The following is a 115343-nucleotide window of genomic DNA, read 5'->3' on the forward strand; positions in this document are numbered from 1 at the left end:
CACACGGCGTGGACTGGCATGTCACCCGCGGCAACCACGACCGGCCGCACACCCCGTCGTCGGATCCCGCCGCCGGGTACGAGCGGCACGTCGTGCTCCCCGGCACCGCCGACCACCGCGACCCGTGGGGCGAGGCGCTCGTGCCCCGGCAGCGGATGTGGACGACGAGGGTCGGCGGACTCCGGATCATGGGCATCGATTCCACGCACCTCGACGCCTCCGGCGGGATGATCGAGCCCCACCAGCACGAGGCGATCGAGGCCGAGCTCGCCGCCGACCCGCACCGCCCCACGCTGGTCCTGGCCCACCACCCCGTGACCCGCGAGGCCGCGTTCACCAACGCCGCCGGCCCGTCGTTCGTCATGCACCAGCACGACGCCGGCCGCCTGCAGTCCGCCTTCACCCGCGCCCCGGGCGTGTTCCTCATGGCCGCCGGGCACACGCACCGCGCCAAGCGCACGGCGCCCGACACAGCCCACGGCGTCGACTTCGTGGAGTTCGGCTCCTGCGCCGGCTACCCCGGCGGTTACACGATCATCAGCCTCTATACCGGCGGCTACATGGTGAACTTCCACCGCACCGGCACCCCCGAGGCGCTGGACTGGTCGGCGCGCTCGCGCTGGGCGGCCTGCGGGCTCAACCCCGAGTACACGCTCGGTACCACCGCCCACCGCAACTACGTCGTGCACCGCGACCTCGCGGCGCTGGGCTGACAGCCGGCGGCCCCAGAACCCGGGCCCGGCGCCGGAACCTGAGCCCCGGTGCGAAATGCGCCGCACCCCCGGCTCGGGTGAACCGGGGGTGCGGTGCCGATCTGGTGGAGCTGCCGGGAATTGAACCCGGGTCCTCCGCAGCGTCGGCAGGGCTTCTCCGTGCGCAGTCCGCTTCGGCCTCTACTCGGATCTCGCCCTGGCGCGGACTCCTCGGCGATGACGATCCCAGTCACTGTTGGATGTCCCGACCCACCCCGTGACCGGGTGAGCCGGTGATCCCTCTAGATGATGCCGGGGACCGGGGCGAGGGCGACCCCGGGCCGACAGACTACGGGCTCGCTATCAGGCAGCGAGGGCGTAGTCGCGCTGATTGGTATCGGCGCTTAATTGGTTGCCACGACGCTCACGGTGGTCTCTGGCCTGCACCGGCACGCTTCCCCTGCGTCAACTCACGTAGTCGAAACCACATCAGCCCCTACAGGGTCCGCCGACTCGCGCCGACGGACTGCCCACCATACCTCGATCGCCGGCTCCGCGCCAGGCGCCTGCCTCAGCGCACAGCTGCAGTAGCAGATGCCACCATGGCCGCCGATCCGGCGCTACCCCAGAGCCAGCAGCGCTATCGCGACCCCCGCGAGCGCCATCCCCAGCATCTGCACCGCCCGCAGGCGTTCCCCGCCGTGGGTGATCGCGAGCGCCACGGTGAACGCGGGATACAACGCGGCGATCACGCTGACCAGGGAGAGCATCCCGGCTTGCGAAGCGTAGTAGAAGGCACCGTTCGCCACGGCGTCGAACACGGCGATCACCGCGCCGATCCCCACGAGCCGGCGGTCGAAGCGGAACGACTCCCGGGCCGCGAGCGCCGCCAGCAGGACGACGGCCGTCGCCCCCACCCGCGAGCTCGCCACCGGCCACAGGCCCTCGCCCTCGGGAACGCGGGAGAGCAGCACGAAGAAGCCGGCAAAGGCCAGTCCGGCGGCAACCGTGAGCGCAGCGACGCCCCGTGTGAGTCGCCCGTGCTCTACCGACGAGCCGTTCTCGCCCTCGAGGGAGACCAGCACGGTCGCCACCAGCGCGAGCGTCATCCCCACGAGTACGCGCGTGCCGGGCCGTTCCCCCGCCACCAATCCGAACGCCAGGGGCCCGGCCGCCGCGAGCACGGCGGTGATCGGAGAGATGACGCTCATCGGCCCGCGGGAGAGCGCCACGTAGAAGGTCCACACGGCGATCCCCGAGGAGAGGCCGGACACCAGGCCCCACCCGATCCCGTCGGCCGACGGGGCGCCGCCGACCACGACCGCGGCCAGCCCGACCAGGACGATGGAGATCGGGTAGGACACGCTCACCACCCGCAGTGCGCGGGCGCGCCGAGAGGCCACCCCGCCCAGGTAGTCGCTGATGCCGTAGGCCACCGCGGACGTCGACGCCAGCGCGACCGGCATCATCCGCGCATGCCCTTGATCTTCCTGCCCAGCTCGCGGACGGCCTCGCGCTCGGCGGTCCGGCGGGCGATGTCCTGGCGCTTGTCGTGGGCCTGCTTACCTCGCGCCACCGCGAGCTCGACCTTGACGCGCCCGCCCACGAAGTACAGGGAGAGCGGGACGAGGGTGGCGTTACCGTCGCGCACCTTGCCGATGAGCGTGTCGATCTCGCGGCGGTGCAGCAGCAGCTTGCGGGCGCGCTTGGGGGCGTGGTTGGTCCAGCTCCCGTGCGAGTACTCGGGGATGTGCAGGCCGCGGAGCCACACCTCGCCGTCGTCGATCGTGGCAAAGGCGTCGACGAGCGAGGCCTTGCCCTCGCGCATGCTCTTGACCTCGGTGCCCACGAGGGCGATGCCGGCCTCGTAGGTGTCGAGGATGTGGAACTCGTGCCGGGCCTTGCGGTTGCTCGCGACGATCGAGCCGTCGCGCCCGAGGGTGGATTTGCCCTTCTTGCCCTTCTTCGCCACGCCCGGCTCACCTCCTCGTTCCGGCCGACAGGCAGGCCACCCACTCTAGTGGAGGCCCCCGCCAACGGGGGAAACGGATCAGTGACGGACCGTGAGCCGGAGCGTGAGCCAGGCGGTGATCGCGGAGACCACGGCCCCGGCCACCACCAACACGGGTGCGATGAGGAGGATGTCCTGGGCCGTGATCCGCTCGACGAGGTTGGCGCGGTAGGCCTCGGCGAGGACGCGGTCCAGGAACACGCTCTTGGCGGCGAACAACCCTCCCACCGCGAGGAGCGCGCCGGCCACAGCCGCGATCACGGCCTCGAGAACGAACGGCAGCTCGGTGTACCAGCGGCTCGCGCCCACAAGACGCATGATCCCCACCGCGGTGCGGCGGGTGAAGGCCGCGATCTGCGTCATGTTGGCGATGAGCAGCACCGTGGCGACGAGTTGGATGACGGCGACGGCGAAGGCCGCGTTCCGGATCCCGTGCAGCACCGAGAAGACCCGCTCGACGAGCTCCCCCTGGCCCTGCACGATCTCGATGCCCTCGACGGTCGCGAGGTCCTCCGCCACCGCCTCGGCCCGGGTCGGGTCGTCAAGCGTGAGCGTGAACCGCGACCCGAGCGCGTCGGGCGAGGTGGACTCCACGAGCACCGGGTCGGTCGAGGCGAACAGTTCGGTGAACTCCTCGTACGTCTCCTGCGGGTTCTTGTACTCCAGCGAGGCCACCCCGTCGGTCGCCTCGAGCCGGGCGCGGATCTCGCCGCACGCCGCCGTGCAGTCGGGGTCCTCCCGCGAGATCGAGCGGTCCACGTACACGCGGAACTCGTTGAGGTAGTCGTATTTGTCCTGGCTGGCCGAGGCCGTCATCACCACGAGCAGCCCGCCGCCGAGCATGGCCAGGGCCACGGCGGTGGTGATGATCATGGCGAGCGTCATGGACAGGTTCCGGCGCAGGCCCTGCCCCACCTCGGAGGCGATGAACCGGGCGGCCATCAGCGGTTCACCCCGTAGGTGCCGCGCGCGTCGTCGCGGACCACCTCGCCGTCGACCAACTCCACCACCCGCCGGCGCGAGCGGTCCACGATGTGCCGGTCGTGCGTGGCCATGAGGACGGTGGTGCCGGTGCGGTTGATCCGGTCGAGCAGGAGCATGATCCCCTCACTGGTCTCGGGGTCGAGGTTGCCGGTGGGCTCGTCGGCCAGCAGGAGCTTGGGGCGGTTGACGAAGGCGCGCGCGATCGCGACGCGCTGCTGCTCGCCGCCGGACAGCTCGTGTGGGCGCCGGCCGGCCTGCTTGCCGAGCCCCACCAGGTCCAGGGTCTCCGGGACGACCTTCTCGATCTCCTTGCGCGACTTGCCGATCACCTGGAGCGCGAACGCCACGTTCTCGGCGACCGTCTTGCCCGGGAGCAGGCGGAAGTCCTGGAAGACCACGCCCAGCGAGCGGCGCAGCCGCGGCACGTCGGACGACCTCATCCGGGTGAGGTCGTGTCCCGCGACGCGGAGCGTGCCGGAATCGACCTTCTCCTCGCGGAGCAGCAGCCGGAGGAACGTGGACTTGCCCGAGCCGGAGGCACCGATGAGGAAGACGAACTCGCCCTCGGCCACCTCGACGCTGACGTCGGACAGCGCCGGACGCGGGGAGGACGCGTACGACTTCGTCACATTCGAAGCACTGATCACACCAGTAGCGTAGCGCCCCACGCGTCACATGTCGTGGGTCACCCGGTGCCCTGGGGCTGTTGCGGCGCGTCGGCGCCACCGCCGGGCGCCTGTTGCGGGCCCGCCGGGGAGTCCTGCGGCACCTGCTCGACGCCGCCGCGGATCCCGGTCCCGCCTGTCCCGGCGGCCCCGTCCCCGGCGGCCCCGTCCCCGGTCCCGGGGGTCCCCGTGGGTACGGTCGTCCCCGTCGCCCCGGCCTCGCCGGTCCCGGTCGGCGCCGAGGGCGTCGTCGCCCCCGTGGGGGCCGTGGGCTCGTCCGTCGGTTCGGTCGGCGCGTCCTCGGTGGCCGGCGGAGCGGTGGGCTCCGGCCCCGGCGCCGGCGGCCCGAAGTTGACGACGGGGTCCTCGCGCACGAGCAGGTACAGGGCGCCCACCAGGACGAACGCAGTGAGCAGGACCGCCGTGGTCCGGGACATCCGGAAGAACTCGCCCAGTAGCGCCAGGATCCGCGGCTTCGGCTTGCGCGACGGCGCGTCGGGCGGGGTCGACCCTCCCAGGCCCAGCGGATCCGAGCCGACGAGAGGCTCACGACTCGTGGCCGTCTCCCGGGGCTCGGCCTCGCGTTCAGCGGCCTCCCGGCCGGGGTCCGCGTCTCCGGTCCGTGCCATCTACACCGCCCCCTCTCCGGTCTGTGGGCGCACCATGCCGGCGCGGATCGCCGCGAGTGCCTCCGGCTCCAGCACGATCCCCTCGGCGCGGAAGCGACGCAGGATCACCGCGCGCATCCGGCGGCCCACCTCCCACTGCATGCCCGGCTTGGTCCGGGCGAGCAGGCGGATCACCGTCTGCTCGAGCTTGATGGACTGCACGCCCATGACCGTGGGCTCGTCGAGTACGTAGGCGCCAACCCGCTCGTCGTCCACGATCTCGCGGCACACCTCCGCCAGGACGTCGTGGGCCTTGTCCATGTCCGCGTTGTTGGGCACGGGGACGTCGATGATCGCCCGCGCCCAGTCCTGGGACTGGTTGACGCTCGTGATGACCTGACCGTTGGGGACGATCACCGCCTCGCCGTCGAGGGTTCTGAGTCTGGTGACCCGAAGCGTCACGTCCTCCACGGTGCCGGCGCTGACCCCGGTCGAGGTGGTGAGCTCCACGATGTCGCCGTAGCCGTACTGCCGTTCGGCAAACACGAAGAACCCGGCGAGGAAGTCCTGGACGATCTTCTGCGCGCCGAAGCCCAGCGCCGCACCGAGCACGGTCGCCGGCGCGACGAGCGCGACGAGGTTGACGCCGAAGCGCAGCAGGATCTGGATGCCGATGAGGATGTACAGCACCCCTACGGCGACGTAGGAGATCACCTGGATGAGCGAGTGGAGGTGCTTGGCCTCCTCCGACCAGAGCTCCTCGCCCTCGTGTCGCGCGTCGATCCGCCCGGTCCACATCCGCGCGATCTTGCCGATCGCGCGGGTGAGCAGCGCGGCTGCCAGGACCAGGAGGACGACCTCCAGTCCCTGGTTGGCGAGCCAGGTGAGGATCCCCTCGAAGTTCCCCTCGATCCTCACTAGGCGTCGGCTCCCTCCGCGTCGCGCATGCGCCAGCGGATGCCGGCCTCGATGAACCCGTCGAGGTCGCCGTCGAGGACCGACTGCGGGTTGTTGACCTCGTACTCGGTCCGCAGGTCCTTGACCATCTGGTACGGGTGCAACACGTAGGAGCGCATCTGGTTACCCCACGAGGCGTTGCCGCCCGAGCCGAGCGCGTCGAGCTCGGCCCGCTCCTCCTGACGCTTGCGCTCGAGGAGCTTGGCCTGCAGGACCTTCATCGCCGCCACCTTGTTCTGCAGCTGCGACTTCTCGTTCTGGCACGTCACCACGATGCCGGTCGGGATATGCGTGAGGCGCACGGCGGAGTCGGTGGTGTTGACCGACTGGCCGCCCGGACCGGACGAGCGGTAGACGTCCACGCGGACCTCGTTCTCCGCGATGTCGATCGAGTCCGTGGTCTCCACCACCGGCAGCACCTCGACCTCGGCGAAGGAGGTCTGGCGCCGGCCCTGGTTGTCGAACGGCGAGATCCGCACGAGACGGTGGGTGCCCTGCTCCACCGAGAGGGTGCCGTACATGTACGGGTCGTGGACCACGAAGGTCGCCGACTTGATGCCGGCCTCCTCCGCGTACGAGGTGTCGTACACCTCGACCTTGTGGCCGGCCTTCTCCGCCCAACGGATGTACATGCGCATGAGCATCTCCGCGAAGTCCGCGGCGTCGACGCCGCCGGCGCCCGCGCGGATGTTGACCACGGCCTCGCGCTGGTCGTACTCGCCGCTGAGCATCGTCTTGACCTCCATGGCCTCGACGTCCTCGCGGAGCTGCACGCGCTCGGCGTCGGCCTCGGAGACCGCGTCGCCGCCCTCCTCCTCGGCCAGCTCGTACATCAGCGGCAGGTCGTCCAGCCGCTGGCGCAGATCGCGGCAACGACGCAGGTCGGCCTGGACGTAGGAGAGCTCACTCGTGACCTTCTGGGCCCGGTCCTGGTCGTTCCACAGGTCGGGGTCGGCGGCCATCTGCTCGAGCTCGTCCACGCGGCGGGCGAGCTCATCGATGTCGAGGACCTTCTCGACCGTGGTGAGGGTCGACTCGAGGGACGCGATGTCGGCGGAGACGTCAGGGTGCACGAGTCCGGAGTCTACGCGTCCCGCGCCTTTCCCCCACGTTTCCCGGCCCGTCACCGGGTGGTGCCCTCGGGCCGGTAGCGTCGCCGCCGTGAGCTCCGCCGAAGGTTTCCCGCCGTCGGACGCCGACCTGGCCACACGCCTCGTCGTCGATGCCGGCGCGCTGGCCCGCCGCCTCCGTGAGGACGGGCTGGGCGTCGAGCACAAGACGTCCGTCTCCGACGTCGTCACGGAGGCCGACCGGGCCGCCGAACGCCGCATCACCGAACTCCTCGCCGTCCACCGCCCCGACGACGGCGTCCTGGGTGAGGAGGGCACCCTCGTCGCGGGCAGCCACCAGCGCCGCTGGGTCGTGGACCCCGTCGACGGCACCTACAACTTCGTCACCGGCTCCGACTACTGGTGCTCGGCGGTGGCCGTCACCGGCGCGGACGACTACCTGCTCGGCGCCGTCCACCGACCCGTCACCGGGGAGACCTTCGTCGGCGGGTCCGACGTCCCCACCCGCCGCAACGGCGTCCCCGTCACCCCCCTGACCGCCGGCGACCTCGCCGACGGCTGCCTGGCCACCTATCTCCACCCGCCGTTCTTCGCCGACCCCGACCTCGCGGAGCCCTTCCACCGCGTGAGCCGGGGCGCCGCCACGATCCGGATGCTCGGTTCCGGATCGGTCGACCTCGCCGCCACCGCGTGCGGCGTCCACACGGTGTGGTGCCAGCACTCGTGCCCCGAGTGGGACTGGCTACCCGGCCGCGCGCTCGTCGAGGGCGCCGGCGGCGTGTGCGCCACCGTCGAGGTCAACGGATACGACTGGTTCGTGGCCGGCCGCCCCCGCGCCGTCGACCAGGCCGTCGCCCTCCTGCGCGGCTGACTCCCCCGCCCCCGCCGACGCGTCGGCACAGTTCGGACACCGGATCGGGCCGAAGTCTGGCCATCGGAACTTACTCCGCAGTAAGATGTTGCGGACCGCACCGTCCACCGTCACGAGAACAGCTGGTGATGATGAGCAAGAACCCCACGTCCACACCCGGCAAGAACCCGACGCGCATGGACGCGATCGGCGCCGCCATGCGCGCGCTCACGACCATCACCGGGTCCGAGTTCGCCGAGCGGTTCAATCTTCGACAGAAGGTCGACCGCGTCACCTACGAAGCCACCCGGACCGGCTTCAAGACCCTCGGCGCCGCCACCAAGTCCTTCAAGAAGGTCTCCGGCGGCGGCACCCCCAAGCGCCTCCCGGACGCCGCACCCGAGTCGCGGCCCGACTTGTTCGACCTCACGCTCGACGACGACCAGAAGATGATCGTCGAGACCGTGCGCGACTTCGCGAACGAGGTAATCCGGCCGGCCGCCCACGACGCCGACCACGCCGCGCAGGCTCCCGAGTCGCTGCTCGCCCGGTCCGCCGAGATCGGCGCCACCATGCTCAACGTCCCCGAGGAGTTCGAGGGCATCGCCTCCGAGCGCGGCGTGGTGACCAACTCCCTCGTGGCCGAGGCCCTGGCCTACGGCGACATGGGCCTGGCGCTGCCGATCCTCGCGCCGTCGGGCGTGGCCACCACGCTCACCCAGTTCGGGTCGGACGCCCAGCAGAAGTCCTACCTGCCGGCCTTCGCCTCCGAGCGGGTCCCGGCCGCCGCCGTCGTGGTGGCCGAGCCGCGGCCCCTGTTCGACCCGTTCGCCCTGCAGACCACCGCCACCCGCGGCCCCGGCGGCTACACGCTCAACGGCGTCAAGTCGCTCGTCCCCACCGCCGGCAGCGCCGAGCTCTTCGTGGTGGCCGCGGCGCTCGACGGCAAGCCCACGTTCTTCGTGGTGGAGTCAGACACCGAGGGGCTGGTCGTGGAGGCCGACCCGTCGATGGGTCTGCGCGCCGCCGGCCTGGGCCGGATCGTGCTCACCGACGTCACCGTGCCCGCCGACGCGATCCTCGGCGGCGAGGAGGTCTCGGCGGAGGACCGCGCCACCGCGTACGCCGACGTCATCCGCCTGTCCCGCCTCGGCTGGGCCTCGCTCGCCGTGGGCACCTCCCACGCCGTGCTCGACTACGTGATCCCCTACGTCAAGGAGCGGCAGGCGTTCGGTGAGCCCATCGCCCACCGCCAGGCCGTGGCGTTCATGGTGGCCGACATCGCCACCGAGCTCGACGGCATGCGCCTGGTCACCTGGCGCGGCGCCTCCCGCGCCGAGCAGGGCCTGAGCTTCGCCCGCGAGGCCGCGCTGGCCCGCAAGCTCGCCGCGGAGAAGGGCATGCGGATCGGCCTCGACGGCGTGCAGTTGCTCGGCGGCCACGGCTTCACCAAGGAGCACCCCGTGGAGCGCTGGTACCGCGACCTGCGCGCCGTCGGCGTCGCCGAGGGCGTCGTCGTCCTGTAGAGCCCACCAGCCACGGATACGAGAAGAGAAGAACCATGATCAACCTCGAACTCCCCAAGAAGCTGCAGGTGGGCGCCAACCAGGCCCGCCAGGTCGCCACGCAGATCTTCCGTCCCGTCTCCCGCAAGTACGACCTCGCCGAGCACGAGTACCCGGTCGAGCTCGACACGCTGCGCGCCATGATGGAGGCCATGGAGGATGCCGGCCAGGGTGCCGCCGGCGCCACCATGGGTTCGGGCGGCTCCCCCGGGCGCAAGGAGCCCAAGAAGGGCGTCATCAACGGCGGCAACATGAAGTCGCTGCTCAACATCATCGAGACCTGCTGGGGCGACGTCGGCCTCACCCTCTCGATCCCCCGCCAGGGCCTGGGCAACTCGGCCATCGCGGCGGTGGCGAACGACGAGCAGGCCGAGCGCTTCGGCCGCGTGTGGGCTTCCATGGCGATCACCGAGCCCGAGTTCGGCTCGGACTCGGCCGCGGTCTCGGCCACCGCGCGCCTCGACGGCGACGAGTACGTGCTCAACGGCACCAAGATCTTCATCACCTCCGGCGCCCGGGCCGACCACATCGTGGTGTGGGCGACGCTCGACAAGAGCAAGGGCCGTGCCGCCATCAAGTCGTTCGTCGTGCCGCGCGAGCACCCCGGCGTCTCGGTGGACCGGCTCGAGCACAAGCTCGGCATCCGCGCCTCGGACACCGCCCAGATCACCTTCACCGACTGCCGGATCCCCAAGGAGAACCTCCTCGGCGACCCGGAGGTCCGCGTGGACAAGGGCTTCGCCGGCGCCATGCAGACCTTCGACAACACCCGGCCGCTCGTGGCCGGTATGGCCGTGGGCTGCGCCCGCGCCGCGCTCGAGGAGATCCGCACCCTCCTCGAGGAGGCCGGGATGGAGATCGACTACGACCGGCCCGCCACCAGCCAGCCGGCCGCCGTGGCCAAGTACCTCGAGCTCGAGGCCGACTGGGAGGCCGCCTACCTGCTCACGCTGCAGGCGGCGTGGATGGCGGACAACAAGATGCCCAACACCAAGGAGGCGTCGATGTGCAAGGCCAAGGCCGGCCGCGCCGGCTCGGCTATCACGCTCGGCGCGGTGGAGCTCGCGGGCACGCTCGGCTACTCCGAGCACAGTTTCCTCGAGAAGTGGGCGCGCGACTCCAAGATCCTCGACATCTTCGAGGGCACCCAGCAGATCCAGCAGCTCGTGATCGCGCGGCGCGTGCTGGACCTCAACAGCTCGCAACTCAAGTGAGCAGGCCCCCGGGTGACGGCCCGGGGGCCGGGCCCGCGGGGGCCCGGGTAGAGACCAGGGGCGCGGTACCGGATCGGTACCGCGCCCCTGGTCCTTCGCGTGTCGTCGGTGGCCGCGTCAGGCCATGCGGAAGCCGCGGCCCGGCCAATTGCGCTCGGTGGCGTCGGCCGTGATCGTGTCGAACGAGTACGAGATGGCCGGCAGGAAGAACGGCGTCTGCGCCGGGTGCACGCACGACGGCAGCAGCGGGCCGACGCTGCCGGCGGGGCCCGAGTTCGGCGGCATGTGCCCTCCCGAGAGCAGGCCCACCAGGCGCCCCTCGTGGGTCACGGGCCCACCCGAGTCGCCGTAGCCGGCGCAGGCGTGGTGCCAGAACTTGTGGCCCTCGCGCTGCCACGTGACGCCGCAGGTGTGGCCGGTGGTGAAACCGTCCTTGCAGACGACGGCGCCGAAGTCCGGCACGGGTCCGGTGCCGGTGACGCCGGGCTGGCGGACCGGGGTGGCCGCCGGGGTCAGGCGGATCACCGAGTAGTCGAGGACCTCGTTGCGCGTGGCGATGGTGCCGATGACGCCGGCCCGCGGGTCGTCCCGCAGGAAGACCTGGGTGCCCAGGTCCTCACTGCAGTGCGCGGCCGTGAAGGCCACCGGGGCGCCGCTGGCGTCCCAGCCCGCCGCGGTGAGGGTGCAGCCGGCGTTGCCGCCGACCAGGATCGGGGTACCGCCGCCGACCGGCGCGGCGGCCTGGGCCGCCGCGGGCACGGCCAGCGCTGCCGATCCGGCGAGCACCGCCGCCGCGGCCATCCTGGCGAGACCTGTCCACCTCATGCGTGTGTCCTTCCCACCCGGGCACTACGCGCGGGTTGACGCTCCGAACATCCTATCGGCCGGAAGGCTACTCCGCATTACACGCCGGCCCCGGACCGACCGTTCGGAGACGAGAAGCCCCGGCCCTGTGATCAGGACCGGGGCTTCTCGTGCGTTGGTAGCGGGGACAGGATTTGAACCTGCGACCTCTGGGTTATGAGCCCAGCGAGCTACCGAGCTGCTCCACCCCGCGTCGAGTGCGTCCCCGACATTACGTGCAACTGGAGACAAAGGGCAAATCGGGTGAACCGAAACCGGCCGGAACGTGACGGGGCTCACGTCCGACCCCGCTCCGGCCCAGGTCGCGCGACCGCACGGATCAGTTCCCGAGTTCCTGATAGGCATCCACCGCGGCCTGCAGGTCCTCGAGAGCCCGGCCGAGGTCGGCGAGGTCGCCCCGCTGCGCGCTGCGCACCGCGGCCAGTGCCTCGTTCAGGTCGGTGACGGCCCGGCTGCGCGCCGCGTCGTCCGTGCCGCCCGCGGGCGCCGACGGCCGCGCCGCCGTCGCCTTGTCGGCGGGTCGCGCCGGGCGGCCGTCGTCGGCCTCGGCCTCGGCCTCCCCGCTCTCGTCGATGCGCACCACGTCCGGATCGGCCTCGATGCCCACCTGCCGAAGCGCCTCGAACAGCGTCGGGGCGTAGCCCACCGCGCGGTCGTAGGTCACCATCACGCGCAGCAGCCTCGGGAAGGCCGAGTCCTGGTCCTTGCGCTGCGTGTAGATCGGCTCCACGTACAGCACGGAGTCGTCCGCCAGCGGCAGGGCCAGCAGGTTGCCCTCGGTGATCTCCGCGGTCTCGCCCCACAGCCGGCGGTCCTGGGCGATCGCGGGCGAGGCGATCATGATGTCCTGCGCCTGGTTGGGGCCCTGCGCCAGCGGCTCGGTGGGCCGCTGGACGCGGACCGTGATCTCCCCGTACGTCTCCGGGTCCGAGCTCGCCGACATGTGGGCGGCGAGGAACTCGCGCTCGTACCCGCGGAACGCGGAGATGAGCTGGAACGACGGCCGGTCCGAGTCGGGGTCCGTGGGGTCGGAGGCCACCACGTAGTAGGGCGGCTGGCTGGGGCCGTCGGCCGGCGCGCGCTCCGCCTGCGCCTGGGCGGGTCCGCCGGCGGCGCCCCCGGGCTGGCCGGGCTGCGGGGTCTGCGGGTTCTGGATCGACGAGGTGACCGTCGGGTCCGAGGGCACCGACCAGAACGCGTCGTTGGTGAAGAACTGGCCGGGGTCGTCGACCTGGTACCGGGCCAGCTTCTCGCGCTGGATCTTGAACAGGTCCTCGGGGTAGCGCAGGTGCTCCTCGAGCTCCGGCGAGATCGCCTCGCGCGGCTGGACGACGTCCGGCATCGCCTTCATCCACGTCTGCAGGACCGGGTCCGACTCGTCGAACGCGTACAGGGTCACGGTGCCGTCGTAGGCGTCCACCGTGGCCTTGACCGAGTTGCGGATATAGGAGACCTTCTGGTCCGGCAGCACGCGACCGCCGGCCTCGTTGGTCGAGTCCGTCGTGGTGTCCTCGAGCGAGCTGAGCTCGGCGTACGGGTACGTCTTGAGCGTGGTGTAGCCGTCGACGATCCACGTGATCCGGCCGTCGATCACCGCCGGGTACGTGGAGGAGTCCGTGGTGAGCCACGGCGCCACCTTCTGGACGCGGTCCCGCGGGTCGCGGTCGTAGATGATCTTGGACTCGTCGCCGATCAGCCCGGACAGCAGGATGTTGCGCTCGGCGAACTTGAGCGCGTAAGCGGTGCGGTTGATCCAGCCCCCCACCGGGACACCGCCGGAGCCGGTGTAGGTGTACTGGGTCGCGTCGGTGTCGTACTCCCGCGGCCCGTCGCCGTTGTCGCCGACGATCGCGTAGTCGGGGTCCGACCGGGCGATGAGCTCGCCGAAGTAGATGCGCGGTTGTGTGACCGGGATCATCATGTCCTGCCCGCTCGCGATCGCGTCCAGGTCGGAGACCTGGTAGTTGGGCAGGCCGCCGCGGTCCGAGCCGGCGTCGTCGGCGATCTCGTTGACGCGGTTCGCGGGAGCGGCCACGAACCCGTTGCCGTGCGTGTACACGGTGTGCCGGTTGATCCAGTCGCGCTGGTTGGCCTGGAGGGCGCTCGGGTTGAGCTCGCGCGCGGCCACGAGGAAGTCCCGCATCTCGCCGTCGATCGTGTACCGGTCGATGTTGAGCGCCTCGGGGAAGCCGTAGAAGTTCCGCAGTTGCTGCTGCTGGGTGAACGTCGGCGAGAGCACGTTGGGGTCGAGGACGCGCACGTTGGACAGGGTCGTGACGTCCGAGCCCGCCTGGCCCGGATCGGGGTTGGCGGCGCCCCAGTTCTCGATGTAGGTCACCTTGTCGTCACCGATGTCGTAGGCGTCCCGGGTCGCGGCGATGTTGCGGGCGATGTACTCCCGCTCCTTCTCGGCGCGGTTGGGGTTGACGGTGAACTGCTCGACGGCGAGGGGCCACGCCGCCCCCACGACGAGCGCGGAGAACACCAACAGCACGGTGGCCAGCGCGGGGATGCGCAGGTCCTTGACGACGATCGCCGAGAAGAAGGCGATCGCGCATACCAGGGCCACCGAGAACATGAAGATCTTGGCGGGCATCACCGCGTTGACGTCGGTGTACCCGGCGCCGGTGAAGGTGGAGTTCTCGCGGAACAGCAGCTCGTAGCGGTCGAGCCAGTAGGCGGCGGCCTTGGCCAGGACGAACAGCCCGGCCAGGGTGACCAATTGGATGCGCGCGGCCCGGGTCAGCGCTCCCTCCCGCGCGCCCGGCCGGAGTCCGCCGAAGACGTAGTGGGTGACGAGGTTGGCGAGGAACGCCAGGACGATCGCCACCATGATCCAGTTGACCACCGATCGCCACATGGGCAGCTCGAAGGCGTAGAAGGAGATGTCGAGCCCGAACTGCGGGTCGGTCTGCCCGAACGGCGTGGAGTGTGTGAAGGCCAGGACGGAACGCCAGCCGGTCTGGGCCACGGCGCCGGCGAGCAGCCCCAGGACGATCGGGATCCAGATCACGGCGCGCAGGGGCTTGTCACCCATCGCGGCGCGGTAGCGGGTCAGTGGATCGGCCACCCCGGCCTGCGGGAGGAACACCGGGCGGAACCGGTGTGCCAGCACGATGCCCGCGATGACCGCGGCGGCCACGAGGAGCGCCACCACGAGGAAGACGGCGAGACGCGTGAGCAGCTCGGTCCGCAGCACGCCCGTGGCGTCCACGGAGCGGAACCACAACCAGTCCGTGTAGGTGGAGTTGAGTCTCGGCACCACCTGGATGAGGACGAGGAGGACGACGACGGACACGGCGATCGCCCGGCCACGACGCGAGATCGTGATCGGGGTGCCGGGGGAACCGGGCGGGCGGACGGACACCGGGAAAGCTCCTGGACTGCTGGGGCGGGCATGCTCGTGCGCCCCACCTTACGGAAAAGCCCGCGGTCACCCGCAGGTCGGTGGCTCCCCGCCGCCCGTCGCCGCCTCCAGCGCGTCGAGTGCTCCCTCCAGGGTGGACACCTCGATGAGCCGGATGCCGTCCGGCGCTCCCTGGACGGCCTCGGCACAGTTGGCGGCGGGTACCAGGAACTCGGTGGCCCCCTCGGACCGCGCGGCCCGGATCTTGTGCCGGATCCCGCCGATCGGCCCCACCTCGCCGTCGGCGGTGATGGTGCCGGAGCCGGCCACCGACGCGCCCCCGGTCTCGTCCCCCGGCGAGAGCTTGTCGATGATCGCGATCGCGAGCACCAGCCCGGCCGACGGGCCGCCGACCTTGGGGTCGATGGAGATCTCCACGTCCGTGCCGTCGGCGGGGGTGTCGCCCACGAGGACGCCGAGTCGGCCCTTGTCGGGGTCGGACCCGTCCTCGGACGGCTGCAGCGTCACCGTCGCCGTCTCCTCCCGGCCGTTGCGGGTGTAGCCCACACGCAGCTCCTCCCCCGGGCCGTACGCGCCCACCCGCTCGACCACCGCCTCGGCGTCCGCCACGCGCTCACCGTCCACCGTGCGCAGGATGTCCCCGGACCGCAGGTGCCCGTCGGCCGCCCCGCCGGGCAGCACGTCCTCGACGCGCGCGTGCATGGGGATCCCCAGGTGGCGGTAGGCGGCGGCCTCGGCGGAGTTCTCCGACCCCACCATCTCGGCGGTGTTGGCCTCCTCGACCTCCTCCTCGGTGCGGTCCGGGGGGAAAACCTGGTCGCGCGGCACGACCACCTGCGCCTCGTCCATCCAGAAGCGCATCGCGTCGACCAGCGTGAGGCGGTCCCGGACGGCCACGGTGGTCATCCGTAGGCTGCCCGTGGTCTCGTCGGCCTCGCGTCCGGTGACGCGGATGACCGGCACGGTCTCGGCCTCACCGTGGCGCTCCACCTCGACCTCGCCGAGCGTGTCGTACGTGGGGCCCGGGCCCATCGCCACGAGGGGCACCGTGGCGGAGGTCGCGAGGACGAGCAGGAGGACAGCCGGGACCAGCGCGGCGAGCAGGGTGGACAGGCGACGGGTCACGGGGACGAGGGTAGTCGGAGCCCGGCCGGGCGGGCACCGCCGCCCGGGGCCGGCGACACGCGCGGCCTGTACCGTTGTGGCATGAACCAGCCCTTCGGATTCTCCGCCTCCGACGACGACGGGCGGGACGACCGGCGCGACGACGACACCGGCGGCCCGGGGGGCCCCTTCGGCCCCGGCGGCCCCTTCGGGCCCGGCGGCCCGTTCGGCTCCGGCGGTCCCGGCAGCTTCGACCCGTCCCAGCTCGGCCAGATGCTCTCCCAGTTCGGCCAGATGCTCGGCTCGATGGGCTCGGCAATGACCGGCCCCGGCAGCTCGGGGCCCGTCAACTACCAGCTCGCCCGCACCGTCGCGCTGCAGAAGCTCGGCCGCACCCCGGTCGTCACCGACGGCGCCCGCACCGCCGCCGAGGAGGCGGTCCGGCTCGCCGAGCTGTGGCTGGACGACACCACCCAGTTCCCCTCCGGGGTCCACCGCACCGAGGCGTGGACGCCCCAGCAGTGGGTCGAGAACTCCCTGCCCACCTGGGAGAAGGTCTGTACCCCGGTGGCCGAGCAGATGAACTCGGCCACACGCGGCGCCATGCCCGAGGAGGCCCGGCGCATGGTGGGCCCGCTGCTCGGCATGCTCGACCAGATGGGCGGCATGAGCTTCGGCATGCAGCTCGGCCAGGGCCTCGGCGAGCTGGCCACCGCGGTACTGTTCGCCTCCGAGGTGGGCATCCCGTTCGCCGACGACGGGGTGGCCGCCGTGTGCCCGGTGGCGATCGACGCGTTCGCCGACGAGCTCGAGATCCCGCGCCAGGAGGTCACCGTGTTCCTCGCCGCGCGCGAGGCCGCCCACCTCCGACTCTTCGCCGGCGCCCCCTGGCTGCGGGCGCGGGTCCTGGCCACCATCGACGAGTACGCGCGCGGGATCCGGGTGGACACCTCGGGCCTCGACGAGTTCGCCTCCGGGCTCGACCCGTCCGCGCTGCAGGACCCGGGCAAGTTGCAGGAGCTGCTCTCGGGCGGCCTCGGCGACATCGGCCCCAAGGTCACCAACGTCAACGAGGCCGCGCTCGGCCGCCTGGAGACCCTCCTCGCGCTGGTCGAGGGCTGGGTCGACGCGTGCGTGTCCGCCGCGATCGCGGACCGGCTGCCCAGCGCGGAGCGCCTCCGCGAGACCTGGCTGCGCCGGCGCGCCGCCGGCGGTGCCGCCGAGCAGGCGTTCTCCACCCTCGTCGGCCTCGAGCTGCGCCCCCGCAAGGCCCGCGAGGCCGCCGAACTGTGGCGCCGCGTCGGCGAGGCCGTGGGAACCGATCGCCGCGACGGCCTGTGGAGTCACCCCGACCTGCTACCGGTGGCGGACGACCTGGAGAACCCCGCCGCCGTGATCGACCGGCTCCTCGACGAGTCGACCGGCGAGGAATCCGGCGTCGACGAGATCGAACAGTTCCTCCGCGAGGCCGGGGGCCCGGACACCGGGGGCGACGCCGGCGGTCCGGGCGACGGCGACGACGACACCGCCGGTTGAGCCCGGCCGGCGGTCAGCCGCCGCCGGCCCCGACGGCGTCCTCGTCGTCGTCCCGCACCAGGTCCCCCGGTCCCTCGCCGGGCCCCCCGTCCCCGCCCCGACCACCGGAGCGCAGGACCCGCGCGTAGGCCTCGAGGTAGCCCATCGCCCGCTCGGTCCGCGGGAAGCGGCGGACCAGCTCCCAGAACTCCGGCGGATGGCCGCCCGGGACCACCAGGTGGGCGAGCTCGTGGACGAGGACGTAGTCCAGGACGTACGCGGGGACGTCGCGGAGCGTCTCGCTGATCCGGATCTCGCGGGAGTCCGGTGAGCACGACGCCCAGCGGGTGCGCATGGGATCCACCCAGCGCACGGTCGCCGGGCGGGGCCCGCCCTCCATCCAGCTCGCCGACAGTGCGGTGGCCCGCCTCATGAGTTCGGCGTCCGAGGACCGGTTCCCGGCCCTACGGCCGGATCGTCGGAGCCGGGCGAGCATGTCCGATACGAGCCGCCGCTCCTCGGCGCGCCCCAGGCCGGCGGGCATGAGGACCACCACGCCGTCCCCCTCACGGCGCGCCGACACGGTACGCGTGCGGCGCCGGGACCGGCGGATCTCGATTCGCGGGTCGTCCGGGTCGGTGGGGAGCTCGTCGACGACGGCACCGGGCTCGTCGGCGGCGGGACGTTTCGGGGACGGCACCCGGCCACAGTAGAGGACACCGGCGGCCGGACGCGCGGTGTCCACAGGCCGGCGGCGGGCCGGTCGGCCTGTGGAGAACCGTCGGGAGGAGCCCCCTGCCGCCACCCGCCGCGTGCCACGATGTGCCCGTGACCACAGCCACCGCCCCGGACACCGCGCCGGGCCCGTCCCCGGACCCCGGGGCGGCCCGCGTCGCACTGCGCCCCGGCACCGTCGTGGTGGTCCGTGACGAGGGCTCCGTCCAGGTCGGGCTCGCGCCGGACCGGGCCGTCGTGGTCGGCGCCCCACCCGAGTGCGGGCCCCGGCGGCTCGCGGCCCTTCTCACCGCCCTCGACGGCGGGGCGCCGGTCGGCGACGCCGCCACCCGGGCGGGGATCCCCACCGCGGAACTGCCCGCCGTGGCCCGGATCCTCGTGCACCTGGCCGAACTCGGCCACGTCCGGATCGCCACCACCGCACTCGCCGGCACCGGCCCCACCGCGCCCCACGCCCCCGCGCCCGAACCCGCGGCGCCGTGCCCCGACCGGCCCGGGCCCGTCCGACGCGTCCACCTGCTCGGGACGGGGCAGGTCAGCCAGGTGCTCCGGGGGCCGCTCGCGGTCAACGGGTGCCGGGTGACCACAGGCCCGAGCCCGGGCCTGACCCTCGACCCCGACCGCCCGCCGTGGCGCCGCCACGGATTGGTGCCCGACCTGGTCATCATCACCGACACCGTGGCCGTCGACCCGGTGATCACCACCGCGCTCGCCCGCGCCGGGCAGCCGCACCTGCACGTCCACTGCCGCGACGGCCGCGTGGTGGTGGGGCCCACCGTCCTCCCGGGGCAGACCGCCTGTCTGCGCTGCACGGACCTCTACCGCGCCGACCGGGACCCGCACTGGCCGCTCGTCGCCGCCCAGCTCCTCGGGCACACTCCCGGCGCCGACGTGCCGGCCCTCACCGCGGCGGCCGCGCTCGTGGTGGCCGAGGTCGACGCCACGCGCGACCCCGCACTGCCGTTGCAGACGCTCGGCGCCAGCGTGGAGATCAACCCCGCCGAAGGCCTGTGGCGCCGCCGCGAATGGCCCGCCCACCAGCGGTGTCCGTGCGGAGCGACGACACCGGGGGGTGTTCTGTCATGATTGGGGTCGTGTCCGACCTCCCTCGTTCGTCCTCCCGCCGAGCGGCTCGGCTCGCCGGGCTCCCGCTGGGTATCGCCGGGCGCGCCGCCGGGTCGCTGGGCAGGCGCGCCCTGGGCCGCGGCGGCGGAGACATCGGCGAAGAGCTCATGGACCAGGCCGCCGAGCAGGTCTTCGCGGTCCTCGGCGAGCTCAAGGGCGGCGCCATGAAGGTGGGCCAGGCGCTCAGCGTCTTCGAGGCCGGCATGCCGGACAAGTACGCGGAGCCGTTCCGCGAGGCGCTCACCAAGCTCCAGGCCGAGGCGCCACCGATGGCGCCCGCGGAGGTCGAGCGAGTCCTCGACGCCCAGCTCGGCACCCGGTGGCGCGAGCGCTTCGCCGAGTTCGACGGCACGGCAACCGCCGCCGCCTCGATCGGGCAGGTGCACCGCGCCGTGTGGTCGGACGGCCGCGAGGTCGCCGTCAAGGTCCAGTACCCGGGCGCCGACGAGGCGCTCCGCTCGGACCTGCGGCAGCTGCGACGCCTCGGCCCCCTGCTGCGCCCGCTCAACCCCGGCACCGACGTCAAGGCCGTGATCGACGAGCTGTACGAGAGCTGCGTGGCCGAGCTCGACTACCGCACCGAGGCCGACACGCAGCGGGTCTTCTCGGCCGCGTTCCGCGACGATCCGCTCATCGGGGTTCCCGCCGTTCTCGCCTCCTCCCCCAAGGTGCTCGTCACCGAGTGGGCCGAGGGGCGGACGCTGGGCCGGATCTCCGCCGACGGCACCGTGGAGGAACGCAACCGGGCCGGCGAGCTGCTCGCCGAGTTCCAGTTCTCCTCCCCCACCCGCGCCCGGATGATGCACGGCGACCCGCACCCGGGGAACTTCCTCCTGGCGCCGGACGACCGGCTCGTCGTCCTGGACTTCGGCGCGGCGCTGCCCCTGCCCGACGGCTTTCCGCAGATCCTCACCTCGATGATGCGGCTCGCGCTGGCGGACGAGGCCGAGCAGCTCCTCGAGCTCATGGACCGGGCGGGCTACGTGGGCCGCGGCGGCATGGACCCGGCCGACGCCATGGCCTTCCTCGACCCGTTCATCGAGCCGATGCGCGAGCCCGAGTTCCACTTCGACCGCGCCTGGATGCAGGGGATCGTTCAGGTCTACGGCGACATCTCGGGACGCGAGTTCCGCACCTCGCGCTCGTTCACCCTGCCGCGCGAGTACGTGCTCATCCACCGCGTGCTGTCGGCATCAGTGGGGATGCTGTGCCAGCTCGAGGCGACGGCTCCCTACCGGGAGGTCGTGCAACGCTGGATGCCGGCGATCTTCGCCGACGAGGCCTGAGCGCCTGCCGCGAGCCCGTCCGGGCCCGGCCTCAACCCCCGCGGACGATCCTCAGGACGTCGTCGCCGTACTCGCCGAGCTTGTGCGCGCCGATCCCGCCGATCCGGCCCAGCGACCGGGTGTCGGTGGGCCGCTCGCGCGCGATCTGCGCGAGCGTGTCGTTGGTGAACACCGTGTAGGCGGGCTTGGCGATCCGATCGGCGGTCTCCCGACGCCACTCCCGCAGCCGCTCGAACAACCCGGTGTCCACCTCGACCGAGCAGTCCGGGCACAGGCCCAGCGCGCGGTGCATCGGCCCGGTGAGGCGCTCCCCGCATCCGCGGCACCGCCCCTTGTCCGGGGCGTCGGCGGAACGCCGGGGCGCCGGCGCGGCGGCGGGCCGGACGGGGTCGAGGAACCGGCTCGGGCGGCGGGTGGCCCGCCCTCCGGCGCGGCGGCTGCGGCTCCACGACACGGTGAGGTGCTCGCGCGCGCGGGTGATGCCCACGTAGAGCAGCCGGCGCTCCTCCTCCACGGCGTCCGTCCCGGCCGAGATCGCGTGGCTGATGGGGATGCCGCCCTCGTGGACCCCGATGAGGAAGACCGCGTCCCACTCCAGCCCCTTGGCCGCGTGGAACGACGCGAGCGTGACGCCGCGCTCGTCGGGCGCGTGCCGGGCGGCCGCACGGGCCCGCAGGCCCGCGACCACCGGCAGCAGGCCCGGCGTGGGTTCGACGGTGGCGATCTCCTCCGCCAGACCCACGAGCGCGGTGAGCGAGGACCACGTCTCACGTGCCTGGGTGCCCGACGGCTCGGCGGTCGTGAGCCCCAACGGTTCGAGAGCCTCGCGGATCACGCGGACGACGTCCGTCGGGTCGGTGAGCTCGGCGTTCCGGGCGGCCGCAGCCTCGTCGGAGCCGTCGACGAGCCGGTCGATCGCCGTCATGGCCCGCCGCACGGCCGGCCGCTCGAAGAACCCCTCGCCGCCTCGGAGCCGGTACCCGATCCCCACCTCGTCGAGCGCCGCCTCGATGCGCTCGGACTGGGCGTTGACCCGGTACAGGACCGCGATCTCCGCCGGGTCGAACCCGCCGTGCACGAGGTCCGCGATCGCACCGGCCACGGCCGCCGCCTCGGCGTCCTCGTCCGCGTGCTCGGCGAGCACCGGCTCGGGCCCCGGCGGCCGCATGCCACGCAGGGTGAGCCCGGCGGTACGGAATCGGCCCGAGGCCGCGCCGATCACCGCGTTGGCCAGGTCCACCACCTGCGGGGTCGAGCGGTAGTCCGACTCCAGCCGGACCACGGTCGCCTCCGGGAACCGCTCGGGGAAGCGCAGGAGGTGGTCCGGCTCGGCGCCGGCGAAGGTGTAGATGGTCTGGTTGACGTCGCCCACCGCCGTGAGGTCGTCCCGCCGCCCCAGCCACGCGTCCAGCAGCCGCTGCTGGGCGGGGGTGACGTCCTGGAACTCGTCCACCACGAAGCACCGGTACCGGTCCCGGAACTCCTCCGCGACCGCCGGGACATCCTCGACGAGCTCGGCCATGTGCCCCAGCAGGTCGTCGAAATCCAGGAGCCGGACCGGTCCGGAGACCTTGAGGTCCTCGTACGCGCGGAAGGCGCGCGCGACCTCGGGCGCGGGGACCGGGGTGGCGCGGGACAGGGCGACGGCCCGCTCCGCGTACGTGTCCGGCGTGAGCAGGCTGGACTTGGCCCAGCCGATCTCGGTGAGCACGTCGCGGATCGTCTCCGTGGTGGGGTCCAGGCCCACGCGCCGGACCGCCTGGGCGACGGCGCGGAACTGCCCGTCGAGCAGCTGCCACGGCTCCTCGCCGTAGACCCGCGGCCAGAAATAGGAAAGGTTGCGCAGCGCTGCCGCGTGGAACGTGCGGGCCTGCACGGGCCCGGTCCCGGCCTCGGCGATCCCCAGCGCCGCCAGGCGCATGCGCAACTCGCCGGCCGCGCGGGAGGTGAACGTGACGGCGAGGACCTGGTCGCCCCGCACGTGCCCCGCGGAGACGAGGTGCGCGATCCGGCGGGTGATGGTCCGGGTCTTGCCGGTCCCGGCGCCTGCGAGGATGCAGACGGGGCCGCGCGGCGCCAGCACGGCGCGGCGCTGCTGGGGGTCGAGCCCCTCGAGCACCGCCTCGGTCTGTCCTCCCCTGTCCGTCACGCCCCCATCGTGGCATCCGGGTCGGACAGTGGCCCCGCGGGCCTCCCCCGGGAAGAATCCCGGCGGCCCCGGCGTTGGACACCCGTATGAGCGAAGAGACGACCAGCGCCGCCCCGTCCGGCGACCTCACCCTCTACACCACCTCGTGGTGCCCCTTCTGCCGCCGCCTCACGGCGCAGCTCGACGACCGCGGCATCGGGTACACGGAGATCGACGTGGACGCCGACGCCGAGGCCGCCGCGTTCGTCGAGAGCGTCAACGGCGGCGACCGCGTGGTCCCCACCGTCCTCTACTCCGACGGCACCACCGCGACCAACCCGTTCGCCACGCAGGTCCGGGACAAGCTCGCCGAGCTCGCCGGGGCCTGACCACCCGCGGTCGCTCAGAGACGCCAGTCGGTGCTCATCGCGTCGTCGGCGTCCACCGCCGTCACCCACGACCGGAGCATGCCGTGCGCGATGGACACCGGACCGGGCACCCGCAGATCGCCCTCTCCGCGTAACGCGGCGCGGACCTCCTCCACGTCGAGCCACCGGGCGTCGCTGATCTCCTCGTCCTCGAGGATCACCGGCGCGTCCGGGTCGCCGATCGCGTGGAAGCCCACCATGAGCGAGCGCGGGAACGGCCACGGCTGGCTCCCCAGGTAGCGGACGTGGTCCACGATCACGCCGACCTCCTCGGCCACCTCGCGCCGCACGCAGCCCTCGAGAGACTCGCCGGCCTCGACGAAGCCCGCGACGAGGGAGAACATCCGCTCGGGCCAGTTCGGCTGGCGCGCCAGGAGGACCCGCCGCCAGCCGTCGTGGACCAGACAGATGACGGCCGGGTCTGTCCGCGGGTACTCGAGGTCGCCGTGGAACGGGTCCGCCCCCGCCCAGCCCGCGTGCTCGCGGCGCGGATGGTGCTCCGGCGCACGGGCCCGGACCGTCTCCCGGTGCCAGCCCACGAGTGCGACGGCCTCGGCCGCCAGCGACGCGTCGCCCTCCGCGAGATCCGCGCCGCACGCCCGCAGGTCCAGCACGTCCGCATCGTCGACCAGCTCCTCCACCATCAGCGCCCAGAGGTGCCGGCCGTCACCGGCGCGGCCGAGGAAGACCGCGTGGTGGAGCGGCTCCTCGGCGAGGTCGAAGGCCGGCTCGAACTGGATGCGCCGCCGCCCGTCGGGTGCCACCGAGGTGGCGAACCGGCCGCGGGGGTCGATCCGCACGACGAGCGCGGAGACCCACCCCTCGACGAGTGCGGCCCGGTCCTGCCGTAGTGCCGCGGCGCGGTCCGGTGCCGACCGGGACAGCAGCGGTTCCGAGTCGAGGCTGAAGTCCAACGGCATCGAGGAGGCCTCCCGGGCGGGTAGGGACGACGGGTGACGTGGATCATGGTCCAGCCTACCGTCGTCCCGCCACCGGTCCGGCGGGCTCGTCCTAGCCACTGACCATCTTGATGTAGAGCAGCCGGTCCCCCGCCTCCAGTGCGTCCGCCTCGGGCTCGTTGACCTTGATGAGCTGGCCCTTGCGGACCACCCCCAGCACGAGTTCCGCGAGGTGGCGCGGCGAACCCCCGACCTCGGACTCCTCGACCCGCCGCTCGGCAATGGAGAAGCCCTCGTCCGGCGTGAGCAGGTCCTCCATCATCCCCACGACGGTCGGGGTGATGGTGGCCAGCCCGAGGAGGCGGCCCGCGGTCTCGGCGGAGACCACCACCGAGTCCGCCCCGGACTGCTTGAGCAGGTGGGTGTTGTCCGACTCGCGGACCGTGGCGACGATCTTGGCGTTGGGGGCGAGTTCGCGCGCGGTGAGCGTGACGAGCACCGAGGTGTCGTCGGAGTTGGTCGCCACCACGACCGACCGGGCGCGGGTCACACCGGCCAGCTTGAGCACGTCGGAGCGGGTGGCGGAACCCTGGACCGTGACGAGGCCGCGGGTCGAGGCCGACTTGAGGGCCTGGGGGTCGGTGTCGACGACGACGATGTCGCCGGGGTCGATCTCGTCGGCGAGCATCGCGGCGACCGCCGACCGACCCTTGGTGCCGTAGCCGACGACGACGGTGTGGTTGCGCACAACGCTCCTCCAACGCTGGATTTTGAATGCCTGACGGGACTGCTCGGTGAGCACGGACAGGGTCGTGCCGACGAGCAGGATGAGGAACACCACGCGCAGCGGCGTGATGACGAGGGTGTTGAGGATCCGCGCCTGCTGGGTGTACGGGGTGATGTCCCCGTAGCCGGTGGTCGAGAGCGACACGGTGGCGTAATAGACGGCGTCGACCATCGTCAGCGTGCCGTCGGGTCCGCCGCCCCCCGTGTAGCCGCCGCGGTCCAGGTAGACGACGAGCGCGGCCAGGACCAGGGCGCCGACGGCCATGAGCACGCGCTTGCCGATGAGCCACCACGGGCTCTCGGTGTCCTCGGGGATGCTCACCACGCCCACGAGGACGTGGTCGGGGCTCTTGTCGAGCGAGTCGTCGTCCCGGAACCGGGACACGAGGCGCCGCCTGTTCGTCACGCGCACCATCGTCGCCTATCCGGGTCCGCCGGACAACAACCCACCCCGGTCTCCGTCGCCCGGGGCGCCGCCGCCCGAGAGGACGAGCTGGAGGGCCTGGGCGTCCGGCAGGTCGGCAGGTTCCACGGTACGCCCGGAACGGACGTAGTGGAACGCGGCCCGCACCCGGTCGACCGGGACGGTCCGCCCCTCCCGCGCGGAGACGACGCGCGCCCACGCGTACCGGTATACGGCGAGCTGCAGCGCGACCGCCGGCATCTCCGTGCGCGTGGGCACCCGCCCGGTCTTCCAGTCCACGACGATCCAGCCGTCGCCGTCGGCGAAGACCGCGTCCATCCGGCCGCGCAGGAGGTGGTCGCCGAGCCCGACCTCGAACGGCACCTCGACGGCCTCCGGGGTGAGCCGCGCCCAGCGGGAGGACTCGAAGGCCTCCTGCAGGGCGGTGAGGTCGGCTTCGGACAGCCCGTCGTCGGCCCCCTGGTCGCCGGCGCCGGGAAGGTCGTCGATGTCGAGCAGGTGGGTGGCGCCGAAGCGGTGCTCGAGCCAGGCGTGGAAGCGGGTGCCGCGGCGGGCGAAGCGGTCGGGCCGGAACGGGACGGGCCGGCGCAGGCGGTCGGCGAACGCTTCGGGGTCCGAGGCCAGGGCCACCACGTCGCCGGCGGTGACGCGGCGGGGCAGTGTGATCTCCGCGTGCCGCTCGGCGGCCCGCCGGGCGTCTGCCAGGAGTGCGGCCGCGGCGAAGTGCCGGCGGCGGGCCGGACCGGGCGGCGGGGCCTGGTCGTTCTCGGGGTCGATCGGCCGAGCGGCCGCCACCGCCGCCGCGGCGGCCCGGCGGTCCGGCGCCGCCGGGACCGGCCACGTCGCCTCCACCTCCGGTTCCGCGGCCGGGTCGGCGGGCGGTGGGTCCGCCCGGTGCTCGACGACGCCGACTGGGGTCTCGCCCTCGCAGGCCTCGAGGGCCTCGGCGAGGAAGGTGGACGGGCCGCGGAGGGTGGCGCCCGTGCCGTGCCGGTGCGACGCCGAGAGCAGCAGCGTCTCCTCGGCCCGGGTCACCGCCACGTAGAACAGGCGGCGGTCCTCGTCCGTGGAGCGTCCCCGCACCCGGTCGATGTGCTTCTTCAGGGCCTCCTCGAGGAGCCTGCGGTCGCCGATCCCGTCGAGCCGGGGCACCGGTACGCCGCCCGGGTTCTCCACTGACTCGGCGTCGCCGCGCAGGTCCTCCGGCAGTTGCGTGGGGGTGCGCACGGCGGTCTCGGGCGCACGGTCGGAGGGGAAGATCCCCGCCGAGACGTGCGGCACGGCGACGATCTCCCATTCGAGTCCCTTGGCAGCGTGCACGGTGAGGATCTGCACCCGCCCCGGTGTCGCGGCGACCTCGCCGCGTGCCAGCCCGCCCTCGACGGTGCGGGCGAGCTCGAGGTGCGCCAGGAAGGCGTCGAGCCCCGACCCGGCTCCCCCGCCGAAGCCCGCGGCCACCGCCTGCAGCTCGTCGAGCTGCTCGCGGCCCTCCCCGCCGTCCACGCGTTCGCGCAGGCGCACCTCGGCGTCCAGGCCGAGCGCCTGCTCGGCGGCCGCGACGAGCCGTGCGGGCGGTGCCGAGGCCCGGGCCCGCAGGCCCGCGACCACCCGAGCGAGCCCGACGATCCGGGCGTGGCCGGCCTCGCTGTACCGGTCGGCCGGGCCGGGGTCGGCGAGCGCGTCCGCGAGTCCGGCGGCGTCGGTCTCCTCACCGGCGACCAGGGCATCGAGAATCTCCTCGAGGCCGGCGACATCGGTCACGGCCCCGGGCACCGCCGGCGCCCGGCGCAGGGAGAGCGTCCCGGCCCGGCGCGCGAGCGCGGCGAGGTCGGCCGCGCCCAGCCGGAACCGTGGGCCGGTGAGCAGCCGCAGCAGCGCCGGACCCGCGGCGGGGCGGGCCACCACGGTGAGCAGCGCCACGACGTCCGCGACCTCGGGGACGTCGAGCAGCCCGCCCACCCCGACGACCTCGACGGGCAGATCCCGCGCGCGCAGCACCTCTGCGAGCGGCCCGGCGTCGCCGTTGCGTCGCACGAGCACCGCGGCTGTGGGGACGCGGCCGGCGTCCACGGCGGCGCGGTACCGCTCGGCGAGCGCGTCGGCGAGCCAGTCCCGCTCGTCGTCCGCGGTGGCGTGGACGGCCATCCGGACGTCGCCCGCCCCGGCCCCCGGCCGGGCGTCCAGGGCGGGTACCGGGATCGATCCCGGGCGGCTCCGCAGCGGCTCGGTGAGCCGGTTGGCCAGCGCGAGGATCTCGGCTGGATTGCGCCACGAGGTGGTGAGCTCCCGCAGGTGTGCCTCGCCGCCGTCGGCGCGGGGGAAGTCCGTACGGAACAGGTCGAGGTTGGAGGCCGAGGCCCCTCTCCAGCCGTAGATGGACTGCATCGGGTCGCCGACGGCCGTCACGGCGGGCACCGGGCCCGCGTCCGGTCCTCCGCCGAACAGCGAGGACAGCAGGACGCGCTGGGAGTGGCCGGTGTCCTGGTACTCGTCCAGGAGGACCACGCGGAAGGCCCGCCGTTCCGTGGCCGCGACCTCCGGGTGGTCGCGGGCGACGGTGGCGGCCAGTGCCATCTGCGACGCGTGGTCGACGGCCCCCTCCCGGCGCATCCGCGCGGCCACCGCGTCGACGAGGTCGGCGAATTCGGCCCGGTGCCCCTGCGCGGTGGCGCAGGCCTCGAGCCAGGCCGTCGGCGCCGCCCGCTGACCGGGGCCGCCGGGCAGCGTGGCCACGAGTGTCGAGACGAGGTCCGGGTGGGCCCGCAGGTCATCGGTGGTGACGAGGTGCTCGGACAATTGCCCGGCCAGCGCCAGGACGTCGCGCGTCACACGGGCCGCGGACGAGCCGGTGGTCAGCGGCGACTCCCACGTCGAGACGACGTCGTAGGCGAGCCGGAACCCCTCGGTCGGCGAGAGCAGGCGGGAATCGGGCTCGACCGGGACCAGTAGTCCGTAGGAGCCCAGGAGGGTGCCTGCGTAGGCGTGGTAGGTGGAGATCTGCGGGTCCTCGGTGCGGATCGCCTCGGCGACGGCCGGGTCGGCGTCAGGACCGGTGCACAGCGGGCTGCGCCCGAGGGCGTCCAGTCGCCGCCGGATCCTCCTCGACAACTGTTGAGCGGCCTTGCGGGTGAAGGTCAGGCCGAGGATCTCCGACGGCCGGGCGTGCCCGTTGGCGACCAGCCACACGACCCGGGCGGCCATCGTCTCGGTCTTGCCCGCACCCGCGCCGGCGAGCACGAGGGTGGGCTCGGCGGGACCGGCCACGACCTCGGCCTGCTCCGCAGTCGGGCGGAAGACCCCGAGGGCGTCGGCGATGGCGTCGGGCCCGATCGACGGCCGTGCGTGATCAGTCGGCGTCACGAGGTCACCTGCCGTCCCTCGGGGCGGGCCGGGCAGCTGGACCGCACCGGGCAGTGCGAGCACCAGGGACCCACGCGTGCGCGGTAGCCGGGTCCGAGCGTCGCGTGCCCGGCCTCGCGCACCCGCAGGGCCAGATCGTCCGCAGCAGCGGGGGTGAGCGGGTCCTGGTGGCGCTCGACCGCGGGGCGGCCCGCCCGGCCGCCAACGTAGAGGAGCAGCCCCCCTCCGGGCGGGCGGCCGGACGCGGCCTCGACGGCGCCCTCGGCGACGGCGAGCTGGTAGAGGGCGAGCTGGGGGTGGACCGCGGCATCGGCCTTGCGGGCCGGCGTCGCGGAGGTCTTGACGTCTACCGCGAGCACCTCCCCCGCCTCCGTGGCCTCGAGCCGGTCGATCCGCCCCCGGACCCGGACGCCGCCGGCCAGGTCGCAGGAAAACGCCTCCTCGACCCCGGCCGTGGTGAACACGTCGCGGGTGGCGCTGCGCCACGCACGGAACGTCTCGGCCATCGCGACGAGGTCGTCGGCGCCGCGGCGCGCGAACCACCCGCGGGCCCCGGTGAGCGCCTCCGCGCGACGCTCGACCGCGGCGCGCAGCGCGTCGGGCCCGACCCCGCCCTCGACGGCCTGTGCCAGGGCGTGGACCGCCGACCCGCGGCGCATCGGCGCTGCGGCCCCTGGGTCGCCGGCGCCGGCCGACGCCTTCTCCAGGAACCACCGCAGGGGGCACTCCTCGAGGGTGCCGAAGCCCGAGGGCGAGAGCACCGCGTTCGGCTCGTCCTCCGCGGTGGGGAACGGCGGCGCGTCGGTGGAGACGCCCTCGGCCCCGTACCAGGTCGCCGGGTCGGCGGCCGCCACCCCGGCGTCGCGCAGCCCCGCGAGCAGGCCGGCGGCGTGCGCCGCATCGTCCGGGTCCCCGGCCGGGTCGAGCACCGCGGCGCGCAGGTCCACGGCGAGGTGGGCGAGCGAGAACACGGTCGGGGTGGGCGGAGGCGTGGCCGGGGGCGGGGGCCGGCGGCGGACCGTGCCCAGGTCCACGATCTCGTCGACGAAGCGCGAGGCCGCCACGTCGCCCTCCTCCGGCGACTCGACCGCGGTGACGAGCAGGTGGGTGCGCGCCCGCGAGCACGCGACGTAGAACAGACGCCGCTCCTCGGCGGCCCGGGACGCGGCCGACGAGGCCGCGCGCTCCGCCTCCGGCGGCGTGGGTCCGACGCGGGCGACCTCGGTGAGGTCCACCAGCTCGTCGACGCCGAGCAGACCCGAGCGTCGCCGCGGGGCCGGCCACCACCCGTCCTGCACTCCGCACACGGCCACCGCGCGCCACTGGCGGCCGACGGCGGCGTGCGCGGAGAGCACGCTCACCGCTCCCCCGCGGACGCGGGTGTCCGCGCGGCGTGGCGCGGGCAGGTCCTCCCCCGCCACCATGTCGCAGAACAGCGCGACCGAGCCGCCGGGGACACCGTCCACGTAGTCCGCCGCGTGCGCGAACAGCTCCACCACCGCGTCGAGCGAGCGGTCCGCCGAGCGCGACCACGCGTCCGCGGCGAGTGCCTGTCGGACGAGCCGTCGCTCGAGACGCGAGGCGGACCACGCCGCCCACAGCACCTCCTCGACGGTCCCGGCCTCGTCGATCGCGCGGCGCACGGCGTCCCGCGCGTGCCGGACCCGCGTCACCGGCGCCAACTCCACGGCGGTGAGGCCGGTGGCGTCCGCGCTCTCCGCCGTCACCAGGTCACGGAGCGTCTCGGCGCTGGGCCGGGACCCGCCGTGGCCGGACCGACGCAGTCCCCGGCGCAGGCGCCGCATGGCCACCGGGTCCGCCCGCCCGATCGGCCCGGAGAGTAGGGCTAACACCGCGGTGGGGTCAGCGTGCGGGCCCCGCTCGGCGCCGGGCAGCGCCGAGCGGACCAGCGCGAGGAGCGCCGCGACCACCGGGTCGTGGGCCGGGGGCAGCTGGGCGCCGGCATCCACCACCGGCACGCCCGCGGCGTCGAGCGCGGGCAGGAGCGCCTCGGTCATCCGCGGTAGCGAGCGCGTGATCACGGCCATCTCGCCGTAGGCGATCCCGTCGAGGACGTGGCGCCGGCGCAGGAAGTCCGCGACGAGGGCCGCCTCCGCGGCCGCCGACCGCGCGACCGTCACCTCCACCGATCCGGGGTCGCGCCCCGCGTCATCCGGGGCCGTCGCGCCGGCCGGCCCGGGCTCGGCCGGGCGGTGGCGGGCGAGCCCCGGCAGGCGGGCGGCCACCCGGGCGGCGACCGCCGCGACCGCCGGCGCCATCCGGTGACCGGCGAGCAGGTCAACGGACCGCCCGCCCTGCTCGAGCACGGCGCGGGCCAGCCCCCCGTCGGCACCCCGGAAACGGTAGACCGACTGGTCGCCGTCCTCGGCTACGAGCAGCACCTCGGCGCCGCCGCCCACCGCGGCCACGAACTCGGAGGCGAGCGGGTCGAGGTGGTGGGCGTCGTCCACCGCGACGAGCCTGCGCGCGCGGAAACACCCGCGCAAGTCCGGGTCGGCGGTGAGCGCGTCGAGGGCCGCCCCCACGAGGTCGGCCGCGTTGAGCGCCTCCGGGACGTCGGACTCCCCGCCGCGCAGCCCGGACCGCAGCGCCATCTGCTCCTCGTGCCGGCGCAGGAAACCCGCCGCGGCGACCCACGCGGGCCGGTCGGCGGTGCGGCCGAGCCGGGCCAGCTCGCGGGGCCCGATGCCCCGCTCGAGGGCCCGCAGGAGCAGATCGCGGAGCTCGCGGGCGAAGCCGACGGTCGACAGCGCGGGCCGGAGCCGCTCGGGCCAGTCCGGGGCGCCGTCCGCGACCTCGCCGAGAAGCGTCTCGCGGATGAGCGCGTCGTGCTCGGCCCCGGTCCGCAGGCGCGGGGGCGGGGCCTCCGCGCGGGCGGCGGCGAGCCGCACCACCGCGTAGGCCAGCGAGTGCACCGTCCGGACCGGGGCGTCCGTCCCCACCACGAGGTCGGCGTCCAGGCCGCGCGTCACCCGGTCCATGAGGTCGGCGGCGGACGCCGGGGAAGCGGTCAGTACGAGCACCCCGTCCAGGCCCACGCCTCCGCGCACCGCCGCGCGGACCGCGTCCGCGACGAGCGTGGTCTTGCCGGTGCCCGGCCCGCCGCGCACCACCCACCGGTCCCCCGGCCCCGGCTCCCGCCAGTCGCGGCGCAGGAGCCCGTCGAGCTCCGGCGGCCAGGCGGGGCCGCGCGGGTCGGTGGGGGGCGGGGTCTCGGTCACGGATCGATGAGACCACACGCCTCGGACACCGCCCGCACACACCGGCGGGCGGGCCGGGTCAGCGCAGGGTGTCCTCGAGCATCCGCGGTCGGCATGCGACCCGCGAGACCACGGTCATCACTGCCAGCACGCCCAGGAGGAAGGCGAGCCCGGCCCCGAGGCCGACGCGGGAGAACAGGGCGCCGAACACGATCGGCCCCAGGCTCGCCACCGTGTAGCCGACGCCCTGCGAGAACCCGGAGAGCGCGGCGGAGCCCGCCGCGGTGCGGGTCCGGAGGTTGATGAGCGTGAGGCACAGCGGGAAGGTGCTGGGTCCCACGCCCACGAGCACAATCCAGATCCAGGGCGCGGCGCCGGGCGCCCAGAGCAGGCCGGCGAAGCCGGCCAGGTAGCACGCCACGGAGACCACGACGACGACGTAGGGGTCGTCGACGCGTCCCGCGATCCACGGCACGACGAGCGCGGCGATCAACCCGATCGCCGAGAACACGGCCAGCGCGATGCCGCCCTCCGCGCGGGACATGCCGATCGACTCGGCGACGGCCGGCATCCAGGTGAAGAACGCGTACGTGCACAGCGAGTTGGTACCGAAGAACAGGGCGAGCGCGAGCCCGACCGGCGAGCGCCACGGCCGGATCCGCGTCCCCGCGCCCGCGGCGGGCCCGCCGACGACCGGCGAGCCGTGGCGGGCGATCTCGATCGCCCAGGGCACCACCGCGACGAGCGCGAGCGCCGCCCACCAGCCGATCGACATCCGCCACCCCGCGGCGTCGGCCACCGGCACCGCGAGGAGCGCGGGGACGACGGTCCCGACCTGGAGTCCGGTGATGTACAGCGTGCTCACCGCGGACACGTGCCGCGGGAAGTACTTCTTGACCAGCGGGGGCGCCACGACGTTGCCGATGCCCATGCCGGCCAGCGCGACGAGCGAGCCCACGCCCATCGCCCACGGGTCGTCGGCCAGCGCGCGGACGACCTGCCCGCCCGCGGCCGCCACCATGGCCCCGACGGTGACCGTCTCGAGGCCGGCGCGGCGCAGCAGGACCGGGGTGAGGACGCCCCACAGCGCGAACATCGCCGTGGGGACCATGCCGAGCAGCCCCATGCCGGTGGCGCCGAGGCCGATCTCGGCGTCGATCTCCCCGAGGAGCGGGCTGATCGAGGTGACCGCGGTGCGGAGGTTGAGTGAGACCAGCACCACGCCCACCAGGGCGAGGAGCGGGAAGGCCAGGGCGCCCCGGTCGCGGTCGGGGCGGGCGGGACGCGGGCTCATCCCCCGGTGCCGCCCACGAACTCCTCGACGGCGCGGGCCATGACCTGCAGGCCATCGACGGCGGCCGGGCACGATCCGGGGTGCAGGGCGTGCACGGCGAGCCGGAAGATCGCCGCCCGGATGACCATCTGCGGCCAGTCGTCCAGGTGGCGCCAGCGGTCGAGGACGCCGACGTCGGCCGTGCCCCACGAGAGATGGTCCACGGCGACGACGGCCGCGGACCACGCGGCCGGACGGGCGTAGGGGACGATGTCGGTGAGCGCCGGCTCGGTGGTGTCGTCGAAGAGCAGGCCCTGGGCGAGGTCCCCGTGGACCACTCCGACGCCGACGGCGGGCGGGGCGGCCGGGCGGCGCAGCCGGACCAGGCCGCGCGCCCCGAGCAGCGCCGCGGCCCGGTGGGTGGCGAACGGGGTCCCCCGATCCTCCATGCCGGGCGAGAGGTCGTGCTCCGGGTCGCCGTCCCACGCCGCCGCCTCGGCGCAGGCGAAGAGGTCGATCTCGGCCCACGGACGCACCGACGGGCGGCGGACGATCCGCGGGCGCTCGACGTCGGCGAGCGCGGCGTTGATCCGTGCGGACCAGGCGATGGTCTCGTCGGCGCGCGCCTCGGGCCGACCCGGGACCGCGCGGTCGGCCCGCCAGCCGCTCACGACGTGCCGACCGTCGCGGGAGCGCACCGGGGTGGCCACCCGCAGACCGGGCACGTCCAGCTCCTCGCGGACGCGCGCGGACCAGTTGGCGAGGGCGGTGTCGGCCACCGAGCGGAGCACGACCCCGGGAACACCCGCGCCCGCGTCGGCGAGCCAGCCGGTGCCGGACCCGGCGACCACGGGCACGACCGCCGCGTCCCCGACGCCGAACGCGCCGAGGACGTGCTCCGGAACCGCCACCTCGTTCACGCCGACCACCGTACCCGCCCCGTCCGTCAGTACCCGGGCAGGGACGGGTCGACGTCCCGGGTCCACGCGTCGATCCCGCCCTCGAGCGACCGCACCCCGGCCAGGCCCGCGGCGGTGAGCGTCGCGGCGGCCCGTGCCGAGCGCACCCCGGACTTGCAGTACACGACGAGCGGTCCCGCGGCGGCCGCTCGGCCCAGCACCCCGGTGGGGTCGGCCGCGTCCTCGGCCACCGCGTCCAGCGGGACCCACACCGACGGCTCGATCGCGGCGATCGCCCGCTCCCCCGCGCCGCGGACGTCGACGAGGACGGGCGGGACCGCGCCGCCCAGCTCGGCGGCGAGATCCGCGGCGCCGACCGTCGGGACCCCGGCCGCCGCGTCGTCGGGTACCTCGCAGCCGGCGTCGCCGGAGTCCTCGGGGAGCGCGGTGACGGGCTCGCGGGACGGGTCGGGGCGGATCGTCACGGTCCGCTGGGTGGACTCGAGCAGGTCCATGAGCACGAGCCGACCGAGCAGAGGCCGACCCGCGCCGGTGACGAGCTTGACCGCCTCCATCGCCATCATCGACCCGACCGTCCCGGGCAGGGCGCCCACGACCCCGGCCTCGGCGCAGCTCGGCACGGAGCCGGGCGGCGGCGGGGCCGGGTAGAGGTCGCGGAGTGTGACCCCCTCGGCCGGCGCGGGCGGGCGCGACCAGAAGACGGCGAGCTGGGCGCGGAACCTGTCGATCGTCCCCCAGACCACCGGGATCCCGGCGATCTCGCACGCGTCCGAGACGAGGTAGCGGGTGGCGAAGTTGTCGCTGCCGTCCAGCACGAGGTCGTGGCCCTCGAGGAGCTCGCCGACGGTCAGCGCGTCCAGCCGCGCGCGAACCGCGTCGACGCGGACTCCGGGGGCGAGCTCGGCGAGCCGGTCGCGGGCCGACTCCACCTTGGGCCGCCCGATCGCGGGCACCGAGTGGATCACCTGCCGGTGGAGATTGCCCAGGTCGACGTCGTCGTCGTCGACCACGGTGATGCGCCCGACCCCCGCGGCGGCGAGATACAGCAGGATCGGCGCCCCCAGGCCGCCGGCGCCCACGACGAACACCGACGCGGCGCGCAGGCGGCGCTGCCCCTCCTCGCCGATCGCGCCGAGCAGGAGGTGCCGGGAGTACCGCTCCCGGTCCTCGGCGGTGAGCTCGGGCCCCGGGTCCACCAGCGGCGGCAGCGCCCCGCCCGGGCCGGCGGCGGTCACCCGTCCCCCCGCGGGCCCTCGGGGAACGGCCAGGCGTTGTACCGACACGTGTCGTCGTTGTCCGGGACGACCCCCTCCGGGTCGAGCCGGAAGATGTCCGCGTTGGTCACGCCGAAGGTCTGCTGCATCATAATCGGCGCGAGCGCGCCGTCGGCCGGGCACGGCTCGTGCATCGGGTGCCCGATCGCGTGGCCCACCTCGTGGTTGACGAGGTACTGGCGGTACGAGCCGATGTCGCCCTGGAAGGACCGGGCGCCCCGGACCCAGCGGGCGAGGTTGAGGTAGACCCGCCCGGTGGAGGAGTTGAAGCAGCTCGCCTCCACCTCGATGTCGTAGCCGCAGTTCTCCCGGACGGTCATCGGACTCGCCAGGGAGACGCGGAACGCCACGTCCTCGCCCTCCACCCGCTGGAAGGCCACGGCCCCGTCGCCCGTCCAGCTCATGGGGTTGGCGAGCGTGGCGTCGACCATGCGGGCCACGGCGTCGTCACCGCCGAACTCCACCGTGTCGACACCCTCCTCCACCTCGACCGTGTAGGTGAAGAACTCGGCGGAGGGCCGGCCGACGCGGTCCGTCGCACCGGGCACCACGCGGTACTCCCCCGTCCCCTCCTCGATGAACGGCGCCCCGTCGGGGAGCAGGCCCGAGGGCGGCGGCGGGATGCCGGGTCCGGGTCCGCCCACGACGACCGGCGTCTCCGTGCCCGCCGCGGACGCGGTGTCCGTCTCGGCCTCTCGGGGGTTCCACACGGAGTCGGCGATGACGAGCGCGGTGAGCACCACGAGGACCGGAATGGCGTACGCGCGCCAACCCCAGGTGGTGACGAACCGGCCCAGCGCCGTCTGCCGGCGTAGGTGGTCGCGGCCGCCCGGGACCGACCGCCGGCGACCGGGGCCGGACTCCTCGGGGTCCCAGGGGGCGCGGAGCGGCTCGGTGCGCGGCGGGTAGTACGGGGCCCGCTCGCGGCGCTCCCCCCACCCGGAGTCCCGAGGGGACGACGACGAGGTGCCGGACCGCGGCACGGGTGCGGACGCGGCCGTGGCGTCCCCACCACCCGGCATCCGCCGACGTCCGTCGCTCATCCGTACTCCTCCTGATCCCGTGCGATCGCGGCCTCCACGATCCCACATCGCGCGTGGCCACCTCTCTCGGCACTCCGTCGTGCGGGTAATGTCCGACCCGCCCGGGCGTCAGGCCATCAACACCGCCCGGGAGGACAGGAGTCACACATGCCGAGCCCGGACGGCCCGCTCGCCGCGGATCCCGCGCGCGCCAGGGCGACGCGGCTCCCCCGCGGCGCCCGGCGGCGCCAACTCCTCGACGCGGCCGGCGCCGTCTTCGTGGACCAGGGCTTCCACTCCTCCGGCATGGACGACATCGCGGTGGTCGCCGGGGTCTCCAAGCCCGTGCTCTACCAGCACTTCGACTCCAAGCGCGACCTCTATCTGGAGGTCCTGCGCCACCACGTGGACGTTCTGCTCGACCGCATCCGGGCCGCGCTGGACTCCACGTCGGACAACCGCCGCCGGGTGGAGGCGGCCGTCGACGCGTTCTTCGCCTACGCCGACACCGACACCCGGGGCTTCCGTCTGGTCTTCGCCTCCGAGGCCGCCGACGAGCAGGTGCGCCGCGAACTCGACCGCGCCACCGACGGCTGTATCGACGCGGTGCACGATCTGGTCCGCGGCGACTCCGGGCTCGACGTGCACCGCTCCCGGCTGCTCGCCGTGGGCGTGGTGGGCGCCAGCCGGGTGAGCGCCGGCCACTGGCTCGACGCCGGACGGCCGATCCCGCGGGCCGACGCCGTGTCCACGACCGTGGCCCTGTGCTGGGGCGGGCTGTCCAAGGTCCCGCGCCAGCCGGCGGGCCGGGACTAGGAGAGGAAGCCCACCTGGCGCGGCCGGGACTCGCCGATCTCCACGTAGGCGATCCGTGCGGTGGCCACGAGGTAGCGGCGGCCCTTCTCGTCGTCGAGCTCCAGGACGGCGCGCCCGTCCGCGGTGAGCGCGGACTCGACGCGCTGCTGGACCTCCTCCGGGCGCATCGCCGTCTTGAACACGAGTTCCCGGTTGCTGTCCGCGATACCGATCTTGACCTCCACGCGCATGCCCTCCTTCTCACCGGCGCGCCTCGCGCCGTCACCTGTCCTTGCGTCGGCCCCAGGCTAACCCGGCCCCCGCGGGACGCGTCGTCACGGGATAGGATGTGCACACGTCACCCCGGGGGACCGCACCGTCGGCCGGGCCGGGTCGGACGTGGAAGTGTGCGCGCACCCGCTCGCCGCGGCCGAGCAGTTCACGGCCCCGACCTCCGCGCGCGAGACGAGAAAGGCTCCACCCTGTCCACCACAGATGTCACCACGACCGAGATAGACGGCATGGCCACCACGACCGCCGTCGTCGATGCCCCGTCTTCCGCCTCCTCCCCGAGCTTCGCCGAGCTGGGCGTCCGGCCCGAGATCGTCACCGCGCTGGAAGAGCGCGGAATCACCCACACCTTCGCGATCCAGGAGCTCACGCTGCCGCTGGCCCTCGCGGGCTCGGACCTCATCGGCCAGGCCCGCACCGGCATGGGCAAGACCTACGGCTTCGGCGTGCCCCTGCTGCACCGCGTCTCGGCCGGTGAGGGCACCCGAGCGCTCGACGGCACGCCGCGCGCGCTCGTCATCGTCCCCACCCGCGAGCTGTGCCTCCAGGTCACACAGGACCTCAAGATCGCCGCGACCGGCCTGAGCGCCACCACCGACTCCGGCACGCGCCCGCTCAAGGTGCTCTCCATCTACGGCGGAACCCCGTACGAGCAGCAGATCGAGGCGCTGGAAAAGGGCGTCGACGTGGTGGTGGGCACCCCGGGCCGCCTGCTGGACCTGGCCAACCAGGCCAAGCTCGTGCTGGGCAAGGTCGAGGTGCTCGTGCTGGACGAGGCCGACGAGATGCTGGACCTGGGCTTTCTGCCCGACATCGAGCGGATCCTGCGCATGGTCCCCGAGCAGCGGCAGACCATGCTCTTCTCCGCCACGATGCCCGGGCCGATCATCACGCTCGCCCGCACGTTCCTCACCAAGCCCACGCACATCCGGGCCGAGGCCGCCGACTCCGGCGCCACGCACGAGAACACCACGCAGCACGTCTACCGGGCGCATTCTCTGGACAAGCCCGAGGTGGTGGCCCGGATCCTCCAGGCCGAGGGCCGTGGCTCCACGATGATCTTCACCCGCACCAAGCGGACGGCGCAGAAGCTCGCCGACGAGCTCGCCGACCGCGGGTTCCGGGTGGGCGCCATCCACGGCGACCTGGGCCAGGTGGCCCGCGAGAAGTCGCTCAAGGCGTTCCGGACCGGGGACGTCGACGTCCTGGTGGCCACCGACGTCGCCGCTCGCGGCATCGACGTCGACGACGTCACCCACGTCATCAACTACCAGTGTCCGGAGGACGAGAAGACCTACGTCCACCGCATCGGCCGCACCGGCCGCGCCGGGCGCACCGGCGTTGCGATCACGCTCGTGGACTGGGACGACGTCCCCCGCTGGGGCCTCATCGACAAGGCCCTGGGCCTGGGCTTCGGCGAGCCCGTCGAGACCTACTCCACCTCGCCGCACCTGCGCTCAGACCTCGGCATCCCCGAGGGCGCGGGCGGGCGCGTCGGCGCCGCGACCGGCACCGGGTCGGGTCGGCGGCCGTCCGACCGCGACGAGCGCGGCCCCCGGCGCTCGGGCGGCGAGGGCGGCTCGCGTCCGCGGCGGCGTCGCACCCGCGGCGGCGCAGCCACCGGCTCGAACAGCGACGGTTCGGGCAGTGGCGACTCGGGGTCCGGCGACGCCGAGCGCTCCGGCGGCTCCGGGCAGGCGGCGGGCGGCGACGGGTCGGCCCCGCGGCGCCGCCGTCGTCGGCGGCGAACCGGTTCCGGTCCGGCGCAGTCCGGGTCCACCGAGGGCTGACCGCCGGTGGCGCCACCGCCCGAACGCAGGACGTGGCGGGACCTCGTCGCCGCCGCCGTCATCACCCTGGCGCTGATCCTCACCGCCGCCGCGGTGCTGGCCACCGGCAGTGCCGCGCGCTCCGACCTCCGCGCCGCCGATGCGCCACAGCCCACCTACGGTCCGGCAGCCGGGATGCCCACGGCGCTCTCGCCGCTGTGGTCCCACCCCTCGGCGGGGTCGGGGGCCCCGCTCGTCACCACGGGCAACCTCGTCACGGTGCACGACGACACACTCGTCGGCCGCGATGCCGGCACGGGCGAGGAGCGCTGGAGCTACTCCCACGCCGGCACACCGTGCGCGGCGACCTTCTTCGCCGACCGCCTCGTGGCAGCTTTCCACGGGGCGGCGGGCTGCAGCGACGTCACCGCGATCGACCCCACCACGCAGACCTACCTGGCCACCCGCCAGAGCGCCTTCGCCGACACCATGGAGATGCGCTCCACATGGGCCCACGTGCTCGCAATGGGACCGGACCGGGTGGAGATCTGGCGTGACGACCTGGTACGCACCGTGGAGTACGGCGCCGTGGAGGCGCCCCAGGAGGCCGGCATGCAGCCGCGCTCCGGGTGCACGATTCTCGGCGGGGATCTCACGGACCTCCGCTTCGCCGTGGCCGAACGCTGCCCGGGCGAGGCCACGGTGCGCCTCACCGTCTCCGCCACGGTGCCCGCCGACAACCGGCAGCCGGAGGAGGTCGACTCGGCACCCACCGACGCCGACGGACTGTGGATCATCGACGTGACCGACACCGCCGTGCTCGCCGTGCGCGAGCGGGGCGCGGAGTGGACGGTCGAGCGGTACACCTCGCCCACCGAGCACACCCGCGTCCTCACCCTGCCGGGCGCGCCGACCCGGGCGCCGTCGGCGGACACCGTGGCCGGCGACGACGGGCAGGTCCGCTGGTTCGACGGTGCGGCAACCCATGCCTTCCGGGTGGGTTCCGGGGAGCACGCGTGGACCGCGGACGGGACCACCGGCCCCGGCCTCACCGGCGGCCACGACCCGACGTCCACGACCAGCACCAGAGGAGAGTGGGTGCTCGTGCCCACCGGCGACGGCTTCTCCGTCCTCGACCACGGGACGGGCGAACACCGCCACGACCCCGCCGCCGAAGGGCGGGACGGCGGCGACGACCGGGTGCCCGACGACGACGAGGTGGTCGGTCTCGCCCAGGTCGGCGACATCCTCTACGAACGCCGAGGCGGCGCTGTGTACGCCTACAAGATGATCGCGGACTGAGCCCGGCTCAGGCGGCGTACCAGGCCAGGGCGTCGCGGCGGAAGAGCGAGACCAGGGACGCCACGCAGACCACACCGAGGGCGACCCCCGCGGCGGGCCACCAGCCCGACCCCATCACCATGTACCAGGCCACGAAGAGCAGCAGGAGCTCGGCGATCACCACCAGGCCCCGCCCCCAGCGCCGGCCGCGCAGCAGCCCGATCCCGGCGGCGAGCAGGGCTCCGGCAAAGATGAGGAACCACAGCGCGGTGCCGTAGCCGCTGATCGCGACGGTCTCCTCGCGGTAGCCCATGGCAGCGTGCGCGGCGAGGTAGACGGCGGCGCCCAGACCCGCGAGGCCCTGCGCGGAGGCGATCCAGCCGGCGATCCGGACCGGCGCGGGGATGGCGTCGCGGGGATCGACGGGGCCGTGGGCCGGGGCGTTGTTCTCTGGCTGGCTCGCGTTCACCTCTCCAGCGTAGGACGCGGCCCCTCCCGGACCCCCACCACCCTGGGGCTGGCATGCGGTTTTGGCCCGATTTGACTTCTCGCGTGACCTTTGCCACATCGACCAGAATGAGGGTTGACTTGTCACGGAATCGTGGCACGATCATCCGTAACAACGCAGACACGCCGTGTTTGCCTGGCCTTAACCGGAGCGCCCGACCTTCCTCGGAAGGCGGGTTCGCGGGGCGGGCTCCCCCATCACGATCGCCTGACACGGGCGATGACGCACGCCCACGACCGTACCCTGCCCGGGCGGCCCGGCGGGCGGTGTCCACCCGTGTCCGGCGCACCTTCGCACGCCACACACGTTTGTTAGGAGTTCCCATGGACTGGCGCCACAAGGCCATCTGCCGCGACGAGGACCCCGAGCTGTTCTTCCCCGTCGGCAATTCCGGACCGGCCCTCGCGCAGATCGCCGAGGCCAAGATCGTCTGCAACCGCTGCCCCGTCACCGCCGAGTGCCTCACCTGGGCCCTCGAATCCGGCCAGGATGCCGGCGTGTGGGGCGGCATGAGCGAGGACGAGCGTCGCGCCCTCAAGCGCCGCCGCGCCCGCACCCGGACCACCGTCTGACCCACACCGTCGGACGGACAAGACCGCGGCCCGCCTCCCCCACAGGGGACGCGGGCCGCGGTCTCGTCCGTACGCCGTCGGTCAGTCGATGACTGCGATGAGGTCACCCGCCTGGATGACGTCGCCCGGGGCGACCGCCACCTCGGAGACCGTCCCCGCCGTCTCGCAGAGCACGGGAATCTCCATTTTCATCGACTCCAGCAACACGATCGTGTCGCCCTCGGCGACCTCGGTGCCGGCCGCCGAGACGACCTCCATGACATTGGCGACCATCTCGGCACGGACCTCTTCGGCCATGTGGTGGTTCCTCACGCTTTCTCAGGTAGACGGACCCCCGGACGCCTCAATGCAACCACATGCGACCTCGCATGGGACACTGGTATACCGACGAAAGGAGTCGACCATGGGCAAGCGTGGACGCAAGCGGCGGGATCGTCGCAAGAAGAACGCCAACCACGGTAAGCGGCCGAACGCCTGAGTTCGGGCCACCGCGACCACACAGAAGGGCGGGCACCGTGCGGTGCCCGCCCTTCTGTGTGGTCGCACCGCGGGCTCAGCTCTCCTCGCGGCGCTCCACGGTGGTCGTGTGCCGGACCACCGTGTGGCCGTCGGCGTCGGTCGTGGTGACCGTGGTGCGTCGGATCTCCACCATGAGCCGCTCCCGCAGCCCCGAGGGGGCCTTCTCACAGCACGAGCGGGACAGCTTGGCCTTGAGACGGCGCTCGGAGAGGAAGAGCTCGCGGCAGGCCGGGCAGCCGGCCAGGTGGTGCTCCAGGCGGGAGCGACAGGCGTCGTCGCACTCGAGGTCCACCAGCAGCGAGAGGTCGCGCCGGGCCGCAGCGCAGTCGATCTCGTCGAGACGCGGGTCGTGTTCCTTCATGACCCCTCCTCCGAGCGCTCGCGCCCGAAGCCGCGCTCGGCGGCCACGTCGCGCAGCAACTCACGGAGCTGCTTGCGGCCCCGGTGCAGGCGGGACATCACGGTCCCCAGCGGGGTGTCCATGATCTCCGCGATCTCCTTGTACGGCAGGCCCTGGACGTCGGCGTAGTAGACCGCCATCCGGAACTCCTCGGGGAGCTGCGCGAGCGCGGCGCGGATCTCGTCGTCCGGCAGCAGCTCCATGGCCTCGACCTCGGCCGACCGCAGTCCGGTCGAGGTGTGCTCGGCCGCGGCGGCCAGCTGCCAGTCGGTGATCTCGTCGGTCGGGTACTGCGCGGGCTGGCGCTGCCGGCGCCGGTAGTGGTTGATGTAGGCGTTGGTGAGGATGCGGTGCATCCACGCCCGGAAGTTGGTGCCCTGCTTGAACGAGTCGAAGCCGGCGTAGGCCTTGGCGTAGGCCTCCTGGACCAGGTCCTCGGCGTCGGCGGGGTTCCTCGTCATCCGCAGGGCGGCGCCGTACAGCTGGTCGAGGAGCGGCATGGCCAGCTCCTCGAACTGCTCGGCCCGCTGTTCTGCCGCGTCGATCGGCAACTCGGTCGGCAACCGGTACTCCTCACCCGTCGGTGCCGACGAGTCTATCGGTACACGGGGGGCGTCCAGGACGGCGGTCCGCATCGCACCCTCCTCTCCGGACCCGGGGCGGGCCCCCGGGCGCTCGACCTGAGCAACGCCGGCGCCGCCGGGCCTATTCCACGCGGCCCGGCACCGACGCCACGTCACTAGACTCGGCGCGTATGGGTAGGAAGTCCGGCGCTGCCGCGACCCCGGCGATCGCCGCACTACGATCCGCCGGCGTCCCCCACGCGGTCCACACCTACGAGGCCGGCTCGGACGCCTACGGCGCAGAGGCCGCGCAGGTCCTCGGCGACCGGCTCGGCGTGGCCCCCGAGCGGGTGTTCAAGACTCTCGTCGTGGCCACCACCCGGCCGCCCGCGGGGTCCCGGGTGGCGTTGGCCGTGGCCGTTCTGCCGGTGACCGCACAGCTCGACCTCAAGGCGGCCGCCGCCGCGCTCGACTGCGGGAAGGCCGCGATGGCCGCCGTGGACCTGGCGGAGAAGACCACCGGATACGTGGCGGGCGGCGTGTCCCCGCTCGGGCAGCGGCGGGCGCTGGCCACGGTGGTCGACGAGTCCGCGCTCGGGCACGCCACCGTGTTCTGCAGCGCCGGGCGGCGCGGTTGGGAGATCGAGCTGGCTCCCGAGGCGCTCGTCCGCCTCACCGGGGCGGTGGCGGCGCCGGTCGCCGCACGCCGCGGCCCGGTCGCCGACCGACTGATCGACCGCCGGGGCTAGAAGAGCGTCTCCTCAGCGGGCCCGGGCGCGAGGGGCCGGACCAGCTCCGGGCCTTCGTTGCGGACGCTGGACACCGCCCGCGAGACCGGGCGGATCTCCACGCGGTCGGCCCACTCCCCCAGGTCACCGCCGGCGCCGTCGACGAGCGCCCGCGGGTCGCCGATCGCCGCCGGGTCGAGCCAGTCGGACAGCACGGCGGGGTCCACGACGAGGGGCATCCTGTCGTGCACGGCGCGCAGCGGCCCCAGGGCCTCCGTGGTGAGGATCGTGCACGACAGTTGCGTGACGGACTCGTCGGCGGGATCCCGCCGGGCCTCCCACAGGCCGGCCATGAGCAGGCCCTCGTCGCCGGGCAGGCTCATCCAGTACGGCTGCTTGGGCCCCGGTTTCCCGCCGGGGCCGGGCTCGCCGGGTACCCACTCGTACCAGCCGTCCATGGGAACCACGCAGTGCCGGCGCCTCACCGCCGCGCGGAACGAGGGCTTTGCGAACGCGGTCTCGACGCGGGCGTTGAACAGTGTCGGCAGCCGGTCCCCCTCCCGTACCCAGGACGGGACGAGCCCCCAGCGCATCGCGTGGAGCACGCGGACCGGCCCGGCCCCCTCGTCGAGCGCCTCCCGGGCCAGGACCGGGATCGTGGTGGTGGGCGCGATGTTGTAGCGCGGTGAGCGCGGCGGCTCGGCGGGCCACAGGCCGGGCGGCGGGGCGGAGGCCCGGTCGACGGCGTCGAGTTCCATCGCGAGCTGCGCCGGGTCCGAAGTGAGCGAATAGCGTCCGCACATGCGGCCATCCTCGCACCCTGGTCCGGCGGGATCGGCGACGATGGGCGACAATGGCCGGGTGAGCAGCTGGAGTGCCCCCGTCGCCGCCGGCCCCGTGGACGCCGAGATCCGGGTGCCGGGGTCCAAGTCCCTCACCAACCGCGCGCTGGTCCTGGCCGCGCTCGCCGACGGCCCCTCCCGGCTCGTGGGCACGCTCCGCAGCCGCGACACCGACCTCATGATCGCCGCCCTGCGGGCCCTCGGCACCGGCATCGAGGGTCCCTCGGGTGCGCTCGCGGCCCACGACGAGGACCTGCTGGTCACGCCCGGCCCCCTCCGCGGCGCGGAGGTGGACTGCGGGCTCGCCGGCACGGTCATGCGCTTCCTGCCGCCGGTCGCCGCGCTGGCCGAGGGCGTCTCGACCTTCGACGGCGACCCGGCCGCCCGGGTGCGGCCACAGTCCACCGTCCTCGACGCGCTGCGCGCCCTCGGCGCGGACGTCACCGGCGACGCGTTGCCCTTCTCAGTCCGCGGGGCGGGCCGGCTCCGCGGCGGCCGGGTGGAGATCGACGCTTCGGCGTCGTCGCAATTCGTCTCCGGGCTTCTGCTCTCGGCGGCGCGCTTCGACGAGGGCCTGGACCTGGTCCATGTGGGTTCGCGGCCGGTGCCCTCGGGCCCGCACGTCGAGATGACCCTCGACATGCTCCGGGAGTCGGGCGTGGACGTCCGGCGGCCCACCGCAACCTCGTGGCGCGTGGCCTCCGGCCCGATCCGCGCGGTGGACCGCGTCGTGGAGCCCGACCTGTCCAACGCGACCCCGTTCCTCGCCGCGGCGGCCGTCACCGGCGGCACGGTCCGCGTCCCACACTGGCCCACGTCCACCACGCAGCCGGGCGACGCGATCCGCGGTGTGCTCGGGGCGATGGGCGCGTCGGTCACGCTCGAGACCGCCGACGGGGCCGGCCACGGCACCCTCGTCGTCACCGGCCCCGACCGCCTCTCCCCCGTGGACCTGGACCTCGGCGAGATCGGCGAGCTCACCCCCACCATCGCCGCTCTGTGCGCGCTGGCCGACGGTCCCTCTACGCTCACCGGGATCGCCCACCTGCGGGGGCACGAGACGGACCGGCTCGCCGCCCTCGCCGCCGAGCTCGGCGCCGTGGGCTGCGGGGCCACAGAACTCGACGACGGCCTCGAGATCGTCCCCGCCCCGCTTCACGGCGCCGCCTGGCGCGCGTACGCCGACCACCGCATGGCCACCGCCGGCGCGATCGTCGGCCTCGCGGTGCCGGGGATCGAGGTTGACGACGTGGACTCCACCTCCAAGACGATGCCCGGATTCACCGGGATGTGGGCCGACATGCTCGCCGGGCGGGGCTGAGGCCACCCGTGGCGGCCGGTCGGGGTGGCAGCGGCGCACGCGGCTGGGACGAGTCCGACGTCCGGGTGCGGCCCGGAAAGGGCTCGCGGCCGCGCACCAAGCGGCGCCCGAGCCACGACGACGCCGCGGCCGCCATGGTCGTGAGCGTGGACCGCGGCCGGTGGGGCTGCGTCCTGCTCGACGAGGGCCCCGATCACACCGCCGGGACCCGGGTCGTCGCGATGCGCGCCCGCGAGCTCGGGCGCACGCCGGTGGTCGTGGGCGACCGCGTCGGCGTCGTGGGCGACCTGTCCGGCGTCAAGGACACGCTCGCCCGCATCGTACGGGTGGAAGACCGCACGACCGTGCTGCGCCGCACCGCCGACGACTCCGATCCGTACGAGCGGGTCGTGGTGGCCAACGCCGAGCTGCTGCTCATCGTGGTGGCGGTGGCCGACCCGCCGCCGCGCGCCGGGTTCGTGGCCCGCGCCCTCGTGGCCGCCTACGCCGGTGGCCTGACGCCCGTGTTGTGCCTGACCAAGGGCGACCTCGACGACCCGGCGGTGTTCGCCGCCGAGTTCTCCGCCCTCGACGTCCCGGTGCTCACCGTGGGGGTCGACGACGAGCTGGACGCGTTGCACGAGCGGATCAACGGCCGGATCTCCGCCCTCATCGGCCACTCCGGGGTGGGCAAGTCGACCCTCGTCAACCGGCTCGTGCCGGACGCCGACCGGGCCACCGGCGTGGTCTCCGGCGTGGGCAAGGGTCGCCACACGTCCACGCAGTCCGTCGCGCTCGAGCTCGGGGCCGGCGGCTGGGTGGTGGACACCCCCGGCATCCGCAGCTTCGGCCTCGCGCACGTCTCACCGGACGACGTGGTGGCGGCCTTCTCCGACCTCGACGCGATCGCGGAGGACTGTCCGCGCGGCTGCGCCCACCAGGGGCCGCCCGCGGACCCCGAGTGTGCGTTCGACGCGATCACGGACCCGGCCACGCACCGGCGGGCGCTCGCCGTCCGCGAACTCCTCGGCGCTCTACAGGCCAACGACGCCTGGGCGCTGGGGCTCGATCAGGACTGACCGAGGCGCCACAGCCCGCGCGGGCGCCGGGGCAGGTCCGCGCCGTCCATCCGGACGTCCGCGATCACGGTGCCGCCGAACAGGCGAGGGCAGTGGTTCCCCCGCGCCATCGCGACGGCGCTCGCGCGGCGGACCCAGCCGAGCTGGGTCCGAGTATCGGACATGGGATTCGACATCGTCATCACCTCACCCCCAAGGCTAGGTTTGACACCTGTCAACCATCAAATCCCGGGCGGGGTGAACGGGGTCACGGTCAGATCTTGATCTCGACGTCTCCGCAGGCCACGGACACGCAGGTCTGGATCCGCTCTCCCGGACCGTGGTCCGTTCCGTTACGGAGATCACGCACGTGGCCGTCCTCCAGGCCCACGACACACGTCTGGCAGATGCCCATCCGGCAGCCGAACGGCATCTGGACACCCACCTTCTCGCCGCCCTCGAGGATCGTCGTGGCGCCGTCGAGCTCGACCGTCTTGCCGGTGCTGCCGAACGTCACCGTGCCCCCGGAGGCCCCGGCGTCCCGGTTGACCGTGAAGCGCTCCACGTACAGGTCGTCCCGGCCCGTGGCGTCGAAGTGCTCGGCCAGCTCGTCGAGCATCGCGTTGGGGCCGCACGCCCACGTGGGCCGCTCCGCCCAGTCGGGGACGAGCGCCGACATCTGCGGGGCGTCGATCCGCCCCTCTTCGCTGGTCACCCGCAGGTGCATGGTGTACCCGGGCTGCGTCTTCTCCAACGCCAGGAGCTCCTCGTGGAACAGGGTGTCCTTACGCTCGCGCACCGAGTGCACGTGCACGACGTCCGGGAACTCGTCGTTCACAGCCCGCCGGTCCAGCGATCGGAGCATGCCCATGACCGGCGTGATGCCCGAGCCGGCCGTGACGAACATGATCTTGGGCGGCGTGGGCGAGGGCAGGTGGAAGTCTCCTGCCGGCGCGGCGAGCCGCACGATGGTCCCCGGCTCGACGGTGCCCACGATGTGGTTGCTCAGCAGTCCCTCGGGCATCGCCTTGACCGTCACCGAGTACTCGCCACGACCCGACGAGGGGGCCGAGGTGAGGGAATAGGAGCGCCACGTCCACCGCCCCTCGAGCAGGACGCCGATGCCCAGGTACTGGCCCGGCTGGTAGCGGGGGCTGGCCCCCCAGCCCGGCTTGATGACCAGCGTCACCACGTCCTCGGTCTCCCGCCGCACCGAGACCACCTCGCCGCGTAGCTCCCGCGAGGACCACAGCGGGTAGACGAGCGACGAGTAGTCGTCCGGCAGGAGCGGGTGGGTGAGGCGTCGCAGCAGGCGGTGCGCCGTGCGCGGCTCCGGTACGCGCGCGGCCGCGGCCCGCAGGACTCGGGACAGGCCGCTCTGGGACTCGGACACGGGGGCCTCCTCACCGCCGGCGGGTGCGCCGCCCCGGCGGGGCGGCGTCGACCCGACGGCTAACCTACGCAAGCGTAGGTTAGCGGCGGGGCGGACGCCAGCGCTTCCCCGCGACGCTCAGAGCAGGCTCAGCAGAAAAGGCAGTTCGACCGGGTCGTACCAGGCCAGATCCGCGTCGAGGGCGTCCCCCACGGTCAGCTCCGCGTCCTCGTCCCCCAGGTCCGCCCGGTCCACCGCATCGACCGCCGCGCGCACGAGGTCCACCGCGCCCGCGAGATCCACGTGGACCGCCGCGACCTCCGCCGACGCCACCGTGCCGCCCGCCCCGGGCCGGTCCAGCCGCACCACGGAGGTGTCCAGGTCCGGCCGGAGCACCACCTCGTCGTCGGGCACGTCGACGCTCACCACCACCCGGCGGTAGGGGTGCGTGGCGTGGGCGGCCCCCGCGTCCACCTCCCCGCCGAGCAGACGCAGGGAGGCGCGCGCGGCCTCGAGAAAGGCGACGTGCTCGATCTCCTCCGCGTCGCCCTCGGAGTAGGACTCGACGAGTGCCGGCGTCGCGGCGAACGCGGTTCCGCTGCGCACCGGCATACGGCCGTCCTCGAGCAGGGTCTCGAGCATCGTGAGCGTGGCGGGGACGAACAGGCGCATGGGGGGCTCCTGGGCAGGGACGGGTCAGCGCACCGAGCCCGAGAGCTCGTCCAGCGCCGACGAGATGAGTTCGCCGATCTCCTCCACGTCCGGCACCGCCTGCCGGTCCGAGGTGAATCCGCAGTAGACGGTGCCGGCGTAGCTGCTCATGGACACGGCCAGCGCCTGCCCGTCGAGCAGGGCCGGCACCGGGTAGACCTCGTCGAGCTCGCCGTCGCCCCAGAACATCCCGTGCTGCGGGCCGGGGGCGTTGGTCACCACCAGGTCGTAGCTGTCCGAGGGCAGCATGATGGCCGCCCGCGAGCCGAGCGCGTGGAGCGTGGGCGGGGCGAAGCCCGACAGGCGGGCCAGAGCCTTGGCGCCGACCGCCTCGCGCGAGAGCCGCTGCGTGGCCGTCTCCCGCGAGATCTGCGCCAACCGCATGCGCGGATTCGGCTCGCCCACCGGCATGGCGATGAGCGCCGAGGCGATCTCCGCCGACGTGGCCTCCTCCGTGGGGTCCTGGTCCTCGCTCTCCGCGGTGACAGCCATCGGCACGATCGCCCGCAACTGGTCGGCGGTCGCCAGGGGGTGCCCGCACGAGAGGATCCACGAACGCAGCGCCCCGCACAGCACGGCCAACACGACGTCGTTGACCGTGCAGTCGTGCGCCTTGGCGAGCCGCCGAGCGCGCGAGAGCGGGAACGAGGCCAGCCCGACCCGGCTGCCCCGCGGCTTGTCCGTGCGGAACATGCCCGCGAGCCCGCCCGCCGGCCGCAGGACCGCCAGGGACGCCGCCCCGACCATCCCCCGCGTCACCCGCTCGGCGATCCCCACGATGCGGGCGGACCGGCGGACCAGCTCGAGCGGGTGGGTGGCGATGGTGAGCATCGCGTCGAGGATGAGCACGCCGTCGCCGGGGGACGGCACCGGCGTCCACGTGGCCACGTCGTCCTCGTCGGCCGCGGCGCGCTCGTCCGACATGAGCACCTGTGCCAGGTCCACCGCGTTGCGCCCGCCCATGAGCACGTGGTGCGTCTTGGTGAGCACGGCCAGCCGGCCGTCCGGGAGCCCCTCGATGAGGTACAGCTCCCACAGGGGTCGGCCCGGCTCCAACGGTCGGTCCACCAGCCGGGCCACGAGGTCCGCGAGCTGCCGCATACCGCCCGGAGCCGGCAGCGCCGACCGGCGGACGTGGAAGCTCAGGTCGAAGTCCGGGTCGTCCACCCACACCGCGCGGGCCAGCCCGAACGGCACCTGGCGGATCCGCTGCCGGTACCGCGGCGCGTCCGCGAGGCGGGCGTCGACGAACTCCATGACCCGGTCCAGGTCCCACGGCTCGTCCCGCGAGACCAGTGCGAGCGAGCAGGAGTGCCGGCTGCGCGAGCGCGTCCCCTCCCCCAGCAGGAGGTCAGCGTCCGAGGTGGCCAGCCGGGTGGCCACGTCAGACCGCCTCGTCGAGGCCCAGCAAGCCGCGGATCTCGACGGCCGCGCGGTCGAAGACCTGGTAGAACACGCCGATCATCCCCGTCTGGACGGCGCCGAGGACGTTCTCGATCGCATCGTCCACCATGACGCACTCGCGGGGCTCGAGCTCGAGCCGGCGGGCGGCCTCGAGGAAGGCGCCGGCCTCCGGCTTCTCCACCCCGATCTCGCCGCTGAGCACCACGTGCTCGATCCCGTAGTCGGCCGCGTCCTCGCGCACGCGCTCGGCGCCCGGCCCCTCGGGCTCGTTGGAGAGGATCGCCACACGGACGTCGTTGGCCCGCGCACCGGTGAGGATCCCCCGCCAGTTCTCGCGGTCCTCCTCCGTGCCGTCCAGCACCCCGAAGTAGTCGACGATGAGTCCTCGCATGTCCACCAGCCTAGGCAACACCGGGTCACCGCGCAGCAGCGGTGGGGGAACCGGTCCCGCGTCCCGCCCGTCAGTAGGGGTGAGGACGCGACGCCACCGCGGGCGTCGCGGGAGAGAGTGAGAACCACATGGCCCCGCACCCCGTGACGACCGAGGGACACCTCGTCCGGCCGCTACCGTCCACCGAACCGTCCGCCCGGGCCGCGCCGAGGTGGGAACCACCCGTGCCCGCCACCGGGTCGCGGCGGCCCGCCCCGCCCCCGGGACGCGGTGACGGCACCGGCGGCCGGGGGATGCGCGACGGCGAGGATGGCGTCCCCGTCCGGGCGCAGCGCGCCGCCCACGCCGTCGTCCGGATGGCCCTCGAGGTGGTCGACCGGAAACGGCCCGCCCACCAGACCCGGGGCGCGTTCCCGCCGCACCTCACCGAGATGCTCGTCTCCCTGGCGCGCGACGGCGTGCCGGGCAGGCACCTGGGCCCCGCCCGGGTCCACCGCCTCCATATCAGCGCGACCGGGCCGGTCCCCTGCGCGGACTCCGACGCGGACTACGAGGTGTGCGCCACGTACGCACGCGGGCCGCGCCTGTTCGCCGTGGCGGCCCGGGTGCGCGTCAGCGCGACGGGCGCCGTCTGCACGGCGCTCCGGCTCGTCTGACGCGCCAGACTCAGCCCTTGCGGCCGCGCGTGGCGGAGCGGGCAGCCCGCTCCCGGCGCTCGAGCCGCTCCCGGCGGTCGCGGGCCCGGCGCTCGGCCCGGTTGCCCGGGACGCTCTCGTCGACGAGCTCGGCCTCGCCCGTCTCCGACGGTCCCGAGAACTGCAGCTCGTCGTCCGAGACGTCACGGCCGGTCCCTGCCGCCTGGATGATCGGGTTGGCGCCCGACAGCGCGGCGGCCTGCGCGGCCGACGGGGCGGCCATCGCCTGCTGTTGCTGCTGCGGTTGGGTCGCCTCGACCTTGACGTTGAACAGGAACGCGACGGTCTCCTCGCGCAGGCCGTCCATCATCGCCGAGAACATGTCGTAACCCTCGCGCTGGTACTCGACGAGCGGATCGCGCTGGGCCATGGCGCGAAGGCCGATGCCCTCCTTGAGGTAGTCCATCTCGTAGAGGTGCTCGCGCCACTTGCGGTCGAGGACCTGCAGCATGATCGAGCGCTCGAGCTGCCGCATCGCGCCCTCGCCGCCGATCGCCTCGATCTCGGCCTCGCGCTTGTCGTACTGGTCGAAGACGTCGTCGAGGATCGCGTCCTTGAGGTTCTTGGCCGAGAGGTCCCCGGTGCCGCCGTACTCCTCGCCGTCGATGATCTCCTGCGCCGAGATCGACACCGGGTACAGCTGCGTGAGGGCGTCCCACAGCTTGTCCAGGTCCCAGTCCTCGACATAGCCCTCTGCCGTGGCGCCGTCGACGTAGGCGGCCACGACCTGGTAGATCATCGACTCCACCTGGTCGGTGATGTCCTGGCCCTCGAGGATGCGCTTGCGCTCGTCGTAGATGACGGTGCGCTGCTGGTTCATCACCTCGTCGTACTTGAGGACGTCCTTGCGGATCTCGAAGTTCTGCGCCTCCACCTGGGTCTGCGCGTTCTTCACCGCGCGCGTGACCATCCCGGCCTCGATCGGGACGTCGTCCGGCAGGTTGAGCCGGTTCATGATCGCCTCGACCGCCGCGCCGTTGAAGCGCCGCATGAGCTCGTCGCCCAGCGAGAGGTAGAAGCGGGACTCGCCCGGATCGCCCTGACGGCCGGAGCGGCCGCGCAGCTGGTTGTCGATACGCCGCGAGTCGTGCCGCTCGGTGCCCAGTACGTAGAGACCGCCGGCTTCGCGCACCTTCTCGCCCTCGGCCTTGGTGAGGCTGCGCATCCGTTGGATCTCGGCGTCCCAGGCCGCCTCGTACTCCTCCGGCGTCTCGACCGGGTTGAGGCCGCGCTCGCGGAGGTTGAGGTCGGCGATGATGTCCGGGTTGCCGCCGAGCACGATGTCCGTACCGCGGCCGGCCATGTTGGTGGCCACGGTGACCGCGCCCGGGCGGCCCGCCTGGGCGATGATCTGCGCCTCGGAGGCGTGGAACTTGGCGTTGAGCACGTGGTGCTTGATGCCCTTGCGGTTGAGCAGCCGGGACAGGTGCTCGCTGCGCTCGACAGAGGCGGTGCCCACGAGCACCGGCTGCTTGGCCTCGACCCGCTCGGCGATGTCCTCCACGACGGCGGCGAACTTGGCCTCCTCCGTCTTGTAGATGAGGTCCGGCTGGTCCTTGCGCGCCATCGGGCGGTTGGTGGGGATGGGCATGACCTCGAGCTTGTAGATCTGGTACAGCTCGGCGGCCTCGGTCTCGGCGGTACCGGTCATACCCGCGAGCTTGTCGTAGAGCCGGAAGTAGTTCTGCAGCGTGATGGTCGCCAGCGTCTGGTTCTCGGCCTTGATCTCGACGCGCTCCTTGGCCTCGATGGCCTGGTGCATGCCCTCGTTGTAGCGCCGGCCGTCGAGCACGCGGCCGGTGAACTCGTCGACGATCACCACGTCGCCGTCGCGGACGATGTAGTCCTTGTCCTTGGTGAACAGCTCCTTGGCCTTGATGGAGTTGTTGAGGTAGCTCACCAGCGGCGAGTTGGCCGCCTCGTAGAGGTTGTCTATTCCGAGCTGGTCCTCGACCAGCTCCACGCCCAGCTCGGTGACGCCGATGGTCCGCTTCTTACGGTCCACCTCGTAGTGCGTGCCCTCCTCCAGCAGCGGGGCGATGCGCGCGAACTCCGCGTACCACTTGCTCGACGCGTCGGCGGGGCCCGAGATGATGAGCGGGGTCCGTGCCTCGTCGATGAGGATCGAGTCCACCTCGTCCACGATCGCGTAGTTGTGGCCGCGCTGGACCAGGTCCGCGGTGTCGTGCGCCATGTTGTCGCGCAGGTAGTCGAAGCCGAACTCGTTGTTCGTGCCGTAGGTGATGTCCGCGGCGTAGGCCTCGCGGCGCTGCGCCGGGGTCATCCCGGAGAGGATCGCGCCGACCGACAGGCCCAGGAAGCGGTGGACGCGGCCCATCCACTCCGCGTCGCGCTTGGCCAGGTAGTCGTTGACGGTGACCACGTGGACGCCGTCGCCGGCCAGCCCGTTGAGGTACGCGGGGAGGACACACGTCAGGGTCTTGCCCTCACCGGTCTTCATCTCGGCGACCGACCCGGTGTGCAGGGCGATGCCGCCGATGATCTGCACGAGGTAGGGCTTCTGGCCCAGGACGCGGAACGCGGCCTCGCGGGCCACGGCGAAGGCCTCCGGGAGCAGGTCGTTGAGCGACTCGCCGTCCTCGAGCCGACGGCGGAACTCGCCGGTCTTGGCCTGCAGCTCCTCGTCGGTGAGCCCGGCCATCTCGTCGGAGAAGGTGTCCACGTACTCGGCGAGCTTGCCGAACCGCTTGAGCTTGCGCCCCTCGCCGGCCCGGAGCAACTTGTTCAGGATGGACACAGTCTCGATCGTCCTCGTCGTCGGGGATGTCTGGAAGATCGCGCGGTGACACGCGATCCTCGCTCATCCTAGGTTGTCGGCGCCGTCCGTACACGCCGCGGGGCGGCCCGGTCCGCTCGACCCGGGCCGCCCCTGACTGCTGCGACCTGGGACGTCAGGCCTCGTCGCTCAGCGTGATGAGGCCGTAGTCGTACGCGTGGCGCCGGTAGACGACGGAGGGCTTGCCCCCGTCTGAATCGCGGAACAGGTAGAAGTCGTGTCCCACGAGCTCCATCTTCTCCAGCGCCTCGTCGACCGACATCGGGGTGCCGTCGAACTCCTTGCGGCGGACGATCTGGCCGGGGAGCTGCTCGTCCACCTCCTCCGCGTACTGGTCGAGGACCTCCGCGGGGGCCGCCACCTCGGCGAGCTCCGCGGTCGCCTCGGCGACCGACTGCGGACGACGGTGCCCGGAGTGGCTGATCTTGCGCCGGGTCCGCGCCTTGCGCATCTGGCGCTCCAGCTTGGCGACGGCGGACTCCAGGGCGGCGTAGAAGGTGTCCTCCCCCGCCTCCGCTCGGGCGACGCCCGCCTTGCCCTTGCAGGTGATCTCCAGCCGCTGGCTCACCTTGGCCAGCCGCGGGTTGTTCTCGTGCAGGAGCACGACGTCGAACCGGGTGATCGCGGGCGACATCTTCTCGATCTTCGCGAGCTTCGCGTTGATCCGCGTGGCGAAGTGGTCGGGGACCTCGACGTTGCGGCCCTTGATGGTCACCTGGGCATCGGGCGTACCGGGGTCGTCGGTCGACGGACCGTCGAAGGTGGCGGGGTCGAGCAGGACTGCGGGGGTCTTCGCCATCGAAGCTCCTCCTCATCGGGCCTGCGGTGGACCGCTGCGGTCGGGCCCGGTCGAACCGGGCGCCGTCCGAGGGTCAACCCACATGGCGGAGTGGACACTCTCCGGACGCGGTCCCCGCGGTCGATCTGGTCGAACACGCTGGTGAACCCCGTCCGATCTCCAGGGTACCCGGTCACCCCCGCGTCGGAGACAGGTCGCCGTCAAGTCCCCCGCCGCTCATCTCCGGTCCACTGCACCGGAGCGCGAGCGGCGTCAGGCCGCGGTCACGCAGAGCACGCCGTCCACCGCGAGCCCGCCCGCGCGCAGGGCTCCGACGCAGGCCGCCGCCGTGGCGCCGGTGGTCACCACGTCGTCGACGAGCAGCACCGTCGCTCGGGTGGCGAGCAGGGCGCCGACCGTGGCGGGGGCCCCGGGCGTGGCCCGCAGCGCGGTCCCCTCGGGGCGCCGACGGATGCGCCCGGCGAGGTTCCGGGCGCGCGCCCCCGCGTCGAGCCCGGCCGCGTCGCGCACCCGGCCCCGCACCTCGAGCAGCGGCGCCACGCACACCGGGCCGCCGGGCACGGAGCCCGCGAGGTCGGCGGCGAGCGCGTCGACGATGCCCCGGACGTGGTCCGTCCCGCGCCGCCGCCGGGCGCGGGCGGAGGCCGGCGCCGGGACGAGGACCGTCGGCAGTTCGTCGGGCTCGGCCAGCTCCCCGGCCGCCCGGAGCCCGTCGACGGCAACCGCGAGGGCGGCGGCGAGCGGCACGGCGAGGTCGGTGCGCCCGCGGTCCTTGTACGCGGACACCGCCCGCGCCGGCGGACCGGCGTGCCGGGCCAGCGCCCACACGGGGACGGGGAGGTCGGCGCGCGTCCGGGCCCGCAGCAGCGGCCCCTCGAGGGTGGCGGCGCACGCCTGGCACCAGCGCTGCCGCGGGCACCCGCAGCCGCCGCATTCGAGCGGCACCACGAGGTCCGCGAGCGCGGCCGCCCAGTCGGGCGCGGGGGTCCGCCGGCGCGGCACGACAGGTGGCCCCCGCCTCAGCCCGCGACGACCGGGTCCGCCCGGATCGCCGCCAGGCCGGCGATCTCCCGCCAGTACCGTTCGCCGGTCTCGGCGCCGGTGTCCAGGCGAAGGAGGGAGCGCTGGTCCACCGCGTAGACCTCGCGGCCCGCGGCCGCCACCTCGGTGACGGGCCCGGAGATGTTGCGCTGGCTGAGCGGCTCGGTGATCGCGCCGTCCACAGAGATCGTCACGACGGGCGCCTCGGTGGTGGTCCGGGACACGACCAGGGTCGAGCGGTCCTGCCAGGCCACGGCGGTCGCCGAGTCGCCCAGCGCCCGGCCGACCTGGCGGAAGGTACCGGGCAGCGGGTCGCCGCCCTCGGCGGCGAGGGCACCCACGAACACGCGGCCGTCGGCGACCACGGCGAGCCGGGTGCCGGACCGGTCGATCTGCAGGCCCGCGATGTTCTCGCCCAGCTCCAGGATCGGTCCGGCCTCGAACTCCCGGACCACGGGCCGGTCGCCGCCGATCGCCGCGCGCACCAGGCGGGTGCCGTCGACGAGCATCCACAGCGACCCGTCGACCGGGTGGAAGGTGGGGCCGGCCACGGTCCGGGCACGCAGCGCCTCCTCCGGGTCGCCGTCGACCGGGCCCGCGAGGACCGTGACGTCGCCCTGCTGACCCTCGGGCGGCCCCGTCACCACGGCGACCGACCGGCCGTCCTGGGAGAGGACGCCGGTACGGCCGCCCCGGACCGCCGACCACGGCCCCCCGGCCGGGCGGGCGCCGGACTGCTCGAGCCGGACGAGCCCGTCCGCGGAGGTGAGGGCCAGCCGCATCGGCTCCGACGGCGGGTAGGGGTCGAAGGACCGGACGTCCTCGGTCGTCCACCCGCCCTCGAACCGCTCGTCGAGCGGCGCCCCGTCCCGCTCGATCCGGTAGGGGCCCGGCACGTCGGCGCGGGCCAGGGTCCACACGACCTGGGCGGCGAACTGCTCGGTGGCCCGGCTGCTCAGCACCGGCAGGCCGGTGACGTCGATCGTCGTACCCGCGTCCCCGTTCTGCTCGGCGGGCCGGACGGAGACCGAGAGGGGCAGGCGCGAGCCCACGGCATCGTCGAGCGCGGGCCGCGGTCCGGTGGCGAGGAGGTTGACCAGCGCGTACCCGAGGTCGGAGTTGGCGGTGGAGGTCCACCGCGGGTCGGGGACCAGCGAGTCCCCCGCGGCGGTGAGGAAATACAGGTCGCGCTGGGAGTACGTGGAGAAGAACTCGGTCCGCTCCATCACCACGCCGGGCGGCAGGCGGTCGATGCGCCACTGCCCGTCCTCGCGGACGAGCCCGATGGTCACCTCGAGCTGGCCGCCCTCCTCGCGGAAGATGCCGCCCGGGTCGAGGGTGCCGATCTTCTCGGCCCGCACCGTGTAGGTTGCCCGGTCAGCCGTGCGGCCGCCCTCGGCGCTGAGGTCTGCACGCAGGACGATGGTGGTCTCCGCCGAGTCGTCCCACGTCTCGGCGGCCGCCGGCGTGAGGAACTGACGCGCGGCCGCGTGGCGCTGGTCGGCGATCGCCGCCGCCTTGAGGAAGTCGCGGACCAGGAGGTCCGGCTCCTGGTCGGGGACGGGGGTGGGGACGGTGAGGCTCGTCGCCGACGGCGAGAACGTGTCGATCACCTGGGGCGCCGACGACGAGGGCAGCGTCGCACAGCCGGCGGCCGCCAGGCCCAGTGTTCCGGCGAACACCACCGGCAGGAGGAGGCGTCGGCGCTGGCTCACGTCGCGGCCTCCTCCGCCCCGACGGCACCGTCGAGCGGGGTCGACGCGGCGCTCTGCCGGAACCTCGCCTCGTCCTCCGCGGTGAGCGGCAGCGGGCTCGAGAGGAGCACGGCCCCCTGCCGGCGCGGGATCGTGAGTCGGAAGCAGGAGCCCTCCCCCGGGCTGCCCCAGCAGTCGAGTCGGCCGCCGTGCAGCTTGGCGTCCTCGAGCGCGATCGCCAGCCCGAGCCCGGTGCCGCCCGACCGCCGCACGCGGGACGGGTCGGCGCGCCAGAAGCGGTTGAAGACGAGGGACTCCTCGCCCGGCTTGAGGCCCACGCCGTGGTCGCGGACTGATACGGCGATCGCGGCGTCCGACCCGCGCATCGTCACCCGCACCGGCTTGCCCTCGGAGTGGTCGAGCGCGTTGGCGACGAGGTTGCGCAGGATCCGTTCCACGCGGCGCGGGTCCACCTCGCCGACGACCGGCTCGGCGGGCATGTCCACCTCGACCTCGACCCCGGCGGACTCGGCGATGTGCGCCACGGTGGACACGGCGTCGTTGACCGCCGCGCGCACGTCCATCTCCGAGGCGGACAGCTCGGCCACGCCGGCGTCGTGCCGCGACACCTCGAGCAGGTCGGTGAGCAGGCTCTCGAAGCGGTCGAGCTCGGACTCGAGCAGCTCGCAGGCCCGCTTGGCGGGGGCGTCGAGCTCCTCCGCGGAGTCGGAGATGATGTCCGCCGCCATGCGGACGGTGGTGAGCGGAGTGCGCAGCTCGTGCGAGACGTCCGATGTGAACCGCTTCTGCAGGTCGCCGAACTCCTCGAGTTGGGTGATCTGGTCCGACAGGCTCTGCGCCATCTCGTTGAACGCCACCGCCAACCGCGCCACGTCGTCCTCGCCCCGGATCACCATCCGTTCCTTGAGGTGACCGTCGGCGAACCGCTGGGCGATCGAGGCCGCCTGCCGCACAGGTAGGACCACCTGCCGCGCGACCATCCACGCGATCGCGGCGCTGAGCACGATGATCGCCAGGCCGGCCGTCGCGACGATGCCGCGCATGATCCCGAGGGTCTGCTCCTCGGCGATGAGCGGGTAGACCAGGTAGAGCTCGAGCCCGGGGATCGCCGACTCGGTGGGGGTACCGATGATGAGCGCCTTGGCGGGCTCGCCCCGGAAGTCGACGGTGGCGTACTGGTAGGCGACCCGCCCCCGCTGCACGAGGGACTGCAGCTCAGGCGGCACGTGCGCCTGGGACGGGCTCACCACCTGCCCCCGGCCGGCCTGGTCGGGGATCACGAGGATGGGGTCGAACGTCCCGGCGTGCACCGAGTCGCCCGTGGCCACGCCGCGCTCGCTGATCGCCGTTCGCGCCTGGTCGAGCCGGGACTGCTCGCTCGTCCCCTCGTCGGTGGCGGCGATCTGCGCCTCCACGGTCACCCGGAACCGGCCCACCTGCTCGACGGCCGCGTCGAGCTTGGTGGACAGCAACTGCTGGGCCATCTGGCTCTGCAGCATGAAGGCGATGGTGAGGATGACGCCCAGGGACAGCGCGAGCGTCGAGGTGACCACGCGGAACTGCAGCGAACGCCGCCACAGCCGGGCGAGCCGGCCCCCGATCTCCGCGGGGTCCACCCCGGCGAGCCGCTGCAGCGGGGCCGGGAGCGTGTCGACGATGCCGGGGGCCCTGTTCTCGCGCTCGTCGCCGGAGGACGCCCCCGCGTCGTCCGTGCGACCGGCGATCACGAGACCGCGCCCGCCTTGTACCCGACGCCGCGGACGGTGAGCACGACCTCGGGGTTCTCCGGGTCCTTCTCGATCTTGGCGCGCAGGCGCTGGACATGGACATTGACCAGGCGGGTGTCGGCCGAGTGCCGGTAGCCCCACACGTGCTCGAGGAGGACCTCGCGCGTGAACACCTGGCGCGGCTTGCGCGCGAGCTCCACGAGGAGGTCGAACTCGAGCGGGGTGAGCGGGATCGGGGTGCCGTCACGGGTCACGGTGTGCGCCGGCACGTCGATCGTCACGTCGCCGATGTGCAGCAGCTCGGTCGGCTCGTCGTCGCCGCGCCGCAGGCGCGCCCGGATGCGGGCCACGAGCTCCTTGGGCTTGAACGGCTTCATGATGTAGTCGTCCGCGCCCGACTCCAGCCCCAGCACCACGTCAACCGTGTCCGTCTTGGCCGTGAGCATGACGATCGGCACACGAGACTCGGCGCGGATGTCCTTGCACACGTCGATCCCGCTCTTGCCGGGCAGCATGAGGTCCAACAGGACGAGATCCGGCTGCACGGCGCGGAACGTCTCCATAGCCTGGATTCCGTCGCCCACGACCTCGGTCTCGAACCCCTCGCCCCGCAGGACGATGGTGAGCATCTCGGCCAGTGCGGCGTCGTCGTCGACGACGAGGATCTTCGGGGTCATGGTCACCACTTGTCGGCTTGATCGGCGTTGGGTCGGGCTCCTGGCCGAGACACTACCCGTCCCCTCCCCGCCGACGGGGGTGCGGCTCAGAGTTCGACGCAGAGATCGGCGAGCCCGGCGACGTCGGGATCGGTGCCGAGGACACGCCACGGCGAGCGCCACCCGGCCCCGGCGAGCCGCCGGTACACCGCGCCCGTCGCCGCCTGGAGACCCGAGTCGCGCTCGTATCGGTCCCGGATCCGGCCCGGGTCCGCCGCCTCGCGCGAACCGGCGCGGGCGGCGGCGAGCTCCACCGGGGTGTCGAGCAGCAGCTGCAGCGTCGGCACCGGCAGCCCGAGCCGCCCGTACTCGAGGTCGCCGATCCACTCCACGACCTCGGCCTCCCGGTCCGGGCCGAGGCGGGCGGCCGTGTACGCGGCGTTGGACGCCACGTAGCGGTCGAGCAGCACCATGTCGTGCGCGGCCCGCAGCCCCGCGACCTCGTCGCGTGCCGCGTGGCGGTCCAGCGCGAACAGCAGCGCCATGGCGTGCGGCGAGTCAGCCGTCCCGGCCTGGCCGCCGTGCAGGGCGTCCGCGGCCAGGTCGGCGTGGAGCGTGCCGTACCGGGGAAAGGCGAGTCGGCCCACCGAGAGGCCGCGGGCGGTGAGCTCGGCGACCAACGTCGTCGTCAACGTGTTCTTCCCGGCCCCGTCGAGCCCCTCCACCACGACGAGCGGCGCGGGCACCGGTGCCCCGTCCCCCACCGGGATCAGTAGCGGTAGTGGTCGGGCTTGTACGGGCCGTCCACATCCACGCCGATGTACTCGGCCTGGTCCTTGGCCAGCCGCGTGAGCGTGCCGCCGAGCGCCTCGACGTGCAGGCGCGCCACCTTCTCGTCGAGGATCTTGGGCAGCAGGTGCACGCCGATCGGATACTCGTCGGCCTTGGTGAACAGCTCGATCTGCGCGATCACCTGGTCGGAGAAACTGTTCGACATAACGAACGACGGGTGCCCGGTGGCGTTGCCCAGGTTGAGCAGGCGCCCCTCGGAGAGCACGATGATCGACCGGCCGTCGTCGGCGAAGGTGAACTCGTCGACCTGCGGCTTGATCGTGGTGCGGGTGACGTCGGCGGCGGACTCGAGGCCGGCCATGTCGATCTCGTTGTCGAAGTGGCCGATGTTGCCGAGGATCGCCTTGTTCTTCATCCGCCGCATGTGGTCGAACGTGATGATGTCCTTGTTGCCGGTCGCCGTGATGACGATGTCTGCGGACTCGATGGCCTGGTCCACGGTCACCACGTCGAAGCCGTCCATGAGCGCCTGCAGCGCGTTGATCGGGTCGATCTCGGTGACCTGGACGCGGGCGCCCTGGCCGGCGAGGGCCTCGGCGCATCCCTTGCCCACGTCGCCGTAGCCGCAGACGAGCGCCTTCTTGCCGCCGATGAGCGCGTCGGTGCCCCGGTTTATGCCGTCGAGCAGCGAGTGGCGGGTGCCGTACTTGTTGTCGAACTTGCTCTTGGTGACCGCGTCGTTGACGTTGATCGCCGGGAACGGCAGCACGCCGGCCGCGTGGAACTGGTAGAGGCGGTTGACGCCGGTGGTGGTTTCCTCGGTGACACCCTTGACGGCCTCGCCGACGGCGGTGAACTTGCCGGGGTGCTTCGCCACCGACTCGCGCAGCAGCGCGTGGAAGACCTTCTCCTCCGCCGACCACGCCTCGTCGTCGGACGGTACGGCGCCGGCGGCCTCGAACTCGGTGCCCTTGATGACGAGCATCGTGGCGTCGCCGCCGTCGTCGAGGATCATGTTGGGCTCGGTGTCCGGCCACGTCATGATCTGCTCGGTGCACCACCAGTACTCCTCGAGCGTCTCGCCCTTCCACGCGAACACCGGCACGCCCTGCGGCGCCTCGGGGGTGCCCTCGGGGCCCACGACCACTGCGGCCGCGGCCTCGTCCTGGGTGGAGAAGATGTTGCACGAGGCCCAGCGGACCTCGGCCCCGAGCGCGGTGAGCGTCTCGATGAGCACGGCCGTCTGCACCGTCATGTGAATCGAGCCCGCGACGCGCGCGCCGGCGAGCGGCTGCTCGGCGGCGTACTCCTCGCGCAGGGCCATGAGGCCGGGCATCTCGTGCTCGGCCAGGCGGATCTGCTGGCGGCCCGCCGCCGCGAGCGACAGATCCGCCACCTTGAACTCGACACCGTTGACGGACTGCACCTGCAGATCAGCGGACATGTGCGCGACCAGCTCCTCGCTTATCGGGAAAGACTTCGCCCGCCACACTAGCGGGTGCCCCGTCACCGCCCCCGGGCCGCCGCCGCATCGCCCACGCGGGTGCGGAACACCGTCGCCCCGTCGGGCGCGGCGAGCGTCACCTCCGGGGTGGACGCGGCCACCCAGACTGCGGTGCCGGGACCGTGGTCCACGGTCTCCCCGCGCTCGGTCACGCGCACGGCCCCGGCGGTGCACAGCAGCACCTCGGGGCCGGCCGGGTGGTACGTGAGCGCCTCCGCGCCGGGGGCCAGCTCGATGCGCGAGAGGGCGAAGTCGGGGGCCGGGGTCGGGTACGCCAGTTCCCCCGGCAGGCCTCCTTCCGCCGGCACCGGGCGGACCGTCGGGTCGTCGAGCGGGGCGAACTCCAGCACCCGCATGAGCTCGGGGACGTCCACGTGCTTGGGCGTGAGGCCGCCCCTCAGGACGTTGTCCGAGTTGGCCATGACCTCGACGCCGACCCCCCGCAGGTAGGCGTGCAGGTGGCCGGGGCCGAGGTACACGGCCTCGCCGGGGCGCAGGACGACCCGGTTGAGCAGCAGCGCCGCGAGGACACCGGGGTCCGAGGGGTAGCGCTCGGCCAGCTCGACCACCGTCGTGGCCACTGCCGACCAGGGGGCGGTGACCCCCGCCGTCGTGAGATAGCCGACGGCGGCGGAGACGAGGTCGGAGATCACCGCCGTGAGGGCCGTGTGGGGCATGGTGACGAAGGTCGTGAACACCGCACGGATGCCCGCCCGGTCGGGTTCCGCGGCCAACATGTCGCGGTACGGCCGCAGGCCCGGGACGTCCAGGGCGTCGAGCAGCGCCAGCGTCCGGTCGACGGGCCGGAACCCCACGAGGGCGTGGAACTCGGTGAGCGCCACGAGGACCTCGGGCTTGTGGTTGGTGTCGCGGTAGTTGCGGTCGTGGGCGTCGAGGGCGACTCCGCGGGCGTCCTCGGCCGCGTACCCCTCGCGGGCGAGGTCGAGGGACGGGTGGGCCTGCAGCGAGAGCGCCTGCTCGGCGGCCAGGAGTTTGACGAGGAACGGTAGGGTGCCGCCGTGCTCGGCCAGGACGCGCTCCCCCAGCTCGCCTTCCGGATCGGCTGCGATCCGCTCGTTCAGCCCGCGCCCGTCCGGGCAGCGCGACGGGCCCGAATCGTGGGCGCCGAACCAGTACTCGGCCACCGGGTGCGGGGCCGGCGAGACGCCGCCGCACAGGTCCGGTAGGGCGGTCCGGGAGCCCCAGGAGTACGCCTGGACCACCGGGGCGAGGGAGACCACGGGTCACAGACCCCCGACCAGCAGGTAGGCGGCGGCGATCTCCGTGCGTGCCATGAGCGCGGCCACCCTTCCACTGAACGGGGCCGGGACGTCGCCGACCGTGTCCCGGCCGCGATCGGAGACCCACTCGAGGTCGGTGAGCGGCCCCGCAGCCGGCCGGACGAAGTCCTCGTCCGCACCCAACACCATACCCAGGTGCCGGACGGACCGATCGTCCCAGGTGCCGTCGAGTTCCTCGTCGTGGAAGAGGCGCGCGAGCGGGTCCACGGCGGGACGCCCCGCGGCGCGCTCGGCCTGCCCGCGGACGGCGTCGGGAATCGTCGCGGCGGCGGTCACGCGCCCGGCGTCGCGGAACGCGGCCACGGCGCGGGCGCAGAACGCCTCGGCGACCGGGTCGTCGTGCACCCAGACCAGCCGGTCGGTCCCGGCGACCGTCGTCGCGAGGAGCTTGGCCGGGTTGACCGGGGTCGCGAGCTCCGGCCCGATGCCCTCGAGCTCGAGGTCGACGGCGTCGGCCGCCGCGGCCACGTCGAGCCCGGGGACGCCGAGCGCGGTGAGCACCGCCATCCCGGCGGCGACGTGCCGTAGGACCCCACGGTGCGGTGGGAGGTACGGCAGGGGCTCGAGCCAGGCGGCGCGGTCCGCGCCGGCCTCGGCGACCGGCCCCTCGCGCGGGACGTCGACGACGACACCGGCGCCGCGACGGGCCGCCGCGGCGATCGCCCGCTCCAGAGCCGGGTCGCCCGCGTCGTCGCCCGACACCAGCACCACGTCGAGCGCCCCGGCCCAGGCCGGCAACTCGTGGACGACCACGACCGGCGGCACCGACGGACCCCCGACGTGCGCGGCCGTCGCCGTGACGACTGCGGCGGCCTGGCGGGCCCGCGCCGACCGACCGGACACCCAGACCAGCGCGCGGGGCCGGGTACCTTCGATCTGCTCGAGCGCCCCGGCCTCCACCGCCGTGGCCACGGCCCGGACCTGCGCCCCCGCCATGGACGCGTGCAGCAGCGTCGCGGTGGCGTCGCCGGCCCGCAGGGCCTCCGGGTCGTCGAGGTCGATCACGTCGCCCCGTCGGCCGGCGTCGGCGTCGCTGGTCAGATCAGGCACGGACGATCGCGAGGACCTCATCGGCGATCGCGCGGACGCCCTCCCCGGTGGGCGCCTCGGCGTTGAGCCGCAGGAGCGGCTCTGTGTTGGAGGCGCGGAGGTTGAACCATGTGCCCTCGCCCAGGTCCACGGTCACGCCGTCGAGCCGGTCGACCGACTCCGCGCGGGCGGCAAACGCGTCGACCACGGCCTCCATGCGGTCGGTCTGCGCCTGCGCCGACTCCAGGGTCGAGTTGATCTCCCCCGACGCCGCGTAGCGCGTGTAGTCGGCCATGACCGCCGAGAGCGGCGCGTCCTGGCCGCCGAGAGCGGCGAGGACGTGCATCGCGGCGAGCATGCCCGAGTCGGCGCCCCAGAAGTCGCGGAAGTAGTAGTGCGCCGAGTGCTCGCCGCCGAAGACCGCACCGGTGTCGGCCATCTGTGCCTTGATGAAGCTGTGGCCGACCCGGGTCCGGACAGCCACGCCGCCGGACTCCTCGACGAGCTCCGGCACGGCGCGCGAGGTGATGAGGTTGTAGATGACGGTGGCGCCGGGCTCCTTGGCGATCTCCCGCTCGGCGACGAGCGCCGTGATGGCGGACGGTGCCACGGGCTCGCCGCGCTCGTCCACCACGAAGCAGCGATCCGCGTCGCCGTCGAAGGCCAGGCCGATGTCAGCGCCGCTGCTGCGCACCAACTCCTGCAGGTCCACGAGGTTCGCCGGCTCGAGCGGGTTGGCCTCGTGGTTGGGGAAGGTGCCGTCGAGCTCGAAGTACAGGGGCACGATCTCCAGGGGCAGGCCGCCGAGCACGGCCGGAACGGTGTGCCCGCCCATACCGTTGCCCGCGTCCACGGCCACCTTCAGCGGCCGGACCCCGGACAGGTCGACGAGTCCGCGCAGGTGCTCGCCGTACCCCTCGAGCACGTCCTGCTCGGTCACCGAGCCCGCCGCGCCGTCGAAGGCGGGAACGCCCTCGACGAGCTCGTCGCTGATCACGCCGAGACCCGAGTCCTGGCCCACCGGCTTGGCTCCGGCCCGGCAGAGCTTGATGCCGTTGTACGCGGCCGGGTTGTGACTGGCCGTGAACATCGCACCGGGGCAGTCGAGGCTGCCCGAGGCGTAGTACAGCTGGTCGGTGGAGGCCAGGCCGATCGTCACCACGTCCAAGCCCTGGCCGGTGACGCCCTCGCCGAAGGCGCGGGACAGGCCGGGCGAGGAGTCCCGCATGTCGTGCCCGATGACGACCCGGTCGGCGCCCTCGGATCGCATGAGCCGGGCGAAGGAAGCCCCGACCTCGCGGACGAACTCCTCGTCGATCTGCTCGCCGACGAGCCCGCGGACGTCGTAGGCCTTGATGACTGCTCGGACGGACTCGGCGCTGCGTGCCACGGGGCTGCTCCCAGGGGTGAGGCGAACGGACTCGGGTTACGCCGTAGACAGTACCCGCGGGAGGGCCTCAGTGGCCTTCGGTCCGGTCGGCCCCGGCGTCACCACCCGCGTCGGGGCCGGTGGGCACCACGCGCAGGTGCGGTCGGCCGTCCCCGTCCCGGTCGGCCCCGGTGTCCGCCTCGGTGCCGACGAGGGCCGGCCCGGGATCGGAGACGCCGAGGCGGCGGAGTCGGTCCGCGTCCATGAGCACCGCCCCGCCGCGCGCGGAGCCCACGGGGCCGCCCGTCACGGCGTCGAGCAGCGCGGTGAGGTCGGAGTCCTCGGCCGAGGTGTCGATGTCCGGGTGCCGGACCAGTTCCCACCCGCGGGGCGCGGTGATCCGCAGGGCGTGCGCCGCGCACAGGTCCCACGAGTGCGGCTCCTGGACGGCCGAGAGCGGCCCGACCACGGCCGTGGAGTCCGCGTAGACATAGGTGAGCGTGGCGACCGCACGGTTGGGACATCCCGGGCGGCAGCAACGTCGGTTCTCGCTCACGAGGCCCCAGGGTAGCCGCGCCGAGACGGCGGAGGGGTGGCGACCCGCCGCGGCGCGCCGCGACCGCGCCGCTGCACGGGCGTGGGGCGGGCGGGGGTTATCCTCGCGCCATGACCCCGACCGCCCCGGTACCCGGACGGCCGCCGAGCGGGAGCGCCCTCCCCGGAGCCGGCCAGGCCGACGTGTGCGCGGGCAGCCGCATCTCCGTCCGGGAGTTCCCGGGTGATCCCGGCCGCCGCGGCCGTCGGCTCGTGACCTCGCGGCGCGCGGAACGGCGCGGGCACGGACCGCGGGGCCCGGTCCTGCCGCCCGAGGTGCCGCGCTGGCGCAGCCGCGCCGAGGAGTTCGACGCCGCCGCGCTCGAGGCGTTCGCTGAGATCGACCAGCACTGGCACACCCGCCTGCAGCACCTCGACCTGGCCGTGGACATGGTGCCGCGGATGCGCCTGCGCCCGGGAGAGTCGTGGCCCGAGGAGGTCGTGGCCGACGGGCTCGTCCCCCTGGCCCGGCTCGTGCCGGCGGGCGTGGACCGCTCGGGGCAGCCCACCCGGGCCCGGCTCGTGTTGTTCCGGCGGCCGCTCACCCGCCGCGCGCCCGATCCGGACGACCTCCGGGACCTGATCTACTCGGTCCTCGTCGAGCTGGTCTCCCAGCATCTCGAGATCTCGCCGGACGAGGTCGAATCGGGGCCCGACGGCCCCTGACGTCGGGGATCAGCCCACCGCGCCGCGCTTGATGCGCCGCCGCTCGCGCTCGGAGAGCCCGCCCCAGATGCCGAACCGCTCGTCGTTGGCCAGGGCGTACTCGAGGCACTCGGCCTTGACCTCGCACCCAGTGCAGATCTTCTTGGCCTCGCGGGTCGAGCCGCCCTTCTCGGGGAAGAACGCCTCGGGATCGGTCTGGGCGCACAGGGCCCGGTCCTGCCAGCTCTCTTCCTCGTCCTCCGCGAAGAGCGCGGTGACGCCGAAGTCGAGCACGGCCAGATCGGGTCCCGCCGCGGTGCGTGACTGTCGGTTCACGGTCATCCCTTCGTCTTGCGTTCCTCGTCGGTCGTGTACGTGCCGGGGTGTCATGACATCCTTGCCGTGCGCCCCTCGCAAGGGCCGCTGCTCCCCCGGTGACGACACCCGTACCGACCACAGTCGAACAACCGGTCGACCGTGTCCGCTGCGCTACCGAATGGGGGGCGGTGCTCAGGCGAATGACACACTTGTGATTACACACATGCCCGGCCCCCAGGTCAAGCGAAATCGACGATCCCTAGCATTTCCGCCCGGCCCGCGGTCGCGGACACGCCGCCGAAAGGTGTGGGATACGCCACGCCGCCGGGCCACCCCGGCCCGTGATCCGCCGCGTCACTACGCTGGGCAGGCGTGAGGATCTGTGTACTTGCCGGTGGCGTCGGTGGCGCCCGATTCCTGCTCGGCGCACGCCGCCTGCTCGGTCTCGACGACCTCGCGGCGCGCAGCGCCTCGCCCCACCGGATCGACGCCGTGGTCAACGTCGGCGACGACGCGTGGATGCACGGCGTGCGTATCTGCCCCGACCTCGACACCTGTATGTACACCCTCGGCGGCGGCATCGACACGGGCCGCGGCTGGGGGCACGCGGACGAGACGTGGAACTGCAAGGCCGAGCTCGCCGAGTACGGCGTGCAGCCCGACTGGTTCGGGCTCGGCGACAAGGACCTGGCCACGCACCTCGTCCGGACGCAGATGCTCGGCGCGGGCTTCCGGCTCACCGACGTCACCGAGGCACTCTGCGTCCGCTGGTCCCCCGGCGTCCGCCTGCTGCCCGTGACCGACGACCGCTGCGAGACGCACGTCGTACTCGCCGAGACCGGCGACGAGACCGGTGGGCGCGCGATCCACTTCCAGGAGTGGTGGGTGCGGCACGGCGCGACCCTGCCCGCCACGGCGTTCGTACAGATCGGCGCGGAGCAGGCCGAGCCCACCCCGGAGACACTCGAGGCGATCGCGGAGGCCGACCTCGTCGTCGTCGCCCCCTCCAACCCCGTTGTCTCGACCGGCGCGATCCTCGCCGTCCCCGGCATCCGCGCCGCGCTGCGGGCCACCTCCGCGCCGGTGGTGGGCGTGAGCCCGGTCATCGACGGCGCCGTGCTGCGCGGCATGGCCGACGCGTGCCTGTCGGCGATCGGCGTGGAGACCTCGGCGCTCGCCGTGGCGCGCCACTACGGCGCGCGGTCGGGCACCGGGCTGCTCGACGGGTGGCTCGTGGCCCCCGGCGACGGCCCGGCCCGGGGCGACGCCCGCGTCGACGGGATCGCCGTGCGTGAGGCCCCACTGCTCATGACCGACCCCGACGCCACCGCCGCCATGGTGGCGGCCGCGATCGACCTGGCCGGACTCGAGGTCCCCGGGGGCACCCGGTGACCGACGGCGCGCTCCCCGAGATCCGGCACCGGTCGGTCGAGCACGCCGCGTCCGGCCGGATCACGATCTGGGCCCCCGACGGGTTGCCCGAGTTCCGCCCCGGCGACGACCTGGCCGCCACGCTCGCCGACGCCCTGACCCGCGACCCGCACGGCCTCGCCGACGGCGACGTCGTGGTGGTGACCTCCAAGGTCCTGTCCAAGGTCGAGGGCCGCGTCGTGGCCGCCCCGCGCGACCCCGAGGAACGCGACGCCCTGCGCCGGCGCCTCGTGGACGCCGAGTCCGTGCGGGTGGTGGCGCGCGTCAACCGCACCCTCATCACGGAGAACCGGCTGGGCCTGGTCCAGGCGGCCGCGGGCGTTGACGGCTCCAACGTCGCCGCCGACGAGCTGGCACTCCTGCCCGAGGACCCCGACGCCTCGGCCCTGGACCTCGCCCGCGCCCTCACCGCGCGCACCGGCGCGCGGATCGCGGTGGTGGTCACCGACACCATGGGCCGCGCGTGGCGGACGGGCCAGACCGACGTGGCGATCGGTGCGGCCGGGGTGCGGGTCTCGGTGGGCTACGGCGGCGCAGTGGACCGCCAGGGCAACGACCTGCTCGTCACCGACATCGCCGTGGCCGACGAGATCGCCGCCGCGGCCGACCTCGCCAAGGGCAAGCTCGGCGGGCGCCCCGTCGCGGTGATCCGCGGCCTCGACCACCTCCTCCTCGACCCCCGACCGGGCGCCGGTGGCAGCGGCGGGGGCGACGACGAGGCCGGCCGGCCGCGCGCCCGGGACCTCGTCCGGGACGCCGCCACGGACCTCTTCCGGATGGGCACCGCCGAGTCCCTCGCACTGGGCCGGCGCGAGGCCGTCCCGGCCCGCCGCTCGGTGCGCCGCTTCGCCGACGCGCCCGTTCCGACCGACGACCTCACCGCAGCGGTGGCCGACGCGCTCACCGCGCCGGCGCCGCACCACTCCCGTCCGATCCGCTTCGTCCGCGTCGCGGGGGCGGCCCGCGCCCGGCTCCTCGACGCCATGCGGGCGGACTGGGAGGCCGACCTGCGCGCCGACGGGCACACCGGCGACGTCCTCGCGCGCCGACTGGCCCGCGGCGACCTGCTGCGCACGAGCCCCGAGTTGATCCTGCCGTTCGTCGACGACGCCGCGGGCGCCCACGACTACCCGGACGCCCGCCGCCGCGCCTGCGAGGAGACGATGTTCACCGTTGCCGGCGGCGCGGCCGTCCAGTCGCTGCTCGTGGCGCTGGCCGCCCGCGGGCTCGGCTCCTGTTGGGTGGGCTCGACGATCTTCGCCGCCGACACCACCCGGCGCGAGCTGGGCCTGCCGGACTCGTGGCGCCCCCTCGGCGCGGTCGCCGTGGGCGTGCCGGCCGACCCGGTCCCGGCGCGGGAGCCCCGCGACCCGGGCACTGCCTACATGTCGGTGGAGTAGCGGATCCCGCCGTCGGGGATCACGACCCCGGGCCAGACCCGGGCGCCCCGCAGCAGCTCGCACCGGGCGCCGATGTCGGCGCCGTCGCCGATCACCCCGTCGCGCACCAGGGCGCGGTGGCCGATCCGGGCACCGGAACCGACGATCGAGCGCTCAACCGTCGCGCCGGCCTCGATGCGGGCGCCGTCGAAGATCACGGCGCCGTCGAGCCGCGCCCCGGCCCCGATCTCGGCGCCGCGCCCCACCACGGTGCCGCCGACCAGCACCGCGCCCGCCCCGACCCCGGCCCCCTCGTGGACGAGCGCCTCACCGTGGAGCCCTTCCAGCGCGGGCGACGGCGCGATCCCCCGGACGAGGTCCGAGGAGCCGCGCACGAAGTCCTCCGGCGTGCCCATGTCGCGCCAGTAGGCCGAGTCCACGAACCCGTAGACGCGCCGGCCCTCGGCGAGCAGCTGCGGGAACGTCTCCCGCTCGACCGAGACGGGCACGCCCTCCGGGATCTGCTCGATGAGCTCACGCCGGAACACGTAGCAGCCGGCATTGATCTGGTCGGTCGGCGGATCCTGCGTCTTCTCGAGGAACTCCAGCACCCGGCCGTCGTCGTCGGTGGTCACGCAGCCGAACGCCCGCGGGTCCGCGACGCGGACCAGGTGCATGGTGAGGTCGGCGTCCTTCTTTCGGTGCAGGTCGATGATCTCCCGCGGGTCGGTGCCGCCCAGGACGTCGCCGTTGAACACGAGGATGGTCGACGCCGTGAGTTCCGGGAGCACGTTTCGGATGCCGCCGCCGGTGCCGAGCGGCTCGCGCTCCACGACATACGAGATGTCCATGTCGAGCTCCGAACCGTCGCCGAAGTGCTCCTCGAACACCTCCGCCTTGTACGAGGTGCCCAACACCACCCGGCGGATCCCGGCCGCGCGGATCCGCGAGAGCAGGTGGGTGAGGAAGGGCAGCCCCGCCGTGGGCAGCATCGGCTTGGGCGCCGAGATGGTGAGCGGGCGCAGGCGCGTGCCCTTGCCGCCCACGAGGACGATCGCCTCCGCGTCCGCGATCAGGTCGTCGTCATGGTCGCTCATGGTCACGATGTCCGGAGAGGTCAATTCGGGCTCCCCCGCTCGGGGCCGCGCTCCCGCGCGGGGCGCGGGGTCCGGCGGCCGGTGGTCGGTGGTCGGTTCTGGTCGGTCGGTTCTGGTCGGCGTCGGTCAGTCCCGGGCGGCCCGCCGCGCAGCCCGGATCGCGAGCCGGCACCGGGCGGCCAGGCCCGCTCTGAGGGCCCAGCGTATCGGCGCCTGCCACACGTGTGGGTGTCGGTCCGCCTGGAACAGGTAGGCACTGCGGTGGTGTGCCCGGAGCGTGAACTCCGGCACCGCCTTCGCCGCATGGCCCCGGTCGTGGCGGATCACCGCGGACGGCACGTAGACGTTCTGCCAGCCCGCGCGGCCCAGGCGGTCCCCCAGGTCGACGTCCTCGAGGTACATGAAGTACCGCTCGTCGAACCCCCCGAGCGCGTCGAACGCCTCCCGCCGCAGCAGCAGGCACGAACCCGAGAGCCAACCCGCGGTCCGCTCGGAGTCCATGTCGGCGTCGTCGAGGTACCGCTGCGTCCACGGGTTGCCCGGCCACACCGGCCCCAGGACCGCGTGCCCGATCCCCGCGCGCAGCGACGGCACGGACCGCGCCGAGGGATAGACGGAGCCGTCCGCCTCGGCGATGCGCGGTCCGAACGCCGCGCCCCGCGGCCACCGCCCGGCCGCCGCGAGCAGCGCGTCGATCGAGCCGGGCTCAAAGCACACATCCGGGTTGACCACGAGCACGAACTCCTGGTCGAACTCGTCCGGGCGGCGTGCGATCTCCGTCACGGCACGGTTGATCGCGGTGCCGTAGCCCAGGTTGCCACCCGTCGGGAGGAACTCGACGAAGTCGTGCTCGGCGGCCGCGGCCTCGGGGGCCCCGTCCGTCGAGCCGTTGTCCGCCATCACCAGGGACACCTCGCGGGACGTGGCCGCGGGCAGGGACCCGACGAGCGCGCGCAGGTGCTCACCGGGGGAATAGGTCACCGTCACCACGGCGAATCGGGGCGTCACGGCGTACACAGTACGACGCGACCCCGGCGATTCCGGCCACCGGCGCGCGGCGCGGTACCGTGGGTGGACATCTGCGGCCGGCCGGCCGCGCGAGCACGCGTGCCGCGACCCGCCCCCCACGGCGACCCCGGTCCGGCCCGCCACGAGACGATCTGAGGACGGTGGATGAGCGCCGAGCAGCCCGTGACGGGACGACGCACGTCGACCCCGCGCCGCGGACGCCGCCGCGTCGCCACCGGCCATCCCACGGCCTCCCGGGCGGCGCGCACGGTGGCCTCCCTCGCCTCGGCCGCGTGCCTCGCCGTCACCGGTGTGGGCTGGTCGCTCGTCAGCGGCCTCAACTCCGACCTGTCCTCCGCCGGCGGACTCGAGGTGGGATCCGGCGTTCTCGACGGTGCCGTCGACATCCTCGTCGTGGGAACGGACAACCGCACCGACGCCCAGGGCAACCCCCTCACCCCCGAGGAGGTGTCCGTGCTGCGCGCCGGGGACGACGAGGAGGGCGAGAACACCGACACCATCCTGCTCATCCGCGTCCCCAAAGACGGCAGCTCCGCCACCGCGATCTCGATCCCCCGCGACACGTACGTCCGGACCCGCGACATCGGCCAGAGCAAGATCAACGGCGTCTACTCGGGCACCAAGGACAAGTACCTCGAGTCGGCCGTGGCGGACGGCTCCGAGCTCACCGAGCAGGACCACCGGGACGGCGTCCAGGCCGGCCGCAACGGACTCATCAACGCCGTCAAGGACCTCACCGGCGTCGAGGTGGACCACTACGCGGAGATCGGACTGCTCGGGTTCGTCCTCCTCACCGACGCCGTCGGCGGCGTCCCCGTGTGCCTCAACAACGACGTCTACGAGCCGCTCTCCGGCGCCGACTTCCACGCCGGCGTGCAGACCGTCTCCGGGGCGGACGCCCTGAGCTTCGTGCGCCAACGCCACGACCTCCCGGCCGGCGACCTCGACCGGATCGTCCGTCAGCAGGCCTTCATGTCCCAGCTCGTCAAGGAGATCCTCTCCGCGGGCACTCTCGCGGACCCGTCCAAGCTCGGCAAGCTGAGCGACGCCGCCAAGCGCTCGTTCGTCATCGACGAGAACTGGGACTTCGTGGACTTCGCCATGAAGCTCAAGGACATCAGCGGCGGCGCCGTCCGTTTCGAGACCATCCCGGTGACCAGCATCGACTCGGTGTCCGAGTACGGCGAGTCCATCGTCACCGTGGATCCGGAGCAGGTGCAGGAGTTCGTTAGCGGCTTCGCGAGCGGGGACTCCGACGACGCCGCCGGCGACGGGGACGCCGGGACTGTCCCCGAGACACTCGACCCCGAGGCCGACCCGGACCTGTCCGCGATCAGCGTCCAGGTGGTCAACACCACGGCGATCGACGGCCTGGCCGCCCAGGTGTCCGGCGCACTGACCGAGCTCGGCTACGGCGCCGGCGACCTGCTGTCGGACCCGGGCGCCGCCTACACCTCGTACGTCGCCGCCTCCTCCTCCACCGACCCCGCCGCGTTCGGCGTGGCCGACGCCCTCGGCGGACTGCCCGTCCAGGTGGACTCGGCCGTGCCGCCCGGCTCCGTGCGCGTGGTGCTCGCCGAGGACTACAGCGGCCCCACCGCGCCGGCCGCGCCCGCCGAGGAGTCCTCCGTGCTCACCACCACGTACGCCCCCCTGCCGCCGTCCATCGCGCAGCGGCCGACGTTCGACGCGGGCGGCATCGACGTGCCCTGCGTCAACTGACCGCGCTGCGCCACAGCTCGAGCCATCCCCGGGAGGACCACCGTGAACACCGCCGCCGACGCCGTGCTCACCCCGCTGCTGAACGCCGATCCGGGTGCCCCGCTCGTCACGCACTACGACCTCGCCGCGCCCTCGCGGGTCGAGCTGTCCGCCACCTCGACCGCCAACTGGGCGGCCAAGATCGCCGGCCTGCTCCGCGACGAGGTGGGCGTCCAGCCGGGTGACGTCGTGGTGTGCGACCTGCCCGCGCACTGGCTCACCGCCGGAGTGGTCCTGGGCGTCTGGTGGGCGGGCGCCCAGGTCGCGACCGTCGGGGCCGGCTCCGCCGGGGCGATCGGGACCGTCGCCACCATCACCGTTCCCGAGCGGCTCGACGCGCACCCGGCCGACGTCGAGACCCTGCTCATGACCACGCACCCCATGGGGCTGCCGCTCGCGACGGCCGGCGTGGACGTGCCGCCCGGCGTCACCGACCTCGCCGAGGCCTGCCGCATCCATCCGGACGCCTTCGTCCCGGCCGGCGCCGGCTCCGCCGCGCTCGACGGCGCCCCCCTCGAGTCGCTCACCGACCCCGCGCTGCGGGCCCGAGTGCTCGTGGCCGGCCGCGGCCCCGATGACGACGCGGTCGGGATCCTCGCCCGCATCCTGGCCTCGGGCGGGACCGTCGTCCTGGCCACCGGGGCCGAGGCCGACGCCGCCGAGGTGGCCGAACTCGCGGTCAGCGAGCGGACCACCGCCACCGCCTGACCGGCCGCCCGTCCGGCCCCACCGCCAGCCCGCCGCCAGCCCGCGAAATCGGCGACCCCTCGGCCGGATCGGCAGCCCTCAGAGGGGTCGCCGACCAGGCACCGGAGTCGCCGATTTTCGCGGCGGCCGGGCCGCCGGCGTCAGCTCAGGATCTGGCGGGCCATGACCATGCGGCAGACCTGGTTGGTGCCCTCGTAGATCTGGGTGATCTTGGCATCGCGCATCATGCGCTCGACCGGGAAGTCGCGCGTGTAGCCGTAGCCACCGAAGAGCTGCACGGCGTTGGTCGTGACCTCCATCGCCACGTCCGAGGCGAAGGTCTTGGAGGCGGCGGCCATGAAGCCCAGCTTGCCGCCGCGGGCGGCCACACCGCGCTCGGCGTTGGCGGCGGCCGTGTAGACCATGAGCCGCGCGGCCTCGATCTTCATGGCCATGTCCGCGAGCATGAACTGGGTGTTCTGGAAGTCGGCGATCGCCTTGCCGAACTGCTTGCGCTCCTTGGTGTATTCCACCGCGGCGTCGAGCGCGCCCTGCGCCAGGCCGAGGGCCTGCGCGCCGATGGTCGGGCGGGTGTGGTCGAGCGTCTGCAGCGCGGTCTTGAAACCGGTGCCCGGCTCGCCGATGATCCGGTCCCCCGGGATCTTGCAGTTCTCGAAGTACAGTTCGGCGGTGGGCGAGCCCTTGATGCCGAGCTTGCGCTCCTTGTTGCCCACGACGAAGCCCTCGTCGCTCTCGTGGACCATGAACGAGGAGATGCCGTTGGCCCCCTTCTCCGGGTCGGTCACGGCCATGACGGTGTACCAGGAGGACTTGCCGCCGTTGGTGATCCAGCACTTGGAGCCGTTGAGGACCCAGTCGTCGCCGTCTGCCTTCGCCCGGGTCTTCATGGCCCCGGCGTCCGAGCCGGCCTCGCGCTCGGACAGCGCGTAGGAGGCCATCTTGCCGGCGACGAGGTCGGGAAGGACCTGCCGCTTGAGCTCGTCCGAGCCCTGCAGGATGAGGCCCATGGTGCCGAGCTTGTTGACGGCCGGGATGAGCGAGGACGAGCCGCAGACGCGGGCCACCTCCTCGATGACGATGCACGTGGCCACCGAGTCGGCGCCCTGGCCGTCGAACTCCTCCGGCACGTGGACGGCGTTGAAGCCGGAGTTGTTGAGCGCCGCCAGGGCCTCCTCGGGGAAGCGCTCGTTCTCGTCGACGTCCGCGGCGTGCGGCGCGATCTCCTTCTCGGCGAGCGCGCGGATGGCTGCGCGCAGCTCCTCGTGCTCCTCCGCCGGGGCGTACAGGTCGAAGTCGGCGTTACCGGACATGGTCGGTCCTCCCTGAGGGGTGCTCGTGTGCGGGGTCGCGCGGCGCGGTCGCTCGGCGCGCGTCTGTCCGTCAGTATCGTCGCGTCGCCGGGCGAACCGCGCCCCGTCACTCAAGTTACCAGCCGGTAACCCCCTGGTTAGGTGGGGCCGCTCGGGCCCGCGCGCTCTCAGCCGAGGAGCTTCTCGCGCAGCGCGGCGTCCTTGCGCTCGACCATCTCCTCGAGTTCCGCCTGGAAGCGCTCCATCCGCGCGAGCAGGTCGGGGTCGGAGGCGGCGAGGATGCGCACGGCGAGCAGCCCCGCGTTGCGCGCGCCGCCGATGGACACGGTGGCCACCGGAACGCCGGCCGGCATCTGGACGATCGACAGCAGCGAGTCCACGCCGTCGAGGTGCTTGAGGGGCACCGGAACGCCGATCACCGGCAGCGGGGTGGCCGAGGCGACCATGCCCGGAAGGTGCGCGGCGCCGCCCGCGCCGGCGATCACCACCCGCACGCCGCGGCCGGCGGCGGTGCGCGCGTAGTCGAGCATCTTCTGCGGCGTGCGGTGCGCCGAGACCACCCCCACCTCGAAGGGGATACCGAACTCGGCGAGCGCCTCGGCGGCGGCCTCCATGGTGGGCCAGTCGGAGTCGCTGCCCATGATGAGGCCGACCTGCGGCCCGCCCTGCTTCGTGGTCATGTGGGTCCCTTTCGCGAGAGGTCTCGTGGGGTCGTGGGATCAGCGCACGAAGTCCCCGACAGGTGCCCCCGAGTGGGGGTCCCAGCCGTCGGCCCACTCACCGTGGGAGAGCCAGTGGGCGGCGAGCTCGGCTACCGCGCGCACGGCGGCCACCTGCTCGGCGTCGTCGGGGTCGACGCCGGGGTCGGCGAGGACGTTGACGTGGCCGATCTTGCGCGCCGGCCGCTCGGACTTGCCGTACAGGTGCACCTTGGCGTGCGGGAAGCGGGCGCCGAGGTGGTGGACCCGCTCGTCCATGCTCATCGCCGGTGCCTCGGGAGCGCCCAGGACGTTGGCCATCACCACAACGGGCGCAGTGGGGACGGTCGACCCCAGCGGGTAGTCGAGCACCGCCCTCAGGTGCTGCTCGAACTGACTGGTCACCGCGCCGTCCATGGTCCAGTGGCCCGAGTTGTGGGGGCGCATGGCCAGCTCGTTGACGAGCACGCCGGGGCGCCCGTCGGCGCCGGTCACCTCGAACAGCTCGACCGCCATGACGCCGGTGGCGTCGAGGTGCTCGGCCAGGCGCAGGGCCGTGGCCTGGACGGCCGAGCGCAGGTCCTCGGGTAGGCCGGTCGCCGGTGCCACGACGACAGCGCACTGACCGTCGCGCTGGACGGTCTCGACGACCGGCCACACGGCGCCCTGGCCGAACGGAGAGCGGGCCACGAGCGCGGAGAGTTCGCGGGTCCACGGCACGCGCGCCTCTGCCATCATCGGCACGCCGGCCGCGAGCTGCTCGGCGGCGATCCGCTCGGCCTCTTCCAGCGAGTCGGGCATCCACACGCCGCGGCCGTCGTAGCCGCCGCGCGCGGCCTTGAGGACGATCCGCCCCTCCTGCTCGGCGTGGAAGCGCCGCACGTCCTCGACCGACTCGACGCCGGTGAACGGCGGGACGGGCGCGCCGACCTCCGCGAGCGCGCGCCGCATGACGAGCTTGTCCTGCGCGTGGATGAGCGCCGAGGCCCGCGGGCGCACGGCGACGCCGGCCTCCTCGAGTTCGAGGAGGATCGCCGGCGGCACGTGCTCGTGGTCGAAGGTCACGACGTCGGCGCCGGCGGCGGCGCGCCGCACCGCGTCGGGGTCGTCGTGGGAGCCGAGCACGACGTCGGGGGTCACCTGGGCCGCCGGGTCCTCCGGGTCCGCGGCGAGGACGCGCAGGGTCTGGCCCAACGCGACGGCGGAGGCGTGGGTCATGCGGGCGAGCTGGCCGCCGCCGATCATCGTCACAACGGGCGTGCCGAGCGGGTTCCGGTGGATGCGGGGGTCGGGGTTCACGGCGTCCATCGTCTCACGGGCGGGGGCCCGCTCACCGTCGCCCCGGCAGGCCCCAGCGGAACCGGGGCGCACGGGTCGGCGGGGTGGGGGGTGGCGGCGGAGGGAGCCGCTGCAGCTCGTCGTAGACCAACGCGTGGACCGTCGCGACGTGCGGGACATGGTCGATCTCCACCGGCGGAAGGTGGCCGCACTCGAGGATGAGGCAGCCCGTCCCCAGCGCCCGGTCGGCCAGCGTGTGCCGGAACCGCACCGCACTGACCCGCCGCAGCGGCACGTCGACGCCGCGCCGGGCCGACCCGGCGGGCCGGTAGAGGACCCGCTCGTCGGTCACCACGAGGGCGGTGCGGGCCCAGCGGACCGCGGGCCACAGGCCGTAGGGGACGACGACGAGGGTGTACAGCCCGGCGAGGAGGGCCCACGCCACGGATCGGTCGGCGGCGTGCACCACCTGGACCTCCACGAAGCCTCCGGCGATCCCCGCGAGTCCCGCCCCCACCACGGCGACGAGGGCGGGCCGCACCAGCGCACGCCAGTGCGGATGACTGTGGACGAGCAGCTCCTCGCCGGGGGCGAGCACCGAGCGCGGGAATCCCACGACTCAGCCGCCCCACCCGCCGCCGGCGGCTCGGACGTGGGTCACGTCCCCCGCCGCGACCGCCACCTCGTCGGCGGCGCCGCCCGCATCGTCGGGCCGCACGACGAGCCGACCCTCCCGATCCACCCGCACCGCCCGCCCGGTCCGGCTCCCGCCGGCCGGAAGCTCGACGCGGACGTCGGCGCCGAGTGTCGAGCAGGCCGCCGAGTACGCGCGGACCAGCTCGTCGGAGACGGTCGCGCCGCTGCCGCGATCGCAGGCGCGCCACTGCCCGTGCCGGTGGGCCATGGCCTCGAGCACGGCGCGCGCGACCGCGTCCCGGTCGCCGCTGCCGCCCTCGAGCACGAGGGAGGTGGCGTGCGGCACCGGCAGCTCGTCGCTCCGCAGGCCCACGTTGATCCCCACGCCCACGACGAGCGCGGGCAGCGGCACGGCGAAGTCGCCGCCGCCGCGGACCATGGTCATCTCGACGAGTATCCCGGCGACCTTGCGTCCGCCCACGAGGACGTCGTTGGGCCACTTGAGGGTGGCGTCCACGCCGCCCGCGGAGGAGAGCGCATCCCGAACCGCCAGCCCGGTGACGAGCGGCAGCCAGCCGTAGAGGGTCGGCGAGACCGCGCCCGGCCGCAACAGCACGCTCACCGCCACCTGGGTCCCCACCGGCGCCGTCCACGACCGGCCGAGCCGGCCCCGGCCGGAGGTCTGCAGCTCGGCCAGCAGAACACTGCGGTCGGCCGCCCCGTCCGCGGCGCGGCCGAGCAGCTCGGCGTTGGTCGAGCCGATCTCGTCCACCACGTCGAGGGTGGAGTACGGTGCGCCGGGCGCCTCGACGAGCGCGCTGCGCAGCGCGGCGGCGTCGAGGGGGCGGCGCGAATCGGTCGGCGGGTCGGCGTGCACGCCGTCCAGACTAGGTCGCCGCTCCCCCACTCGCGGGGTCGGCGACGGGGGAATCGGCCGGGGTGCACCTCGCGACGGCACCCCGGACTCGATAGAGTCCTACAACATGACGACTGCCTCAGAACCGGACGTGGCCGCCGACGTCCAGACGGACTCCGCGACGCCCGACATCCACACGACCGCCGGGAAGCTGTCCGAACTGCGCCGACGCCTCGACGAGGCGCGCGCCCCCATGGGGCAGGCCGCGATCGACAAGACGCACGACAAGGGCCTGATGACGGCCCGCGAGCGCATCGAGAACCTCCTCGACGAGGGCTCGTTCGTCGAGATCGACGCGCTCGCCCGCCACCGCGCCACCACCTTCGGCCTCGCCGAGAAGCGCCCGCTGGGCGACGGCGTCATCACCGGCTACGGCACGATCGACGGCCGCAGCGTCTGCGTCTTCTCGCAGGACGCCACCGTGTTCGGCGGTTCGCTCGGCGAGGTGTACGGCGAGAAGATCGTCAAGGTCATGGACCTGGCCATCAAGACCGGCCGGCCGATCATCGGCATCAACCACGGCGCCGGCGCGCGCATCCAGGAGGGCGTCGTCTCCCTCGGCCTGTACGGCGAGATCTTCCTGCGCAACACGCAGGCCTCCGGCGTCATCCCGCAGATCTCGCTCATCATGGGCCCCTCCGCCGGCGGCCACGTCTACTCCCCCGCCCTCACCGACTTCACGGTGATGGTCGACAAGACCTCGCAGATGTTCGTCACGGGTCCCGACGTCATCAAGACGGTCACCGGCGAGGAGGTCACCCAGGAGGAGCTGGGCGGCGCCACCACGCACATGACCAAGTCGGGTGTCTCCCACTACACGGCCTCCGACGAGCAGGACGCCCTGGACTTCGTCAAGGACCTGCTCTCCTACCTGCCCAGCAACAACCGGGCCGAGGCGCCCCGCTACCCGTACCCGGTCGCCGAGGGCGGCATCGAGGAGAACCTCACCCCCGAGGACCTCGAGCTGGACACGATCATCCCCGACTCGTCGAACAGCCCGTACGACATGCACGAGGTCATCGAGCACATCGTCGACGACGGCGAGTTCCTCGAGATCCAGGCGCAGTACGCCATGAACGTCGTCGTGGGCTACGGCCGCGTCGAGGGTCGCAGTGTCGGCGTGGTGGCCAACCAGCCCACCCAGTTCGCGGGCTGCCTGGACATCAAGGCCTCGGAGAAGGCCGCGCGCTTCGTCCGCACCTGCGACGCGTTCAACATCCCCATCCTCACCCTGGTGGACGTTCCGGGCTTCCTCCCGGGCACCGGCCAGGAGTTCGACGGCATCATCCGCCGCGGCGCCAAGCTGCTCTACGCCTATGGTGAGGCGACGGTCGGCAAGGTCACCGTCATCACCCGCAAGGCCTACGGCGGCGCCTATGACGTCATGGGCTCCAAACACATGGGCGCGGACATCAACCTCGCGTGGCCCACCGCCGAGATCGCCGTCATGGGCGCCTCCGGCGCCGTGGGCTTCGTCTACCGCCCCCAGCTCAAGCAGGCCGCCGAGAACGGCGAGGACGTCGACGCGCTGCGCCTCAAGCTCCAGGCCGAGTACGAGGACACGCTCGTCAACCCGTACGTCGCGGCCGAGCGCGGCTACATCGACGCCGTGATCCCGCCCTCGCACACCCGCCTGCAGGTGGCGCAGGCCCTGCGTCTGCTCGACCGCAAGGTCGTGGACGTGCCCGCCAAGAAGCACGGGAACATCCCGCTGTGAGCCGCGGAGCAGAGGACAGCGCGCAGGCCGTGCCCACGTCCGAAGAGAAGGCCGCGCTTCCGGCGAAGCCGTACTTCGAGATCACCCGCGGCAACCCCACGCCGGTCGAGGTGGGCATCCTCTCAGCCGTGTTCGCCACAGCTGAGGGCAACGCCGCCCACGCGGCCGAGCACGACACGGGGATCCGCGACGACTGGGGCGACGTGAACGACAAGCTGCGCACCCCGTTCGGCTACAGCCCCGGCTCGTTCCTCAACCGCCGGCAGTTCTGACGCCCACCTCCGGCGAGCGTCGCCCCCGCCCACGTTCCCCCGAGTCGCCGACCGGGATCGCGTGCGGGGGTGACGGCTCGCCCCCCGACTGGGACACTGGAGTCCACCCGCCCCGGCCCCAGGAGGACCCGTGCCCGATCAGCCCGCCACCCCGGACGACCGCTCTGACGCGGTGCTCGCCGAGAACCGCACGCTGGGCGGCAAGGCCGGCACCACCGCGGGCACGGCCACCCACATCACCGACGTCATCGGCCGCGCCGAGCCCTTCGAGGACAAGCCGCGCGCGTCGGTCGTCCACAGTGACGAGACCACCAAGATCGTCGCCTTCGAGTTCGCCACCGGCCAGGAGCTCGGCGACCACGCGGCCCACCACCCGGTGCTCATCCAGGTGCTGCGCGGGCGCGTCGACATCGGTCTGCCGGACCGCACGATCGACCTTTGCCCCGGCGAGATCCTGCACCTCACGCCCAAGCTGCGGCACTCGGTGGTGGCCGCCGAGCCCACGACGCTCACGGTGACCATGCTGCTGCCGCGCGACTGACGCGCTGGTTACGCTGGGCCGCATGATCGCGTTCGTCCTCGCCTCGGCCTCGCCGTCCCGTCTCCGGATCCTCCAGCAGGCCGGGGTCGACCCGTTTGTCCGGGTGCCGCGCGTCGACGAGGACGCACTGCTGGCCGCCCTGCCGGACCGCACCCCGCCGGTCCGGATCGTCGAGGAGCTGGCCCGGGCCAAGGCCGACGAGGTCCTCGCCCGCGAGGGCGCCGCGCTCGCCGAGGAGGCGCGCGCCGCGGGCGCCGAGCAGATGGTGCTCGTGGGCTGCGACTCGATGCTGCTCGTGGACGGCCGGCTCGAGGGCAAGCCCCACACCTACGAGCGCGCCATGGAACGCTGGCGTGCCGTCCGCGGACGGCACGGTGTGCTGCTCACCGGGCACGCCCTCGTGGTGGCCGACCTGCGCGACGGGACCGACCTCGTCGTCACACACCGGGGCGCCGACACCTCCGACACCACGGTGCATTTCGGCGCCCCCTCCGACGCCGACCTCGACGTGTACCTCCGGACCGGAGAGCCACTGGAGTGCGCGGGGGCGTTCACGATCGAGTCGCTCGGCGGCTGGTTCATCGACCGGATCGAGGGCGATCCGTCGAGCGTGATCGGACTCAGTCTGCCCCTTCTGCGGCGCCTGCTCGCCGGGGCCGACCTGCACGCACACCACCTCTGGCGGCCCGGGCTCGTCGGGTGAGCGCGCCGCCGGGGACCCCCGTACGGCGCACCCACCGACCCCCAAACCAACACATGAGGTAGCCCTCTCATTAGACTGCTCCAAGGACACCGACCACCCCACCGGGAACGCCGGTAAAGCAGACGTACACCACCAGGAGGCCCTGAGTGCCCAGTCATGCCAGCTCTCACATCACCAAGGTCCTCGTCGCCAACCGCGGCGAGATCGCCGTCAGGGTGATCCGCGCGGCGAAGGATGCCGGCCTGGCCAGCGTGGCCGTCTACGCCGAGCCCGACGCCGATGCCCTGTTCGTCAAGCTGGCGGACGAGGCCTTCGCCCTCGGGGGACAGACGTCCGCCGAGTCCTACCTGGTCTTCGACAAGATCCTCGATGCCGCCGCCAAGTCGGGCGCCGACGCGATCCACCCGGGCTACGGGTTCCTCTCGGAGAACGCCGACTTCGCCCAGGCCGTCATCGACGCCGGCCTCATCTGGATCGGTCCGCCGCCGCAGGCCATCCGCGACCTCGGCGACAAGGTCACGGCCCGCCACATCGCCGAGCGTGCCAATGCGCCGATGGCCGCCGGCACCAAGGACCCGGTCGCCAACGCGGACGAGGTCGTCAAGTTCGCCGAGGAGCACGGCCTACCCATCGCCATCAAGGCCGCCTTCGGCGGCGGTGGTCGCGGCATGAAGGTCGCCCACGAGATGAGCGAGGTCGCCGAGCTCTTCGAGTCCGCCACCCGCGAGGCCGTCGCCGCCTTCGGCCGCGGCGAGTGCTTCGTCGAGCAGTACCTCGACAAGGCCCGCCACGTCGAGGCGCAGGTCCTCGCCGACCAGCACGGCAACGTTGTGGTGGCCGGCACCCGGGACTGCACCCTGCAGCGCCGCTTCCAGAAGCTCGTCGAGGAGGCCCCCGCGCCGTTCCTCACCGACGACCAGCGGGGGCGCATCCACGACTCCGCCAAGGCCATCTGCAAGGAGGCCGGTTACTACGGTGCCGGCACCGTCGAGTACATGGTCCAGGGCGACACGATCTCGTTCCTCGAGGTCAACACCCGTCTCCAGGTGGAGCACCCGGTCACCGAGGAGACCGCCGGCATCGACCTCGTGCTCCAGCAGTTCAAGATCGCCGAGGGCGAGGTCCTGGAGTTCACCGAGGATCCGGCCCCGCGCGGCCACGCCTTCGAGTTCCGGATCAACGGGGAGGACGCCGGTCGCGGCTTCCTGCCCGCCCCGGGCACGATCACCGGCTACCACGAGCCCACCGGCCCCGGCGTCCGCATGGACTCGGGCGTCGAGCAGGGCGACACGATCGGCGGCCAGTTCGACTCGATGCTCGCCAAGCTCATCGTGTGGGGCGAGGACCGCGACCAGGCGCTCGCCCGCTCGGCCCGCGCCCTGAACGAGTACGTCGTCGAGGGCATGGCCACGGTCATCCCGTTCCACCAGCACATCGTCACCCACCCCGCGTTCGTGGGCGACGACAACGGCTTCGACGTCTACACCAAGTGGATCGAGAACGAGTGGGAGAACCCGATCGAGCCGTGGTCCCCGACCGGCGCCCCGGCCGACGAGGACGAGCCCGTCGAGCGCAAGAAGGTCGTCGTCGAGGTCGACGGCCGTCGCGTCGAGGTCTCGCTCCCCGGCGACCTCGCCTTCGGCGGCTCGCACGCCGGCGGCACGGTCCGCCGCAAGGCCAAGTCCCGCACCCGTGGCGGCGCCGCCGGCGCGGCCGCCTCCGGCGACGCCGTGTCGGCGCCCATGCAGGGCACCGTCGTCAAGGTGGCCGTCGAGGAAGGCCAGGAGATCAAGCAGGGCGACCTCGTGGCCGTCCTCGAGGCCATGAAGATGGAGAACCCCGTCACCGCGCACAAGGACGGCGTCGTCACCGACCTGTCCGTGGACGCCGGCGCCGCCGTCACGCAGGGCGCCGTCCTCTGCGAGATCAAGGACGCCTGATCCGGGCAGGCGCCTGAGCAGACGTTCGAAGGGCCCGCCGACCGTCGTGGTCGGCGGGCCCTTTCGTCGGCCGCCCCCGCCGTCCGCCTCAGCCGGGGACGACGGCCAGTCCGAGCGCCCCTTCGACGAACCGGGTCACGGTCTCGACACCCACGGCGGCGGCCTCGTCGGCCCGGTCGGCGCCGGGCACGGGGCGGGCGCTCACGACGGCGGAGGCGCCGTCAACCTCGCAGCGGATCTCGGCGCACATGTCGACGTCGGTCTGGACGCAGGCCGCCCACGTCAGTGGCGTGCCGTCGGCCCAGCCCCGGTCGCGACGGGCGACGGCGTCGTCGGCGGTCTCCCCCAGCGCGCGCAGGGCGGGCCGGTCGTCGACGCGGTCGTCCGCGCGCAGTGCCCGGAGGTAGAAGGGGCCGGCGTTGATCTCGACGGGCTCCACGTCAGCGGCTCTCGCTCACGACCGGTTCGGCGGCGGCCGGGTCGAAGCGGGTGTCCATGGTGTCCACGAGGAACTCGCGAACCTCGGGCACGGCGCGCAGGTAGGCGTCGGCCTCGTCGTCGGCGTCCGCCGTCTGGCTGGCCTGCTCGGCGGCCACGCGCCGCTCGAACAGCTCGATCTCGCGGGCGACGCGGGCGTCGTCCCAGCCCAGCGCGTCGGCCATGAGGTCGGCCACCTCGCGGGCGCACTCCACGCCGCCGTGCTGGTACTCCATGGAGATGCGGGTCCGCCGGACGAGGACGTCCTCCAGGTGGAGTGCGGCCTCGGAGAGCGCGGCGTAGACCACCTCGACGCGCAGGTAGCGCTCGGCGCCGCCGAGGGAGCCCAGCAGGTCGGGGCGCCCGACGGCGAGGTCGAGCACCTCCTCGACGAGCGTGCCGTAGCGGTCGAGCAGGTGATGCACCTGGTCCTCGCGGATCTCGTAGCGGTCGGCGATCCGGTCGGCCCGGTTGACCATGGCCGGGTAGCCGTCGGCGCCCAGGAGCGGGATCCGCTCGGTGGTCGAGGCGGGCACGGCGGCCGCGGCCTCCTCGCCCATCTCGGCGATCGCCGCGTCGACGGCGTCGGCCGCCATGACGCGGTAGGTGGTGTACTTGCCGCCGGCCACCACCACGGCCCCGGGGGCGACGGTCATCACGGCGTGCTCGCGGGAGAGCTTGGCCGTGGAGGCGTCGGCCGCCCCGGAGAGCAGGGGGCGCAGGCCGGCGTAGACGCCGCGGACGTCCTCGCGGGTGATCCGGTCGGTGAGGACGGCGTTGACGTGGCCGAGGATGTAGTCGATGTCCGCGCTAGTCGCCGCCGGGTGGGCCAGGTCGAGGTGCCAATCGGTGTCGGTGGTGCCGATGATCCAGTACTCGCCCCAGGGGATCACGAACAGCACGGACTTCTCGGTGCGCAGGATGAGTGCGGCCTCGGAGTCCACCTTGTCGCGGTCCACCACGATGTGGACCCCCTTGGAGGCGCGGACGGTGAAGCCGGCCTCCTCGCCGAGCATCCGCTGGAGCTGGTCGGTCCACACACCGGCCGCGTTGAGCACCACGCGGGCCCGCACGTCGGTCTCCCGGCCCGTCTCCGCGTCCCGCACACGGACTCCGACGACCCTCTCGCCGTCGCGCAGATATCCGACGACCTGGGTGGAGGTGGTCACCACGGCGCCGTGCCGCGCGGCGGTCCGGGCCAGGGTGAGCGTGTGGCGGGCGTCGTCGACGAGCGTGTCCCAGTAGCGGATGCCGCCGACGATCGAGTCCTCGCGCAGCCCGGGCGCCAGGCGCAGCGCGCCGGCGCGCGTGTAGTGCTTCTGCGGTGGCACGCTCTTGGCGCCGCCCATGACGTCGTAGAGGACGAAGCCGGCCGCCATGTACGGCCGCTCCCAGAACCGCCTGGTGAGGGGGAAGAGGAACTTGAGCGGCTTGACCAGGTGGGGGGCCAGGCGCGACATGCTCAACTCACGCTCGTGGAGCGCCTCGGCGACGAGGCCGAAGTCGAGCTGCTCGAGGTACCGCAGCCCGCCGTGGAACATCTTGGAGCTGCGTGATGAGGTCCCGGCCGCGAAGTCGCGGGCCTCGACCAGTGCGACGGACAGGCCGCGGGTCGCGGCGTCGACGGCACTGCCGACACCCACCACCCCGCCTCCGACGATCACCACGTCGAAGGTCTCCTCCGACATCCTGCGCCACGACTCGGCCCGTCGCTCAGGCCCGAGGGCGGAGCGGTCTCTCATGGTGGGCATCGCACTCCCTCCGGGGCCGGTCGAGGGTTCCGGCCGCCTCGGTTCCGACTCTACGCCGGACCGGACGTACTCTTGCGGCGTGACCCGCAACACATACATCCTCGCCATCGACCAGGGCACCACCTCGTCGCGTGCCATTCTCTTCGACCACGACGGCCTGCCCGTCCCCACCGCCACGGCGCAGGTCGAACACCGGCAGATCCTCCCCCGTGCCGGCTGGGTGGAACACGACCCCATGGAGATCTGGGAGAACGTGCGCACGGTGATGGCGCAGGTCGCGGGTCACGCCGACCTCGAGCCGGCGCTGGTGAGCGCGATCGGGATCACCAACCAGCGCGAGACCGTGGTGGTGTGGGACAAGGAGTCCGGCCGACCCGTGTACAACGCCATCGTGTGGCAGGACACCCGGACGTCGGGGATCTGCGCCCGACTGGCGGAGGGACACGACGACGCCGAGGACCGCTTCCGCGACGCCACGGGCCTGCCCCTGTCCACGTACTTCGCCGGCCCCAAGATCCGCTGGATCCTCGAGCACCTCGACTCCGAGGGCGAGCGCGGGACCGAACGCGCCGAGGCGGGCGAGCTCCTGGCCGGGACCATCGACACGTGGCTGGTGTGGAACCTCACCGGCGGCAGCCGCGGGGGGCCCGATGGCGAGCCGGCGCTGCACGTCACCGACGTCACCAACGCCTCGCGCACCATGCTCATGGACCTGCGGACGCTGGAGTGGAGTGACGAGCTGTGCCGCGAGATCGGGGTGCCGCGGGCGATGCTGCCGCAGATCGTCCCGTCCTCCGGGGTGGTGGGGAAGGTCGCCGAGCGCCGGATGTTCGGCGGCACCCCCATCGCCGGGATCCTCGGCGACCAGCAGGCGGCCATGTTCGGCCAGACCTGCTTCGAGCCCGGGGAGGCCAAGAACACCTACGGAACCGGCGCGTTCCTGCTGCTCAACACCGGCACCGAGCCGCAGTTCAGCGAGAACGGCCTGCTCACCACCGTGTGCTACCAGCTCGAGGGGCAGGACCCCGTGTACGCGCTCGAGGGCTCGGTGGCGGTGGCGGGCTCGCTCGTGCAGTGGCTGCGCGACAACCTGGGGATCATCGACGACGCCGCCGAGACCGAGGACCTGGCCACCTCGGTGGAGGACAACGGGGACTGCTACCTCGTGCCCGCGTTCTCCGGCCTGCTCGCCCCACGCTGGCGATCCGACGCGCGCGGCGCGCTTGTCGGCCTGACCCGCTTCCACACCCGCGCCCACCTGGCGCGCGCCGCGCTCGAGGCCACCGCCTTCCAGAGCCGGGAGATGGCGGCGGCGATGGTCGCCGACGCCGGGGAGAAGCCGGATTCGCTGCGCGTGGACGGCGGCATGGTGGTCAACGACTTCCTCATGCAGTTCCAGGCCGACATCCTCGGCGTGGCGGTGGTGCGGCCCGAGGTCACGGAGACCACGGCCCTGGGCGCGGCGTTCGCGGCCGGCCTGGCCGTGGGCGAGTGGGAATCCCCGGAGACGCTGCGGGACCTGTGGCGCGAGAACCACCGGTGGGAGCCGGAGATGGACGACGACGAGCGGGAGCGGCTGCTGGCGCGGTGGGACGACGCGGTCGAACGGACCCTCGGCTGGGCGGACAACGAGCCCTGACGCCCCGAGCTGCCGCTCAGGGGGCCGGGTGGAAGACCGCGGGCCGCAGGGGACGGACCGCGACCCGGTCGCCCACCCCGACGCGCTCGCCGCCGCGCACCGGGACGGCGCAGGACCGGTCGGTGCCGTCGAACCACAGCCGGACCAGGGTCGTCGCGCCGTGGAACTCCACGCCGGCGCACACCCCGTGGCCGCGGCCGACCTCGTCGTCGTCACCGGCCCGGAGCACCTCGAGGCTCTCCGGGCGCCACAACACCGTGCCGGCGCCCTGAGCCGCCGAGTCCAGCGGGACCGCGCCGATGACCGTGTGGGCGGACCCACCGTCGGCCGTGGCCGGCAGGACCACCGTCTCCCCGGAGAGTTGCGCGACCTCGCGGCTCGCCGGGTGCAGGTAGAGCCGCTCGGGGGTGTCCACCTGTGCCAACTCGCCGTCGATGAGCACCGCGACACGATCGGCGGTGGCGAGAGCCTCCTCGCGGTCGTGGGTGACGAGCACCGAGGTGGCGCCGGACTCGGCGAGCAGGGCCGCGACCTCGGCGCGGACCCGGCCGCGCAGAGCCGCGTCGAGCGCGCTGAACGGCTCGTCGAGCAGGATGAGCCCCGCACCGGGGGCCAGCGCCCGGGCCAGGGCCACGCGCTGCTGCTGCCCACCGGAGAGCTGCGATGGCTTGTCACCCGCGCGGTTGGCCAGTCCCACCAGGTCGAGGACCTCACGGACGCGGGCGGCGCGCGCGGCGCGGCCCCGCCATCGGGCCACCGGGTCGGCGGGCACGAGCCCGAAGCCCACGTTCCGGGCCACGCTGAGGTGCGGGAAGAGGGCGCCCTGCTGGGGCACGAGGCCGACGCCGCGCCGCTGGGCCGGCAGAGTGTCCACGCGCCGGCCCTCGAGCAGGATCCGGCCGGCGGAGACGGGATGGAGCCCGGCGATCATCCGCAGGACCGTGGTCTTGCCCGAGCCCGAGGCGCCGAGCACGGCCAGCGACGTGCCTGCCTCGACCGTGAGGTCGATCCCGCGGACGACACTGTGCCCGCCGTAGCCGCCGGAGACGCCGACGAGTTGGAGCTCGCCGCCGGGTCGTCGTCGCGCACTCACCGCGCCACCACCTCCTCCTCCGGGGTCCGGGTCGCCGCGAACGTCGGGATCGCCTGGCGCCCGCCGACGCCCCAGCCGAACGAGCGGCCGAGCACCGCGGCCGGGATCACGGCCACGGCGACGAGCATCGCCGCGTACGGGGCTGCCTGGGAGTAGGCCGCCATCTCGGTGTGCGTCCACATCGCCGAGGCGAGGGTCTGGGTCCCCGTGGGGCGGAGCAACAGCGTAGCGGGCAATTCCTTGGCCACGCTGAGAAAGACGAGGCTGGCGCCGGCGAGCACGCCCGGCATGGCCAGCGGGGCCACCACGCGCAGGAAGGTGCGGACCCGACCGGAGCCGAGGCTTACCGACGCGTCCTCGAGAGCGGTGGGGATCGCGTCGACGGCGGAGCGGACCACCCCCACCGCGAGGGGCAGGAACAGCACGACGTAGCCGAAGACCAGCATCGGCGTCCGCTGGTAGAGGTCGGGCACGAGCCGGATGCCCACGAAGACCACGGCGAGGCCGACCGTGATGCCCGGCAGGGCGAACCCGATCTGCGCGACGGCCTCGGTCGCGCGGGCGACCGGGCCGGTGGACCGGGCGGCGAGAACGCCGATGGGCAGGGCGAGCAGGATCGTCACGAGAGCGGCTACGGCGGAGACCCCGGCGGTGGTCCACGTCGCCTCGAAGACCGGGCCCCACGCCACGTCGACCCTCGCGGCGGCGCGGACCCACCGCACGAGGCCGACGAGCGGTGCGGCGACGCCGCCGGCGAGAACGGCTCCCACGAGCGCGAGGGCGGGCACGAGCCACCACCCCAGGGGGAGTCGCCCGGGCACGGAAGCGACGCCGGAGCCGATCCGCGCCACCTCGCCGCGCCGGGCGCGGCGTTCCGCCGTCATGACGACGAGGGCGACCAGGACGAGGACGCAGGCCAGGACCGCGGCGGGCACGCGGTCGAACGTGGCGCGGTAACTGTGGTAGATGCCCACGGTGAAGGCGTCGTAGCGGAGCATGGCGACGGCCCCGAAGTCCGAGAGCGTGTACAGGGCCACGAGCAGCGCCCCGGCCGCCACGGCGGGCCGGACCTGGCGCAGCGTCACCCCGAGCACCGCCCGCACCGAGCCCCGGCCGAGGGTCCGGGCGACCTCTTCGAGCCCCGGGTCGACGGTGCGCAGCGCCGCGGCGGCGGGCAGGAAGACATACGGGTAGCACGAGATCGTCATGACGATGACCGAGCCCGGCAAGCCGAGCACCCCGGGGAAGTCTGCGAGCCACAGGTAGCCCAGGACGTACGACGGCATCGCGAGCGGCACACACAGCAGGGCACCGAGGGCCGGGGCCCCGGGCAGGTCGGTGCGGACCGTGAGCCAGGCCAGCGCCACCCCGATCACCACGCTTGTGGCGGTGACCAGCACGACGAGCACGACCGTGTTGACGAGCAGTTCGGCCGACCGGCCGGACCGCACCACCGCGAGGGCGTGGCCCCACCCGCGCTCACCGGCGCGGACGATGAGGTAGACCAGCGGGATGAGCGCCGCCGAGGACGCGAGGACGGCGGCGCCCGCAAGGAGCGGACGACCGCCCCGCAGCCGCGTCCGGAGGTCGATGGCGCGCTCCGTCAGATCATGCCGACGCGGGTGAGCAGCTCCTGCGTCTGCTCGAGCCCGTCGAGGTCGCCGAGGTCGATATCCGGTCCGCCGAGCGTGTCCAGCGGCGGCAGCGCGACGGCGTCGGAGGTGACGCCCGGCAGGACCGGGTACTCGCTGGACTCCTCGAGGAAGTAGCGCTGCGCGGGCTCGTCGAGCAGGGCCTCGACTACGCGGCGGGCCTCCTCCGGCTTGTCGGTGGAGGCAAGGATCCCCACGCCGGCCACGTTGACCAGCGCCCCCGGGTCGCCCGGGGCGAGGTACTTGACCTGCGCCCGCATGTTCTCGGGGCCCTTTTCCTGCGCCGCGTTGTACCAGTAGTAGTGGTTGGTCAGGCCCAGCTCGACGGCCCCGCTGTCGGTGGCCTCGAGGAGCGCCCCGTTGTTGTCGTAGGACTGGGGCTCGTTTGCCAGGAAGTCGCGCAGCCACTGCTCGGCGGCCTCGTCGCCCCGGTCGACCCGCAGGGCGGTGACGAAGGACTGGAAGGACGCGTTGGTGGGCGCGTAGCCGACCTTGCCCCGCCACTCGGGTGCGGTGAGGGCATCGATGGTGTCGGGCACCTCCGCCTCGTCGAGCGCCTCGCCGTCGTAGACCAGGACCCGGGACCGCAGGCTGGTCGCGACCCAGGTCCCGTCGGCGGCGCGGTACTCGGCGGGCACCGCGTCGTCCGCGGCCACGTCGAGCTTCGCGAGGAGCCCGCCCTTGGAGAGCGCGCCCAGGGCGCCGGCGTCCTGCGAGAGGAAGAGATCTGCGGGGCTCGCCTCCCCCTCCTCGGCGAGCTGCGCGGCCATCTCGGGGGTGCTGGCGTACCGCACCTCGAGGTCGATCCCCGTGGATTCCCCGATCTGCTCGAACAGCGGCCCGACGAGGTTCTCGCTGCGGCCCGAGTAGACGACCAGCGCATCGGACTCGGACCCGGTCGTGCAGGCGGTCAGGCCGAGCACCAGCGAGCCGACGGCGGCCAGCGCGGCGAGGCGGCGACGCATCATCACGGAACTCCCTCACTGTCATGGTCCCGACCTATCGGAACCACAGGTGAGCGTAGCCTAAACTAAGACCCCCGCACCGCCGTGACCGGGTGACCCGTGGCCGTCAGTCGAGGTCGTCGTGCCGCATGAGGTGGCGCGCGGCCTCGGTGATCGACCCGGTCATCGACGGGTAGACGGAGAACGACCCGGCGAGGTCGCCCACGGTGAGCTGGTTCCGCACCGCCACGGAGATCGGGAGGATGAGCTCGGAGGCGGTGGGGGCCACGACGACGCCGCCGATCACCACGCCGGAGGCCGGGCGGCAGAACAGCTTGACGAAGCCGCGGCGCAGGCTGCGCATCTTGGCCCGCGGGTTGCCGGCGAGCGGGAACACCTCGACGCGGGCGGGCACCTCGCCGCTCTCGATCTGGGCGTGGGAGATGCCGACGGTGGCGATCTCGGGGCGGGTGAACACCGCGGAGGCCACGGTCCGCAGCTTGATGGGGCTCACGCCTTCGCCGAGCGCGTGGTACATGGCGATCCGGCCCTGCATGGCGGCGACGGAGGCCAGCGGGAACAGATCCGTGCAGTCGCCGGCCGCGTACACGCCGGCGGCGGTGGTGCGGGAGACGCGGTCCACCTTGATGTGACCGCTGGACTGGAGATCGATGCCCGCCCCCTCCAGGCCGAGACCCTCGGTGTTGGGCACCGAGCCGACGCACATGAGCGCGTGCGAGCCCTTGACGGTGCGGCCGTCGCCGAGGCGGACCATGATCCCGTCCTCGTGGTGGACCACCTCGTCGGCTCGGGCGTGCTTGACCAGCGAGACACCGCGCTCGCTGAGCGCCTCCTCGAGCACGAGGGCCGCGTCGGCGTCCTCGTGCGGCAGCACGCGGTCGCGGCTGGAGACCATGGTGACCTTGACGCCCATCTCGGTGAACGCCGAGACGAACTCGGCGCCGGTGACGCCGGAGCCGATCACCACGAGGTGCGCGGGCAGCTCGGTGAGGTCGTAGAGCTGCCGCCAGTCGAGGATCCGTTCGCCGTCCGGCACGGCGCCGGGCAGGACGCGCGGGCTCGAGCCGGTGGCCATGAGCACGACGTCGGCGTCGAGGATCTTCTCCTGCCCGCTGTCGAGGGTCACGTGGACCTTGTGCACGGCCATGCCCGGCTTGGAGTCGTGCAGCCGGCCGCGGCCGGACAGCAGACGCACGCCCTCGCGCTGCAGTTGTGAGCGGATGTCCGCCGACTGTGCGCGGGCGAGGGACTTGACGCGACCGTTGACCTGGGTGAGCCGGTAGGTGCTGGGGTCGAAGGACGCCTCGACGCCCATCTCCTCGGCACGCCGCATGTCGGTGCGCACGCCGGTGGTGGCGATGAACGCCTTGGACGGCACGCAGTCGTGCAGGACGCAGTTGCCGCCGATGCCGTCGGAGTCCACCACCGTGACGTCCGCCCCGTATTGGGCGGCCACCAGGGCGGCCTCGTATCCGGCGGGACCGCCACCGATGATCACGATGCGCTGCGTCAACTCGTCCTCCACGACTCGAAGGGGGGCATCCGGGATGCGGGATGTCCGGCCGCCGGATCCTCGGGGTGGGAGGACTGCGGCGCGTCCGCAGGTCCACGGTAGTCGACCCGGCGCCGGCGGGCCGGGGGAAGTCGCCCCGCGCCGCCCCCTCGCCCACCTTCGGCCACCCCGCGCCGCATGCCGTCGGGCGCCGGTGTCCACGGCGGGGAGCGGCTAGAGTCGGTCCCGTGCCTCTCTACGCCGCGTACGGGACCAACATGCATCCCGAACAGATGAGCACCCGCGCCCCGCACTCGCCGTTCGCGGGGACCGGGTGGCTGCAGGGCTGGCGGCTCACCTTTGCCGGCGACGACCCCACGTGGGAGGGCGCGGTCGCCACCGTCGTCGAGGACCCCGACGCCAGCGTCTTCGTGGTGCTCTACGACGTGCCCGACGAGGACGTGCGCGCGATGGACCGCTGGGAGGGCACCGACCTCATCCCCGCGCGCAAGATCCGGGTCCGCGTCACCCGCCGCCCCACCGTGCCGCCGGGCCCGCCGGTCGGCGCCCAGGAGTCGGAGTTCGCGGTGGCCGCCGATCCGACGGCGCCGGAGGACACGGTCCTGGTGTGGCTCTACGTGATGGACGCCTTCGAGGGCGGCCTGCCCTCGGCCCGGTACCTGGGCCTGCTCGCCGACGCCGCCGAGTGCGCGGGCGCGCCCGCCCCCTACGTCCGGGCGCTGCGCACGCGCGACTCCCGAAACGTCGGCCCCGGCGCCTGACCGCCGTGGCCGCACTGCTCTCCCCGACCGCCGACGCCGCCGCGGCCGCCGCCCGGATCACCGACGCCTCCGGCCGCGACGGCCACGACGTGGCGCTGGTCCTGGGTTCGGGCTGGTCCGCGGTCGTCGAGGGACTGGCCGACCCCGGCACGGCGGTGACCCTGCCCGTGGCCGACCTGCCCGGCTTCGCCGCCCCGTCCGCGGCCGGCCACCGCGGCACGGTGACGAGCTGCCTCGTCGATGGCGTTCCGCTGCTCGCCGTCTCGGGCCGCACCCACCTCTACGAGGGGCGCGGCCCCGAGCCGGTCGTCCACCCCGCCCACGTCGCGGCCGCCGCCGGCGCCCGGACGCTCGTGCTCACCAACGCCGCCGGCGGGCTGCGCGACAGCCTCGCCGTGGGCGATCTCGTGCTGCTCTCCGACCACCTCAACCTCACCGGTAGGTCCCCGCTCACCGGCGCCGCCTTCGTGGACCTCGTGGACGCCTACTCCCCGCGCCTGCGCGCGGCCGCCGCCGCGGCACTGGTGGAGGCGACGGGCACCCGGCCGTCGGAGGGCGTGTACGCCGCGATGCCCGGCCCCCAGTACGAGACGCCGGCGGAGATCCGGATGCTGCGCGCCCTCGGCGCCGACCTCGTGGGGATGTCGACGGTTCCCGAGGTGATCGCCGCCCGTGGCCTCGGGCTCGGGGTGGTCGCCGTCTCCCTCGTCACCAACCTCGCGGCGGGCGTCACCGGCGAGCCGCTCGACCACGCCGAGGTCCTCGCCGCCGGCGCCGCGGGCGCGGACCGGCTCACCCGCGGCCTCCGCGCGCTCGTCCCCGCGGTGGCGCCGGCCCGAGGGCGGCCGTGACGCTGCAGTTCGGCACCGCGGGCGTCCGCGCCCCGCTCGGCGACGGGCCGGGCCGGATGAACCCCGACACCGTCGCGCTGGTCGCCACGGCCGTCGCCCGGTACCTGCGTGACCGGGAACCCCCGGGGTCGCTCGTCGTGGTGGGCGGCGACGCCCGGCACGGGTCCGCGCGGTTCGTCGAGGTGGTGTGCGCCGTCCTGGCGTCGCACGACCTCGTCGTCGTCACCCCCGGGGTCCCCGTCCCCACGCCGGTCGTCGCGGCCGCGGTCCGGGCCCGGGACGCCGCGGCCGGGCTCGTGGTGACGGCCTCGCACAACCCGGCCACGGACAACGGCATCAAGGTCTACGGCCGCGGAGGCGCCCAGATCGTTCCGCCCACCGACGCGGAGATCGAGCGGCACCTCGTGGCCGCGGCGCACGAGGGGGTCACCGCGCCCGTGGGCGGCGCGGCGGTGACGACGGACCCCGCACTCGTCGACGACTACGTGGCCGCCGTCATCCGCGGGCTGCCCACCGCCGGGCGCCCCCTGCGCGTTGCGCTCACCCCCGTGCACGGCGTCGGCGGCGAGGTGTGCCGCCGCGTGCTCGCCGGGATGGGCATCGACGAGGTCACGCTCGTCCCCGAACAGGCCGAGCCGGACCCGGACTTCCCCACCGTCGCCTCCCCCAACCCGGAGCGTCCCGAGACCACGGGCCGGCTGCTCGCGCTGGCGGAGCGGATCGACGCCGACGTGGCGCTCGCCCTGGATCCCGACGCCGATCGGTGCGCGATGGGCGCGCGGGGGGCCGACGGGCGGTGGCGGATGCTCGACGGCGACGATGCCGGCGCCCTCCTCGCCGACCACCTGCTGAGCACGCCACTGCCCGGCTCCGCGGCGGCCGGCCCCGGCTCCGCGGCGGACGCTCCCGTCGTGGCCTCGACGATCGTCTCCTCGCGCCTGCCGTCACTGCTCGTCCCCGCACGCGGGGGCCGGCACGTCGAGACGCTGACCGGGTTCAAGTGGCTGGTCCGTGCCGGGACGCCGCTGCGCTACGCGTACGAGGAGGCGATCGGCCACTGCGTTCTGCCGGAAGTGGTGGCGGACAAGGACGGGATCTCGACCGCCGGGGCGTGGTGCGCGATGCTCGCCGCCGCCGGTGTCCCCGGATCCGGCGGCGGCCCCGCGTCGGTGCCGGAGCGGCTCGACGCCCTCGCCGCCGAGTTCGGCGCGCACCTGCGGCGCAACGTCCCGCGCCCCCTCGACGGCGGCGTCGATCCGGAGCGGGCCCTGCGGCGGGCCGCCGACCGGCTGGGCGCCGGAGACATGGGCGAGGGCGGCGGCGTCTCGTGGCTGGACGGCACCCCCGGCTTCCGGGTGGACCTCGACGGCGCCCGCGCGGTGGTCCGCCCCTCGGGCACCGAACCGCTGCTCAAGACCTACGTGGAGACGTGGACCGGGCCCGCCCCGACGGCCGACGACCGGGCGGACGCCCGCCGTCGGCTGGACGCGCTGTCCGGGGACCTCGCGGCCGCGCTTCGCTGATCGGCGCCACAGCGGCGCGGCGGCCCGGCGGCCCGGCGACGCGACCCCGGACGCGTCCATACAGGCCGGGCGGACTCAGCGTGGGCCGAAGAGGCGGTCCCCGGCATCTCCGAGGCCGGGGACGATGAAGGCGTCGTCGTCGAGCCGCTCGTCGATCGCGGCGGTGACTAGGGTGGCGGCCAGCCCCGAGGCGCGGGTCGTCTCCACGCCCTCCGGCGCGCACAGCACGCACACCACCACCACGCCGGCGGCGCCGCGCTCGGCGAGCGACCCGAGGGTCGCCACGAGCGAGCCGCCGGTGGCGAGCATCGGGTCGAGCACCACGACGTGGCGGCCGGCCAGGTCGTCGGGCAGGGAGCAGAGGTAGGAGACGGGCAGGTGGCTGTCCTCGTCCCGGGCCAGGCCCACGAACCCGACCTGCGCGCCGGGCAGGAGACGGGTGGCCGGCTCGAGCAGGCCCAGCCCGGCGCGGAGCACGGGCACCACGAGCGGCGTGCCGGCGACGGCGGTGCCCCGCGTGTCCGCGACCGGGGTCCGCACCTCAACCTGCTCGGTGGGGATCGTGCGGAACGCCTCGTAGCAGAGCATCGTGCCGAGGGCGTCCATCGCGGCACGGAAACCGGCGGTGTCCGTGGCGGCGTCGCGCAGCGTTCGCAGGCGGTCAGCGACGAGCGGATGGTCCACGACGAGGATCTCCATGCCCGTCAGGATCGCACACGCTCGTCAAGCCCGGATCGCGTGGAACCGGACGGGCGGCCCTGCACGTCGAACCCTGTGACGGACACGGAAAGGCGCGAAGGGACGGGGCCATGGAAGACGCACTGCCGGCGGGGGCCGGCGCGGGGGCGGATGCGACGGGGACGACCGCCGTCCACCTCGAGGGCCTGCACGACCTGGGCACGGGGCTGGGGACCCTCGCCGATCAGCTGGGGGCCGCGCTGCAGGCCGTGGACACCCTTCCGATCGACGCGGTCTCCCCGGTGCTCGGGCCTGTGGGGGCGGACTTTCTCTCGGCGCTACTCGACGCGACAGCGCGGCACCGCGAGGTACTCACGGACCTCACCCGGGTGACGGGCGCCGCGGCCGACCTCGTGTCGGCGTCGGGACGCCTGTTCGAGGACACGGACGCGGCGACGGCCGCGGGCCTGCCCTCGCCGACTCGCGCGGCGGAGGTGTGAGCCGGTGATCGCCGACGCACTCGCCTACGCAGGCCCCATCCGGCAGATCCTCGACCTGCTCTCGCAGGAAGAGTTCGTCCCCGAACCGGCCCGCGACGTCATGCGGCCGGTCAGCGACGGCCTCGAGATGGCGCAGACCCTCGGGCCGCCGCTCCAGACGCTGGTCACCGAGTCGTGGAACTCCCTGTCCGGGCTGGGCGCCGCCCACTCCGTCGCCGCGATCGGCGAATCCCTCACCGCCCTCGTCGAGTCCGCCGGGGAGATCGCCCGCGTCACGGCCGTCGCCGCGGAGATCGTGGTCCGCGGCACGATCGAGGTCGCAGCGATCGTCCAGTCGTTCCTGACCTCGGCCGCCGCGCTGGGGCCCACCCTGCTCACCCCGCCCGGCCAGGTGGCGCTCCTGGGCCTGGCCACCGAACACCTCACCCGCGGGCTCCAGGTGGCCGAGCGGGTCCAGGCCGAGCTCCGCGGCCCCACCGCGGAGTTGCGCGCCATCGCGGCCGCCATCCCGTCCGCGCCACCGGCGCCGGGAGCGCTCGGCGCCGGTGGCGCGGGCGGCACGATCGACGCGTCCACCGCGGCCTACACGGGCTCAGGCCCGGGGGCCTTCGGTGCCGCCGGCGGGGCGGGCGCGGGCGCGGCGGGCGCGGGCACAGCGGTCGGCGCCGGAGTCGGCGGGGAGGCGGGCGCCGCGGCCTCGTCCGGCGCGCCGCTCGGCGATGCGGATGCCGGCGTGGTGGGCGGGGGTGTCGACGTGGTCCTGCCCGACGGCTCGGTGGCCACCGCCCCCAACGAACAGGCCGCGAACGCGGTCCGCAACGCCCTCTCCCAGCAGGGCGTCCCGTACGTGTGGGGTGGCACCACGCCGGGCCAGGGCCTGGACTGCTCCGGGCTCACGCAGTGGGCGTACCGCGACGCCGGCGTGGAGATCCCGCGCCTGGCGCAGGAGCAGAACGTGGGTGTGCAGGTCCAGCAGGCCGACCTCATGCCCGGTGACCTGGCGGTTTGGGATGGCCACGTGGCCATGTACATCGGTAACGGCCAGCTGGTCGAGGCCGGGGACCCTGTAGCGGTTTCCGGGCTGCGCACCGACAATATCGGGATGAGCTTCTACGGTTTCTACCGCCCGACCGGCTGATGACGCCCCCGACCTGCAGGTTCACCGACCCGGCGACCGGAGTGGTCGCCGAGGTCGGGACCGACGGCGTGCCCGTCGGCCTGGCGCTGCCCGAGCGGCTGCTCGACCGCGCGACCACCGACGTCGCCCACGCCGTCCTGCGCGCACTCACGGCGGCGGCTTCCGACGCGCGCGAACTCCTCGAGCGCCTGGCCGAGGAGGACGGGGACGAGACGGAGCTCGACTCGCAGGAAGGGGAGGCCACGGACCACGGCCGGCACCGCGACGGGGCCGACGCGCGGGCGTGGCCGTGACCGCGGGCGGGCTCGACGTCGAGGCGTTCCTCGACCGCCTCCGTGGCATCGCCGCCGAGTGGGAGTCGGCGCACGACCAGTTGGAGACGCTGCGCGTGGTGGTGACCAGCGGGGACGAGCTGGCGACCGCGACCGCCGACGCCGGCGGCGCCGTCGTGGACCTCACGCTCGCCCCCGGTCTCCGCCGCCACGGGCCCGGCACGGTGTCCGCCGCGATCCTCGAGGCCACGGGCGCCGCCGTCGAGCAGGCCAACGCGCGGCGTGCCGAGCTGGTCTCCGGCTCGGTGGCCTCGGCCGTCGCCGGCCGTCGGGGAGCCGTGGCACCGCCCGACGAGCCGCGGATATGCTGACCGGCATGGCCAAGGACATCGTCCCGATCGAGCTCGGTCTCCCGGAGGGAGACGTCACGACCCTCTGGGCGCCCAGCTGGCGCGAGGACGACGACGACTGGGAGGCGTTCCTCGGACTGGACGAGGACCTCTACGCGTTCGACTCGACCGCCGAGCTCGTGGCGTTCGTCCGCGGCGGCGAGGAGCACGACCTGCAGGACCACCCCTCGTGGGAGGCGTTCGCCGGCTCCGACGTACTGGCCTTCCGCGCCGAGGACGACAACTGCTACGACCTCGTGGGCGTGCTCGAACTCCTCGGCGAGAACCCTGACGAGTCCTCGGTCGACGAGATCGACCAGTCCTTCGCCATCGCCCGCGCCATCGGCGAGGTGTGCGAGCTCGACACCGTCACCCGGTTCTTCAACGGCAACCCCGTGCTCGCCGCCGTCACCCGCGGCATGGACGAGTTCTACGGCCGCGAGGGCCTCAAGCTGTGGAAGTCCATCCGCAAGACGGTCGCCAAGGGCTGGGATGACGTGCTCGACGCCCTCCAGGACGTCATGGACACCCCCGAGGTGGACCGCGCGGAGGTCGAGCGCGCCCGCCGGGACATCGAGACCGCCGAGGCCGCACTTCCCGAGCCGGAGCCCGAGCCCGAGGCCGCGCCCACCGGTTACCCGGAGGGATCCCTGTGGGAGTCGGTCGGGATCGACCCCGTCAAGATCGTCTTCGCCGACCAGGAGTACCTGAGCCTGCGCTGCTACCTCGGTGACCGGCCGGTGTTCCTCGGTGACGGCGACCAGGCATACGTCTTCACCAGCGCCCGCGGCCTCAGCCGCTTCCTCGCGGACAACGACGACGAAACGCTGAGCCGCGTGGCCACGTACGAGCGCATCAAGGTCGCCGCCACCGACGGCAGCCTCGACGTGCACGTAACCGACGAGAACGCCTACGTCCTGGTGGGGCTGGACCGCGACATCGAGGAGGGCCCCTCCGTCGTGGACCGCGAGCAGCTCGGCCTGGCCGTCGAGCTGATCGGCGACCTCGCCAACTATGTGGGCGACCGCGATCTCGAGGCCGCCGTGACCGGCCGCGGCACCGCGCTGCGCCGGTACCTGCACTACGTGCTCAACCCGGACGACGGGAACCTGCTCGAGCCGACCGCACCCTACGACGGCGAGGCCTCCGAGTGGCGCGACCTCGTCACCGACGTGGAGCGGCTCGTCACCACGCCCGATATCGTCTGAGTCCCACCACGCGCCCGTGGCGCGCCCGGTCACCAGCCCCGCAGCCGCCCCAGCACCGCGCCGGCGGGTCCGCGGCCGGGCTCGTCGGCGACCGTGAGCGCGGACCCGAGCTCGTCGACCGCGCCCGCCAGCCGTGCGGCGTCCGAGGCGTGCACGGTGGCGACCGCCTCGCCCGCGCGCACCCGGTCGCCCTCGACGCGCGCGAGCATCACGCCGGCGGCGGCGTCGACGGCCTCGCCGGGGCGCGTGCGGCCGGCGCCGGCGAGCCACGACCCCCGCCCCACCCCGAGCGCGTCCCACCGCAGGACGCCATCTGCGGGGGCGCGGAGCGTCTCGACGTGCGGGGCGACGGGCAGCGGGGCGTCCGGGTCGCCGCCCTGGGCGCGGATCATGGCCCGGTAGGAGTCCATGGCGCGGCCGTCCGCCAGGCGCGGGCGTGGGTCGTCGATGATGCCCACCGCCCGCAACGCCTCCTCTGCGAGCGCACAGGTCAGGTCGATCATGTCGGCGGGCCCGCCGCCGGCGAGAATCTCGACGCACTCGGCCACCTCGAGGGCGTTGCCGACGGCCCGTCCGAGCGGGGTGTGCATGGCGGTGACGAGCGCGCCGCAGCGCAGCCCGGCGTCGGTGCCGATCCCCACCATCGCGCGGGCGAGCTCCTCCGCGTCGTAGCGGTCGGTCATGAACGCGCCCGACCCGCATTTGACGTCCAGCACCAGGGCGCCGGTGCCCTCGGCGATCTTCTTGCTCATGATCGACGAGGCGATGAGCGGGATCGACGGCACCGTGCCCGTCACGTCTCTCAGGGCGTAGAGGGCGCGGTCGGCGGGGGCGAGGTCGCCGCCTGCAGCGCAGATCACCGCGCCGGTCTCCCGGAGGATCCGGCGCATCCCGTCGGCGTCGAGGTCGGCGCGCCAGCCGGGGATCGCCTCGAGCTTGTCCAGGGTGCCGCCGGTGTGGCCGAGGCCCCGCCCGGACACCTGCGGCACCGCGACGTTCCACGTGGCCAGGAGCGGGGTGAGCACGAGCGTCACCGCGTCGCCGACGCCGCCGGTCGAGTGCTTGTCCACGGTGGGCACGAGACGGCCCCCGCGCTCGAGACCCGCGAGGTCCAGCCGGGTTCCCGACGCCACCATCGCGGCCGTCCACCGGGCGAGCTCCCGGCCGGACAGGCCGCGGAAGTACACCGCCATCGCCAGCGCCGCCATCTGTTCGGGCGGCACGATCCCGCGGGTGTAGGCGTCGATGATCCAGTCGACCTCGTCGTCGTCGAGCTCCCGCCCGTCCCTCTTGGCCTCGATGATCCTCACCGCGTCCAGGCGCCGCGACCCCGTGCTCACGCCAGGTCCCCCGGGCCGAAGGCGTCCGGCAGCAGCGCGCCGAGCGGCACCGGGCCCCGCGCGGTGTGGACGACGAGGTCCGGGCCGCCGTGTTCGTGGAGGAGCTGCCGGCAGCGCCCGCACGGTGCGAGGGGCTCACCGGAGTCGGTGACGACGACGAGCTCGAGCAGCCTTCCGCCCCCCGTGCGGTACAGGTCCGAGACGAGCGAACACTCCGCACAGAGGGTGAGGCCGTAGGAGGCGTTCTCGACGTTGCATCCCGTCACCAGACGAGGCTCCCCCCCACCCGCCGGGGCCGCGAGCGCCGCGGCGCCCACCCCCAGTCGCGAGTAGGGGCAGTACGCGTGCGCGGCGGCCCGGAGCGCCTCCACGCGCAACCGCTCGCCGGCGCCGGAGCGCTGGGCAGCGGTTTCGTCACCCGACCCCATGTTCTACTCCCCGGTAACTTGATTAAGGGTCCCCTAACTGCAAAAACCCCCCAGGCACACGTTACCCACCCTCCTTCTCATCAGCGCGCTCTCAGGTCTAGAGTCCTAGGTGGCGCCCGCCGTGCCTTCCGGCCGGTGCGGGCGCCGACGGCATCACGCCCAGACGATTCGGAGGCACGACAAGCCCATGAGCAGTACCGCGCAGGCGCCGGCGCGTCCGGCCCCCACCAAGAAGACCAGCGTCTACAAGGGCGACCCGGGGATGTGGGCGTGGGTCGCGCACCGGATCTCGGGCGTCGCGATCTTCTTCTTCCTCCTGGTGCACGTGCTCGACACGGCTCTCGTCACCGTGAGCCCGGAGACGTACAACTCTGTGATCGACACGTACAAGAACCCGATCGTCGGGCTCATGGAGATCGGCCTCGTTGCGCTCGTACTGTTCCACGCGCTCAACGGTCTGCGGATCGTCGCCATCGACTTCTGGTCGAAGGGCGCCCGGTACCAGCGCCAGATGCTCTGGGCCGTCTGCGCGATCTGGGTCGTGGTCTTCGCCGCGGCCGCCGCCCGCCTCCTCTTCCTCGTCTTCCAGCACATCTAAGGAGAACTGATCACCATGGCAGACGCACCCGTTCTCCAGACGTCCCACGACCGCCCCGCCTCGCTCGCCCAGCCGCGCTCACCGCGCCTGCGCTCGGGCAGCAACTTCGAGCGCACCGCGTGGATCTTCATGCGTGTCTCGGGCGTGGCACTCGTCCTGCTCACCCTGGGCCACCTCACCGTGGGCCTCATGATCGACGAGGGTGTCCACCGCATCGACTGGGACTACGTCGCCGACCGCTGGCAGAGCCCCTTCTGGGCCACCTGGGACATCCTCATGCTCTGGCTGGCCATGCTCCACGGCGCCAACGGCGTCCGGACGGTCATCTCCGACTACGCCCGCAAGGACTCCACCCGGACCTGGCTGCACGGCATCCTGCTGGTCGCCACCGTCCTCATCCTTGCCCTCGGCACCTACGCCCTCTTCGGGCTGGCCTACCACATCCCCACGGCCAACGCCTAGGAGTGACGGCCCCGTCGTCGTCCTCCCCAGAAAGCGAGCAGAGAAACTCCTATGACTGATCGTCCGGTACACAACCACCAGTACGAGGTCGTCATCGTCGGCGCCGGCGGCGCCGGCATGCGGGCCGCCATCGAGTCGGGCCCGCGCGTCCGTACTGCCGTCCTCACCAAGCTCTACCCCACCCGCTCCCACACCGGCGCGGCGCAGGGCGGCATGTGCGCCGCCCTCGCCAACGTCGAGGAGGACAACTGGGAGTGGCACACCTTCGACACGGTCAAGGGCGGCGACTACCTCGTCGACCAGGACGCCGCGGAGATCATGGCCAAGGAGGCCATCACCGCCGTCATCGACCTGGAGAACATGGGCCTTCCGTTCAACCGGACGCCCGAGGGCAAGATCGACCAGCGCCGCTTCGGCGGGCACACGCGTGACCACGGCAAGGCGCCCGTCCGCCGCGCCTGCTACGCCGCCGACCGCACCGGCCACATGATCCTGCAGACGCTCTACCAGAACTGCGTCAAGCACGACGTCGAGTTCTTCAACGAGTTCTACGTCCTCGACGTCTGCCTCACCGAGACGCCCGAGGGCCCCGTGGCCTCCGGCTGCGTGGCGTACGAGCTCGCCACCGGCGACCTCCACGTCTTCCACTCCAAGGCCGTCGTCTTTGCCACCGGCGGCTCGGGCCGCATGTACAAGACCACCTCCAACGCCCACACCCTCACCGGTGACGGCATGGCCGTGGTCTTCCGCAAGGGCCTGCCGCTCGAGGACATGGAGTTCCACCAGTTCCACCCGACCGGTCTGGCCGGTCTGGGCATCCTCATCTCCGAGGCCGTCCGCGGCGAGGGCGGCATCCTCCGCAACGCCGACGGCGAGCGGTTCATGGAGAAGTACGCCCCCACCATCAAGGACCTCGCGCCGCGCGACATCGTCGCCCGCTCGATGGTGCTCGAGGTGCGCGAGGGCCGCGGCGCCGGCCCCGACAAGGACTACGTCTACATCGACGTGACCCACCTCGGCGAGGACGTGCTCGAGGAGAAGCTGCCGGACATCACCGAGTTCTCCCGCACCTACCTCGGCGTGGACCCGGTCACCGAACTGGTGCCCGTGTTCCCGACCTGCCACTACGTCATGGGCGGTATCCCGACCAACGTAGACGGCGAGGTGCTGCGCACCAACGACGACATCGTGCCCGGCCTCTACGCCGCCGGCGAGTGCGCCTGCGTGTCGGTCCACGGCTCCAACCGCCTCGGTACCAACTCGCTGCTCGACATCAACGTGTTCGGCCGCCGCTCCGGCATCGCCGCCGCGCAGTACGCGAGCACCCACGACTTCGTGGAACTCCCTGAGGACCCCGAAAAGATGGTGCGCGAGTGGGTGGAGAGCATGCTCTCCGACCGCGGCCACGAGAACGCCGCCGACATCCGCGCCGAGATGCAGGCCATGATGGACGACAAGGCGTCGGTGTACCGCACCGAGCAGTCGCTCACCGAGGCCCGCGACGAGCTGCGCGCCCTCAAGGAGCGCTACGCCCACGTCACCGTGAGCGACAAGGGCCGCCGCTTCAACACCGAGCTGCTCGAGGCCATCGAGCTGGGCTTCCTCCTCGAACTCGCCGAGGTGACGGTCGTCTGCGCGCTCAACCGCAAGGAGTCGCGCGGCGGTCACGCCCGCGAGGACTTCCCGGACCGCGACGACGCCGAGTACATGAAGCACACGATGGCGTACAAGGAGAGCGGCCTCGACCTGCTCTCCGAGATCCGGCTGGACTGGAAGCCGGTTGTCCAGACCCGCTACGAGCCGATGGAGCGTAAGTACTGATGAGTTCCGCAGTCGACACCACCAAGGCCACGGACGGCAAGGGCGGGCGTCCCGTCCCCCCCGGCTCGACCATGGTCACCCTGAAGATCGCCCGGTTCAACCCGGAGGATCCCGACTCGGCGGGCTGGAAGGAGTACGAGGTCCCGGCCCTGCCGTCGGACCGTCTGCTCAACCTGCTGATGTACGTCAAGAACTACATCGACGGCTCGCTGGCGTTCCGTCGGTCGTGCGCGCACGGCATCTGCGGCTCCGACGCGATGCTCATCAACGGCGTCAACCGCCTCGCGTGCAAGGTCCTCATGAAGGACCTGCTCCCCAAGGACGGCAAGTCCATCACCATCACGATCGCGCCGATCCGCGGACTGCCGGTGGAGAAGGACCTCTACGTCGACATGGAGCCGTTCTTCAAGGCGTACCGAGACGTCAAGCCGTACCTCATCACGTCCGGCAACCTGCCCTCGAACGAGCACATCCAGTCGCAGACCGACCGTGCCCGCTTCGACGACACCACCAAGTGCATCCTCTGCGCCTGCTGCACCACGTCGTGCCCGGTGTTCTGGGCGGATGGGTCGTACTTCGGCCCCGCCGCGATCGTCAACGCGCACCGTTTCATCTTCGACTCGCGTGACGAGGGCGCCGCCGAGCGCCTGGAGATCCTCAACGACGTCGAGGGCGTGTGGCGCTGCCGCACCACCTTCAACTGCACGGACTCCTGCCCGCGCGGCATCCAGGTCACGCAGGCGATCCAGGAGGTCAAGCGCGCCCTGCTGTTCGCGCGCTGATCTCCGGTTGACGCCGCCGAGCGGGGCCGCACCTTCCTCCCCGGAGGGTGCGGCCCCGCTCAGCCGTGTCAGCGTGCCGCGCACGGCCGACCGGAGCACCGCCGTAGACTGCGGAGCCGTGATCAGTTCCCGCCGACGACTCGCGCGCCGCGCCATCGGGCTCGCGACGGCCGCGCTCATCGGCGTGGCCGCCACGCCGTTGGCCGCCGGCCCCGCGTCGGGTGCCGAGCCGGAACTCACCCCACGCACGGAACCGCCTCCGCCGGCGGTGTTGCCGTCGACGACGTCGGCCGAGTACTTCGACACTCCCCGCGATCTCGACGGGTGCCCGTACCGGACCGCCCCGCCGGCGCCGGTGGACGAGTCGGAGGTGCCGAAGCCCGGGCAGAAGGCGCCCACTCCTCCCCCGGTTCCCGAGACCCCGGCGGGGGGCGCCGACCTGGCCGGCTGCGAGGTGGCCGCGACAGACGGCTTCGAGGTGCCCCGCGACGTCACGGCGAGCGCGTGGATCGTCTCGGACCTGGACTCGGGCGAGGTGGTGGCGGCGAAGGACGCGCACGGCCGCTACCGCCCGGCGAGCCTGATCAAGACGCTGCTCGCGTCGGTGGTGCTCGACCGGATGGACCCTGACGAGATCATCACCGTCACCGACGCCGACCTCGAGGGCTCCGAGGGAAGCCTGGTGGGCGTGGGCCCGGGCGGGAAGTACTCGATCGACCGCCTGCTGCACGGGCTCCTCATGGCATCGGGCAACGACGCCGCGGCGGTGCTCGCCAACCGCATGGGCGGCCTCGAGGAGACGGCCGAGGCGATGAACGCCTACGCCGCGGATCTCGGCTGCGCCGACACGTACGTCGCCACGGTGAGCGGCCTCGACGGTCCGGGCATGATGACCTCCGCGTACGACATGGCGCTGATCTTCCGCGACGCCATGACGCGGCCGGAGTTCGCGCGGATCGTCGCCACTCCGATGTGGGGTTTCCCCGGCTACCCGGCGGGCGAGGGCGCGGGGCCGCCGGATCCGGCGAACGCCCCGCCGTACGCCGGCCCCACGACGCTCCCCGACGGCACCCTGGTCAACCCCGGGTTCGTCGTGGGTAACGACAACCAGTTGCTGCACAACTACGAGGGCGCGATCGGCGGCAAGACCGGCTTCACGGACGACGCCCGCCACACGTTCATCGGCGCGGCCGAGCGCGACGGTCGCCGCCTGGCCGCGGTGCTGCTCGACGGGACGCGCGTGCCGAAGGCTCCGTGGGAGCAGGCGGGACTGCTGCTCGACGCGGCGTTCGGGGCCGGCGACTCGGAGCCCGTGGCCCGGCTCGTGGACGGCCCCGCCACGACGACCGACACCACCGAGCAGCTGGCCACCGGGCCGGGCGGGGTGTCCGCACAGGGAGAGTCCGCGCTGGCCGACGGCCCGCTCCTCGACCGGGTGGCCCCGTGGCTGGCCGTAGGGGCGGCGGGGCTGGTGGTGGTGGCCGGCGGCGTCCTGGGGGCCCGTTCGCGCCGCTAGCCGGCGCCCGCCCCCGCGAGGATCACACGAAGCCTGCGGCTCGACTCGTCGGTGGCCGCCCGGGCGTCGCGCCCCGAGGCCACGTCGAGGGCAAGCCGGAGGAGATCGACGACGACGAGGTCGGCCGCCACGTCGACGGCGTCGCCGCTCGCCCCGGAGAGCGCCTCGAGCCGCCCGAGGGTGATCCCGACGCGGCGGCGGGCGGTGTCCACGGCGTCCGAGAGTGTCGCGTGGTCGGGGTGCGCGGTGGCGACGAGCCCGCGCGCGAGGACGGTCCAGGTCTGCGGTGCGGCGGTGGCCGCGTCGGCGACGAGGGGCGGCCAGTCGGCGGCCGGGGCCGCCGCTGGGGCGCCGACGAGCGCGTCCACGAGCCGGGCCAGTTCGGCGGCCGAGCCCGCGGCGAGTTCGGTGGCCAGGGCGTCGAGCGAGTCGAAGTGGCGGTAGAAGGCCGTGGGGACGATCCCGGCTTCGCGTGCGATCTCGCGGACCACGAGCCCGGCGAAGCCGCGCGCCGCCACCGCCTCGCGGCCGGCGGCCACGATGAGTGAACGTGTGTGCCGCTTCTGCTCGGCCCGACTTCCCGCTGATGTCACACTCTGTACCGTAGACGATTCTCGCTATATGTGCACGTCGAGACGCGGAAACGCCCTCAGCGCCGCGCCCGGCGGAAATTCGCTCTGGCCATTTGAGAGAACATCTGTACACTCAAACTCGTCCGGTGGCCCCGGACGGACGCGCCGCCCGGGCGAGCCACCCGGGCGAGCCGCACGCCGTAGCGGAGGGCCACGCCGACCCACACTCCTCACGGAGGTCCACCATGACCGCACCGTCCCTGAGCAGCCTCTTCTCGCGAGGTCTCACCCGAACCCTGCTCACCCCGCACGCCCCCGAGCACTACGCGCGCTCGCTCGGCGTGACCCTGCCCGACGACCCGACCGGCGCCACCGTTGTGGCCGTCGACCGGCCCGTCACCGACGTCACCGTCCTCACCCTGCGCCTGCCCGCGGGGGTCGAGCGCCCCGCCCCGGGTGGCGCGCTCGGGATCGGCGTGGTGATCGACGGCGTGGTCCATCGCCGTCACTACTCCCCCGTCGACTCCGCGGCCCGGGCCGACGGGCTGGCCACGATCGCCGTGCGCCGACACCCCGGCGGCGCGGTCTCGGAGTTCCTGTGGCGCTCCGCCGCCCCCGGGATGCGCCTGCTCCTGGGCGCGACGGTCGGCGAGATCGCACTGCCGGACGCGCGGCCGGCGGACGTCCTGCTCGTCAGCGGCGGCAGCGGGATCACCCCGATGCTCGCGATCGCCTCGACGCTCGCCGGCGAGGGCCACTGCGGGCCCGGCGGGCCCGGCCGCGTCGCCTGGATCCACTACGCCCGTAGCGTCGCCGACGTCCCCTTCTCGGACCGCCTGCGTGAGCTCGCGCCGGCCGGCGTGGCGCTGCGCATGATCGGAACCGCCGAGGAGGGTCACCTCACCCGCGAGCACCTCGAGCAGGTGGCGCCCTGGCACGCCGGGGCACAGATCTACCTGTGCGGACCGGAAGGCCTCGCCGTCGGGCTCGAGTCGGTCCTCGGCGCCGAGCGCTACGCCGACGTGCACCGCGAGCGGTTCTCCGCCGGCACCGGCCCCGTTCCGGACGGCGACGGCGGCACCGTCACCCACCTGACCAGCGGCGTGACCGCGCACAACGCGGGCACCACTCTCCTCGAGGGAGCCGAGGCCGCCGGCCTGTCCCCCGCCCACGGCTGCCGGATGGGTATCTGCCACACCTGCACCGCCGTCCGTGTCTCCGGCGCCACGCGCGACCTGCGCACCGGCGAGGTCGACGCCGAACCCGGCTGCCGCGTCCAGATCTGCGTCTCCGCGCCCGTCGGCGACGTCGAGATCGAAATCTGACCCTGCCCACTAGACCCGTCAAGGAGTCCATCATGACCCTCATCCGGAACCTCCCCACCACCCGCACCGACACGCCCGCCGCCACCCGCGAGCCGGTGGTCCTGTCCGCCGAGTCCGTCGAGGCGATCGGCCGCGAGCTCGACGCGATCCGCGACCGCGTCGTGGCCGGCCTCGGCACCGCCGACCGCGACTACATCCTCGGCGTCGTGCGTACCCAGCGCCGGCTCGAGCTGGCCGGCCGGGCCCTGATGTTCGTGGGCTTCCTGCCTCCCGCGTGGATCGCCGGAACCGCCGCGCTGAGCGTGTCCAAGATCCTCGACAACATGGAGATCGGCCACAACGTCATGCACGGCCAGTACGACTGGATGCGCGACGACATGCTGCACTCGTCGAGCTTCGAGTGGGACAACGTGTGCCCGTCCGACCAGTGGCGGCACTCGCACAACTACATGCACCACACGTACACCAACATCCTCGACATGGACCGGGACATCGGCTACGGCATCCTGCGAATGGAGTACGAGCAACCGTGGAACCCGCTGCGCCTGGGCAACCCGCTGTACGCGTTCGCATTGATGATGTTGTTCGAGTGGGGCGTCATGCTGCACGACCTCGAATACGAGAACGTACTCAAGGGCAAGCGCAAGTGGTCCGATGTCAAGGGTCTCGTGGCCGGCTGGTGGCACAAGGTCCGCCGCCAGGTGACCAAGGACTACATCGTGCACCCGGCGCTCACCGGGCCGCTGTTCCCGCTGACCTTCGCCGGCAATCTCACCGCTAACCTGGTCCGAAACGTCTGGGCGTTCTCGGTGATCTTCTGCGGTCACTTCCCTTCCGGCGCGCAGGTCTTCACGCAAGAGGAGACCGCCGAGGAGACCCGCGGCGAGTGGTACGTGCGGCAGATGCTCGGCTCGGCCAATATCTCCGGCGGCCCGCTCATGCACCTGGCCACCGGCAACCTCTCGCACCAGATCGAGCACCACCTGTTCCCCGACCTGCCCGCGCACCGGTACCCGGAGATCGCCGAGGAGGTGCGCGACATCTGCGAGCGCTACGGGCTGCCGTACACGACCGGCCCGCTGTGGAAGCAGGTCGCGTCGGTGTGGGTCAAGATGTTCCGCCTCGCGCTGCCGCTGCCGCCCACGGAGGACGACGCCCCGGCGATGATCATCGAACGGCACCGGGAGACCGCGGCCGCCTGAGCCGGGTACCGTCTGAACCGACGGTTCCGAAGGGGGAAGTCATGAGCGAGTTCGAGCGCCGCAAGGACCAGATCCAGGAGGGCGTGCAGTCCGGCGCCGCGCTGGTCGGGCGCGTCGCGGTGATCATCACCGACGCGATCGGCGCCATCGCCCGCGAGGTCGGCGACTTCGTGAGCGACGGCATCGAGATGCAGGAGGCCGCTCGGGCGGCGAAGCGCGACCAGTCCGTGACGAGCGGGGAGTCCGTCGGCGACGGCGCCCTTCCCGAGCCCGACTGCGGACCGGAGGGCCACTCGGACGCCCGCTGATGGCAGGATCTGTCCCCGTGACGATCATCGCCGCCGCAGACGGATCCGCCCTCGGTAACCCCGGCCCCGCCGGCTGGGCCTGGTACATCGACGCCGAGCGCTGGCGCTGCGGCGGCTGGTCGCGGGGCACCAACAACCAGGGCGAGCTCACCGCCGTGCTCGACCTGCTGCGCCAGACCGCGCACTCGGACGAGCCGCTGCACGTGCTGTGCGACTCTCAGTACGTGATCAACTCGATCACCAAATGGATGCCGGGCTGGAAGCGCAAGGGCTGGAAGAAGCGCGACGGCAAACCCGTGCTCAACGTGGAGATCATGAAGGCCCTCGACGAGGCGATGCGCGGCCGCAGCGTCACCTTCGAGTGGGTCAAGGGCCACGCCGGCCACGAGCTCAACGAGAAGGCCGACGCCCTGGCCAACGGCGCCGCCCAGGCGCATGCCTCGAAGGGCGCCCCGCGGCCCGGCCCCGGCTTCCCCGGCGCGACGGCCGTGGGTGCGGGCGAGGACCCGGCCGCTCCCCCGACCGCCGACGGCTCGGCGCGCTCCGCGGCGGCTCCCCCCGCCGCGGAGCCGGATCTGTTCTCGATGGACGACGACGAGGTCCGCGACTTCGGCCCGCCGGGCGACTCCCCGCGCGCCGACGGGGCGTCCGTGGACCTCGTCATCGACCTCGAGCGTTCCCTGCTCACCGACGCCGTCCGCACCGACCGCGCGGCGCTCGAGTCCCTCCTGCACCCGGAGTGGCGCCACGTCTGCGCGCGCGGTGAGGTGTGGTCGCGGGACGACCGGCTCGCGGCGGTTGGAGATGCGGCCCCGGAGAAGGCCGGCTTCGAGCTGATCGAGGCCCGCGAACTCACCACGGACGTGGTGCTGCTGGTGTGGCGCGAGACCGGCGCCGACGGAACGATCCTGCGCAGCTCCGTGTGGGTCCGCTCGGGCGGGGACTGGCGGCAGACGTTCCAGCAGGGCACCCGCGAGGCCTGACCTGCCCGGAACGCCGGAAGCCCTGTCCGACCCGCGCGGACGCCCTATGGTGAACGAATCGCCATACTCCAATGTCCAGGGGGTCCGATGATGATCGAGTCCAGCACATGAGGGGTGGTCGCACACGTGCTGCACTCGCCGCCCTGGCAGTGCTACCGCTGCCCCTGACCGCCTGCTCGGCCGACGCCGATCCCGGCGACGAGGACGCCGGCGACGCGCCGCAGGAGTCCGCCTCCGCCCTGCCGCGGGGCGAGGGTGATCCGTGCGAACCGAAGTGGACCGACACGTCTTATCGCAACGCCTGTGAGACCGTCGGCTGGGTGGATCTCGACGGCGACGGCACCGCCGAACCCATCGCCCTCAGCGCCGAGGGCGGACCGGAGCTGCGGATCTCCACCGTGGTCGACGGCGAATGGATCGAGGGACGACTGCAGACGCAGCCAAGGGGAAACTTCCCACTAGGACCGCGAGCCGGGGCCCTCGACGAGGTGCTGCACGCAGCGTTCTACGGCGCCTACAACCTGGCCGGCGACGGCTCACCGATGCTGGTCGTGTGGTCACACGAGTCGGACCGCCACAGCGAGTTCCGGGTGTTCCATTTCACCGGGACGAACCTCGTCCCCGTCGCCAGCCCCACCGAGGGGATGTACAACGGCGGGAACAACTGGGCGCACCACCACTACATCGACCATCCCAGCCTCCGCTGTACCGGCGATCCGGAGGCCGGACTGGAGAGCTTCCATCTGAACACAGGCGAGGACGAGATCCACGTGACCAGGTTCGCCTTCACCGCCGGCCCGCCGATGTTCGATCACGTCGGCGACACCTCACGGGAGCCCTACACCCCCCAGCCGACGAACGAGGTAGCCGAGCCGGGGCGCTCAGCCCCGACGGGGCGCGGTGAAGCCGACGGTCTCGTAGACCTGCGAGAGCACGGGCCCGGCCACGGCGCGGGCGCGCTCGGCGCCGTCGGCGAGGATGCGTTCGAGCTCGGCGCGGTCGGACATGAACTCGTCGAAGCGGCCCCTTAGCGGGGTGACGAACGCCTCGAGCGCGTCGGCGGTGTCGGTCTTGAGCGCCCCGTACTGCGCGCCGGCGGCCTGGTAGTCGGCCACGATGTCGGCGACCGGACGGCCGGTGAACGCCGACTGGATGACGAGCAGGTTGGACACGCCGGGCTTCATCTCGCGGTCGTAGCGGATGTCGCCGCCGGAGTCGGTGACGGCGCTACGGATGCGCTTGGCGGAGACCTTGGGGTCGTCGAGGAGGTTGACGATCCCCTTGGGGTTCTGGCCCGACTTGCTCATCTTGGCCGTGGGATCCTGCAGGTCGTAGATCTTGGCCGAGCCCTCGAGGATCTTGCCCTCGGGCACCACGAAGGTCTTCTTGTAGCGCGAGTTGAACCGCATCGCGAGGTCTCGGGTCAGCTCGAGGTGCTGGCGCTGGTCCTCGCCCACGGGCACGAGGTGCGGGCGGTAGAGCAGGATGTCGGCGGCCATGAGGACCGGGTAGGTGAACAGGCCGACGGTCGTGTTGTCCGTACCCTGCCTGGACGACTTGTCCTTGAACTGGGTCATCCGCGCGGCCTCGCCGTAACCGGTGAGGCAGCCCAGCACCCACGCCAGCTCGGCGTGCTCGGGCACGTGCGACTGTACGAAGAGCACCGACCGCTGCGGGTCCACGCCCAGCGCGAGCAACTGCGCGCAGCCGCGGAAGACGCGCTCGCGCAGCTCCTTGGGGTCCTGCTGGACGGTGATCGCGTGCAGGTCGGGGATGAAGTAGTAGGCGTCGTACTCCTCCTGCAGCTCCACCCACTGCCGCACCGCGCCCAGGTAGTTACCGAGGTGGTAAGAGTCTGCGGTGGGCTGGATACCGGACAGAACGCGCTGGCGCTTCGACTCTGCCGGGGTGATCTTCGCGGAGGTCTCGGGCATGACCATCATCATGTCACGCACCCGGAACCGCACCTCCGTGAGCACCATGCTGTGGTGGGCTGGCCTCGTGAACGTCCGGAACACGTGCAGCCCTCAGTCCTCAAGGTCATTCCGCTCGACACGTCTGCACCGAACCGAGTTCGCGCTCACCTCAGGGTGCCGCCGGCGCTGTGGAGTGACGACTCGCGCCGTCCACCCGATCCCCGAAAGTCACCATCCCGGTCACGGGTATGGACCCTCTCACTCGTAGGTCACGACCACTGGCGCATGGTCCGACCAGCGCTGATCATAGGCGCCCGCACGGTCCACCCGGTCGGCCACCGCGCGGTCGACCAGGCCGTCGGTCACCACGTGGTAGTCGATGCGCCAGCCCGCGTCGTTGTCGAAGGCCTTCCCGCGCTGCGACCACCACG

General features: G+C 73.3%; 108 protein-coding genes, 1 tRNA gene and 1 other RNA gene (2 of these 110 running past the window's edge). 45 read left to right on the plus strand and 65 right to left on the minus strand.

Translation table 11 applies throughout. The annotated features are described in order from the left end of the window. Positions 1-713 carry the 3' end of a metallophosphoesterase gene (locus tag ACH0BZ_RS10065; RefSeq protein ID WP_406898121.1) on the plus strand. It extends 784 nt beyond the left edge of the window, so only the last 713 of its 1497 coding nucleotides appear in the window; its start codon lies beyond the left edge, outside the window; it ends in the stop codon at positions 711-713. Between the two features lie 102 nt (positions 714-815). On the opposite strand, the gene ssrA is transcribed toward ACH0BZ_RS10065, so the two are convergent. The 8 genes from ssrA to prfB all read right to left on the minus strand — a co-directional run bounded on the left by ssrA (position 816) and on the right by prfB (position 6990). Beyond that, positions 816-1189, minus strand: a transfer-messenger RNA (tmRNA) gene (gene ssrA / locus ACH0BZ_RS10070). A gap of 123 nt (positions 1190-1312) precedes the next feature. Beyond that, complete coding sequence (locus ACH0BZ_RS10075) at positions 1313-2161, minus strand: EamA family transporter (protein WP_406898122.1); 849 nt, start codon at positions 2159-2161, stop codon at positions 1313-1315. Then, the gene (gene smpB / locus ACH0BZ_RS10080; protein ID WP_406898125.1) at positions 2158-2664 is read right to left on the minus strand and encodes an SsrA-binding protein SmpB; all 507 of its coding nucleotides are present in this window, start codon (positions 2662-2664) and stop codon (positions 2158-2160) included. Before smpB ends, ACH0BZ_RS10075 begins: the two co-directional genes overlap by 4 nt. A 78-nt stretch (positions 2665-2742) precedes the next feature. Beyond that, entirely contained in the window at positions 2743-3645 is a 903-nt protein-coding gene (ftsX, locus tag ACH0BZ_RS10085) for a permease-like cell division protein FtsX (RefSeq protein ID WP_406898127.1), read from the minus strand. Then, positions 3645-4334: a cell division ATP-binding protein FtsE gene (ftsE, locus tag ACH0BZ_RS10090; protein ID WP_406898128.1), complete on the minus strand. Its 690-nt coding sequence runs from the start codon at positions 4332-4334 to the stop codon at positions 3645-3647. Before ftsE ends, ftsX begins: the two co-directional genes overlap by 1 nt. A gap of 38 nt (positions 4335-4372) precedes the next feature. Beyond that, entirely contained in the window at positions 4373-4981 is a 609-nt protein-coding gene (locus tag ACH0BZ_RS10095) for a hypothetical protein (RefSeq protein WP_406898129.1), read from the minus strand. After that, the gene (locus tag ACH0BZ_RS10100; protein ID WP_406898130.1) at positions 4982-5878 is read right to left on the minus strand and encodes a mechanosensitive ion channel family protein; all 897 of its coding nucleotides are present in this window, start codon (positions 5876-5878) and stop codon (positions 4982-4984) included. After that, positions 5878-6990 (minus strand): peptide chain release factor 2, encoded by a 1113-nt coding sequence (gene prfB, locus ACH0BZ_RS10105; RefSeq protein WP_406898132.1) that lies wholly within the window; start codon positions 6988-6990, stop codon positions 5878-5880. Before prfB ends, ACH0BZ_RS10100 begins: the two co-directional genes overlap by 1 nt. 88 nt (positions 6991-7078) lie before the next feature. On the opposite strand from prfB, the gene ACH0BZ_RS10110 reads away from it, so the two are divergent. The 3 genes from ACH0BZ_RS10110 (at position 7079) to ACH0BZ_RS10120 (ending at position 10616) form a co-directional block, all read left to right on the plus strand. Continuing rightward, positions 7079-7858, plus strand: coding sequence for an inositol monophosphatase family protein (locus ACH0BZ_RS10110; RefSeq protein WP_406898133.1), 780 nt, complete (start codon positions 7079-7081; stop codon positions 7856-7858). Between the two features lie 128 nt (positions 7859-7986). Next, positions 7987-9363: an acyl-CoA dehydrogenase family protein gene (locus ACH0BZ_RS10115; RefSeq protein ID WP_406898134.1), complete on the plus strand. Its 1377-nt coding sequence runs from the start codon at positions 7987-7989 to the stop codon at positions 9361-9363. A 35-nt stretch (positions 9364-9398) separates the two neighbouring features. Then, complete coding sequence (locus ACH0BZ_RS10120; RefSeq protein WP_406898135.1) at positions 9399-10616, plus strand: acyl-CoA dehydrogenase family protein; 1218 nt, start codon at positions 9399-9401, stop codon at positions 10614-10616. A gap of 117 nt (positions 10617-10733) precedes the next feature. Here the strand turns inward: ACH0BZ_RS10120 and ACH0BZ_RS10125 are convergent, their stop codons facing one another. The 4 genes from ACH0BZ_RS10125 to ACH0BZ_RS10140 all read right to left on the minus strand — a co-directional run bounded on the left by ACH0BZ_RS10125 (position 10734) and on the right by ACH0BZ_RS10140 (position 15972). Next, positions 10734-11441 carry a peptidase S1 gene (locus ACH0BZ_RS10125; protein WP_406898136.1) on the minus strand — a complete coding sequence of 236 codons (708 nt, stop codon included), beginning with the start codon at positions 11439-11441 and terminating at the stop codon, positions 10734-10736. A 155-nt stretch (positions 11442-11596) separates the two neighbouring features. Further along, positions 11597-11673, minus strand: a tRNA-Met gene (locus ACH0BZ_RS10130). Positions 11674-11799: 126 nt separating this feature from the next. Continuing rightward, positions 11800-14847 carry a UPF0182 family protein gene (locus tag ACH0BZ_RS10135; RefSeq protein ID WP_406898137.1) on the minus strand — a complete coding sequence of 1016 codons (3048 nt, stop codon included), beginning with the start codon at positions 14845-14847 and terminating at the stop codon, positions 11800-11802. A 66-nt stretch (positions 14848-14913) separates the two neighbouring features. Then, on the minus strand, positions 14914-15972 hold the full coding sequence (locus tag ACH0BZ_RS10140; RefSeq protein ID WP_406898138.1) for a PDZ domain-containing protein: 1059 nt from the start codon (positions 15970-15972) through the stop codon (positions 14914-14916). 81 nt (positions 15973-16053) lie between these two features. Between ACH0BZ_RS10140 and ACH0BZ_RS10145 the strand changes: the two genes are divergently transcribed. Next, complete coding sequence (locus ACH0BZ_RS10145) at positions 16054-17487, plus strand: zinc-dependent metalloprotease (RefSeq protein WP_406898139.1); 1434 nt, start codon at positions 16054-16056, stop codon at positions 17485-17487. 13 nt (positions 17488-17500) lie between these two features. Here ACH0BZ_RS10145 and ACH0BZ_RS10150 read toward each other — a convergent pair whose 3' ends face one another. Next, positions 17501-18166, minus strand: coding sequence for a M48 family metallopeptidase (locus ACH0BZ_RS10150; RefSeq protein ID WP_406898140.1), 666 nt, complete (start codon positions 18164-18166; stop codon positions 17501-17503). A gap of 128 nt (positions 18167-18294) precedes the next feature. Here ACH0BZ_RS10150 and ACH0BZ_RS10155 point away from each other — a divergent pair, with 128 nt between their 5' ends. After that, entirely contained in the window at positions 18295-19287 is a 993-nt protein-coding gene (locus ACH0BZ_RS10155; protein WP_406898141.1) for a hypothetical protein, read from the plus strand. 8 nt (positions 19288-19295) lie between these two features. Further along, positions 19296-20612 (plus strand): ABC1 kinase family protein, encoded by a 1317-nt coding sequence (locus ACH0BZ_RS10160; RefSeq protein ID WP_406898142.1) that lies wholly within the window; start codon positions 19296-19298, stop codon positions 20610-20612. Between the two features lie 31 nt (positions 20613-20643). On the opposite strand, the gene ACH0BZ_RS10165 is transcribed toward ACH0BZ_RS10160, so the two are convergent. Continuing rightward, positions 20644-22761: an ATP-dependent DNA helicase UvrD2 gene (locus ACH0BZ_RS10165; protein ID WP_406898143.1), complete on the minus strand. Its 2118-nt coding sequence runs from the start codon at positions 22759-22761 to the stop codon at positions 20644-20646. 86 nt (positions 22762-22847) lie between these two features. On the opposite strand from ACH0BZ_RS10165, the gene ACH0BZ_RS10170 reads away from it, so the two are divergent. After that, positions 22848-23129, plus strand: coding sequence for a mycoredoxin (locus tag ACH0BZ_RS10170; RefSeq protein ID WP_406898145.1), 282 nt, complete (start codon positions 22848-22850; stop codon positions 23127-23129). Between the two features lie 14 nt (positions 23130-23143). Here ACH0BZ_RS10170 and nudC read toward each other — a convergent pair whose 3' ends face one another. The 8 genes from nudC to ACH0BZ_RS10210 all read right to left on the minus strand — a co-directional run bounded on the left by nudC (position 23144) and on the right by ACH0BZ_RS10210 (position 36368). Further along, on the minus strand, positions 23144-24088 hold the full coding sequence (gene nudC / locus ACH0BZ_RS10175) for an NAD(+) diphosphatase (RefSeq protein WP_406898147.1): 945 nt from the start codon (positions 24086-24088) through the stop codon (positions 23144-23146). 91 nt (positions 24089-24179) lie between these two features. Continuing rightward, positions 24180-25259 (minus strand): potassium channel family protein, encoded by a 1080-nt coding sequence (locus ACH0BZ_RS10180; RefSeq protein ID WP_406898148.1) that lies wholly within the window; start codon positions 25257-25259, stop codon positions 24180-24182. 15 nt (positions 25260-25274) lie between these two features. Further along, on the minus strand, positions 25275-28637 hold the full coding sequence (locus ACH0BZ_RS10185; RefSeq protein WP_406898149.1) for an ATP-dependent DNA helicase: 3363 nt from the start codon (positions 28635-28637) through the stop codon (positions 25275-25277). After that, complete coding sequence (locus ACH0BZ_RS10190) at positions 28634-31879, minus strand: PD-(D/E)XK nuclease family protein (protein WP_406898150.1); 3246 nt, start codon at positions 31877-31879, stop codon at positions 28634-28636. Before ACH0BZ_RS10190 ends, ACH0BZ_RS10185 begins: the two co-directional genes overlap by 4 nt. A gap of 58 nt (positions 31880-31937) precedes the next feature. Beyond that, positions 31938-33152, minus strand: a complete 1215-nt coding sequence (locus ACH0BZ_RS10195) for an MFS transporter (RefSeq protein WP_406898151.1) — start codon at positions 33150-33152, stop codon at positions 31938-31940. Beyond that, on the minus strand, positions 33149-34051 hold the full coding sequence (locus ACH0BZ_RS10200) for a TIGR02569 family protein (protein WP_406898152.1): 903 nt from the start codon (positions 34049-34051) through the stop codon (positions 33149-33151). Before ACH0BZ_RS10200 ends, ACH0BZ_RS10195 begins: the two co-directional genes overlap by 4 nt. Positions 34052-34077: 26 nt before the next feature. Further along, the gene (locus ACH0BZ_RS10205; RefSeq protein WP_406898309.1) at positions 34078-35319 is read right to left on the minus strand and encodes a ThiF family adenylyltransferase; all 1242 of its coding nucleotides are present in this window, start codon (positions 35317-35319) and stop codon (positions 34078-34080) included. Then, the gene (locus ACH0BZ_RS10210) at positions 35283-36368 is read right to left on the minus strand and encodes a DUF3152 domain-containing protein (protein ID WP_406898154.1); all 1086 of its coding nucleotides are present in this window, start codon (positions 36366-36368) and stop codon (positions 35283-35285) included. The genes ACH0BZ_RS10205 and ACH0BZ_RS10210 overlap by 37 nt, the downstream gene beginning before the upstream one ends. A 147-nt stretch (positions 36369-36515) precedes the next feature. Here ACH0BZ_RS10210 and ACH0BZ_RS10215 point away from each other — a divergent pair, with 147 nt between their 5' ends. Beyond that, positions 36516-37163 (plus strand): TetR/AcrR family transcriptional regulator, encoded by a 648-nt coding sequence (locus ACH0BZ_RS10215; protein ID WP_406898156.1) that lies wholly within the window; start codon positions 36516-36518, stop codon positions 37161-37163. Here the strand turns inward: ACH0BZ_RS10215 and ACH0BZ_RS10220 are convergent. Continuing rightward, a complete protein-coding gene (locus ACH0BZ_RS10220; protein WP_406898310.1) occupies positions 37160-37387 on the minus strand; it encodes a DUF3107 domain-containing protein in 228 nt (75 codons plus the stop codon). The genes ACH0BZ_RS10215 and ACH0BZ_RS10220 overlap by 4 nt on opposite strands. Before the next feature lie 276 nt (positions 37388-37663). On the opposite strand from ACH0BZ_RS10220, the gene ACH0BZ_RS10225 reads away from it, so the two are divergent. Continuing rightward, on the plus strand, positions 37664-39223 hold the full coding sequence (locus ACH0BZ_RS10225) for a DEAD/DEAH box helicase (protein ID WP_406898158.1): 1560 nt from the start codon (positions 37664-37666) through the stop codon (positions 39221-39223). Positions 39224-39229: 6 nt separating this feature from the next. Further along, positions 39230-40504: a hypothetical protein gene (locus ACH0BZ_RS10230; RefSeq protein ID WP_406898160.1), complete on the plus strand. Its 1275-nt coding sequence runs from the start codon at positions 39230-39232 to the stop codon at positions 40502-40504. Positions 40505-40511: 7 nt separating this feature from the next. On the opposite strand, the gene ACH0BZ_RS10235 is transcribed toward ACH0BZ_RS10230, so the two are convergent. Further along, a complete protein-coding gene (locus ACH0BZ_RS10235; protein WP_406898161.1) occupies positions 40512-40952 on the minus strand; it encodes a hypothetical protein in 441 nt (146 codons plus the stop codon). 362 nt (positions 40953-41314) lie between these two features. On the opposite strand from ACH0BZ_RS10235, the gene ACH0BZ_RS10240 reads away from it, so the two are divergent. Beyond that, positions 41315-41563 (plus strand): WhiB family transcriptional regulator, encoded by a 249-nt coding sequence (locus tag ACH0BZ_RS10240; protein ID WP_067712327.1) that lies wholly within the window; start codon positions 41315-41317, stop codon positions 41561-41563. A gap of 81 nt (positions 41564-41644) precedes the next feature. On the opposite strand, the gene ACH0BZ_RS10245 is transcribed toward ACH0BZ_RS10240, so the two are convergent. After that, complete coding sequence (locus ACH0BZ_RS10245; RefSeq protein ID WP_406898162.1) at positions 41645-41860, minus strand: biotin/lipoyl-binding carrier protein; 216 nt, start codon at positions 41858-41860, stop codon at positions 41645-41647. 106 nt (positions 41861-41966) lie between these two features. Between ACH0BZ_RS10245 and ACH0BZ_RS10250 the strand changes: the two genes are divergently transcribed. Next, positions 41967-42041, plus strand: a complete 75-nt coding sequence (locus ACH0BZ_RS10250; protein ID WP_406898311.1) for a 50S ribosomal protein bL37 — start codon at positions 41967-41969, stop codon at positions 42039-42041. A 75-nt stretch (positions 42042-42116) separates the two neighbouring features. On the opposite strand, the gene ACH0BZ_RS10255 is transcribed toward ACH0BZ_RS10250, so the two are convergent. Both ACH0BZ_RS10255 and ACH0BZ_RS10260 read right to left on the minus strand, forming a co-directional pair. Continuing rightward, positions 42117-42443, minus strand: a complete 327-nt coding sequence (locus tag ACH0BZ_RS10255; protein ID WP_406898163.1) for a zf-HC2 domain-containing protein — start codon at positions 42441-42443, stop codon at positions 42117-42119. Beyond that, positions 42440-43117, minus strand: coding sequence for a sigma-70 family RNA polymerase sigma factor (locus ACH0BZ_RS10260; protein WP_406898165.1), 678 nt, complete (start codon positions 43115-43117; stop codon positions 42440-42442). The genes ACH0BZ_RS10255 and ACH0BZ_RS10260 overlap by 4 nt, the downstream gene beginning before the upstream one ends. Positions 43118-43236: 119 nt before the next feature. On the opposite strand from ACH0BZ_RS10260, the gene ACH0BZ_RS10265 reads away from it, so the two are divergent. Then, entirely contained in the window at positions 43237-43794 is a 558-nt protein-coding gene (locus tag ACH0BZ_RS10265) for an aminoacyl-tRNA deacylase (RefSeq protein WP_406898166.1), read from the plus strand. On the opposite strand, the gene ACH0BZ_RS10270 is transcribed toward ACH0BZ_RS10265, so the two are convergent. Continuing rightward, a complete protein-coding gene (locus ACH0BZ_RS10270; RefSeq protein WP_406898169.1) occupies positions 43791-44576 on the minus strand; it encodes an SOS response-associated peptidase in 786 nt (261 codons plus the stop codon). The two genes, ACH0BZ_RS10265 and ACH0BZ_RS10270, sit on opposite strands and share 4 nt — an antisense overlap. Before the next feature lie 40 nt (positions 44577-44616). On the opposite strand from ACH0BZ_RS10270, the gene aroA reads away from it, so the two are divergent. Together aroA and rsgA are read left to right on the plus strand one after the other, a co-directional pair. After that, positions 44617-45936: a 3-phosphoshikimate 1-carboxyvinyltransferase gene (gene aroA, locus ACH0BZ_RS10275; protein ID WP_406898171.1), complete on the plus strand. Its 1320-nt coding sequence runs from the start codon at positions 44617-44619 to the stop codon at positions 45934-45936. 8 nt (positions 45937-45944) lie between these two features. Continuing rightward, positions 45945-46994, plus strand: coding sequence for a ribosome small subunit-dependent GTPase A (gene rsgA, locus ACH0BZ_RS10280; RefSeq protein ID WP_406898173.1), 1050 nt, complete (start codon positions 45945-45947; stop codon positions 46992-46994). Here the strand turns inward: rsgA and ACH0BZ_RS10285 are convergent. The 5 genes from ACH0BZ_RS10285 to ACH0BZ_RS10305 form a co-directional block, all read right to left on the minus strand. Next, positions 46985-47170 (minus strand): hypothetical protein, encoded by a 186-nt coding sequence (locus tag ACH0BZ_RS10285; protein WP_406898175.1) that lies wholly within the window; start codon positions 47168-47170, stop codon positions 46985-46987. The two genes, rsgA and ACH0BZ_RS10285, sit on opposite strands and share 10 nt — an antisense overlap. Positions 47171-47247: 77 nt before the next feature. After that, entirely contained in the window at positions 47248-48366 is a 1119-nt protein-coding gene (locus ACH0BZ_RS10290) for a ferredoxin reductase (protein WP_406898176.1), read from the minus strand. 117 nt (positions 48367-48483) lie between these two features. Next, the gene (locus ACH0BZ_RS10295) at positions 48484-49017 is read right to left on the minus strand and encodes a DUF6912 family protein (RefSeq protein ID WP_406898177.1); all 534 of its coding nucleotides are present in this window, start codon (positions 49015-49017) and stop codon (positions 48484-48486) included. 24 nt (positions 49018-49041) lie between these two features. Continuing rightward, positions 49042-50439 carry a wax ester/triacylglycerol synthase family O-acyltransferase gene (locus ACH0BZ_RS10300; RefSeq protein ID WP_406898179.1) on the minus strand — a complete coding sequence of 466 codons (1398 nt, stop codon included), beginning with the start codon at positions 50437-50439 and terminating at the stop codon, positions 49042-49044. Between the two features lies 1 nt (position 50440). Continuing rightward, positions 50441-50851, minus strand: coding sequence for an HAD family hydrolase (locus tag ACH0BZ_RS10305; RefSeq protein WP_406898180.1), 411 nt, complete (start codon positions 50849-50851; stop codon positions 50441-50443). Between the two features lie 224 nt (positions 50852-51075). On the opposite strand from ACH0BZ_RS10305, the gene ACH0BZ_RS10310 reads away from it, so the two are divergent. Further along, positions 51076-51507 carry an Rv3235 family protein gene (locus tag ACH0BZ_RS10310; protein ID WP_406898181.1) on the plus strand — a complete coding sequence of 144 codons (432 nt, stop codon included), beginning with the start codon at positions 51076-51078 and terminating at the stop codon, positions 51505-51507. 10 nt (positions 51508-51517) lie between these two features. Here ACH0BZ_RS10310 and secA read toward each other — a convergent pair whose 3' ends face one another. The 12 genes from secA to ACH0BZ_RS10370 all read right to left on the minus strand — a co-directional run bounded on the left by secA (position 51518) and on the right by ACH0BZ_RS10370 (position 66832). Then, the gene (secA, locus tag ACH0BZ_RS10315; RefSeq protein ID WP_406898182.1) at positions 51518-54304 is read right to left on the minus strand and encodes a preprotein translocase subunit SecA; all 2787 of its coding nucleotides are present in this window, start codon (positions 54302-54304) and stop codon (positions 51518-51520) included. Positions 54305-54458: 154 nt separating this feature from the next. Further along, complete coding sequence (gene hpf / locus ACH0BZ_RS10320; RefSeq protein WP_406898183.1) at positions 54459-55142, minus strand: ribosome hibernation-promoting factor, HPF/YfiA family; 684 nt, start codon at positions 55140-55142, stop codon at positions 54459-54461. 252 nt (positions 55143-55394) lie between these two features. Next, positions 55395-56144 carry a ComF family protein gene (locus tag ACH0BZ_RS10325; protein WP_406898186.1) on the minus strand — a complete coding sequence of 250 codons (750 nt, stop codon included), beginning with the start codon at positions 56142-56144 and terminating at the stop codon, positions 55395-55397. 17 nt (positions 56145-56161) lie between these two features. Next, complete coding sequence (locus ACH0BZ_RS10330; protein WP_406898188.1) at positions 56162-57898, minus strand: LpqB family beta-propeller domain-containing protein; 1737 nt, start codon at positions 57896-57898, stop codon at positions 56162-56164. Next, a complete protein-coding gene (gene mtrB / locus ACH0BZ_RS10335; protein ID WP_406898312.1) occupies positions 57895-59556 on the minus strand; it encodes an MtrAB system histidine kinase MtrB in 1662 nt (553 codons plus the stop codon). Before mtrB ends, ACH0BZ_RS10330 begins: the two co-directional genes overlap by 4 nt. A 65-nt stretch (positions 59557-59621) precedes the next feature. Next, positions 59622-60302, minus strand: coding sequence for an MtrAB system response regulator MtrA (mtrA, locus tag ACH0BZ_RS10340; protein ID WP_406898189.1), 681 nt, complete (start codon positions 60300-60302; stop codon positions 59622-59624). An 86-nt stretch (positions 60303-60388) separates the two neighbouring features. Continuing rightward, positions 60389-61027, minus strand: a complete 639-nt coding sequence (locus ACH0BZ_RS10345) for a dTMP kinase (protein ID WP_406898190.1) — start codon at positions 61025-61027, stop codon at positions 60389-60391. A 23-nt stretch (positions 61028-61050) separates the two neighbouring features. Next, positions 61051-62517 carry an adenosylhomocysteinase gene (ahcY, locus tag ACH0BZ_RS10350; RefSeq protein ID WP_406898191.1) on the minus strand — a complete coding sequence of 489 codons (1467 nt, stop codon included), beginning with the start codon at positions 62515-62517 and terminating at the stop codon, positions 61051-61053. A gap of 62 nt (positions 62518-62579) precedes the next feature. Then, positions 62580-63818, minus strand: coding sequence for a mannose-6-phosphate isomerase, class I (gene manA / locus ACH0BZ_RS10355; RefSeq protein WP_406898192.1), 1239 nt, complete (start codon positions 63816-63818; stop codon positions 62580-62582). Positions 63819-63821: 3 nt separating this feature from the next. Next, positions 63822-64928, minus strand: a complete 1107-nt coding sequence (locus ACH0BZ_RS10360; RefSeq protein ID WP_406898193.1) for a hypothetical protein — start codon at positions 64926-64928, stop codon at positions 63822-63824. Beyond that, positions 64921-66297, minus strand: a complete 1377-nt coding sequence (locus tag ACH0BZ_RS10365) for a phosphomannomutase/phosphoglucomutase (protein ID WP_406898194.1) — start codon at positions 66295-66297, stop codon at positions 64921-64923. The genes ACH0BZ_RS10360 and ACH0BZ_RS10365 overlap by 8 nt, the downstream gene beginning before the upstream one ends. Before the next feature lie 67 nt (positions 66298-66364). Further along, positions 66365-66832, minus strand: coding sequence for a DUF3499 domain-containing protein (locus tag ACH0BZ_RS10370; protein ID WP_406898195.1), 468 nt, complete (start codon positions 66830-66832; stop codon positions 66365-66367). Positions 66833-67083: 251 nt separating this feature from the next. On the opposite strand from ACH0BZ_RS10370, the gene ACH0BZ_RS10375 reads away from it, so the two are divergent. Continuing rightward, on the plus strand, positions 67084-67536 hold the full coding sequence (locus ACH0BZ_RS10375; RefSeq protein WP_406898313.1) for a metallopeptidase family protein: 453 nt from the start codon (positions 67084-67086) through the stop codon (positions 67534-67536). A 9-nt stretch (positions 67537-67545) separates the two neighbouring features. Here the strand turns inward: ACH0BZ_RS10375 and ACH0BZ_RS10380 are convergent, their stop codons facing one another. Continuing rightward, complete coding sequence (locus ACH0BZ_RS10380) at positions 67546-67857, minus strand: WhiB family transcriptional regulator (RefSeq protein ID WP_406898197.1); 312 nt, start codon at positions 67855-67857, stop codon at positions 67546-67548. A gap of 348 nt (positions 67858-68205) precedes the next feature. Here ACH0BZ_RS10380 and cofD point away from each other — a divergent pair, with 348 nt between their 5' ends. Both cofD and ACH0BZ_RS10390 read left to right on the plus strand, forming a co-directional pair. After that, positions 68206-69225: a 2-phospho-L-lactate transferase gene (gene cofD, locus ACH0BZ_RS10385; protein ID WP_406898198.1), complete on the plus strand. Its 1020-nt coding sequence runs from the start codon at positions 68206-68208 to the stop codon at positions 69223-69225. Continuing rightward, positions 69222-70664 carry a coenzyme F420-0:L-glutamate ligase gene (locus ACH0BZ_RS10390; RefSeq protein WP_406898199.1) on the plus strand — a complete coding sequence of 481 codons (1443 nt, stop codon included), beginning with the start codon at positions 69222-69224 and terminating at the stop codon, positions 70662-70664. Before cofD ends, ACH0BZ_RS10390 begins: the two co-directional genes overlap by 4 nt. Here ACH0BZ_RS10390 and ACH0BZ_RS10395 read toward each other — a convergent pair. Further along, positions 70646-71740: a sugar phosphate nucleotidyltransferase gene (locus ACH0BZ_RS10395; protein ID WP_406898200.1), complete on the minus strand. Its 1095-nt coding sequence runs from the start codon at positions 71738-71740 to the stop codon at positions 70646-70648. The genes ACH0BZ_RS10390 and ACH0BZ_RS10395 overlap by 19 nt on opposite strands. 126 nt (positions 71741-71866) lie before the next feature. Further along, positions 71867-72748, minus strand: coding sequence for a glycosyltransferase family 2 protein (locus ACH0BZ_RS10400; protein WP_406898201.1), 882 nt, complete (start codon positions 72746-72748; stop codon positions 71867-71869). Between the two features lie 165 nt (positions 72749-72913). Between ACH0BZ_RS10400 and ACH0BZ_RS10405 the strand changes: the two genes are divergently transcribed. Together ACH0BZ_RS10405 and ACH0BZ_RS10410 are read left to right on the plus strand one after the other, a co-directional pair. Continuing rightward, positions 72914-74491: an LCP family protein gene (locus ACH0BZ_RS10405; RefSeq protein WP_406898203.1), complete on the plus strand. Its 1578-nt coding sequence runs from the start codon at positions 72914-72916 to the stop codon at positions 74489-74491. A gap of 42 nt (positions 74492-74533) precedes the next feature. After that, complete coding sequence (locus tag ACH0BZ_RS10410) at positions 74534-75238, plus strand: TIGR03089 family protein (protein WP_406898205.1); 705 nt, start codon at positions 74534-74536, stop codon at positions 75236-75238. Positions 75239-75378: 140 nt separating this feature from the next. Here the strand turns inward: ACH0BZ_RS10410 and ACH0BZ_RS10415 are convergent, their stop codons facing one another. From ACH0BZ_RS10415 to ACH0BZ_RS10435, 5 genes are all read right to left on the minus strand, one after another. Next, positions 75379-76548: an acyl-CoA dehydrogenase gene (locus ACH0BZ_RS10415; RefSeq protein ID WP_406898206.1), complete on the minus strand. Its 1170-nt coding sequence runs from the start codon at positions 76546-76548 to the stop codon at positions 75379-75381. 167 nt (positions 76549-76715) lie between these two features. Then, positions 76716-77228 carry a 5-(carboxyamino)imidazole ribonucleotide mutase gene (gene purE / locus ACH0BZ_RS10420; RefSeq protein ID WP_406898207.1) on the minus strand — a complete coding sequence of 171 codons (513 nt, stop codon included), beginning with the start codon at positions 77226-77228 and terminating at the stop codon, positions 76716-76718. Between the two features lie 39 nt (positions 77229-77267). After that, entirely contained in the window at positions 77268-78554 is a 1287-nt protein-coding gene (locus tag ACH0BZ_RS10425) for a 5-(carboxyamino)imidazole ribonucleotide synthase (protein ID WP_406898208.1), read from the minus strand. A 22-nt stretch (positions 78555-78576) separates the two neighbouring features. Continuing rightward, complete coding sequence (locus tag ACH0BZ_RS10430; RefSeq protein ID WP_406898209.1) at positions 78577-79140, minus strand: PH domain-containing protein; 564 nt, start codon at positions 79138-79140, stop codon at positions 78577-78579. Positions 79141-79143: 3 nt separating this feature from the next. Next, positions 79144-80037: a biotin--[acetyl-CoA-carboxylase] ligase gene (locus ACH0BZ_RS10435; protein ID WP_406898210.1), complete on the minus strand. Its 894-nt coding sequence runs from the start codon at positions 80035-80037 to the stop codon at positions 79144-79146. A gap of 106 nt (positions 80038-80143) precedes the next feature. Between ACH0BZ_RS10435 and ACH0BZ_RS10440 the strand changes: the two genes are divergently transcribed. The 5 genes from ACH0BZ_RS10440 to ACH0BZ_RS10460 all read left to right on the plus strand — a co-directional run bounded on the left by ACH0BZ_RS10440 (position 80144) and on the right by ACH0BZ_RS10460 (position 85249). Then, a complete protein-coding gene (locus tag ACH0BZ_RS10440; RefSeq protein WP_406898211.1) occupies positions 80144-81793 on the plus strand; it encodes an acyl-CoA carboxylase subunit beta in 1650 nt (549 codons plus the stop codon). Then, positions 81790-82065 carry an acyl-CoA carboxylase subunit epsilon gene (locus ACH0BZ_RS10445; RefSeq protein WP_406898212.1) on the plus strand — a complete coding sequence of 92 codons (276 nt, stop codon included), beginning with the start codon at positions 81790-81792 and terminating at the stop codon, positions 82063-82065. The genes ACH0BZ_RS10440 and ACH0BZ_RS10445 overlap by 4 nt, the downstream gene beginning before the upstream one ends. 130 nt (positions 82066-82195) lie before the next feature. Next, positions 82196-82606: a cupin domain-containing protein gene (locus ACH0BZ_RS10450; protein WP_406898214.1), complete on the plus strand. Its 411-nt coding sequence runs from the start codon at positions 82196-82198 to the stop codon at positions 82604-82606. Positions 82607-82628: 22 nt separating this feature from the next. Continuing rightward, positions 82629-83309: a Maf family protein gene (locus ACH0BZ_RS10455; protein ID WP_406898215.1), complete on the plus strand. Its 681-nt coding sequence runs from the start codon at positions 82629-82631 to the stop codon at positions 83307-83309. Between the two features lie 146 nt (positions 83310-83455). After that, positions 83456-85249 carry an acetyl/propionyl/methylcrotonyl-CoA carboxylase subunit alpha gene (locus ACH0BZ_RS10460; protein ID WP_406898216.1) on the plus strand — a complete coding sequence of 598 codons (1794 nt, stop codon included), beginning with the start codon at positions 83456-83458 and terminating at the stop codon, positions 85247-85249. A gap of 88 nt (positions 85250-85337) precedes the next feature. On the opposite strand, the gene ACH0BZ_RS10465 is transcribed toward ACH0BZ_RS10460, so the two are convergent. Next, positions 85338-85688, minus strand: a complete 351-nt coding sequence (locus ACH0BZ_RS10465) for a hypothetical protein (protein ID WP_406898217.1) — start codon at positions 85686-85688, stop codon at positions 85338-85340. A gap of 1 nt (position 85689) precedes the next feature. Further along, complete coding sequence (locus ACH0BZ_RS10470; RefSeq protein ID WP_406898218.1) at positions 85690-87477, minus strand: glycerol-3-phosphate dehydrogenase/oxidase; 1788 nt, start codon at positions 87475-87477, stop codon at positions 85690-85692. Positions 87478-87556: 79 nt separating this feature from the next. Here ACH0BZ_RS10470 and glpK point away from each other — a divergent pair, with 79 nt between their 5' ends. Further along, complete coding sequence (gene glpK, locus ACH0BZ_RS10475; RefSeq protein ID WP_406898219.1) at positions 87557-89116, plus strand: glycerol kinase GlpK; 1560 nt, start codon at positions 87557-87559, stop codon at positions 89114-89116. Positions 89117-89132: 16 nt separating this feature from the next. Here the strand turns inward: glpK and ACH0BZ_RS10480 are convergent, their stop codons facing one another. The 4 genes from ACH0BZ_RS10480 to ACH0BZ_RS10495 form a co-directional block, all read right to left on the minus strand. Next, a complete protein-coding gene (locus ACH0BZ_RS10480; RefSeq protein ID WP_406898220.1) occupies positions 89133-90209 on the minus strand; it encodes an ABC transporter ATP-binding protein in 1077 nt (358 codons plus the stop codon). Then, a complete protein-coding gene (locus ACH0BZ_RS10485) occupies positions 90206-91660 on the minus strand; it encodes an ABC transporter permease (protein ID WP_406898222.1) in 1455 nt (484 codons plus the stop codon). Before ACH0BZ_RS10485 ends, ACH0BZ_RS10480 begins: the two co-directional genes overlap by 4 nt. Before the next feature lie 152 nt (positions 91661-91812). After that, positions 91813-92829 (minus strand): iron ABC transporter substrate-binding protein, encoded by a 1017-nt coding sequence (locus ACH0BZ_RS10490; RefSeq protein ID WP_406898223.1) that lies wholly within the window; start codon positions 92827-92829, stop codon positions 91813-91815. Positions 92830-92932: 103 nt separating this feature from the next. Further along, positions 92933-94339: an NAD(P)H-quinone dehydrogenase gene (locus ACH0BZ_RS10495; protein WP_406898314.1), complete on the minus strand. Its 1407-nt coding sequence runs from the start codon at positions 94337-94339 to the stop codon at positions 92933-92935. Between the two features lie 227 nt (positions 94340-94566). On the opposite strand from ACH0BZ_RS10495, the gene ACH0BZ_RS10500 reads away from it, so the two are divergent. The 3 genes from ACH0BZ_RS10500 to ACH0BZ_RS10510 are packed head-to-tail and all read left to right on the plus strand — an operon-like array spanning position 94567 to position 97474. Then, positions 94567-95100, plus strand: coding sequence for a gamma-glutamylcyclotransferase family protein (locus ACH0BZ_RS10500; RefSeq protein ID WP_406898224.1), 534 nt, complete (start codon positions 94567-94569; stop codon positions 95098-95100). Further along, complete coding sequence (locus tag ACH0BZ_RS10505; RefSeq protein ID WP_406898315.1) at positions 95097-95951, plus strand: purine-nucleoside phosphorylase; 855 nt, start codon at positions 95097-95099, stop codon at positions 95949-95951. The genes ACH0BZ_RS10500 and ACH0BZ_RS10505 overlap by 4 nt, the downstream gene beginning before the upstream one ends. Then, entirely contained in the window at positions 95948-97474 is a 1527-nt protein-coding gene (locus ACH0BZ_RS10510; RefSeq protein WP_406898225.1) for a phospho-sugar mutase, read from the plus strand. The genes ACH0BZ_RS10505 and ACH0BZ_RS10510 overlap by 4 nt, the downstream gene beginning before the upstream one ends. Before the next feature lie 75 nt (positions 97475-97549). Here the strand turns inward: ACH0BZ_RS10510 and upp are convergent, their stop codons facing one another. Then, positions 97550-98173, minus strand: coding sequence for a uracil phosphoribosyltransferase (gene upp, locus ACH0BZ_RS10515; RefSeq protein WP_406898227.1), 624 nt, complete (start codon positions 98171-98173; stop codon positions 97550-97552). A 110-nt stretch (positions 98174-98283) separates the two neighbouring features. On the opposite strand from upp, the gene ACH0BZ_RS10520 reads away from it, so the two are divergent. The 5 genes from ACH0BZ_RS10520 to ACH0BZ_RS10540 are packed head-to-tail and all read left to right on the plus strand — an operon-like array spanning position 98284 to position 101659. Then, the gene (locus ACH0BZ_RS10520) at positions 98284-98652 is read left to right on the plus strand and encodes a type VII secretion target (RefSeq protein WP_406898228.1); all 369 of its coding nucleotides are present in this window, start codon (positions 98284-98286) and stop codon (positions 98650-98652) included. A 4-nt stretch (positions 98653-98656) separates the two neighbouring features. Continuing rightward, positions 98657-99790, plus strand: coding sequence for a C40 family peptidase (locus tag ACH0BZ_RS10525; RefSeq protein ID WP_406898229.1), 1134 nt, complete (start codon positions 98657-98659; stop codon positions 99788-99790). Further along, positions 99790-100083, plus strand: coding sequence for a hypothetical protein (locus ACH0BZ_RS10530; RefSeq protein ID WP_406898231.1), 294 nt, complete (start codon positions 99790-99792; stop codon positions 100081-100083). Before ACH0BZ_RS10525 ends, ACH0BZ_RS10530 begins: the two co-directional genes overlap by 1 nt. After that, entirely contained in the window at positions 100074-100433 is a 360-nt protein-coding gene (locus tag ACH0BZ_RS10535; protein ID WP_406898232.1) for a YbaB/EbfC family nucleoid-associated protein, read from the plus strand. Before ACH0BZ_RS10530 ends, ACH0BZ_RS10535 begins: the two co-directional genes overlap by 10 nt. 5 nt (positions 100434-100438) lie before the next feature. Further along, on the plus strand, positions 100439-101659 hold the full coding sequence (locus ACH0BZ_RS10540; protein WP_406898233.1) for a primosomal protein: 1221 nt from the start codon (positions 100439-100441) through the stop codon (positions 101657-101659). A 29-nt stretch (positions 101660-101688) separates the two neighbouring features. On the opposite strand, the gene ACH0BZ_RS10545 is transcribed toward ACH0BZ_RS10540, so the two are convergent. Further along, entirely contained in the window at positions 101689-102999 is a 1311-nt protein-coding gene (locus ACH0BZ_RS10545) for a thymidine phosphorylase (RefSeq protein WP_406898234.1), read from the minus strand. Further along, the gene (locus tag ACH0BZ_RS10550) at positions 102996-103427 is read right to left on the minus strand and encodes a cytidine deaminase (protein WP_406898235.1); all 432 of its coding nucleotides are present in this window, start codon (positions 103425-103427) and stop codon (positions 102996-102998) included. Before ACH0BZ_RS10550 ends, ACH0BZ_RS10545 begins: the two co-directional genes overlap by 4 nt. A gap of 187 nt (positions 103428-103614) precedes the next feature. Between ACH0BZ_RS10550 and sdhC the strand changes: the two genes are divergently transcribed. The 5 genes from sdhC to ACH0BZ_RS10575 all read left to right on the plus strand — a co-directional run bounded on the left by sdhC (position 103615) and on the right by ACH0BZ_RS10575 (position 108606). Further along, a complete protein-coding gene (gene sdhC, locus ACH0BZ_RS10555) occupies positions 103615-104025 on the plus strand; it encodes a succinate dehydrogenase, cytochrome b556 subunit (RefSeq protein ID WP_406898236.1) in 411 nt (136 codons plus the stop codon). A 15-nt stretch (positions 104026-104040) separates the two neighbouring features. Continuing rightward, positions 104041-104487, plus strand: a complete 447-nt coding sequence (locus tag ACH0BZ_RS10560; RefSeq protein ID WP_406898237.1) for a succinate dehydrogenase hydrophobic membrane anchor subunit — start codon at positions 104041-104043, stop codon at positions 104485-104487. 51 nt (positions 104488-104538) lie between these two features. Then, positions 104539-106308 (plus strand): succinate dehydrogenase flavoprotein subunit, encoded by a 1770-nt coding sequence (sdhA, locus tag ACH0BZ_RS10565; RefSeq protein WP_406898238.1) that lies wholly within the window; start codon positions 104539-104541, stop codon positions 106306-106308. After that, a complete protein-coding gene (locus ACH0BZ_RS10570) occupies positions 106308-107090 on the plus strand; it encodes a succinate dehydrogenase iron-sulfur subunit (RefSeq protein ID WP_406898239.1) in 783 nt (260 codons plus the stop codon). Before sdhA ends, ACH0BZ_RS10570 begins: the two co-directional genes overlap by 1 nt. Before the next feature lie 118 nt (positions 107091-107208). Then, positions 107209-108606: a D-alanyl-D-alanine carboxypeptidase family protein gene (locus ACH0BZ_RS10575; protein WP_406898240.1), complete on the plus strand. Its 1398-nt coding sequence runs from the start codon at positions 107209-107211 to the stop codon at positions 108604-108606. On the opposite strand, the gene ACH0BZ_RS10580 is transcribed toward ACH0BZ_RS10575, so the two are convergent. Beyond that, positions 108603-109199 carry a TetR family transcriptional regulator gene (locus tag ACH0BZ_RS10580; protein ID WP_406898241.1) on the minus strand — a complete coding sequence of 199 codons (597 nt, stop codon included), beginning with the start codon at positions 109197-109199 and terminating at the stop codon, positions 108603-108605. The genes ACH0BZ_RS10575 and ACH0BZ_RS10580 overlap by 4 nt on opposite strands. A gap of 224 nt (positions 109200-109423) precedes the next feature. Here ACH0BZ_RS10580 and ACH0BZ_RS10585 point away from each other — a divergent pair, with 224 nt between their 5' ends. The 4 genes from ACH0BZ_RS10585 to ACH0BZ_RS10600 are packed head-to-tail and all read left to right on the plus strand — an operon-like array spanning position 109424 to position 112996. Further along, positions 109424-110503: a flavin reductase family protein gene (locus ACH0BZ_RS10585; protein ID WP_406898242.1), complete on the plus strand. Its 1080-nt coding sequence runs from the start codon at positions 109424-109426 to the stop codon at positions 110501-110503. Between the two features lie 32 nt (positions 110504-110535). After that, positions 110536-111705 (plus strand): fatty acid desaturase family protein, encoded by a 1170-nt coding sequence (locus ACH0BZ_RS10590; protein ID WP_406898244.1) that lies wholly within the window; start codon positions 110536-110538, stop codon positions 111703-111705. A 41-nt stretch (positions 111706-111746) separates the two neighbouring features. Further along, complete coding sequence (locus ACH0BZ_RS10595) at positions 111747-112013, plus strand: hypothetical protein (RefSeq protein WP_406898245.1); 267 nt, start codon at positions 111747-111749, stop codon at positions 112011-112013. A 17-nt stretch (positions 112014-112030) separates the two neighbouring features. After that, positions 112031-112996 (plus strand): RNase H family protein, encoded by a 966-nt coding sequence (locus ACH0BZ_RS10600; protein ID WP_406898246.1) that lies wholly within the window; start codon positions 112031-112033, stop codon positions 112994-112996. Positions 112997-113877: 881 nt separating this feature from the next. On the opposite strand, the gene trpS is transcribed toward ACH0BZ_RS10600, so the two are convergent. Both trpS and ACH0BZ_RS10610 read right to left on the minus strand, forming a co-directional pair. After that, positions 113878-114942, minus strand: a complete 1065-nt coding sequence (trpS, locus tag ACH0BZ_RS10605; protein ID WP_406898316.1) for a tryptophan--tRNA ligase — start codon at positions 114940-114942, stop codon at positions 113878-113880. Between the two features lie 228 nt (positions 114943-115170). After that, positions 115171-115343, minus strand: the end of a protein-coding gene (locus ACH0BZ_RS10610; RefSeq protein ID WP_406898317.1) for an exodeoxyribonuclease III. Its footprint extends 700 nt past the window's final position; 173 of the gene's 873 nt are visible here — the last part of the coding sequence; its start codon lies off the right edge, out of view; it ends in the stop codon at positions 115171-115173.

The organism is Dietzia sp. 179-F 9C3 NHS (assembly GCF_045369825.1).
Classification (GTDB): Bacteria; Actinomycetota; Actinomycetes; order Mycobacteriales; family Mycobacteriaceae; genus Dietzia.

Coding starts and splice junctions, on each gene's coding strand:
- ACH0BZ_RS10540 (WP_406898233.1), top strand. CDS start 100,439: ATGGCCAAGGACATCGTCCCGATCGAGCTCGGTCTCCCGGAGGGAGAC.
- ACH0BZ_RS10395 (WP_406898200.1), bottom strand. CDS start 71,740: ATGAGCGACCATGACGACGACCTGATCGCGGACGCGGAGGCGATCGTC.
- ACH0BZ_RS10215 (WP_406898156.1), top strand. CDS start 36,516: ATGCCGAGCCCGGACGGCCCGCTCGCCGCGGATCCCGCGCGCGCCAGG.
- ACH0BZ_RS10285 (WP_406898175.1), bottom strand. CDS start 47,170: ATGTCGAATCCCATGTCCGATACTCGGACCCAGCTCGGCTGGGTCCGC.
- ACH0BZ_RS10125 (WP_406898136.1), bottom strand. CDS start 11,441: ATGAGGTGGACAGGTCTCGCCAGGATGGCCGCGGCGGCGGTGCTCGCC.
- sdhC (WP_406898236.1), top strand. CDS start 103,615: ATGAGCAGTACCGCGCAGGCGCCGGCGCGTCCGGCCCCCACCAAGAAG.
- ACH0BZ_RS10490 (WP_406898223.1), bottom strand. CDS start 92,829: ATGATGCGTCGCCGCCTCGCCGCGCTGGCCGCCGTCGGCTCGCTGGTG.
- ACH0BZ_RS10260 (WP_406898165.1), bottom strand. CDS start 43,117: ATGCGGACCGCCGTCCTGGACGCCCCCCGTGTACCGATAGACTCGTCG.
- ACH0BZ_RS10115 (WP_406898134.1), top strand. CDS start 7,987: ATGATGAGCAAGAACCCCACGTCCACACCCGGCAAGAACCCGACGCGC.
- ACH0BZ_RS10075 (WP_406898122.1), bottom strand. CDS start 2,161: ATGATGCCGGTCGCGCTGGCGTCGACGTCCGCGGTGGCCTACGGCATC.
- nudC (WP_406898147.1), bottom strand. CDS start 24,088: ATGCCGTTGGACTTCAGCCTCGACTCGGAACCGCTGCTGTCCCGGTCG.
- ACH0BZ_RS10225 (WP_406898158.1), top strand. CDS start 37,664: ATGGCCACCACGACCGCCGTCGTCGATGCCCCGTCTTCCGCCTCCTCC.
- ACH0BZ_RS10305 (WP_406898180.1), bottom strand. CDS start 50,851: ATGCGAGGACTCATCGTCGACTACTTCGGGGTGCTGGACGGCACGGAG.
- ACH0BZ_RS10145 (WP_406898139.1), top strand. CDS start 16,054: ATGAACCAGCCCTTCGGATTCTCCGCCTCCGACGACGACGGGCGGGAC.
- ACH0BZ_RS10265 (WP_406898166.1), top strand. CDS start 43,237: ATGGGTAGGAAGTCCGGCGCTGCCGCGACCCCGGCGATCGCCGCACTA.
- ACH0BZ_RS10470 (WP_406898218.1), bottom strand. CDS start 87,477: ATGCCCACCATGAGAGACCGCTCCGCCCTCGGGCCTGAGCGACGGGCC.
- ACH0BZ_RS10595 (WP_406898245.1), top strand. CDS start 111,747: ATGAGCGAGTTCGAGCGCCGCAAGGACCAGATCCAGGAGGGCGTGCAG.
- ACH0BZ_RS10170 (WP_406898145.1), top strand. CDS start 22,848: ATGAGCGAAGAGACGACCAGCGCCGCCCCGTCCGGCGACCTCACCCTC.
- sdhA (WP_406898238.1), top strand. CDS start 104,539: ATGACTGATCGTCCGGTACACAACCACCAGTACGAGGTCGTCATCGTC.
- ACH0BZ_RS10245 (WP_406898162.1), bottom strand. CDS start 41,860: ATGGCCGAAGAGGTCCGTGCCGAGATGGTCGCCAATGTCATGGAGGTC.
- ahcY (WP_406898191.1), bottom strand. CDS start 62,517: ATGTCCGCTGATCTGCAGGTGCAGTCCGTCAACGGTGTCGAGTTCAAG.
- ACH0BZ_RS10550 (WP_406898235.1), bottom strand. CDS start 103,427: ATGGGGTCGGGTGACGAAACCGCTGCCCAGCGCTCCGGCGCCGGCGAG.
- ACH0BZ_RS10380 (WP_406898197.1), bottom strand. CDS start 67,857: ATGACCGTGAACCGACAGTCACGCACCGCGGCGGGACCCGATCTGGCC.
- ACH0BZ_RS10520 (WP_406898228.1), top strand. CDS start 98,284: ATGGAAGACGCACTGCCGGCGGGGGCCGGCGCGGGGGCGGATGCGACG.
- upp (WP_406898227.1), bottom strand. CDS start 98,173: ATGGAGATCCTCGTCGTGGACCATCCGCTCGTCGCTGACCGCCTGCGA.
- ACH0BZ_RS10425 (WP_406898208.1), bottom strand. CDS start 78,554: ATGGACGCCGTGAACCCCGACCCCCGCATCCACCGGAACCCGCTCGGC.
- ACH0BZ_RS10415 (WP_406898206.1), bottom strand. CDS start 76,548: ATGTCCGGTAACGCCGACTTCGACCTGTACGCCCCGGCGGAGGAGCAC.
- ACH0BZ_RS10440 (WP_406898211.1), top strand. CDS start 80,144: ATGACGACTGCCTCAGAACCGGACGTGGCCGCCGACGTCCAGACGGAC.
- ACH0BZ_RS10570 (WP_406898239.1), top strand. CDS start 106,308: ATGAGTTCCGCAGTCGACACCACCAAGGCCACGGACGGCAAGGGCGGG.
- ACH0BZ_RS10095 (WP_406898129.1), bottom strand. CDS start 4,981: ATGGCACGGACCGGAGACGCGGACCCCGGCCGGGAGGCCGCTGAACGC.
- ACH0BZ_RS10295 (WP_406898177.1), bottom strand. CDS start 49,017: ATGCGCCTGTTCGTCCCCGCCACGCTCACGATGCTCGAGACCCTGCTC.
- purE (WP_406898207.1), bottom strand. CDS start 77,228: ATGACCACGAAGCAGGGCGGGCCGCAGGTCGGCCTCATCATGGGCAGC.
- ACH0BZ_RS10120 (WP_406898135.1), top strand. CDS start 9,399: ATGATCAACCTCGAACTCCCCAAGAAGCTGCAGGTGGGCGCCAACCAG.
- ACH0BZ_RS10455 (WP_406898215.1), top strand. CDS start 82,629: ATGATCGCGTTCGTCCTCGCCTCGGCCTCGCCGTCCCGTCTCCGGATC.
- hpf (WP_406898183.1), bottom strand. CDS start 55,142: ATGGCGAAGACCCCCGCAGTCCTGCTCGACCCCGCCACCTTCGACGGT.
- ACH0BZ_RS10590 (WP_406898244.1), top strand. CDS start 110,536: ATGACCCTCATCCGGAACCTCCCCACCACCCGCACCGACACGCCCGCC.
- ACH0BZ_RS10195 (WP_406898151.1), bottom strand. CDS start 33,152: ATGAGCCCGCGTCCCGCCCGCCCCGACCGCGACCGGGGCGCCCTGGCC.
- ACH0BZ_RS10585 (WP_406898242.1), top strand. CDS start 109,424: ATGACCGCACCGTCCCTGAGCAGCCTCTTCTCGCGAGGTCTCACCCGA.
- ftsX (WP_406898127.1), bottom strand. CDS start 3,645: ATGGCCGCCCGGTTCATCGCCTCCGAGGTGGGGCAGGGCCTGCGCCGG.
- ACH0BZ_RS10530 (WP_406898231.1), top strand. CDS start 99,790: ATGACGCCCCCGACCTGCAGGTTCACCGACCCGGCGACCGGAGTGGTC.
- mtrA (WP_406898189.1), bottom strand. CDS start 60,302: ATGACCCCGAAGATCCTCGTCGTCGACGACGACGCCGCACTGGCCGAG.
- ACH0BZ_RS10405 (WP_406898203.1), top strand. CDS start 72,914: ATGAGCGCCGAGCAGCCCGTGACGGGACGACGCACGTCGACCCCGCGC.
- aroA (WP_406898171.1), top strand. CDS start 44,617: ATGGGCGACAATGGCCGGGTGAGCAGCTGGAGTGCCCCCGTCGCCGCC.
- ACH0BZ_RS10210 (WP_406898154.1), bottom strand. CDS start 36,368: ATGAGCGACGGACGTCGGCGGATGCCGGGTGGTGGGGACGCCACGGCC.
- trpS (WP_406898316.1), bottom strand. CDS start 114,942: ATGATGATGGTCATGCCCGAGACCTCCGCGAAGATCACCCCGGCAGAG.
- ACH0BZ_RS10270 (WP_406898169.1), bottom strand. CDS start 44,576: ATGTGCGGACGCTATTCGCTCACTTCGGACCCGGCGCAGCTCGCGATG.
- ACH0BZ_RS10240 (WP_067712327.1), top strand. CDS start 41,315: ATGGACTGGCGCCACAAGGCCATCTGCCGCGACGAGGACCCCGAGCTG.
- ACH0BZ_RS10255 (WP_406898163.1), bottom strand. CDS start 42,443: ATGAAGGAACACGACCCGCGTCTCGACGAGATCGACTGCGCTGCGGCC.
- ACH0BZ_RS10560 (WP_406898237.1), top strand. CDS start 104,041: ATGGCAGACGCACCCGTTCTCCAGACGTCCCACGACCGCCCCGCCTCG.